Raw genomic sequence first — 110,426 nt, 5'->3', positions numbered from 1 at the left:
CCACCGCGCGCAGCGCGTGGCGGGGATCGCCCTCATAGGGCTGGCCGTTCTCACGGAACATCCAGATCGGCAGAAGCGCGGTCGGCGCCTCCAGCCAGGGCATCGGCATGAAGCCGCGCTCGGTCGGTTTCAGAACGCCATCGGCGTCGCCCTGCTCGAAGACCAGCGGGCTGTCGTCGATATCCTCGCCCCAGATGTCGAGGTTCAGGACCGAGAAGGGGAACCGCGTCCCGTCCTTCACGACCTTTTCCGCAAAGCGGGCGGGCACGCGCTTGCCGCGGGCTTGCCCGTTCAGATCCGCGGCGGCCACGCGAATGGTCCGCACGTCGGGGTGCTTTCTCAGCCAATCCTTCATCATCATGTCTCAGGAAGGGCACGATCCCCGCGCCCGGGGCCTGCGAAGGCCCGCCTGATGCGCAGGTTCGGACCATGCCCTTGGTCCTTCCCCTGGTTTCGATCGCCTCCCCCGCGGGCCTTCTTTTAGGCGTTTCCACGGGGTCCGGGCGGGTGCCCGGATAATTTGATCAAAAGTAGCCTACTACCGGATCAGCTGCGGACGCAAGCGAATTCTGCTTTTCAGGTTCGACGGCAGGTGCCGGTTGAGCCGCCGGTTGATCCGCCCGAACAGCCAGATCAGCGCCAGGGTGATCAGCACGAAATAGAAGCCGACGATCGGATAGGGGATGAAGGGGTTGAAGGTCTTGTCGGCGAAGTAGTTGGCGTAATACAGCGCGTCGCCGCGTTGCTGGAAGGCGGGGAAGCCGCTGAAGAACACCAGCGTCGTGGCGTGGAACAGGAAGATCGCCTCGTTGGTATAGGCCGGCCAGCCCAGGCGCAGCATGGTGGGCCATTCGATCCGGCGGAACTTCTGCCAGCCCGAGATGCCATAGGCATCCGCCGCCTCGAGGTCGCCCTTGGGGATGGATTTCAGCGCGCCGTGGAAGATCTCGGCCGAATAGGCGGCGGTGTTCAGGACCAGCACGAACAGCGCCCCGGCCCAGGCCCTGGTGGTCCAGGCGGTCTCGACCGTCAGGCCGAAGACCTCGATCCCGGCCTTGGGCAAGAGGACCAGCGCCTCGTAGGCCAGGAAGAACTGGATGAAGAGGGGCGAGCCGCGGAACAGGAAGATGAACCACTCGGCCGGCTTGCGCAGCCAGGGATTGCGGCCGGCCTTGGCCAGCGCCAGCGCATTGGCCAGGAAGAAGCCCGTGAAGAGCGCCAGCACGCCGAAATAGACGTTCCAGATCAGGCCCGAGCCGATCAGCGTGAACTGCTGGCAGAGGTCATAGCCCTCGCGCGGCAACAGCCGTTCGCCATAGCCCAGCGAACGCAGCGCATAGGCCTGGAAGGTTTCCCAGCAGCTCATGCCGCAGCCCCCTTGCGCATCTCCTCGCCCGCCCGCGTGGCTTGCCCGCGCGACAGCCGCCGCGTCAGCCTTGTCAGCCCGATTTCCGAGATGCGGGTGGCCAGCAGGTAGAACACCAGCAGCGCGAGGAAGTAGAACAGCCGCCAGTCGCCATGCGGGAAGGGGTTGTTGCCGCTGGTCTTGGCGCTGCCCAGCTCGCGCGCCCAGTAGACCGCATCCTTGATCCCCAGCAGGAACAGCAAGGGGGTCGCCTTGATCAGGATCAGCCACAGGTTCGACAGGCCGGGCAGGGCATAGATCCACATCTGCGGCACCAGGATCCGGCGGAACACCTGGCGGTGCGACATGCCGTAGGATTCGGCGGTCTCGAGCTGCGCGCGCGGCACGGCCTGCATCGCGCCGTAAAGGACGTTGGCCGCGAAGGCGCCGAAGACGATCGCGAAGGTGAAGACCGCCAGCCCGAAGGCATAGGCCTTCACCACCCAGGGCGCGGCATCCCCGGCCGGCACCTTGGCCGCCGCGCAGACGCGGAATTCGCCGTTGTTCCAGACCGGCTGCGACAGGTCCTCGCAGACCATGAGATGCTTGAACCACTCGATTCCCTGGTCAAGCGCGATGATGAAGAACAGGAAGAACACGATGTCCGGGACGCCCCGCACCGCCGCGATATAGCCCCGCCCCAGCAGCGAGACCGGCGCGACATGCGACCGTGCGGCCGAGGCCCCGAGAAAGCCGAAGGCCAGCGCGCAGGGCGCAGTGACGAGCAGCAGCAGGATCACGGTCCCGAAGGACCAGTAGAAGCTGAAATGCGTGGCGGTCGTGAGATAGCAGCCAAACCATCTCAGGCCGGTAAGCGAAGCGGGATCGGTGCAGAACTCGAACATCGGGATGCCGGGACGGGGCGGCCCGAAGGCCGCCCCTTTCCGTTCAGAACTTGTCGGACTCTTCGCCGAAGTACTTCACGATCAGCGCGTTGAGCGAGCCGTCGGCCTTCATCGCCTTGATCGCCTCGTCGAACTTCGCGCGCAGCTCGGTGTCGGACTTGCGCATCCCGATGCCGATGCCGCCGCCCAGCGCCACGTCGTTGTCAAGCATCACCAGCGCGCCGCCCGAATCGCCGGCGATCGGCACCAGATAGTCCTTGTCGGCGAAGACCGCATCGGCCTCGCCGTTCTTCACCGCGGCGACGGTCTCGTCCGGCGTGGCGAATTCCAGCAGCGTGTTGCCGGCCTGCTCGGCGATGTAGCCGGCCTGGATCGTGCCCGTCTGCGCCGCGATCACCGCGCCCTCGCCGATGTTGGCGTCGGCCGACAGGGCCAGGTAGGCCGATTTCGACGGCGGGGTGTAGTTTTCCGAGAAGTCGATCACCTGCTTGCGCTCGTCGGTGATCGACATGCCGGCCATGATCGCGTCGTAGTTGCCCGACTGCAGGTTCGGGATGATCGAATCCCAGTCGTTCTGCACGAATTCGCAGGTCAGCCCGGCGCGCTTGCACAGTTCCGCCCCGAGCTCGATCTCGAAGCCGACCAGCTCGCCGGTGGCCTGGTCGATATAGTTGTAGGGCTCATAGGCGCCTTCGGTGCCGATCTTGATCGCGTCCTGGGCGCCGACGGAACCGGCGACAAGGGCGAAGGCGGTGGCCAGCAGCAGTTTCTTCATTCAAGGTCTCCCTCTGGATTGCAGTATGTTGATCTTACGCCACTGTCCGGTCAGGTGCAGCGGGATTTCGCGGGGCGCGGGTCAGGCGGCCGTGGCCGACAGGAAGCCGCGCAGACGTTCGCTTTGCGGGTTGCCGAACAGGGTGGCGGGCGGGCCTTCCTCCTCGATCCGGCCCTTGTGCAGGAAGATCACCCGGTCCGAGCAATCGGCGGCCAGCTTCATGTCATGCGTCACCAGAAGCATCGTCCGGCCCTCGTCGGCCAGGGCCTTGATCACGCGGACCACTTCCTGCTCCAGCTCGGGGTCCAGCGCGCTGGTCGGCTCGTCGAAGAGAAGCGCGCGCGGCTCCATGCACAGGGCCCGCGCGATGGCCGCCCGCTGCTGCTGGCCGCCCGACAGCTGCGCGGGCCAGGCGTCGGCCTTGTCGGCGATGCCGACCTTGGCCAGATAGTGCCGCGCCTTCTCCTCGACCTCCTTCGGGTCGCGGCGCAGGACGGTGACCGGCGCCTCCATCACGTTCTGCAGGATGGTGAGGTGCGACCAGAGGTTGAACTGCTGGAACACCATCGACAGGTTGGTGCGGATCCGCGTCACCTGCGCCCGGTCGGCCGGGTGCCGGTTCAGCCCCTCGCCGCGCCAGCGCACCGCCTCGCCCTCGAAGCGGATCTCGCCCTGCTGGCTGTCCTCCAAGAGGTTGCAGCAGCGCAGGAGGGTGGACTTGCCCGAGCCGGATGAGCCGATCAGCGAGATCACATGGCCGCGCGGCGCGATCAGGTCGACGCCTTTCAGCACCTCGAGCGGGCCATAGCTCTTGTGCAGGTCATGGATTTCGATGACCGGGGGATCGGAAGGGGTTTCTGGCATCTGGCTTGCGGTCTGGGGGCGTCTGGTCCGGCAGTAGGGCAGGGAATCCGCGCCATTGCAACGAAGATTCGGGCGCTTTACCAAGCGGACGGTGGCAATCTGATCAGTTTCCCGGCAGAACTGCCGGCGGGGCCGGCGGATTTGGCACCGCGAGGTAGTCCGCCAGCGGGATGCGCACCAGGCCGCGCAGGCCCAGGCACTGCCGGTCCTCGGGCGACAGCGCGGCGATGGCCTCGGTCACGGCTGCGAAACCCGCCGCCACATCCGCCCCTCGCGCCGCGATCAGCGGCAGGCCGGGGGTCGGATCGGTCATCCCCACCACCTTGAGCCGCGTCACGGCCGTCTCCACCGCCTGCAAAAGCCGCCAGGTCACCGCATCCAGCGCGGCGATCTCGGCCCGGCCCTCCGCCACCGCCTGCGCGGAAAGGCGATGCCCCCCGCTGCGCAGGACCGGCACCAGCCGCAGGCCAAGCTTCGCCGCATGGTTCTGCGGCGCGGCCCAGCCCGACTGCGACAGGTCCTCGTTGAAGGCAAGGCGCGCGCCGTCGAACTCCTCCACCCGGTCGCGGCGATCATCCGCGCGCGCGACGAGGACCGAGCGGTAATGGCCGGGCGCGCAGCCCTCGATGCCGTAATCCGGCGTGCCGACATAGGCCACGCGGTCCTGCAACCGGGCGCGGAACGGATAGCCGCAGGTCTGCGACAGCACCAGCTCCGGCGATTGCCAGGCGGGCCAATAGGCCGCCTCGCCACGGGTCAGTTCCTCGGGGGCGGCAAGGCCCCTGGCGCGCAACCCGTCGCGGATGCCCGCCCAAAGCCGGTCGTTCGCGGCCATGGCGGGACCGAAATCATACATGCCCAGGCTGGCGATCATTCCTCGGCCTCGCGGCGTTCCGCCCGCTGCCGCGCCCGGGCGGATTCGACATCCGTCAGCCCCAGCAGGCTGGCGACCATCCGCATCAGCCGGTCCTCCTCGGCGTCGCGCAGCCCGTCGGCCAGCGCCACCGACCAGAGCGCCGCCATCAGGTCGGCCCGGTCCTCCAGCGCCACCGCCGCCTTCAGCGCGCGGGTGAAGCGCACGGTGTCGGGCGCCTGCCGCTCCAGGTCCTCGGCCTCGGTCCGCAGGCGCGCGGCCTCGAAGGGACCGAGCCCGTGGTACTGCGCCAGCGTGCGGTCGATCCGCTCCACCTCCTCGGCGGCGTAAAGCCCGTCGGTCCGGGCGATGCGCACCAGAAGCGCCGCCAGCGCAAGGCGGGCGTCGGGTTCGGGGAGGCGGGCGGGGTCGGGGGCGAGCAGCCGGCGGAGAATGTCGATCATTCGGGATATCTAGGTCCTGGGCGCAGGCTTGGAAAGGCTGGCGAAGCGGCGGGACAGGGCCGCAAGCTCCTCCTCCAGTCCGAAGGGCGGGTTGACGATGAAGAGGCCCGACCCCTCCATCCGGTGCCCCTCGCGCACCGGGGGAAAGCGGACCTCGTGGCGCAGGCCTTGGGGAAAGGCCGCCTCCAGCGCCTTCAGCATCGGTCCGTGCGGCCCGCCCTTCAGGATCGGATACCACAGGATCAGGATGCCCACGTTCCACTTGCGATGGATGTTCGCCATATGGCGCGGGATGGCGTCATAATCGGCCTTCACCTCCCAGGAGGGGTCGATCAGCATCAGCCCCCGGCGCGGGGTCGGGGGCGTCAGGGCCAGAGCCAGCTCGAATCCGTCGCGCTTGTGGACATGCGCGCCCCAGTCCCTTGCGGCGTCGCGCAGATGGCCGAACTCCTGCGGGTGCAGCTCGGCCAGGTGGATCGAATCCGTCTCGCGCAGTCCCAGCGCGGCGATCAGGGGCGAGCCGGGATAGGCCCGCGCCCCATGCGCGGCGCGCGCCTCGTCCAGGCGCTGGCGATAGGGATGGTCGGGGGGAAACAGGGCCTCGGCCAGCGCGATCCCCGCCGCCGCCTCGCCGGTCCTGACCGCCTCGTCGGCCCCGAGATCATAGACCCCGCGCCCGGCATGGGTCTCGATATAGGTCAGCGGCTTCGACTTGCAGGTCAGGTAGTCCAGCACCCAGGCCAGCACCGCGTGCTTCTGCACGTCCGCCAGGTTTCCGGCGTGATAGAGATGTTGATACGAGAGCATGGGCCTGCCTACCGCGCCCGCCCCGGCTTGAAAAGCCCGCAACCGGGTTGTGCCTGTGACGTTGTCCGCGTAACTACCAGTCGAACCGGAACGCGACAGGCGGAGACAGCATGGAAATCTTCACCTACGAGGGCTTCATCGCCCTTCTGCAGGTCATCGGCATCGACCTGGTGCTTGCGGGTGACAATGCCATCGTGATCGGCCTCGCCGCGGCCGGGCTGCCTGCCCATCAGCGCGGCCGGGCCATCCTTGTCGGGATCGCCGCCGCCACGATCATGCGGATCGGCTTCGCGCTGATCACGACGCAGCTTCTGGCGATCGTCGGCCTTCTCCTCGCGGGGGGAATCCTGCTCCTCTGGGTCTGCTGGAAGATGTGGCAGGAGCTGCGCGCCGGGGCGCACGAACATGACATCGAGGCGGTCGAGGCACTCGTGAACGAGGACCTGGACAAGGACGGCGCCGTGGCCGACGACGCGCCGCGCAAGACCTTCGCCCAGGCCGCCTGGCAGATCGTCATCGCGGACGTCTCGATGTCTCTGGACAACGTGCTGGCCGTGGCCGGGGCGGCCAAGGATCATCCGACGGTGCTGATCATCGGCCTGGCCCTGTCGATCGCGATGATGGGCTTCGCGGCAAGCTTCATCGCGAAGCTTCTGAACAAGCACCGCTGGATTGCCTTCGTCGGCCTGGCCATCATCGTCTATGTCGCGCTGAAGATGATGTGGGAAGGTTGGCACGAGGTGGAGCCGGTAATCCTGGGGATGCTGGGCTGACCACGCGGGCGGTCTGGCCGCGTCTTGGAAAATCAAGGGCTTGCGGGCGGACATTCAGGGGCTATTAACCAAAGGGCCGGGGCCGCAGGGCATCCGGCCCTCTGTTTGGGGCGGGCAGGGTCGATCCCGGTGAAGCGCCGCGCTCCATTTCCCGCGGCCCTTTCCCTGTCGCCTGCTTTACGCGCTGGCGAGCATCGGCCCGCCGAACGCCGATATCGGGGCCGGTCTCGCCGGTGACAGGCCCCGGGTGACGATGGGGCCGACGGGCCCCATATCTGACGCGGAAAGCCTGGCCTTGCCGGTCTGTCCCGGCGGTCAGGCTAGAACAGCTTGTAGGGACAGAGCGGGTCGAACCGCAGGTCGTCGATGGCCACGCCGCCAAGGTCGAGGTTCTGCAGCAGTACCCCCGCGATCATCGCCTCGGCCTGGCCCGACTGGATGTACCCCACCGCGATCGGCCCCTCCGGGTTGTACGAGCGCATGAAGTTCGCCAGCAGCCGCCCCTCGACGTCAAAGAAGCGCAGGTTCAACGAGCCCTCGGGCTTGCCGCGCAGGATCGTGTTGTTCACCTCGCCAAAGCGCGACATGCCGTCGATCGCGCTGCGGAAGGCCAGGTAGCAGACTGGCGGATCGAAGCTGAGCGCCAGCGTTCCCGTACCCGGCACGCCGCCGGGCCCGACGCCATGCAGGGCGACGGAATTCCAGTGGCCCTCGTGCCGGAAAACCAGGTCGCCCGGGGCGGGGGCCGGCAGTGCGGTCAGGGGCGCATCGGGCGAACTGTCCTCCAGCACCTCGTGCCAGACCAGCATGTCATCCTGCCGCGCCATCAGGCTCTGACCTGCAAATCGCTCGCCGATGGCGAGGCCGGGATAGACCAGAAGGCCGCCCAGAACCTGTGCGGGACGTTCGAAATCCAGCACCAGGGGAATGGTTTCCGCGACCTCGGCGTAGGAGATTTCCTTGACTGAAACGGTCTCGGCCCCGGCCGGGTGGCACAGGAAGAAGAAGATGCTTGCGCGCGCGATCATGCCCGGAGCCTGACACCGGGCACCTGCCTGGGCAAGGGGCGGCAAGGCGAAACGAAAACGGGCGGCGCGAGGGCACGCGCCGCCCGTGATCCTGCTTGCGTCTGATCAGAACGCGCCGGTCAGGGCGGCGTTCACCGCGCCGTGGCGCGGGTTGAAGATCGAATCGGCGACGCTGTTCAGCGGCGCTTCGGTGCCCTTGCCGCCCAGCGGCAGCGTCAGCCCGATGCGGACGGTGTCGAGGTCGGTCGAGCCGAGCCCCGAGACCTCAAGCTCGGTGCGCGCCAGTTCCAGCGACACGACCGAGGCCATGCCCGTCATCTGCGACAGGTCGTAGCCGACGCCGAGGCCCATGGTGGTCACGTCAAGGTCCAGATCGTCCTGCGACGTCCGGCTCACGCCGCCGAACAGCGAGAACTGCTCGTTGATGTCGTAGGCGGCGGCCAGGCCGAGCATGTCGACGTCGGCGTCGGTCCCGCCAACGTCAAGCGTTGCGCGCAGGAAGGCACCGCCGATGTCGAGGTTCGGCATCGCGGCATATTTCACCGTCAGGCCGAGATTGTCGATGTCGACGCCCAGGTCCGGGCTGGTCGAGGTGCGGCCGAGCGACAGGCCCAGGTCCCAGCCTCCGGTGGCATAGCCGATTTCCGCGCCGATGGACTTCAGGGAGATATCGAACGGAATCATGGCGACGTTGAGGGTCGTCTGCCCGGCGTATGCACCGAACGAGAGGCCGTTCGACAGTTTGTAGCCGACGTCCAACTCGACGTTGGTCCCGCTGACATCCATCGGCGTGCCATCGACTCCAAGGTCGATATACCCGGCCTCGACGCCGAAGGTCATGCCGTTGGCGAAGGCGAAATCGACGCGGCCGTCAAGGGTCGCGGTCGAAAGATCCTGGTCGATCTCGTCGACGGAGTGCTGGCCGAAGCCAAGGGTAACACCACCCGACATGTCCTGCGCAACGGCGAGGCTGGGTGCGGAAATCGTTACAAGCAACAGTGCAAGACTGCTCTTCATGGCACAGTTCCCTAGGGTAAAAGTCGGGAAGATCCCGACGGTTAATCTGTATTAACAAAGTATTAAGTCGTCGGCCCCATACACAAGTTGCGATGTTATCATATCCGAATGTATGTTCGCTGATGTGGCAGATAAGGCATTGTTTTCCAGCCCAAAGGCGAGCAGAAACACCACCTTTCTACCCTAGGTAGTCGACCCGCGAAGGGCCTAGACCAGACGCGAATTCTCGACCGCGGCGCGCACAAAATCGGCGAACAGCGGGTGCGGGGCAAAGGGCTTCGACTTCAACTCGGGATGGAACTGGACGCCGATGAACCAGGGATGGTCCTTGACCTCGACGATCTCGGGCAGGCGGCCGTCGGGGGACATGCCCGAGAACACCAGCCCGCATTTCTCCAGCTGGTCGCGGTACTGGATGTCGACCTCGTAGCGGTGGCGGTGGCGTTCCTCGATCACCGTGGTGCCGTAGATCCGGGCCACGGCGGAGCCGTCCTTGAGGTTCGCGGTATAGGCGCCAAGCCGCATGGTGCCGCCCTTGGCGTCGTCGGCCTTGCGCCGCACGGTGTGGTTGCCCTGGACCCATTCCTTCAGGTGGTAGACCACGGGGGTAAAGCGTTTCGCGCCCTTTTCATGGTCGAATTCCTCGGACCCGGCATCCTTGACGCCGGCGAGGTTGCGGGCGGCCTCGATCACCGCCATCTGCATGCCGAGGCAGATCCCGAGATAGGGGATCTTCTTTTCCCGCGCGAAGGTGGCGGCGCGGATCTTGCCCTCGGTCCCGCGTTCGCCAAAGCCGCCGGGGACGAGGATGGCGTGGAAGTTCTCCAGCCAGGGCGCCGGGTCCTCGCGTTCGAAGATCTCGGCGTCGATCCATTCGGCGCGGACCTTGGTGCGGTTCGCCATGCCGCCGTGGGTCAGGGCCTCGGCGATGGATTTGTAGGCGTCTTCCAACTGGGTGTACTTGCCGACGATGGCGACGCGGACCTCGCCCTCGGGATGGGAGAGGCGGTCCATCACGTCTTCCCAGCGGGCAAGGTTGGGCTTCGGGGCGGGGGTGATGCCGAAGGCGTCGAGGACCGCCTGGTCGAGGCCCGCCTGGTGGTAGGCGAGGGGGGCCTGGTAGATCGTCTTCAGGTCGTAGGCGGGGATGACGGCCTCTTTGCGCACGTTGCAGAAAAGGGCGATCTTCTCGCGCTCGCGGTCCGGGATCGGGTGTTCGCTGCGGCAGACGAGGACGTCGGGGGCGAGGCCGATGGACTGGAGTTCCTTGACGCTGTGCTGGGTGGGCTTGGTCTTCAGCTCGCCACTGGCCGCGAGGTAGGGCAGCAGCGTCAGGTGCATCAGGATCGACTGGCCGCGCGGGCGTTCGTGGATGAACTGGCGGATCGCCTCGAAGAACGGGAGCCCCTCGATGTCGCCGACGGTGCCGCCGATTTCGCAGAGCATGAAGTCGACCTCCTCATCGCCGATGCGGAGGAAGTCCTTGATCTCGTTGGTGACGTGGGGGATGACCTGGATCGTCTTGCCCAGATAGTCGCCCCGCCGCTCCTTCTCCAGCACGTTGGAATAGATCCGGCCCGAGGAGATGCTGTCGGTCATCCGGGCGTGCACGCCGGTGAAGCGTTCGTAATGGCCGAGGTCGAGGTCGGTCTCGGCCCCGTCGTCGGTGACGAAGACCTCGCCATGCTCGAAGGGCGACATCGTGCCGGGGTCGACGTTCAGGTAGGGGTCGAGCTTGCGCAGCCGGACGGTGTAGCCGCGGGCCTGCAGGAGCGCGCCGAGGGCGGCGGAGGCGAGGCCCTTGCCGAGGGAGGAGACGACGCCGCCGGTGATGAAGATGTATCGCGCCATGGCCCTGGCCCCCGTGTTTCATACGCGATTCGGAACGGTGGAATCGCTGCACCACGGGAGTCGTCCTATAGCGACTTCCCGCAAGATAGGCAACGCCCGCCGCTAGATCATGCGGGCGGTGCCAGGCTCAATCCAAGCAGTTGTGGCGGATATGCGCCCGCTCAGGGATTGGTCGCCGGAGCTGTCGCGGGGGCCGGCGCATCCGCGCGGGGCGGGGTGGCGGGCGCATCGCCGGTCGAGGGGGGCAGGAGGTCGCCGCCGAGGGCCGGAGTCGCGGGGGCTTCGGCCGGGGCCGCATCCGTCGCGACGCTGTCGACGACCGAGCCGCCCTGGCCGCCACGGGTGGCAAGCACGGTCAGCGCGATCGAGGTCACGATGAAGGCGGAGGCGAAGATCCAGGTCAGCTTGGTCAGCGCCGTGGCCGCGCCGCGCGCCGAGACGGTGCCGCCCCCGCCGCCGATGCCAAGCCCGCCGCCCTCGGAGCGTTGCAGGAGCACGACGCCGATCAGGAGGAGCGCGAGGATCAGGTGGATGGTGAGGACGACGTTTTCCATGGGGCTTCCCGCAAGGTGACGCGCCTATCTAGGCGGAAGGGCCGGGGGGCGCAAGGGTCTGTTCCCGGACGGGGGAGCCGCCACGGGGGGCATCGAGCCCCCCGCGGCGGCGCTGCCGCGGACCCGTGCCGAAGGGGGCGCGCCGGGAAGGGGCCGGCTGCCTCCGGCGGGAGTTTCGGCAAAGGAGCAAGATCAGGGCCGGTCCAGGTGGACGGCGGAAAGCTTGTTGCCGTCCGGGTCGCGGACATAGGCGGCGAAGAAGCCGGGGCCGTAGGGGCGCAGGCCCGGCGCGCCCTCGTCGCTGCCGCCATGGGCGAGGGCGGCGGCGTGGAAGTCCGCGACCGCCGCCCGGCTGGGGGCGAGGAGGGCGGGCATGGTGCCGTTGCCCGGGGTCGCGGGCCTGCCATCGAAGGGCAGCGTGATCCAGAGCCGCGTCGTGCCGTCGCCGGGCAGGCCGTAGCCGACTTCGGTCTCTTCCGTGGCGCGGCGGACCAGGCCCAGGGGCGCGAGGGCGGCGTCGTAGAAGCGGGCGGCGCGGGGCAGGTCGCCGGTGCCGAGCGTGAGGTAGAGGAAGGTCTCAGCCATCGACCTCGTCCGTGGTCTGCTGGCCGGAAAGCCGCTGGCGCAGGATCGACCAGGACATGCCGATGCCGAGGATCAGCGACAGGACCAGAATCGCAAGCCAGGTGTTCAGCGCCGAATTGTCCAGCCCCAGCAGGCCCCAGTCGGTCAGCACCCAGAGCCCGGCGGCGAAGATCGCGGCGATGACCAGCGCGCCGACCAGGCCGATGGAGCGCATCGTCGCCACGACATAGACCATGGCTGCCACCGCCAGGATCAGGCCGAGAAAGACGATCAGCGGCATCTGCCGGTCCCACTCTGCCCGCGCCCAGGTGACGTAGTTCCAGGAGGTCGGGTTGAAGATCGCCGAGATCAGGAGGAAAGCGCCCAGCCAGCGCAGCAGAATACCCATGGTCATGCCCTGAAGGAGTTTCGGTCCGGGCCATGCTAGCCAAGGCGAGGGCCGGGGACCAGTCGGCTGATGCGGACCAGGGGTCGCTTCGCGGGCATGGGGTCGGTGGCGCGGCGGAAAATAGGCGCAGGGGATGGGAAGATGCCGGGAAGGGTCGCCCGGCGGGACGGCGGGGATCCTGTGCGCTGTCGACAGGGCGTCGCGCATGGCGGGCTGCACGGGGGACCGCGCGGTCCGGGTCGCTTCCGCCGCAGTTGCCTTGTCCCGTCACGCGGGACGGGAAGCTTTGACATCCGCTTTGCGGGCACTCGCCAGGAAGCCGGGCCGTGTCGCGGGTCAGTGCATCGCCGCGGCAGGGGCGGTGCGGGCCATCACATACCGGCCGCAGGGCCGGAATGTGCCGGCGAAAGCGGCCGGGGTGCGGCTCCATGAATACCGCCCCGGTCGCCGGGGCGGAGACGCCAGCCCCGCCGGACCGCCCGGCGGGATCGCGGACCCAGACTTCCGGCCGGGAGGCGTCAGGCGCGGCCGGGCGGGTCCAGGTCTTCGCCGTCCTCCCCGCTGATGCGGCCGGACTGCGGCGGCAGGAGGGCCAGCACCGTCTCGGAGGGGCGGCAGAGGCGGGTGCCGAGGGGTGTCGCGACGATCGGACGGTTCAAGAGCACCGGATGCGCCGCGATCGCGTCGAGAATCTGCTCCTCGGACAGCGCGGGATCGCCGAGGCCGAGTTCGGTGAACAACGCGCCCTTCTCGCGCAGAAGCGCGCGCAGGGGCTGGCCCATCGCCCCGGCCAGTGCGCGGATCGCCTCGCGGTCGGGCGGGGTCTTCAGGTATTCGACGACAACGGGCTCGATCCCGGCCGCCCGGATCAGGGCGAGCGTGTTGCGCGAGGTGCCGCAGGCGGGGTTGTGGTAGATGATGGTGTCCATGATCCCTGTTACCGCAGATCCGCAACGGAGGCATGGCGCAATTGCAGGGTTTCCCCTGCGGGCGGCTGTCGCTATACCCCGCGTGGTTTGACAGACTCGGGGATTGAACATGGCCAACGTCGTCGTCGTGGGTGCCCAATGGGGCGATGAAGGCAAGGGCAAGCTGGTCGACTGGCTGTCCGAGCGCGCCGATGTCATCGCGCGCTTTCAGGGCGGGCACAACGCGGGCCATACGCTGGTCATCGGCAACACGGTCTACAAGCTCTCGCTGCTGCCATCCGGCATCGTGCGCGGCGGCAAGCTGTCGGTGATCGGCAATGGCGTGGTGGTCGATCCCTGGCACCTGGTGGCCGAGATCGAGAAGCTGCGCGACCAGGGGGTCGAGGTCTCGCCCGAGAACCTGATGCTGGCCGAGAATGCCAGCCTGATCCTGCCGATCCATGGCGAGCTGGACCGCGGCCGCGAGGCGCAGACGACGGTGGCCAAGATCGGCACCACCGGCCGCGGCATCGGCCCCGCCTATGAGGACAAGGTCGGCCGCCGGGCGATCCGGGTGGCGGACCTGTTCGATTCGGCGACGCTGGACACCCGGATCGGACGGCTCCTGACCCATCACAACGCGTTGCGGGCCGGCCTTGGGCTGGAGCCGGTCGATCCGGCGGCGCTGAAGGCGCAGCTCCTGGAGATCGCGCCGAAGCTGAAGCCCTATGCCGGGCCGGTCTGGAAGGTGCTGACCGAGGCGCGGCGCGCGGGCAAGCGGATCCTGTTCGAGGGCGCGCAGGGCTCGCTCCTGGACATCGATTATGGGACCTACCCTTACGTGACCTCGTCGAACACCATCGCGGGGCAGGCGGCGACGGGCACCGGCGTCGGACCGACCGCGATCGACTTCGTGCTGGGGATCGTGAAGGCCTATACCACCCGCGTCGGCGAAGGCCCGTTCCCGGCCGAACTGCAGGACGAGGACGGCCAGCGGCTGGGCGAGCGCGGGCATGAATTCGGCACCGTCACCGGGCGCAAGCGGCGCTGCGGCTGGTTCGATGCGGTGCTGGTGCGCCAGACCTGCGCCACCAGCGGCGTCTCGGGCATCGCGCTGACCAAGCTTGACGTGCTGGACGGGTTCAAGACGCTGAAGATCTGCGTCGGCTATGACCTCGACGGCATGCGGCTGGACTATCTGCCCACCGCCGCCGACGAACAGGCGCGCTGCAGGCCGATCTACGAGGAGCTGGAGGGCTGGTCCGAGACCACGGCCGGCGCGCGCTCCTGGGCCGAACTGCCGGGGGCGGCGATCAAGTACGTCCGCCGGATCGAGGAGCTGATCCAGTGCCCGGTCGCCCTTCTGTCGACCTCGCCGGAGCGGGACGACACGATCCTGGTGACCGACCCCTTCGCCGATTGATGGTGCGCATCACGCTGCTTCGCGGGCTCTCCGCGGCGGCTGGGAACGGGGGGCCGGAATGGCGTTGAGCTATAAGGCGCGCAGGCGCTGGGCGCTGGTGATCCTGCTGATCGGCCTGCCCGCCTATGTCGTGGCGGCGGTGACGCTGGTCGGGCTGATCGAGCGGCCCTCGGTGCTGGTGGAACTGGCGATCTATGTCGGGCTCGGCTTCCTCTGGGCCTTGCCCTTCCGCTTCATCTTCCGTGGCATCGGCCAGCCCGATCCCGACGCCCCGGCGCAGCGGGAGGATTGAGGCCGGCCGGATCTTGGCGAGACAGGGCGACCAGCTCGATCCCGGGATTCAAGGTGTGCGGGTGCTGGCCTGCCCAAGAGGGCCGGCGGTGATCCCGGTCGGCTGGATGAAGCGATCCATGTGCTGGCAGAACTGGCGACCCGATGTCGGGCCTCGGCTTCTTGTAGGCCCTTCCTTCCGTAGCATCGGCCAGCCCGATCCCTGGGACGGTGGGGCCCGGCCGGGCCTCAGGCCATGCGGCGGGCCTCGGCGAGATAGGGCGAGTGCTCGGCCAGGACATAATGGCCGCGGCCGACCTTCTCGATCCGCCCGGTGCGCAGGAGCGTGCCGAAGCTGCGCAAGCCTTCCTCGCGGCTGATCTTCGTGCCGCCCGCGCTGGCCAGCAGGCGGCGCATCAGCTGCGGCCGGGTGAACTGGCTGCGGTTCTCGACGCAGGTGGCATAGGCGGCGGCCGCTTCCAGCATGTCGACCATCGACTTGACGCCCACCTGCTCGGCAAAGCGCAACAGGCCGGCGGCGTCCGCATCGCTCAGGTCGTCGGCGAGATCGTCCTCCTCCTCCGCATCGGCCGGGCCCGAACGCTGTTCCAGCACCAGTTTCTTTGCCGGCAGCGTGGTCACCGCCGCAGCGCCCGCGCCGATCGCGCCGGTCAGGCGGCCGCTGCGCAGGCCGACCTTGGGTTGGGCGGCGGGGGCGGCAGCGGCGGGTGCCGCGGGGGTGGGGGCGGGCGGCTGGATACGGTCGATCCGCTGCTCGGACACCAGGACCAGCGGCGGCGGGCTGATCATGCCCGGCCGGATCGTGCCGGGGCGCGGGTCCTGCGCGCGGACCGAGACCGTCTTGCGGCGCGGCTTGACCTGCGGTTCGGGCTTCGGCGGGGCGTCCGGCTCGTTCTGGGCCAGATCGTCGCGATAGGGGTTCTGCCGGGCCTCGGCCGAGGGCTTCGGATCGGCCCCCGCGGCGCGGTCGGCCTCGGTCGCGGCGACGGCGGCCTTCAGATGGGCGATGGACTCCAGCCGGCGGCGATTCTCGGAATCCGACATGACGTCGTCGGCCTGGCGCAGGAGGCGGGCGAAATCCGCGTCGCCACGATCCCGGGGACGGATCGCGTTCGGGTCGCGGGCCGCGGCATCTTCGGCCGGATGAAGGCGGACGACACGCGAATTGACCCGCTTGCTCCGGCTTTTCGGCGCGGAGTCGGAGGCCTCTGCGGCTTCGGCCGATGCAGCGTCCACCGGGGCAGCGTCCTGCGGGGCAGCGTCCACCGGGGCGGGCGACAGGTCGGCGGAGGATCCCTCGGACGGGCCGGCCTCGGGCAGGGGGTCCTGAAGCAGCGCATCGGTCAGCGACAGCGGCGCGTCCGGCATGGCCTCGGGCAGGATGTCGGCGGCTTCGGCGGGAAGCGGCGTGGGTTCCTCGCTGCGCTCTGGCCGATCCTCGACAGGGCTCTCCACCGTCTCGACGGTCTCTTCGGCGACCGGGGCGGCGTCGATCACCGGCTCGGGCCCGGCCACCAGGTCGGCGGAAAGGGGTTCGGCCTGGAGGGCAACAGCCGGAGTCCCGGTCGCGCCCGGCGCAGGCTGGGGGAGGCCTTCGTCGAGGAGGGCGACAGCCGGGGCTTCCGCCACGGGGGGTTCCGGGGCCAGGGGGGGCGCAGGGGGTTCGACCACCGGCGCGAAGGCCTCGGGGGTCAGGGCCGAGGGGTTCGCCGACTGACGGATACGCGCGAGCTTGCTGGCGACGCCCGAGGGGATCAGATCCTGCAAGCCGGGAGCGATCTCCGGGTTGGCGTGCGCCCGCCCGGCCGCTTCGCCCGGATCGCCGGCCGGCCGCGGCCGGGTGGTGACGCGGCGGATCGGACCGGCCTCCTCCGTCGGGTGGAGGGCCACGGCATTCTCGCGTACGCGGCTGTCGGCGAGGCGGCCGACCTCACGCTCGGCGATGCGGTGCAGCATGGCCGCATCGGGCTGCGGCGGCTCGGCCCCGAAATAGCGGTCCTCGGCCGCCAGGTCGCGAAAATATTCAGCGATGGCTTTCATGGTGTTGAACGGGTCGTCGAACCCCTCCAGCGTGCAGCTGAAGGTGCCGTAGGACACCGTCAGGATCTTGCTCTCACTGGCCATGACCGGACCGCCTTTCACATTCTACCGCAGCCTATCTTGCAGATCGGCTGTCCTAATCCATGGACAGACATGGGTAATTTGATGGATTGATTGTGGCCGGGGCCAGAGAATCCTGCCTTATTTGGAGACAGTCCTACATGAAGCCGCCGATTGTCCAGACTTCAGCGGGGGTGACGCTCGCGGGGGGCGGGCCTTTCGGGGCGCGGGACCTGGCGCTGTGCCTGGCGCGCGCGCCGGTGGCGGTGGCGGCGGACAGCGGGGCCGACCGGCTCCTGCGCCTGGGCACCATGCCCGAGGCGGTGATCGGCGATTTCGATTCGCTCTCGGCGGCGGCGCGGGCGGCGATTCCCCCGGCGCGCCAGCATCATCTGGCCGAACAGGCGACCACCGATTTCGACAAGGCGCTGCGCTCGGTCGAGGCGCCCTTCGTGCTGGCGCTGGGCTTTGCCGGGGCGCGGCTGGACCACGGCCTTGCGGCGATGAACACGCTGGTCACGCGGGCCGAGCGGGCCTGCATCCTGATCGGGCCGAGGGACCTGGCCTTCGCCGCCCCGGCGCGGCTGGAGCTGGAGCTTGGGCCCGGAGAGCCCTTGTCGCTGTTTCCGATGGCGCGGGTGACGGGGCGCAGCCGGGGGCTGGAATGGCCGATCGAGGGGCTGGAGCTGGCGCCGCACGGGATGATCGGCACCTCGAACCGGGTGGTGGCGCGGCGGGTGGCGCTGGAGTTCGACGCGCCGGGGATGCTGGTGATCCTGCCCCGCCGACGGCTGGACGCGGCGATCAGGGCGCTTCGGTCAACGCCGCCGTAGCCGCCGAGGCCGCCGTGGCCGCCTTGTCGCGCGCCGACAGCCGCTCGCGGTGGATGATGTAGAGGCCCGAGGCGACGATGATCGCGATTCCGGTCCAGGTCACCGCATCGGGGAAGTCGTCGAAGATCAGGTAGCCCAGGATCACCGCCACCACGATCTCCGAATAATGCAGCGGCGCCAGCGTGGCCGAGGGTGCGTATTTCAGCGCATAGGTCATGCTCATGTGGCTGACCGCCGCCCAGAAGCCGACCCCGAAGAGCCAGAGCCAGTTCCAGCCCTCGGGCCAGAGCGGATCCAGCGGGCCGATGCCCGAGCCGTCGAAGGCGACCATCACCGGCAGGCAGAGCAGGAGCCCGGTCCAGGAGGTGTGGAACTGCATCGCCACCGGATGCATCCAGGCCGAGACCGCCCGCGTGACCAGCATGTAGAAGGCAAAGCAGAAGGCGGTGCCAAGGGGCCAGAGCGCCACCAGGCCGAAGACCTGGATCGAGGGCTGGATCACCAGGAGCGCGCCGCCGAAGCCGACCGCGCAGGCCAGGATCCGGCGCGGGCCGACATGGTCGCCGAAGATCAGGCTGCCCAGGATCAAGAGGATGAAGGGCTCGACAAAGGCGATGGCGAGCGCATCGGCGATCGGCATGACCTGGATGCCGGAGACGAAGGAATAGGTCGAGACGATCAGGAAGAAGGCGCGCAAGAGGCTGTAGACGAAGGCGCGCGGCGTGAGCCGCAGGCTGAGGCCCATGGCCAGGACCACGGGCAGCATCAGCGCGCCCTGCACCAGAAAGCGCGCGGTGGTGATCTGGCCCACCGGCATGCCGTTCTCGGCCGCCAGTTTCGACGCCACGTCCAGAAGCGGCGCGATCATGCAGAAAAGGAGCATCAGGACGATGCCCTGGAGTGTGGTGTCCCTGGCCATGCCCTTGACTAGCCTGCGAAACCGGGGCCTGCCAGCCTGAAAGCGACATCGCGGGCGTGGCGGCGGTTTTCATGCGGAGCGCGTTCCGCGCAAGTCTTTGGTCTCGCCTTCGCGCGTGAAGAACGCGCGAAAGCTCGGTGTCGGGGGCGCTTCGCCCCCCGAACCCCCCGAGAGTATTTGACCAAGAGGAAGTCGGCTTCCTCTTGGCGGAAATACTCCCGCCGGAGGCAGGCTGCGTCCGGGGGCCGCGTCTCAGCAGTTCGGGACGTTGACGGCGAGCCCCCCGAGCGAGGTTTCCTTGTATTTCTCGTTCATGTCGAGGCCGGTCTGGCGCATGGTCTCGATGCAGACGTCGAGCGAGACGAGGTGCTGGCCGTCGCCGCGCAGCGAGAGGCTCGCGGCCGAGACCGCCTTGATCGAGCCGAGGCCGTTCCTTTCGATGCAGGGCACCTGCACCAGGCCCTTCACCGGGTCGCAGGTCATGCCGAGGTGATGCTCCAGCGCGATTTCGGCGGCGTTTTCCACCTGTTCCGGCGTGCCGCCCAGCACGGCGCAAAGACCGGCGGCGGCCATGGCGGCGGCGCTGCCGACCTCGGCCTGGCAGCCGCTTTCCGCGCCCGAGATCGAGGCGTTGTGCTTGCAGAGCCCGCCGATCGCCGAGGCGGTCAGGAGGAAGTCGCCGACCTTCGCCACACTCGCCCCCGGCACATGGTCGAGCCAGTAGCGGATCACCGAGGGCACCACGCCCGCAGCACCATTGGTGGGCGCGGTGACGACCTGGCCGCCGGCGGCGTTCTCCTCGTTCACCGCCATGGCGTAAAGCGACATCCAGTCGTTGATCGTATGCGGGGGCGTCAGGTTCAACCCGCGCTCGGCCATCAGCGCATCGTGGATGCCCTTGGCGCGGCGGCGCACCTTCAGGCCGCCGGGCAGGATGCCCTCGCCCTTCATGCCGCGGTCGATGCAGTCGTTCATCACCTGCCAGATGCGGGCGATCCCGGCGTCGAGCTCGGCGGCGGAGCGGAACTTCAACTCGTTCGCGCGCTTCATCTGGGCGATGGTCAGGCCGGATTTCCGCGCCATCTCCAGCATCTCGGCGGCGGTCTCGAACGGATAGGGCACGTCCGCCCGGGCCTTGGCCTTGGCGCCCCCGGCCTCGGCCTGTTCGGCCGCGGTCAGGACGAAGCCGCCGCCGATGGAGTAATAGGTCTCCTCCAGGATCACGTCGCCCTGGGCATCGGTGGCCTTCAGGATCATGCCGTTGGCATGGCCGGGCAGCGCGGGGCCGAAGTCGAAATGCAGGTCCTTCACCGGGTCGAAGGCCAGCGGCGGCAGCCCCGGCACCTCGATCATCCTGGTGTCGCGGATGCGGGCAAAGGCGGCGTCGGCCTTTTCGGCGTCGTAGGTATCGGGCAGAAAGCCGGCCAGCCCCAGGATCGTCGCCCGGTCCGTGGCATGGCCGACCCCGGTGAAGGCCAGCGAGCCGTGCAGCGAGGCGCGCAGCCCGTGGAAATGGAAGGGCGAGGCGCGCATCGTGTCGAGGAAGCGCGCGGCGGCGACCATCGGGCCCATGGTATGGCTGGAGGACGGGCCGATGCCGACCTTGAACATGTCGAAGACGGAGAGGAACATCAGGTACCTGGCTTGGTGAAGGGGTGGGGGCCGAGACGGTCCGAGACCGCGACACGCTGCGCGGCAGGGCGCGCCTCATGCGCGGCGAGTACCGCCTGCAGATGGGGGAAGTCGGCAAGGGCGATGCCATGCGGCGCGGGCGGCAGCAGGATCAGCCAGCGCACCAGCACGCCGATGTAATAGCCCAGCACGCCGGGGTGGTCTGGCGACAGCCAGCGCGGGGCCTGCGTGGCGATCATCGTCTCGATCAGGCCGAGGCGGGCGGTGATCTGCTCTTGCGCGACCTCCTGCGCGGCGGCGGAATTCGCCTCTCCGGCCGGGCGGTGCGGGTAGAACATCGCCAGCGCCGCCTGATGCAGCGCGTTCGAGGTGAAGAAGAGCCAGGACAGGAACGCCCCCCGGTCCGGCTCCTTCGGTCCGGGGCCAAGCCGGCCGGTCTGGTCCACCAGCCACAGAAGGATCGCGCCGGTCTCGAAGATCGGGCCGCTGTCGGTTTCCAGCGCGGGGATCAGGCCGACCGGGTTCACCTGGCGATATTCGGGCGTGGCCAGCGCGCCGCCGTCGATGTCGGCCAGCGCCAGCGTATGCGGCAGTTCCAGCTCCTCCAGCGCGAAGCGGATGATCGTCGAGGCGAAGTCGGGCGCGTGGTGCAGGGTCAGGGTCACAACACGCTTCCTTCCGGCGGATTCGGCTGTTCGGGCCGGGTGAAGGGATGCGGGCCCAGCCCCTCGGCCCGGGCGACGACGGGGGTCTCGACCCGCGCCTCCTGCGCGCGGGCCAGCGCCTGCAGGGCCGGGAAGGCGGAGGCGTCGAACCAGCGCGGCCCCTGCGGCGGGTAGAGCGCGGCCCAGCGGGCCAGCACGATCGTATAGACCCCCAGCGGCGTCGCGGCGGCAAAGAGCTGCGGATGCTGCAGCGCCGCCGTCTCGAGCAGCGCGAAATGGCGCAGCATCCGCGCCGCGATGATCTCGTGATGGCCGCGATGCGCCTCGGCCGGGGCGTATTGATGCGGGTAGAAGATCTGGCGCAGGTCGGCATGGGCCGTGTTCGACAGGAAGAACAGCCATTTCAGGAACAGGGGCCGGTCGGGATGGCCGGGGGGCGGGGCCAGCTGGTGGGTCTCGGCCAGCCACAAGAGGATCGCCCCGGTCTCGGAAATCGGGCCCTGCGGCGTCTCCAGCACCGGGATCAGGCCGGTGGGGTTCAGCGCGCGATAGCCGGCGCTGTCCTGCTGCCGCTTCGTGCGGTCCACCAGCGCCGTCGCATAGGGGATGCCGGCCCCGTCCAGCACGAGGCGGACGATCAGCGAGGCATTGTCCGGGGCGTAATGCAGCAGATACATCGGGGTCCTGGGCTTCGTCAGGCGGCAAGGATGCGGCAAGCTATGCCGGATCGTCGGGTCAAAAGCGACTCACTTTGGCGGATATGGTGCGATTGCGCGGATTAACCTTTTCGCAACCCTGATGCGCAAGTCTGCCCGGGACACGAGATCGGGAGGCAGGCATGGTTCGGATCATGGCGGCACTGGCGCTGGCGATGCTGTTCGCGGCGCAGGGGGCCTTTGCGGAAGACGGCGGGGATCCCCTGGCCGAGGCGATGGAGCGCAACCCGGAGCGTCTTGCCGCCCGGCTGGTGGATCTGGTGGCGGGCTTCGGCGGGCCTGCGGGCCTGACCGCCGCGGGGATCGAGGAGCATATCGCGCTGGAACGGGCTGCGGCCCGCGCCTCGGCGCTGCGGCGGCTTTGGGCGATGGACCTCGATGGCGACGGCACCGTCCTGCGGGCCGAGCTTTCCGTGTCGCAGCGCGCGGCCAGCGCAAGGGCGCGCGGGCGGATGGAGCGGCAGTTCGCGGCGGCCGACCTGAACCGCGACGGCACTCTCGACGGGGCCGAGATGGCGGCCGAGGGCCAGGCGGCCGCGCTGGCCGCACTGGACGAAGGCGAGGCGGCGCTCCTGCGCGCAAGCCTGCGGCTGGACGGCGACGGCGATGGCGCGCTTACGGCCGTGGAGGTGCGCGCCGCCCTCGCGCGGCTCGACCAGGAGGCGTGAGGGGCGGGGCAGAACCCTCTCGCCCTTGCCGGACCTTTGCGTTATGCCGGGGAAAACCAACGGAGTCCCGCCATGACCGCCGAGCTTTCGCCGATCGACCGTGCCAAATACGCCGCCGCGCGCCGGTCGGTGGATTTCGTCGAGGACGGGATGAAGCTCGGCCTCGGCACCGGATCGACCGCCGCCTTCATGGTGCGCGCCCTGGCCGAGCGGGTGAAGGCCGAGGGGCTGAAGCTGACCTGCGTCGCCACCTCGTCGCGGACGGCCGACCTTGCGCGCGAGCTTGGGCTGACCGTGGTGGGCCTCGACGAGGTGCGCTGGCTGGACCTGACCATCGACGGCGCGGACGAGTTCGACCCGAACCTGAACCTGATCAAGGGCGGCGGCGCGGCGCTTCTGCAGGAAAAGATCGTCGCCACCGCCTCGGACCGGATGATCGTCATCGCCGATGCCGCGAAGGCGGTCGCCCAGCTGGGCGCCTTCCCGCTGCCGGTCGAGGTGGTCCCCTTCGGCTGGCAGACGACGAAGGCGCTGATCGAGGAGACGCTCTACAGCCTCGACGTCCTCAACCGCGACGTCGCGCTGCGGCTGGACCAGGGCAAGCCGCTGCGCACCGACGAGGGGCACTACATCCTCGACCTCGACCTCAGGCGCATCGGCAACCCGCGCCAGCTGGCGCTGGTCCTGAACCAGATCCCCGGCGTGGTCGAGAACGGGCTGTTCGTCGACATCTGCGACATCGTGGTGGTCGGCAACGGCGACGGCAAGGTCACGGTGCGCGACATCAACTCGGGCCGGATCGAGGATGGCCAGGTCGACCTCGGCGAGGGGGCCAACATCTTCGCCGATCTCGGCGACTAGGGCCGGCCCCTGGCCATCGAAAGGCGGGAAAACATGGCTTTCGACTACGATCTCTTCGTCATCGGCGGCGGCTCGGGCGGGGTGCGCGCGGCGCGCGTCGCCTCGGGCGAACATGGCGCGAAGGTGGGCCTGGCCGAGGAGAGCCGCATGGGCGGCACCTGCGTGATCCGGGGCTGCGTGCCGAAGAAGCTGATGGTCTTCGCCAGCGCCTTCCCCGAGACCTTCGAGGAGGCGCGCAGCTACGGCTGGGACCTGGGCGACGCGCTTTTCGACTGGTCCGCCTTCCGCGCCCGGCTTGAGGCCGAGCTCGACCGCCTGGAAGGGGCCTACCGCAACACGCTGCAGAATGCCGGCGTCACCATCCACGACACCCGCGCCACGCTGGTCGATCCCCACCGTGTCCGCCTCGCCTCGGGCGAGGAGTTCTCCGCGCGCCACATCCTGGTCGCCACCGGCGGCTGGCCCTTCGTCCCCGAGATTCCGGGCCGCGAGCTTGCCATCACCTCGAACGAGATGTTCCACCTCGACGAGCTGCCCCAGCGCGCGCTGGTGGTGGGCGGCGGCTTCATCGCCAGCGAATTCGCCTGCATCCTGCACGGGCTGGGCGTCGAGGTCTGCCAGTACTACCGCGGCGCGCAGATCCTGCGCGGCTTCGACGACGAGGCGCGCGGCCATGTCGCCACCGCGATGCAGGCGCGCGGCATCCAGATCCATTGCGGCACCGACGTCATGCGGCTGGAAAAGACGCCCACCGGCATCCGCGCCGTCGCCACCGACGGCACCGAGCGCGAGTTCGACCTGGTGCTCTACGCCACCGGCCGCCGCCCGAACACCGGGGACCTCGGGCTCGAGGCGCTGGGCTTGACGCTCGGCCGCCATGGCGAGATCCCGGTCGACCGCTTCAGCCAGACCGCCGTGCCTTCGGTCCATGCCGTGGGCGACGTGACCGGCCGGATCAATCTGACCCCCGTCGCCATCCGCGAGGGCCACGCCTTCGCCGACACGATCTTCGGCGGCCGCGCCACCGCCTTCGACCACGAGCTCGTCGCCTCGGCCGTCTTCACCCAGCCCGAGCTCGGCTCGGTCGGCCTGACCGAGGAGGCGGCGCGCGAGCAGGAGCCGGTCGAGGTCTATGCCACCGCCTTCCGCCCGATGAAGACCGCTTTCGCCGGCAAGCCCGACCGGGTGCTGATGAAGCTGATCGTCTCCCAGGCCAGCCGCAAGGTGCTGGGTTGCCACATCGTCGCGCCCGAAGCGGGCGAGATGATCCAGCTTGCCGCCATCGCGATCCGCATGGGGGCGACCAAGGAAGACTTCGACCGTACCTGTGCCGTCCATCCGACCATGTCGGAAGAGCTGGTCACGATGCGAAAACCCACGAGAACCGCCTGATTGCGGCATCACGGCGGCTTGATTTCCGCTCCGCGATGCACAGCTAAGGCAGTGATGCGAAAAGAGAGGTTCTGATCCATGGCAGGAAGTGGCGGCCCCTGGGGCGGCGGTGGCGGTCCCGGCAATGACGACCGGGGCGGCAGGGGCAATGGCGACGGCGACGAGGACCGTCGCGGCGGACGCCCCGGACCCGGCCAGGGCGGGCCGCAGATTCCCGAGATCGACCAGCTGGTCAAGCGCGGGCAAGAGCATCTGCGCGTGCTGATGGGGGGCCGTCCCGGCCGACCCGGCAGCGGCGGTCCCGGCGGCGGCGGCCCGGTCGTCACCCGGCAGGGCCTCATGCTTGGCGGGCTTGCGGCCGTGGCGCTCTGGGCTTTCATGTCCTTCTACACCGTCCGGCCCGAGGAACGCTCGGTCGAGCTGTTCCTGGGCGAAAGCTCGGGCGTCGGCAATCCGGGCCTCAACTTCGCGCCCTGGCCGGTGGTGACCTATGAAAAGGTCCAGGTGACCGGCGAGCGGATCACCGACATCGGGACCGGGGACGCGGCGAACGACTCGGGCCTGATGCTCACGCGTGACCAGAACATCGTCGACATCGGCTTCCAGGTGGTCTGGAACATCGCCGATCCCGAGCAATACCTGTTCAACCTGGCCGACCCCGAGGATACGATCCGTGCGGTCAGCGAAAGCGCGATGCGCGACATCGTGGCCCGCTCCGAGCTGTCGCCGATCCTGAACCGCGACCGCGGCGTGATCGCCTCCGATGTGCAGGCCCAGGTGCAGGCGACGCTGGACAGCTACAACGCCGGGATCAGCGTGATCCGGGTGAACCTGCAGCGCGCCCAGCCCCCGCGCGAGGTGATCGACGCCTTCCGCGAAGTGCAGGCCGCGCAGCAGCAGCGCGACACGCTGGAGAAAGAGGCCGACGCCTATGCCAACCGCGTGACCGCCGGTGCGCGCGGTGCCGCGGCGCAGCTTCTGGAGGAATCCGAAGCCTATCGCGCCCAGGCCGTGAACTCGGCCCAGGGCGAGGCCGCGCGCTTCGTCTCGGTCTACGACGAATATGTCAACGCCCCCGAGGTGACCCGGCGGCGGCTTTACCTCGAAACGATGGAGCGGGTTCTGGGCGGCATGAACAAGGTGATCCTCGATGGCGTCTCGGGCGGCGAGGCGGGGCAGGGCGTGGTGCCCTTCCTGCCGCTGAACGAACTGGGCCGGATGACGCCGGCGCAAGGCGCGGGCGGCAATGCTGCGGGGGGGACCAACTGATGCGTGCGATGTATGTGATCCCCGCCCTCGTCGTCCTGGGCGCGCTGGCGCTGTCGTCGATCTTCATCGTCGACGAACGCAAGAAGGCGCTGGTCCTGCAGTTCGGCCAGGTCACCCAGGTCAAGGAGGAGCCGGGCCTCGGCTTCAAGATCCCCTTCGTGCAGGAGGTGGTCTATTACGAGGACCGGATCCTCGGCCTGCAGACCAACCCCTTGGAAGTCACCATGCTGGACGACCGCCGCCTGGTGGTGGACGCCTTCTCGCGCTGGCGCATCGTCAACCTGGTCGAGTTCCGCGAGGCCGTCGGCACCGGCGGCGAGACCCAGGCGCTGCGCCGTCTGGAAGGCATCGTGAACCCCGCGATCCAGGAGGTCCTGGGGTCGGTCCCGTCGAACCGCGTCACCTCCGAGGACCGCACCGGGCTGATGAACCAGATCCGCGACATCGCCCGCCGCCAGGCGGCCGCGCTGGGGATCGAGGTGATCGACGTGCGCCTGACCCGCACCGACCTGCCGGAACAGAACCTCGAGGCGACCTTCGCCCGGATGCGGGCCGAGCGCGAGCGCGAGGCCGCGGACGAGATCGCCCGCGGCGGCGAGGCGGCGCAGCGCGTGCGCGCGGCCGCCGACCGGACCGTGGTGGAACTCACCTCGGACGCCCGCCGCCAGGCCGAGGTCGTGCGTGGCGAAGCCGATGCCGAGCGCAACCGTATCCTGGCCGAAGCCTATGGCCGCGATACCGAGTTCTTCGCCTTCATCCGCTCGCTTTCGGCCTATGAGGCCTCGCTCAAGGGGGCGAATTCCTCGATCGTGATGCAGCCCGACAGCGAGTTCTTCGACTATCTGCGCAGCGATCAGGCCCCCGGCGCGGCCCCGGCGACGCCTGCTCCGGCCACCCCCAGCCCATGAGCTTCGCGCTTCTGGCGCTGGGCCTCGTGCTTGTGGTCGAGGGGCTGGTGCTTGCACTGGCCCCCGGCCGGATCGAGGATGCGCTGCGCCTGATGGCCAGCCTCGGCCTCGACCAGCGCCGGATGATCGGCCTCGCCGCGCTGGCGCTCGGGGTGGTGCTGGTCTGGCTGGTGCGGGCGGGATGACAAATGCCTTCACATGGCGTTGAAGCGGTGTGACGGGGTTTGCATTGCGCATTCCGTTCACTCACTGTTTCTCTGCCCCCAAGGCGTGAGGCACGCGACGACGCGGCGCTCCGCCATCGATGAACAGGAGTTTGCACCGTGCCTGACCTCACCCCTTCCATCCGCGCCGCGCTGCGGTCCAGCACGCTTCTGGCGCTGGTCCTCGGCCTGGGCCTCAGCCTGACGCCGGTCCAGCGCGCCGAAGCCTTCGGCGCCCCGGAAAGCTTTGCCGAACTGGCCGAGCAGATCAGCCCCTCGGTCGTCAACATCACCACCTCCGCCATGATCTCCGCCCCGGCCGACGGCATGCCGATGGTCCCCGAGGGCAGCCCCTTCCAGGACTTCTTCGACGATTTCGGCGGTCCCGGCCATGGCGGCCCGCAACGCTCCGAGGCGCTGGGCTCGGGCTTCGTGGTCACCGAGGACGGGTTCATCGTCACCAACAACCACGTCATCGAAGGTGCGGACGAGATCCTGATCGAGTTCTACTCGGGCGAGAAACTGCCCGCCAAGCTGATCGGCACCGACCCCAAGACCGACATCGCCGTCCTGAAGGTCGAGGCCGGCAAGCCCTTGCCCTTCGTCTCCTTCGGCGATTCCGACCTGATGCGCGTGGGCGACTGGGTCATGGCCATGGGCAACCCGCTGGGCCAGGGGTTCTCGGTCAGCGCGGGCATCGTCTCGGCCCGGGGGCGGCAGCTTTCGGGCTCCTATGACGACTTCATCCAGACCGACGCCGCGATCAACCGGGGCAACTCGGGCGGGCCCCTGTTCAACATGGACGGGCAGGTCGTCGGGGTGAACACCTCGATCCTGTCGCCGAACGGCGGCTCGATCGGGATCGGCTTCTCGATGTCGTCGAATGTCGTGTCCAAGGTCGTCGACCAGCTCAAGCAATATGGCGAGACCCGGCGCGGCTGGCTCGGCGTGCGCATCCAGGACATGACCCCCGAGATCGCCGAATCCATGGGCCTGGCCGAGGCTTCGGGCGCCCTGGTGACCGACGTGCCGGAGGGCCCCGCGAAGGAGGCCGGGATCGCCTCGGGCGATGTCATCACCAGTTTCGGCGGCCAGCCGGTCCGGGACGCGGGCGACCTGACCCGCCGCGTGGCCGATGCGCCGATCGGCGAGGCGGTGCCGGTGATCGTCCAGCGCGAAGGCCGGACCGAGACCCTGGCCGTGACCCTCGGCCGGCGCGAAGAGGCCGAAGCCACGACCATGCCCGCCTCCTCCGCCGCGCCGGACGAGCCGCGCCAGCTGGAATCGCTCGGCCTGACGCTGGCGCCGCTGGACGATGACATGCGCTCGCGGCTGGGGCTGGATGCCTCGACCGAGGGCCTGATGATCATGGCCGTCGATCCGGCCTCCGAGGCCTATACCAAGGGCCTGCGCGAGGGCGACCTGATCACCGAGGCCGGCCAGTCCCGCGTCGTGCGGCTGCAGGACCTGCAGGACCGGATCAAGGAGGCCAAGGACGGCGGGCGCAAGTCGCTTCTCCTCCTGGTGCGGCGCGGCGGCGATCCGCGTTTCGTGGCGCTGTCGATCGAATAGGCTCGGGCCCTTGAATGGCGGCGGGACCCTCTCGCCGCCAGATTTCTTGAAGGAAGAAATCTCTCGAAATCCTTCCGCAAGGATATTGGCGCGCTTCACGGCCGATCGCCCGCCCTTGCCCCTCGGCCCAGGCAGCCGGTCCAGAAGCCGCGACGGATCCTCGATCGCCCGCGGCCCAGGATCGGGTGGGCAGGGGCTTCGGGCATGAGAACACGAGCGGAACATCCGCCCACCCTCACCCTCTGGCAAAGCGACGGGCTTTGGCCTATGTCGTGACAGGAAATTCCCGGGAGAGGCGGAAATGGCGAAGATCACCTATGTGGAACATGGCGGCAAGGAGCATGTCGTCGACGTGGCCAATGGCCTGACGGTCATGGAAGGCGCGCGCGACAACGGCATTCCGGGCATCGAGGCCGATTGCGGCGGTGCCTGCGCCTGCTCGACCTGCCATGTCTATGTCGATGCCGCCTGGGTGGACCGCCTGCCGCCCCGCGACAGCATGGAGCAGGACATGCTCGACTTCGCCTGGAACCCCGACCCGGTCCGCTCGCGACTGACCTGCCAGATCAAGGTCACCGACAAGCTGGACGGGCTGCGGGTGCAGATGCCGGAAAAGCAGATCTGACCGACCGCTCGTCGATGACTTCGTCACTCCTCGCGCGCAACCCGCGACGAGGAGACGAAGTCGAACGAGGAGCAATCCTCACCCCAGCCGCTCGGCCTTGCGCCGCACCAGCACCGTGCGCAAATCGTGCATGGTCAGCAACAGCGCATCGGTCACCGCCTCGAGCTGGTCGTCCGTCGCGCGCGACTGCGCCCAGTGCGTCGTCAGGTTGAGATGGTCCAGCGTGCGCAGGATGTCGTCCACCTCGCGCGCGGCCAGCAGCGCCCGCCGTTCCTCCAGCCAGTCGCGGATCGCCCGCAGGTCCGCCTCGGTCAGCTCCACCTCGCCATGTGGCCGGATGTTGCCGTTGCGCAGGTTGACCACCGCCAACTCGTCCATCTCGATCCGGCGCTGGCGGTTCTCCGTGCTGACCCGGAACACCGCCGCGCCGTTCTCGCGCAGCCGGAAGTAATAGTCGGGAAGGTCGGCGGACATCGGGCACTCCGGACTGGCACTCACGCGCCATTCCTTGCCAAAGCCCGCCGCCCCGTCAACCCGTCAGACGAGGCTGGCGCAGAAGCGCTGGATCCGGGCGCAGGCCTCGCGCAGCACCTCGTCGCTGGTCGCGTAGCTGACCCGGAAATTGGGCGACAGGCCGAAGGCCGCGCCGAAGACCACGGCGACCCCGGTCTCCTCCAGGAGCGCGGTGGCAAAGACCTCGTCGTTGGTGATCACCATGCCCGCGGGCGTCGCCTTGCCGATGCAGCCCGAGATGTCGGGGTAGACGTAGAACGCCCCCTCGGGCTTCGGGCAGCGGATGCCTTTCGCCTGGTTCAGCATCGACACCACCAGGTCGCGCCGGCCCTGGAACACGCGGCGCCAGTCGGCGAGGAACTCCTGCGGGCCGGACAGCGCCTCCAGCGCGGCATATTGGCTGACCGAGCAGGGGTTCGAGGTCGATTGCGACTGGACCGTCCCCATCGCCTTGATCAGCGGGACCGGCCCGGCCGCATAGCCGATCCGCCAGCCGGTCATCGCATAGGCCTTCGACACGCCGTTGCAGGTCAGCGTGCGGTCGTAAAGGCCGGGCTCGACCTCGGCCGGGGTGCAGAATTCGAAATCGTCGAAGACCAGGTGCTCGTACATGTCGTCCGACATCACCCAGACATGGGGATGGCGCATCAGCACGTCGGTCAGCGCCTTCAGCTCGTCCCGGGTGTAGCCCGCGCCGGTCGGGTTCGACGGGCTGTTGAAGATGAACCATTTCGTCTTCGGCGTGATCGCGGCCTCCAGCTGCTCGGGCGTCAGCTTGAAGTCGGTCTCGATCCCGGCGACCACCGGCACCGGCGTGCCCCCGGCCAGCAGCACCATGTCGGGGTAGCTCACCCAATAGGGCGCCGGGATGATCACCTCGTCGCCGGGGTTCAGCGTCGCCATCAGCGCGTTGTACAGGATCTGCTTGCCCCCGGTCCCGACCGAGACCTGCTGCGGCGTATAGGTCAACCCGTTCTCGCGCAGGAACTTGGCGCAGATCGCGGCCTTCAGCTCGGGAATGCCGTCCACCGCCGTGTAACGGGTCTTGCCCGCGTCGATCGCCCGCTTCGCCGCCTCGCGGATGTTCTCGGGCGTGTCGAAATCCGGCTCGCCCGCGCCAAGGCCGATCACGTCCTTGCCTTCGGCCTTCAAGGCCTGCGCCTTGGTGGTGACGGCAATGGTGGGCGAGGGTTTGACGCGCGCCAGCGTGTCGGACAGGAAGGCCATCGGTAAACACTCCGTCAGGCGGTTTGCGATTGTCGGCTGCAGGTCTTAGGGTGGCCCCCCAACCGACACAAGCGATATCGCAAGAAGGAGAGGCGTGATGGCGGAAACAAGCCCCGAGACCCGGACCGACACCTGGTATGCGGCGGATGTGGCGACCTTCGGCGACCGGCTGGCCGGCGCACGCGAGGCGGCCGGGCTGAAGCAGGAGGAACTGGCACAGCGTCTGGGCGTGCGGCTGACCACCTTGCAGAACTGGGAGGACGACCTGGCCGAGCCGCGGGGCAACCGGCTGCAGATGCTGGCGGGGATGCTGAATGTCTCGCTCGCCTGGCTCCTGACGGCCGAGGGCGACGGGCTGGCCGACCCTGATGACTCCGCGCCGCCGCTGAGCGGCGAGGCCGAGGCCGCGCTGGCCGAGTTGCAGCGCCTGCGTGCCGGGGCGGTTGCCTTGGCCGACAAACTGGCGCAAGTGGAGCGCAGGATGCGGCAGGCGATGCGGTCGGCTGCCTGAGCGGGCGGGGGAAGCGATGGAAACGGCGGAAGCGCGGCTCAAGCGGATGCGGATGCGGTCCTGGCGGCGGGGAACCAAGGAGATGGACCTGGTTCTCGGCCCCTTCGCCGATGCCCATCTGGCCGGGCTGGCCGAGGCCGAGCTTCTGGCCTACGACGCGCTTCTGGCCGAGAACGACCAGGACCTGCTGGCCTGGATCCTCGGCCAGGCCAGCGCGCCCGCCGCCCTCGCCGCCCTCTTGTCCCGTATCGCCGCTTTCGCCGAAACCCGGCTGCTGCGCGAGAAATAGGGCGAAGTTCGCCGCAAGTTTACTGAATGTTTGCGGTTTGTGCCGATTCTGCCGGGAGTTGCCCCGCTGGAGATATCGGTAATGACGCATCATGCCCCCGTGCTGGACGGATCGCAAAAGGCCTTCCTGTCCTGCTATCTGGACAGCCTGGCTCTGGTCGAACGTCTGCACCGGCTGCTGCTCGACGTGATCAAGGATGAATTCGAACGGCTGAACCTTCTTGAGATCAACTCGGTCCAGGCGCTCCTCCTGTTCAACATCGGCGAGAACGAGGTGACGGCCGGGGAGCTCAAGTCGCGCGGCTACTACCAGGGCTCGAATGTCAGCTACAACCTCAAGAAGCTGGTCGAACTGGGCTACATGCACCACCAGCGGTCCGAGGTCGACCGCCGCTCCGTCCGGGTGCGGCTGACCGGGAAGGGGCGCGAGGTGCGGGGCATGATCGCGGAGCTTTTCGCCCGCCATGCCGAGGGGATCGAACGTCGCGGCCTCGTGGATGCCTCCGGCATGGACGAGATCAATACTGCGCTGAAACGGATGGAGCGGTTCTGGACCGAACAGATCAGGTATATCTATTGAACGGCATAGGCCCCCTCGACCAGCCCCATTGACCAGTGGGTCCCGACGGAAGGGTTCTCCCTCGATCCCTGCCGGGCTCCTGGGGCTTGGGCAGGGCGCGGCGGGCTGATTTCATCCGCCGGGCAAGACCACGTTGGCGTCGCGCAGCAGCAGGAAGGGCAGAGGGCGACTGGCAGGGCCTCCCCTCGTTCCGCCGGATGCGCCCTCAGTTGACCTTGCGCTGCGGCAGGAAGGGCAGGGGGGCGACGGGCAGGCCCTCCTCGATCAGCTGCCGGGCATCGTCCAGCTTGGCCTCGCCATGGATCGACCGTTCCGGAGCCTCGCCCGCATGGATGCGCCGGGCTTCGGCCGCGAAGTTCACGCCGACATATTCCGAATTCTCCTCGATCTGCTTGCGCAGGGCCGCAATCGCCGCCTCGACCTCCGAGGCCGGGTCGCGCAGCGAGGGGGCGGCCTCCTGCTTGCGGGCGGAGCGGACGGAGGGGGCCATCAGCTCCTTCTCGACCTTCGTGTCGCCGCAGACCGGGCAGGCCAGCTGCCCCGCGCCCTGCAGGCTGGCGAAGGCCTCGGCGCCCTGGAACCAGCTTTCGAAGCCATGGCCCGCCGCGCATTTCAGGCTGTAGCGGATCATCCCCCTGGTCCCCGCAATGGATCACCGGCCATAGCTATGGATTTGCCGCCCAAGGTCAATGGCCTGGCGGATCATTCCCCCGCGATCGGGGCGGGGCGGCCTTCCCGTGGCGGCACGAAGCGCAGGATGATCCGCGCAAGCTCGGGCTCATGCACCAGGTCTGCGGCCACCTCGGGCGGGAACCATTGCCGGCGCCGTTCCTTGACCTCGGGGAACTTCTCGGCCAGCCGCACCACCCGCAGCCCGTAGACCGCCACCGCGCAGGGCACCTGCGCCTCGGCCGACAGGACCTTGTGATAGCCGTAGCGGCCAAGGCTGACCGGGTTCATCACCCCCTCGACCCCGGCCTCCTCCCAGGCCTCCTGCGCCGCGGCCGCCTCGGGCGCGAGGCCCGGCATCGGCCAGCCCTTCGGGATGACCCAGCGCCCGGTGTCGCGGCTGGTGATCAGCAGCACCTCGACCCCGGCCGGACTCTGCCGCCAGCACAATGCGCCATATTGGATTTTCGCTGCCGCTCCCCCCTCGGAAAAAGGGGGCGCGATCTGGTCTTGCCTGCCCATCTCTGTCACCCTGGCTGCCCGCTTTTCGCGGGTCTCGCCGCTGCTCTGCCACCTCAAACTTCAGTATGGCATGAAGTTTCCCAAAATCACAGGACAATTCCCGAAAGATTGACCTGTCTCAGGTCCGGATTACCTGCTCTGGCGGTCAATCAGGTGCAAAGGGTCAGGCCATGCGACAGCTTCCGGTGCTCTTCCTGGCGGTTCTGGCCGCCACCCCCCTCGCGGCGGCCGAAGGCTTCCGCTTCGCCTCGATCGACGGGGGCGAGATCGCGCTGGACGACTGGCGCGGCAAGCCGGTCCTTGTGGTCAACACCGCCTCGCTTTGCGGCTTTGCCGGGCAGTTCGATGGCCTGCAGGACCTGCACGACCGCTTCGGCGACCGGGCGCTGATCCTGGCCGTCCCCTCCGACGACTTCAACCAGGAGCTTGCCGACGCGGCCGCGGTCAAGGAATACTGCGCCATGACCTTCGACATCACGCTGCCGATGACCGAGATCACCCATGTCAGGGGTGCGGCCGCGCATCCCTTCTACGCCTGGGCGCGCAAGGAGACCGGCTTCGTCCCCGGCTGGAACTTCAACAAGGTGCTGATCGCGCCCGACGGCAGCATCGCCGCCACCTTCGGCGCCCCGGTCCAGCCGGGCAGCGCGCAGATCGTCGGCCGGATCGAGGCGATGCTGCAATGATCCAGGGGCCGCCGCCCGAAGCCCCCCTCTTCATCGGGTCCGAGGTCTATCGCGGCTCCTCCTACGGCCCCGGCCATCCCCTGCGCGTTCCCCGCGTCTCGACCGTGATGGACCTCGCGCGCGCCCTGGGCTGGCTTCCGGCCGGCCGCTTCCGCACCTCGCCCCGCGCGAAACCGGCGGCGCTCGCGCTCTGGCATGACACGGCCTATGTCGCGGCGCTGCAGGAGGCCGAGGAACTGGGCGAGGCCACGCCCGGGATGCGCGCCCGCCACAACCTCGGCACCCTGTCGAACCCGGTCTTTCCCCAAGTCTACCGCCGTCCCGCGACCGGGGCAGGGGGCACGATGCTGGCGGCCGAGCTTCTGGCGGCGCGGCCGGGCGCGATCCATGTCCCCGGCGGCGGCACGCATCACGGCCTGCCGGACCGGGCGAACGGCTTTTGCTACCTCAACGATGTGGTGCTGGCGATCAAGGTCCTGCAACGGGCCGGCCTCCAGCGGATCGCCTATGTCGACCTCGACGCGCATCATCCGGACGGGGTGGAACTGGCGTTCGCCGGAGATCCGGGCGTGCGCATGATCTCGGTCCATGAGGAGGGGCGCTGGCCCTTTACCGGCCTTCTCGCCGACACCGCCGGGGGCAGCGCCTTCAACCTGCCGGTCCCCCGCGGCTACAACGACAGCGAGGCGCGGATGGTCGTGCACGAGTTGATCCTGCCCCGTGTCGCCGAATTCCGCCCCGAGGCCCTGGTCCTGCAATGCGGCGCCGACAGCCTGGAGGAGGACCCGCTCTCGCGCCTGGCGCTGTCGAACCGCGCCTATCTCGAGGCCACAGCAGCCCTCCTGCCCATGGCCCCCCGTGTCCTGGTCCTGGGCGGAGGCGGCTACAACCCCTGGTCGGTCGGCCGCCTCTGGACCGCGATCTGGGGGCATCTCGCCGGTCACGAGATCCCCGACCGCCTGCCCGCGCCCGCCGCCGCCGTGCTGGCCGCGCTCTCCTGGGGCGGTGGCGGCAGGCCCGCCCCCGCGCCCCCGCTCCTCACCACCCTTCTCGACGCGCCGCGCGAAGGCCCGATCCGGCCCGAAATCCGCGACCGTCTTGCCGGACTGTCCCGCCGATGATCCGCGCCTTCCTCGGCATCGCTTTGCCGCCCGACATCCGCGGCGCCTTGCAGGTGCAGCAGTTCCTCCTGCCCCTGCCGCGCAAGGTGGAACCCGAGACCCTGCACCTCACCCTCGTGTTTCTTGGCGACTGCCCCGAACCCGCGCTCGAGGCCGCGCACGAGGGGTTCCAGACCCTCCGCTCTCCCGGCCTGACGCTTTCGCTGCAGGGCCTCGGCCTCTTCGGCAAGGACAAGCCCCGCGTCGCCTGGGCCGGGGTCTCGCCCTCGCCCCCGCTCCTCGCGCTGCAAGCGAAAGCCGAGACCATCGCCCGCCGCGCCGGCTGCCCGCTGGACGCGCGCAAGTACCATCCCCACGTCACCCTCGGCCGCTTCCACCCGCCAGCGCCGCCCGACGCGATGCGCCTGGAACGCGCCATCGCCATGGGCGCGGGCTTCACTGCCGGACCGTGGCAGGTGCCGGACCTCACGCTCTGGCAAAGCCGCCCCGGCGGCAAGACCCTGCGCTACGACGTGCTGGCCACCTATCCGCTCGCTTGACAGGCCGCGGCCCCTCATGCAGCACGTCAGCCAAAGGAGACCGCCCATGAAGATCGCCCACCGCGAGATCGGCCCGAACCATCCGCCGCTCGTCATCGCCGAGATCGGCATCAACCACGGCGGCGACCTCGCGGTGGCCAAGGAAATGGTGCGCCTCGCCGCCGGGGCGGGCTGCGAGATGATCAAGCACCAGACGCACATCATCGAAGACGAGATGACCGACGAGGCGAAGTCGATCTTCCCCCCGAACGCCGATGTCTCGATCTGGCACGTCATGGAACGCTGCGCCCTCTCCCGCGACGCGGAGGCCGAGCTCAAGCGCTACACCGAATCCCTCGGGATGATCTGGATCTCCACCCCCTTCAGCCGCGCCGCCGCCGATTTCCTGGAAGAACTGGACGTCCCCGCCTACAAGATCGGCTCAGGCGAGGCCGACAACCTCCCCCTCATCCGCCACATCGCGCGCAAGGGCAGGCCGGTGATCCTGTCGACCGGCATGCAGACCATCGACACGATCCGCGCCAGCGTCGCGATCCTCGACCGGGCCGGCATCGACTATGCGCTCCTGGAATGCACCAACCTCTACCCCTCGCCGCCCGAGATCGTCTCGCTCAAGGGCGTGACCGAGCTGCGGAACGCCTTCCCCAGGGCCGTCGTCGGCTTCTCCGACCATTCCATCGGCCCCGAGATGGCGCTGGCCTCCGTCGCCCTCGGCGCCTCGATCCTCGAGCGGCACTACACCGACAGCCGCTACCGCAAGGGCCCCGACATCATCAACTCGATGGACCCGTCCGAGCTGCGCCACCTGATCGACCGCAGCCGCGAGATCTGGATCGCCGCCAACAACCCCAAACAGCGCACCGCGCCCGAGGAAGACGTCTACCGCTTCGCCCGCGGCTCGGTCGTGGCCGACCGCGACCTGCCCGAGGGCCATGTGATCGGGGAAGCCGACATCTGGGCCCGCCGCCCCGGCTCGGGAGAGATCGCGGCCTACGACTTCGACAAGGTGGTCGGCAAGCGGCTGAACCGGGCGGTGACCCGGAACACGCAGCTGAAGTGGGGGGATCTGGGGTAGATTCCCCTAGTCCGCACTCGTGACGCCCGTCATCACAGGCACCGCGACCGGATAGTCGAAGCGCCGGAAATCCGACGCATAGGCCTCGGCAATAAGCGAAAGGCTGTGACGCGAAACGCTGACCGGGCGCTGGATCGAGACATTCCTCGGCGCTGTCACCTGCGGCAGGTCGGTGTCCGTGACCTCGGCAAGGCGCCGCATAACCCGCTCCAACCCATCCTCATAGCGGAACACTTCGCAGCGGAAGCATTCATAATCGACCTGCGGCCGGAAATGGCCTACCCTCCAGTCCGGGTCGGACCGCAGCCGGTGCAGCGCATAGCGCAGCCAAGCGTTGAAGCCGAACATGCGCAGCCGGGAAAACTGGACCAGTCCGCTGCGGCGCTGATAGCGGTATTCCGACACCAGCCGCGCGACTGGGTGGCGCACTACCATGAAGGCATAGTCGATCATCTCGGGCAGGAAGACCCGATTCAGCACGGCGGCAGGCTGGTGGCGCGGGCCGAAGACGCCGCCCCGGACCGGGATGCGCTCTTCGAACACGGCAGGTCCGGCCTTTCCCAGATGCTCGCCAATGGCCATTCCAGCCGTCTTCGGGATGTGGATGAACAGGACCTTCGTCGTTCCGATGCGATAGACGGGCACCTCAGGCCTCCTTGCCGAAGCCAAAGCGGTCCATGATCGCGCGGCAGGCAGTAATGGTGTCCGGGCGCAATTCTTCGACATAGCCGCGCACCTTGCCCTTGCGCACTTTTGCCCCGGGGCTTGTCGCAGCCATACCGCCCTTCTGCTCGGCAGTCTTCATCTTGTCGAAGGTTGCGGCCTCTGCAAGGTCCGCGCCGGTCACGCCGCTTATGTCGAAAAAATCCAGCAGCCGCTGGAAACCGGCCGCAGGATCGGTACGCAACGCTTCGTAAGTCAGGGTCAGGCAGTCTGTCCGCCCCGCAAGATGGTCCAACCAGGCCCGGTTGAAGCGGCAGACCTTCTCGATGCCATGCGTTGGATGCAGGACAAAGCTGTCGATGTCGCATGGCGGCAGCGCGCCCCGCATCAGAAGCGGCAGGTACATTCGCCAGTAGCGCCCGCTGTCGCGCCGCAGGTCGCGATAGCGGACCTGGTAGAACATCGACACCGCCGTGTCGATCGGGTTTCGGTGCAGGAATACCAGCGGTAGCGTGGCCAGTTCGGGCCTGATGCCCGAAAAGGGGCGACCGATCTCTCGCCAGTTGGTGCTGCACCCGGCGTGCGTCAGCGTGGCGTCGATGCTATGGGCTTTCAGCGCAAAGTCGATCCAGGTTCGCCCGGACTTTGGGTAGGACACAATCAGGCGGCCATCGCTGCGGAAGGGCTCGCGTCCCAGGTCGTTCTTGCTCATGCCTCGACCTTTCCCGTAGTGTCATCCGGCCGAAGTCGGCTCCTGCGCGGTACGATCTCGCCGCGCTTTGCCAGCCACCACAACCGACGCAGATAGTTCCCTGCCTTCAGCCGGTAGTGCGGCAGGCGTCGATGCAGCGGAAATTTCCGGACTTCGGCAAAGCCCTTTCCTGTGATCAGGCTTTCGCCGCCGTCATCGGGATGGCTGGGAAAAGGCTCCAGCCCGCGCAGGCGAAAATCGTGGATGAAGAAACGGTTGATCTCGTGGTCGGTCGCCCGCGTCACCCGGCGCATGGCCGGAAGCAGTTTGAAGGCGGTCGCGCGGTTGATCAGATAGGCCCCGGTCCCGGTCGCTGGGCCAATATAGGCATTGAGCCGGTAAGGCCCGATCCGGCCCTGCTGGACTGGAAGCTTGGCCCGGATGCAGTTCAGCTTCAGGAAATCCCAGTGTTCCTGGGCTTGAAGCGCCAGTCGCACTGCCGGAAGGAAATCGTCGTGGAAAACCACGTCGTCCTCCAGCACCAGTGCAATCGGTTGCCCAGAGGTCAGGAATCGTTCCCAGACCGCCAGATGCGAGTGATAGCAGCCGATGCCTCCGATAAGAATCTCGCGCCCCATGTTTCGCCGGAAGGCGGCAACATCCGTGTTCGCCAGCAGGCGCTGTTCCTCGGCCTTGCCATCGACCCCGGGAAACAACTCGTAGGCCAGCCCGAGCTTCTCCAGGCGCTGTTCCATGCTGGTGCGGCGTGCGACGGCGCGCGGCAGGTTGATTAGGTAAACCGGCAGGCCGATCAGCGGGTCCGGGGTCAATTGGTTTCTCCCATCCATGCATCCCGCAGCCAGTCGCATGGCCGGGTCGAGGACAGGCCCGCCCGATAACCCGCTACCGCCTCGTCCATCTTCGGCCTACCGTGAAAGCAGACTACCCGCGCATTGGCGGGCAGATGCGGCTGCCTGAACAGGTTTAGCGGACGAGCCGGGCGGCAGTCGTATTTGTACGACACGATCCAGTCATCGGGGAAGGGCTGGAAGTCCCCCGCGCGTGCTGCGCTGGCCGAGGTATAGGTCTGTTCCGATCCCCCGCCAAGGCCTACCGCAGCCTCCGGATCGCGCGCCATGAACTCGTAAAGATAGCCATGTAGCCGTGGGTCGAACCGTTCCACCGATCCATGCCCAAGCGAAGGCGCGCGGCCGGAGTGCCGCCATTCCCGCCGCATGCAGACCTTGCCGGGCGCAAAGTCACGTAACTCGTCCACTGGTCCGACAACAGCCACATCAAGATCAAACACCATGAGCGGCCCATCAAGGTCGGTGATCAGGTCGGGACGAAACAGGCTGATCTTCTTCAGGCGCCCCTGTTTCGGTGCGTTTGCCATCGCCGCCTCCATCCGGGTGGCGAAAGGCTCGTCAGGGAGAGGCAGGATTTCCACCGTTCGGTCGATCCCGCTCCTGTCGTCAGTCATGCAGAAAAATCGCAGTTCCGACCGCGTGTTGCGCGCCAGCCCCGCCCGAAGCCGGTTTACATACTCCGATCCGTATGCTGTTCCGTACTTGATGCAGATGCAGTTGAGTTCGGCCATTGCCTGCGCACATTCTAGGGACGAGGCCCCTTAACCCATGACGCCACCGCTGGCAACGGCACGCCGTTGCCCGGTTGCTGCCCTGGCAGTTCTCGGCTATCCGCAAGGTACTCAGACGGTCCGACACGCATGACCCGCCACCTCCTCTTCCTCACCGGCACCCGCGCCGACTTCGGCAAGCTGGAGCCGCTTGCGGCCGCCGCGCGGGACGCGGGCCACCTTGTGACCTTCTTCGTCACCGGCATGCACATGATGGACCGCTACGGCCTCACCCGCAACGAGGTCCGCCGCATGCCCGGCATCGCGGTCGAGGAGTTCGTCAACCAGCAGGAGGGCGACCCCCAGGACCTGATCCTCGCCCGCACCGTCACCGGCTTCTCCGCCTTCGTCCACCGCGCCCGGCCCGACCTCATCGTCCTGCACGGCGACCGGATCGAGGCCATGGCCGGCGCGCTGGTCGCCGCGACCAACTACATCCGCTCGGCCCATGTCGAGGGCGGCGAGGTCTCGGGCACCATCGACGAGGTCTTCCGCCACTGCAACACCAAGCTCTGCACCCACCATTTCGTCTCCTCCGAGGCCGCCGCCCGCCGGGTCCGCGCGCTCGGCGAACCCGAGGAGACGATCCACGCCATCGGCTCGCCCGAGCTCGACTTCCACGCCCGCCCCTCCGGCGTGACGCTCGACGAGGTGCGCGCCCATTACGCCATCCCCTTCGCCGAATTCGGCATCGCCACCTTCCACCCCGTGACCTCGGAACAGGACACGATCGGCCGGCAGGCGGCCGACCTCTTCGGCGCGCTTGCCGACAGCGGCCGCAGCTTCGTGACCATCGCGCCCAACAACGACCCCGGCTCGCAGGCCATCTTCGAAGTCCTTGAAAAGCTGCCCAGGGACCGCTTCCGCCTCCTCCCCTCCATGCGCTTCGCCCATTTCTCCGAGCTGATGAAGAACGCCGCCTGCATGGTCGGCAACTCCTCCGCCGGTGTGCGCGAGGCCCCCTTCCTCGGCCTGCCCTCGCTCGACATCGGCACCCGCCAGTCCAACCGCTCCGACGCGCCCTCGGTCACCGCCTGCGAGGCCGAGGACCGCGCCGTGATCCTCGATTTCCTGCGCACCCACTGGGGCCGCCAGGCCGTCCCGCATGCGGGTTTCGGCCAGGGCACAGCCGCGCAGCATTTCGTGGAAACCCTCGCCCGGCCCGAGTTCTGGAGCATCAGCCTGCAAAAGGCCTTCCGTGACTAGGCCCGGCCTTGCACTGGCTGCATGGCTCGCCGCCTCTCGCGCGATCCCGCTCATCGCGCCCGCCCTCCTGCAACGCCGCCTCGCAAGGGGCAAGGAGCTTCCCGACCGCTGGCAGGAGAAACTCGGCCGGCCGACCGCGCCGCGCCCCGACGGCCTGCTGGTCTGGCTCCACGCCGTCGGCCTCGGCGAGACGCTGGCGCTCCGCGGCCTGATCGCCGCCATGGCCGGGAAGGCGCCCGCGGCGGAATTCCTCGTCACCTCCACCACCCGCGCCTCGGCCGAGGTGCTGGCCGCCAACCTGCCGCCGCGCACCCGCCACCAGTTCCTGCCGCTCGACGCGCCGCGCTATCTGGAAAGCTTCCTCGACCACTGGCGCCCGGCGCTTTCCGTCTGGGCCGAACAGGACCTCTGGCCCGGCGCGGTGGCCGCCACCGACGCGCGCGGCATCCCGCTGGCGCTGGTCAACGCGCGGATGAACGCCGAGGCCTTCGCCCGCCGCGCCCGCTGGAAATCGCTCTATTCCGACCTCTTCGCCCGCTTCCGCCTGATCACCGCGCAGGACGAGACCACCGCGCGCCACCTGCAGGCCCTCGGCGCCAGGGGCATCCGGGTCACCGGCTCGCTCAAGGCCGCCGCGCCGCCGCTCTCCGCCGATCCCGCGGCACTCGCCGCGGCCCGCGCGGCGCTGGCCGGCCGCCGCCCGGTCCTCCTCGCCTCCTCGCACCCCGAGGACGAGTTCGCCCTCTTCACCGCGCTCCGCGCCGCGCCGCGCCCTCCGGTCCTGATCGCCCCGCGCGACCCGCAGCGGGGGCCCGGGATCGCCGCCCGCGCCGCCGAACACGGCCTCACCGCCACGCTGCGCAGCGCGGGGCAGGGGCCTGACGCCGACCTCTGGATCGTCGACACCTTCGGCGAGATGGGCCTCTGGTTCCGCCTCTGCCCGACCACCCTCGTCGGCGGCAGCTTCGGCCCGACCGAGGGCCACAACCCGTGGGAGCCCGCCGCCCTCGGCTCGGCCATCCTGCACGGGCCGCGCATCGCCAATTTCGCCGCCGATTTCGCCGCCCTGCACCAGGCGGGCGCGGCCCGGCCGGTCCAGCCGGAAAGCCTCGCCGCCGCGCTGACCGAAGACCACGGCGCCATGGCCGCCCGCGCCAAGGCGCTCTCCGACGCGGCCCGGGATGCGCTGGCACCCTTGGCCGGCGACCTCCTCACGCTCGCGGACCTCGCATGAGGCTCTGGCTCTTCCTCCGCCTCTGGTCGCTCCTCTGGCACGCGGGCCTTCCCCTCGCGCTGCTCTACCTCTGGCGCCGTGGCCGCAAGGACCCGCTCTACGCGCAGCACCTCGCCGAACGCTTCGGCCGCTACCGCCAGCGCCTGCCCGGCGCGGTCTGGGTCCATGCGGTGAGCCTCGGCGAAATGCGTTCCGCCGTCCCCCTGATCCGCGCGCTGCTCGACCGGGGGGACCGGGTTGTCACCACCCATTTCACCCCCGCCGGCCGGCGCGAGGCGGAACGGGTGTTTGCCAGCGAGATCGCCGCCGGCCGCCTCGCCGCCGTCTGGGTCCCGTTCGAGACCGCCTGGGCCTATGCCGGATTCTTCCGCGCCTTCCGCCCCCGCGCCGGACTGGTGATGGAGATCGAGATCTGGCCCCGGATGATCTTCGCCGCCCGGAGCGCCGGAGTCTCGCTCTTCATGTGCAATGCGCAATATCCCACGAAATCAATGGCCCGCGACGCGAAGTTGAAGTTGCGTCACAAGTTGATGCAGGGCTATGCCGGGGCCTTCGTGAAATCCGATCTGCAAGCGCGGCGCTTCGCGTCGGTGGGCGTCCAGAACATCCATGTCACCGGAGAACTGCGCTTCGACCAGCCGATCCCGCCACATCTGGTAGAGGCCGCCGCCATCCGCCCGCTGCTCGCAGGCGACCGCCCGGTGATCACCTTCGCCTCGGCGGTCGAGGGCGAGGACGACCTTTATCTCGACGCCATCGCCTCCGCGCTCGCCCATCCCTCGCGTCCCTTCGTGGTCTATGTTCCAAGGAAACCCGAACGCTTCGACGCGGTGGCCGGGATGCTTGCTGCCCGAGGCTTCACCTTCCTGCGCCGCAGCCACACCCTCGACGCCACGCTGACCCCGAAGAGCCTCCCCTCCCCCTCGTGGGGAGGGGATGGGGGAGGGGGGCACCCCGCCGAAAACACACCCGACCTCCTCCTCGGCGACTCCTTGGGCGAGATGTATTTCTACATCGCCCTCTCCGACCGCGTCGTGACGGGCGGCGGCTTCACCCCGCATGGCGCGCATAACATCATCGAGCCGCTCGCACTCAAGCGCCCGGTCATCGTCGGCCCCGAGATCCACACCATCGAATACCCGGCGGCCGAGGCCATTGCCGCCGGCGTCTGCCTGCGCGTCGAGACGCCCGAGGCCCTGGCCGCCGCCCTGACCGACTGGCAAGGCCCGGGTCCGGAGGCCATTCAGACCTTCTTCACCGCCCATTCCGGCGCCACGAAGAAGACCCTCGCGGCGCTGGATTCGATGGTTAAGTCCGCGTAAACGCAGCCAGGCAAGTCGTTGTTTTTATTTGTTCCGGCAAAAGCGCCGCGCGCGACGCCGCGCCTCACCAGCCGCTGAACCCGCCGTCGACGTTGATCATCTGCCCGGTCATGTAGCCCGCCTGCGTGCTGGCCAGGAACAGCATCGCATCCGCGATCTCGTCCGGCTTCGCCATCCGGTCCAGCATGATCAACTCCCCCACCCGGCGCTGGAATTCCTCGGAGTGCCCGTTGAACACCGCCCCCGGCGCGATCGTGTTCACCGTCGCCCCCCTCGGCGCCCAATACCCGGCCAGCCACACCGTCAGCCCATGAATCCCCGCCTTCGTCACCCCATAGGCCGAGAAGTTCTTGAAGGGCATCCCCTCATAGATCCGGTGATGCGCCCCGTTCAGGGCGTACATCGAGGCCACGTTGATCAGCGTGCAGGGCCATTTCCCGACGATGTCCCGGTCCATCTGCCGGGCCACCATGAACGGCCCCGTCAGGTTCGTCCGCAGCGTCTTTTCCCAGTCGGAGACCTTGAGGTCGGCGAAGTCCGGGAACGGCTGCCCCGCCCCCATCAGCAGTTCCCCGGTGATGGCGGCGTTGTTCAGGACGACGTTCGGCTCCCACCCGTCCTTGAGGATGCGCTGGAATATCTCCGCCACCTGATCCTCATCCGCCACGTCCAGCGGGTAGAAGCGGAAACTTTCGTCCCCCCCATGCGCCGCGACCAGCGCCTCCGCCCGCTTGCCCGGCAGGTCGGAAGCGATCACCCGCGCGCCCTCGGCCAGCATCCGGCGGACATAGGTCGAGCCGAGCACGCCCCCCGACCCGGTGATGAAAACCGTGCGGCCCTTGAGTTGATCAGCCATTCCGGGCCTCCTGCATCAGAAATTCGACAAGGCGGAAGTCGAAGGGCGTGTCGATGTCGACGCAGCGTTCCGGCGGCATCAGGTAGGGGATCACGCGCCCCTCCCAGAGCCCCTTCGACCGTTTCAGATAGGCCGGATCGACCACATAGGTCGAGGCGGCGTGCTCATAGACCACCGGCGCCTGCTGCCGGGCGACCACCCCGCCGGGCAGCGGCTTCGAGACATGCAGCGCGCCCGTCGCATCCGGCTCCACCAGGTTGAAATAGGGGTTCTTCCGCGCCTCGCAGCAACTCATCACCATGTCGGGCCGCTCGGCCCGGAACAGCTCCAGCGCGGCGGTGATATCTGAAGGCAGACGCAGCGGCGAGGTGCAGTCGAGATCGAGGAAAGCCTCCACCGGCCCGACCAGCGCCTCGGAAGCCTCCAGCGCGTGTTGCCACACACCCCATTTTCCGGCCGTATCGGTCGCCAGATGCGCGGGGCGGAGGCCGATCTTCAGGCAGGCCTTGGCGACGGCATGGTCATAGATCTCCCCGTCGTCCGTGCTGACCACCACCGCATCCACCAACGGATGCTCCAGAAGCTGGTCCAGCGACCAGTCGATCAGAGGCTTGCCCTGGATCAGCCGGAAGTTCTTGCGCGGCACGCCCTTCGAGCCCTTCCGCGCGCCGATGTGACCCAGGATCATGGGATCTCCTTGATAATTTCGCCGACAAAACCGCGCATTGCCCAGGCCTGCGCCACCAGACGGGCCGAGGGCAGGCAGAGGTCCAGCCGCGGTATCAGCGGGTTGCCCGACAGCGCGCCCCCGAAGGCCAGCGCCAGGAAGTCGCGCATCGCGTCGAGGAACATCGTGTTCCTCTCCAGTTGCAGCGGCAGGTCCTGCGGACCGGAAGACTCGGTCACCCGGTAGCTTTGCGCTGCGAAGTCGAAGTCGTGCATCCGCTGCGTCCCCCGCAGCAGCGTGCGGCGGTGCAGCCTCGGCGTCAGGTAGTCCATCGAAACATCGCCGACAGCCGACTGACTCCGCAAGGAAATCCGGCTTGCCACGTCCACCCCCGGATAGGCGGGATGGCCAAGACTTTCCACCCGCGTCACCTCCAGCCCCGGGAAGAGGCAGGCCGCCAGGTCCAGCTCATGGCAGAGGTCCAGCAGCACCCCGCCGCCCTCGGCCCGCGCGGCGTAGCTTTGCGAGAAGCGCCAGTCCGCCCGCCATTGCGTGACGTCATGGCCGATGCTCATCGCGAACTGGAACACGTCGGACAGGTCCGCCGCCGCCAAGGCGCGCACCGCCGGGTGATAGCGCATCATGTAGCCCAGCATCGAGCGCTCCGCGACCGGCGCGGCGGCCTCGGCGATGGCCTCCACCTCCTCGGGCCGGAAGGCGAGCGGCTTCTCGACATACATCGGCAGGCTGCGGGCAGAGGCGGCCTCGACCAGCGGCAGGCGGATATCGGTCGCGGTGGCGATCACCACCGCCTCGGCCCCGTCCAGCGCGGCAAGCGCGCCGCCAAGCCCGGCCTCGCGCCAGGAGACCAGCCGCGCCGACGCGCCAAGCGCCTGGAGATTGCCGTGATGCCTGCGGCCGATGGAGCCGGAGCCGATGACCAGAACGCGCATGCTGCCCCCTTTGGGCAAGCCCTAGCGCGAAACCGGGGCCGGGACCAGAGGCGGCCGGCGCTGCGGCCATTCCGTCGCGCGGTGCCAGGCCTGGCCGATGGCCAGAACACCCATGTCGCCGCCCGACCGGCCGATGACCTGCATCCCCATCGGCAGGCCTTGCGGCCCGAAGCCCACGGGCACCGAGAGGGCAGGCAGGCCGATCAGGCTGGCGGGGATCACCACCTCCATCCAGCGGTGATAGGTGTCCATTTGCCGGCCCGCGATCTCTTCGGGCCAGCGCCATTCCGCGGGGAAAGGCCAGACCTGCGCGCTTGGCAGGACCACGGCGTCATAGCGTTCGAAAAGCCGCGCGGCATGGGCGTGCCAGCGGCTGCGGATCACGCTGGCCTCGTAGACCGCCTGCGCGGACAGTCCCATGCCCTGCTCGATCTCCCAGATCGTCTCCGGCTTGGTCAGCGCGCGCTTTGCCGGATCTTCGGCCAGCGCCCGCTTGCCGCCCGCGTTCAGCATGGCGCGCAGCGTGGCCCAGGAATGCCAGAGCTTCTCGGCCGGGAAGGGCGGGGCGAGATGTTCGACCACCGCACCCATGTCTTCAAGCTGGCGCAGCGCCGCCTCGCACAGGTCCAGGATGCCCGACTCCATCGGATAGGCCCCGCCCCAATCGGCCAGCCAGCCGATGCGAAGACCCCTGACGTCGCGGTCAAGCCGCAACTCGGGGGTGGCGCGGGGGAAGGGAACCTCCGGGTTCTCACCGGCCAGAACCATCAGCAGCCGCGCCAGATCCTCTACCGTGCGGGCCATCGGGCCTTCGGTGGACAGGGTGGACAGATAGGTATCGCCCTCGGCATCCTGCGGCACCAGACCCCAGGTCGGGCGGAAACCGTAGACGTTGCAGAAGGCGGCGGGATTGCGGAGGGACCCCATCATGTCCGACCCATCCGCGACCCAGGCCATCCGCGCCGCCAGCGCCGCCGAGGCGCCGCCGGAGGATCCGCCGGCGCTGCGCGCCAGGTCATAGGGGTTCCGCGTCACCCCGAAGACCGGGTTGAAGCTATGCGAGCCCTGGCCCCATTCCGGCACATTGGTCTTGGCCGCGATCACCGCGCCCGAGGCCCGCAGCCGTGCCGCCACCAGGTCGTCCTTCGCCGGCACATGGTCCTGCCAGACCGGCGAGCCCCAGGTCGTCCGCAGGCCCCGCGTCGCTACCAGGTCCTTGACCGGAAACGGAATCCCGTGCAGCCAGCCCTGCGGCGCGACATCGTCCAGCGCCCGCGCCTCGGCCATCAGATCGTCAGGGTCGCGCAGCGAGACGATGGCATTCACCGCCCCGTTCAGCGCCTGGACCTGGGCCAGCCAGGCCGCCATCACCTCGGAGGGAGCGACCTCGCGCGCATGGATCGCCTGCGACAGCCGGGTTGCAGACCATTCGAGCATGGCTTCCTCTTGGCAAAAATACTCAAAGGGCGTCCGGGGGCCACGAAGACCCCCGGGCATGTTCCGGGCTTACTTCTGCAGCTCGGTCCAGATCGCGGTGATGTATTCCTGCGCCTTGGGCGAGCAGGCGGGAAGGAAGTGGCCTGCCGACTTGAACTCTTCGGGCACCACGATTTCCGGGGCGGTCTTCATGTCCTCGGGCATGAATTCCGCCGAACCGGCAATACCGTTGGCATAGCGCGCAAAGGCCGAGATCATTGCGGCGTTCTCGGGGTCGGCGATGAAGTTCAGGAACTGGTAGGCCTCGTCGACGTTCTGTGCGTCCTTGAGCAAGGTCACCTGGTCCATCCAGACGATATAGCCTTCTTTGGGATAGCCATAGGCCACGTCGGGGTTCTTCAGGCGCGCGCGCATGATGGCGCCGTTCCAGTAGACCGAGGCGGCGACGTCGCCCGCGGCCATCTTCTCTTCCATGCCGTAGTCCATGCTCATCCAGTTTGGCTTGGCGGCAACCAGAAGGTCACGGACCTTCTTCAGCACCTCGGTATCCTCGGTGCAGGGTTCGCCGCCGGCATACATCGTGGCAAGCGCGATCACGTCGTTCATTTCGGGCGTGACATTGACCTTGCCCTGCAGTTCCGGCGGGGGTTCCAGCCAGATCGCGCTGGTGTTGATGTCGCCGCCGTAGACCTTCGTGTTCACGCCCAGGCCGGTCGTGCCCCACTGCCACGGGATCGAGAATTTCCGGCCGGGATCGTAATCGACGTTCATCCATTCGGGCGCGATATTGGCGTGGTTCGGGATCTTCGACAGGTCAAGCTCCTGGATCAGGCCCTTCTCGGCGAAGATGCGCACATAGTTGGCCGAGGGGACGACCAGGTCGAAGCCGTGGCCACCCGCTTCGATCTTGGCAAGAGCGGTGTCGTTGGAATCGTAGTCGGTCACGGTAACCTTGATCCCGGTTTCCTTCTCGAACTTCTCCAGCAGCTCGGGGCTGGTGTAGTTGCCCCAGTTGTACAGCTGCAGAACCCCCTCGGCGCTTGCCAGATGCGTCGTGGCGAGCAGCGCCGCCGTGATTGCTAGTGTCAGTCTCATTTTCAGTCTCCCTGGTGTGGTTTTGCAGGTCTTTCAGTCGCGGTTTCGCGTCAGCAAGAAAAAGACGGTCAGCAGGACGACAGTCAGGCCGAGCAGGATGGTCGAGATCGCATTCACCTCGGGCGTCACGCCGCGGCGAAGCTGGCCCAGCATGTAGGTGGGCAGGGTATCCTGGCCGCCGGACTTGACGAACTCGGTAATCACGACATCGTCGAGCGAGATGACGAAGGCCAGCATCGCGCCGGCGATGATCCCCGGCGCCATCAGCGGCAGGGTCACGCGCCGGAAGATCCGCCACGGGGTTGCGTAGAGGTCCGCGGCAGCGGTTTCCAGCGCCAGATCCATCCCTTCCAGGCGCGCACGGATCGGCAGGTAGGCAAAGGGTATGCAGAAGGCGGAATGCGCCAGGATCAGGTAGCCGAGGCCCTGATAGCCGGTGGCGACCTTGATCCCGGCGAAGAAGATCAGAAGCGCGACGGCAGTGACGATCTCGGGCACCATCAGCGGCTGGTTGATCATCGCGTAGATGAAGGTCTGCCCCCTGAACCGCCGACGCCGCGTGGTGCCAAGCGCGGCCATCGTCGCGACAAGGGTAGAGATCAGCGCGGCCATCACCGCGATGAGGAGCGAGCGCATGGTCGCATCCTGGACGGCCGTGTTCGACCAGGCGACCCCGTACCAATGCAGCGAGAACCCCTCCCACTGGTTCACGGCGCGGCCCGCGTTGAACGAAAACGCGACCAGGGTGAAGATGGGCAGGTAAAGCGCGACGAAGGCCAGCACGGCGACGGTTGCAAAGCCCGGGATGCGCGAGGGCGAGAAGCTGCGGTCAGCCATTGTCGGTGCCCCGGTCCTGACGGCTCATCGAGCGGACATAGAACAAGAGCGCTCCCATCACGATCACCAGCAGCGTCATCGACAATGCGGCACCCAGCGGCCAGTTCCGTCCCTGGCCGAATTGCAGTTCGATGAAGTTGCCGATCATCATGTTCTTTCCGCCACCCAGCACACGGGGCGTCACATAGGCCCCGAGTGCCGGCACGAAAACCAGGATCGAACCCGCGACGATACCGGGCTTCACGATGGGCAGGATCACCCGGCGCAGCACTTGCCACCGGCTTGCGTAAAGGTCGTAGCCCGCCTCGAGGAGGCGCATGTCGAAGCGGTCGATGGCGGCATAAAGCGGCAGCACCATCAGCGGCAGGTAGACATATGTCATCCCGATCAGCACCGCGGTGTCGGTATAAAGCAGTTGCAGCGGGGATCCGATCAGTCCGATCCCCAGAAGCAGCTGGTTCAGCAGACCCTCGGTCCGGATGATCTCGTTGATCGCGAAGGTTCGGATCAGCAGGTTGGTCCAGAACGGGATGGTGATCAGGAACAGCCACATCGGGCGACGGCCCGGCGGTTGGGTCGCGATGAACCAGGCCGTCGGAAAGCCCACGAGGAAGGTGATCGCGGTGGTCGTCAGCGACAGCCAGACCGATCGCCAGAAGATCGTGAGATGGGCGTCAGCCAGAAGATATTCTTCGCTGAAGATGTCTTTGGTGAACAGGATCCCCCGCCAACCGTCCAGCGAGAAGTCCCAGACGACGTTGCCGTACTGACCCGGCGACAGGAACGAATACACGGCGACGATCAGCAGCGGCCCCGAGGCCGCCAGCGCCAGCACGATCAGCGCCGGGACGGACAGGAGCCAGCCGTTGCGGGCCGAAGTCCTGACGGCGTTTTCCTCGGCCGAGCTCATCAGTCCTCCACCCGCTGCACGGCGCCGTCGGCGAAGCGGATGCCGACCGCCTGGCCCTCGCTCAGCCCCGCCTCGCCCGAGGCCGGGCTTTGCAGCCGCGCGACGATGTCCGTTCCGTCGGCAAGCGACAGGTGGCAATGCGTGTCGGTGCCGAAATAGACCAGCGTCCTGACCTTCGCCTGCAGCCCGCCGTCGGCCGGCGCGCCCAGCCGCAGCTGTTCCGGCCGCACGATCACCGTTGCGGTCCCGCCCGCGCGCAGGCCCGGCGCGTCGATCCGCTCGCCGGTCGGCAGGCGCAGCGCCGCATCCTCGGCGGTGCCGGTCAGGAAATTGGTCTCGCCGATGAAACTGGCGACGAAGCGGTTCCTCGGGTGGATGTAGATCTCTTTCGCGCTGCCGACCTGCTGGATCTTGCCCGCGCTCATCACCGCGATGCGGTCGGACATGGTCAGGGCTTCTTCCTGGTCGTGCGTGACGAAGATGAAGGTGATCCCGGTCTCGGTCTGCAGGCGCTTCAGCTCGATCTGCATCTCCTTGCGCAGCTTCAGGTCCAGCGCCGACAGGGGCTCGTCCAGCAGCAGGACCTTCGGCTGCGGCGCAAGCGCGCGGGCCAGCGCCACCCGCTGCTGCTGCCCGCCCGAAAGCTGGCTGGTCTTGCGCCCCGCCATCGCCTCCAGCTTGACCAGCGCCAGCATCTGCGCCGTCCGCGCCTTCACCTCGGATCCGGGCTTGCCCAGCATCTCCAGCCCGAAGGCGATGTTCTGCGCCACGGTCAGGTGCGGAAACAGCGCATAGGACTGGAACACCGTGTTCACCGGCCGCCGGTTCGGCGGCAGGGTGGTGATATCGGCCCCGTCCAGCAGGATCGTGCCCTCGGTCGGCATCTCGAACCCGGCGATCAGCCGCAGCAGCGTGGTCTTGCCGCAACCCGAGGGGCCGAGGAGCGTGAAGAACTCCCCCCGCCGGATATCCACCGAGACATCGTCCAGCGCCCGCACGGTGGCGGCGCCCTGCCCGAAAGCCTTCACGACATTGCGTGCCGAGATCGTCACGTCACCGGCCACGGCCGCACCCCTGTTTCGTCCCCATTTGATCATATTGGGACGGGCAATCGCAGGGTGACAAGCGATTCCTTCCCCTCATGCCGCCATCGGCGCCCGTTTTCCCGCCCAGGGTGCGGCGCGCTCAACCTCTGCGCACAAGGCGATCAGGGTTTCATCCTGGCCGAAGGCGGCGGCGAGATGGACGCCGATCGGCAGGCCCGAAGACGACCAGTCCAGCGGCAGGCTTGCGGCGGGCTGTCCGCTGGCATTGAACGCCGCGCAGAACGGCGAATAGGCGAAGATTCCCTGCGGCCCGGTGCGATAGGCGACATAGTCCTCGGTCGTCGGGGTGAAGCGGCCGACCCTTGCCGGGGGCTCCGCCAGCGTGGCGGTCAGAATAACATCGGGACCCTTGTCGAAGAAGCCCGCCATCTGCCGACCGAAAGCGTGGATTTCGCCCACCGCCTGAAGATAGCGCGTCGGATGCAGGGTCTGCGAATGTGCCCATGCGCCCCGGCTGACCCCCTCCACCTCATCGGCGCGCGGCGGGCGGTCGCCGAGCTTCGAGCGGATCGACAGGGCGGTGCCGACGCCGACGATATCGGTCCAGGCCCGCATCATCATCGGCACGTCCACAGCGGGCCGCGCCGGTTCGACGACATGGCCGAGCGATTCCAGAAGCCTCCCGGTCGCCCGCACCGCCTCGGCCACCTCGGGATGGATCGGCTCGCCCGTCAGCGTGGTGTCGCAGATCGCCACCCGCAGGCGGCGCGGCGGGCGGCTGATCGCGGCGGCATGGCCCCGCTCCAAGGGCGGCGCCACATAGGGCGCGCCCAGGTCCGGCCCCTCGCAGGCGTCCAGCATCACGGCCGTGTCGCGGACCGAGCGCGTGAGGAACCCGTCGATCGCCATCCCCGCCCAGCCCTCGCCGGCATAGGGCCCGTCCGGCAGCCGCGCACGGGTGGGCTTGAAGCCGAAGAGCCCGCAGGACGAGGCCGGAATCCTGACCGACCCGCCCCCGTCCGAGCCATGCGCCATGGCGACGATCCCCGCCGCCACTGCCGCGCCCGCCCCGCCGGAGGACCCGCCCGAGGTGTGGTCGAGGTTCCACGGGTTGCGCGTCGGCCCGCCATAGACCGCCGCTTCCGTCACCGTGCCCACGCCGCCCTCGGGGCTGGTGGTGCGGCCGAAGGTCACCAGGCCCGTCGCCTTCATCCGCTCGAAGATCGCCGAGTCCTGCCCGTAGGTCGTATTGGCGAACAGGCGCGAGCCGTTGTGCGAGGGGAAATCCTTCGCCTCGGCGCCAAGGTCCTTGATCAGGAACGGCACGCCCCGGAACGGCCCGACCGGCAGCCCTTCGGCGATCGAGCGGCGCGCGACCTCCTCCTGCACCAGGACGACGGCATTGATCGCCGGATTCCGCGCCTCGACCGCCGCCAGCGCCGCGTCCAGCAGTTCCGAGGGGCTCACCTCGCCCTTTGCCACCAGTCCCGCCAGTTCCGTCGCATCCGCCGCGCCCAGATCGCCGATCATCGCATCCCCCATATTGCTGTCCGAACCCTGCCGCCCCGCGCCGGCAAGGTCAAACCCTTACCGCCTCCGAAGGTCGTTCCGGCCGGTCCCCTTGCTCTTTTCGCAAATGCTCTCGGGCGGCGGCGTCAGGGTTCCAGCGCCACCTCCTGCCGCAGCCGCCCGTCGCGGCCGAAGACCAGAAGGCGGTCATCCGCCGTCACCACCGCGATCCAGCCCTCGCCGAAGGTCACCGCCTGCGCCCTGGCGCCATCGGGCAGGGCAAAGCCCTCGGGCAGGCTGGGGGCGGGTGTCCCCAGCGCCTGCGGCATCCGGGTGACAAGCAGGGCCACCACGGTTATGACACCGCCGATCATCGTCAGCGTCAGCACGATGACCAGCCATTTCAGAAGCCGCAGGCTGGGCGGCAGGGCCGGATCGGGGGCTTCAGGCGTGGCGGGATCGGACATGGAGATGCCTTTCGACGAGGACGGGGACCAGGATGGGCCGGGCGACGAGGCCACCGTCCTGACCGTGACCATCGGCCCGGATGCCCCTGGCCGCCTTGATAAGGCGCTTGCCGCCGCCGTGCCAGAGGGGGCGTCCCTTTCCCGCTCGCGCCTGGCCCGGATGATCGCCGAGGGCGCGGTCAGCCGCGACGGGGTGGCGGTGACCGACCAGAAGGCGAAGGTGGCCGGGGGCGAGATCTACAGCCTTCGCCTCGACCCGGCCGCCGGAATCGAGACCCTGCCCGAGGCGATCCCGCTGCGCGTGGTCTGGGAGGATGCCGAGCTGATCGTGATCGACAAGCCGGTGGGAATGGTCGTCCATCCCGCGCCGGGCACACCCTCGGGGACGCTGGTGAACGCGCTCTTGCATCATTGCGGCGACAGCCTCTCGGGCATCGGCGGGGCGCGGAGGCCGGGGATCGTGCACCGGATCGACAAGGACACCTCGGGCCTTCTGGTCGTGGCCAAGACCGACCGGGCGCATCATGGCCTTGCCCGGCAGTTCGAGGAACATTCCGTCACCCGCCGCTATCTTGCCCTGGTGCATGGCGTGCCGATGGCCTCGGATCCCCGGTTGCGCGGCCTGCGCGGGGTGACGGCCGAGGCGGGAGGGGTGCTGCGCATCGCGACCAACCTGGCCCGGCACCGCACCGACCGGCAGCGGCAGGCGGTGGTCTGGGAGGAGGGCCGCCACGCCGTCACCCGCTTCCGGGTGGCCGAGGCCTTCGGAACCCAGGCCGCGCTGGTCGAATGCTGGCTGGAAACCGGGCGGACGCATCAGATCCGGGTCCACCTCGCCTATGCCGGGCACGGGCTGGTGGGGGACCAGACCTATGGCGGCAAGAAACGGCTCGGGTCCGCGCTGGGGCAGGGGGCGGTCCTGGGCAATGCCTTCCCCCGGCAGGCGCTGCATGCGGCGACGCTGGGGTTCGACCATCCGGTGACGGGGGAGCGGCTGGAGTTCTCCTCTCCGCTGCCCTCCGACATGGCCGGCCTGATCGAGGCCCTGCGGGCGGGCCAGGGCGCGGGCTGACCACGCGTGGACAGGTTTTTCTCATGAATGCTTTCAATGGCTTGGCTGTTGGCGGTAAGGATTCTTAAAGATTTGCCACCGGGCGGCCGAAGCGGTTGCAAGGGAGGTCGCCTCACCTTACTCTGGCAATCGCGCCGGCCTGTTCCGGCCTATGGAGTGCGCCTTATGTCCGAGACTGTATCCGCCTGCTGACGTCATCCGCGCCCCCTGAGTCGGGGTGCCACCGGATGACATGAACGACCGCCGAAGCGCCCTGGCCTTCGTGCGGTTCGGCATGGCTACAGACGACGGACCATCCCGGATGAACATCTCACGGAGCGAGCAGCGGGTGCTGCACGTCCTCGCCCTCGGCGGGCGCATCGACCATTTCCGCAGCGGGAGCAAGACCCGTGACATCCTCTGCGTCACCCGCGACGGGCTGATCCTGTCCGACTGCACGCTGGGCATCTTCCAGCGCCTGCGCCGGAAGCGGCTCATCGCCTCGGAAGGCGGCGGGCCCTACCGCATCTCGCGGCTGGGGCGGCTGTCGGTCCGGGCGCAGCTGGACAATCAGGGTTAGGGGGGCGACGGACAGCCCGGCGGCGGACGGGCGGCTGCTTCCGGGCTTCCGGAGCGGATCGTCCGTGCCGCGGCGGGGCGCAACGGGACCAGCAGGGCATCAGGGCCGGCTTGTGGCTGAAAACCGAAGCGGCGCAGAGGTTTGGCAGCCGGAGTTGCCCCCGCCTGGGTCGGCGGGACGGTCCCGCCCCGGCTTGCCTGCAAGCCAGATTTCGCCATCGTGCAGGTGCAGCATCTTGTCACGCGGCCGTTATCGGGCTAGACCGATGCTCGACGCCGACGCACGAGTCGGTAACGGCATCGGAGCCAAGCGCACCCCTCCTGCCAGGGGGGACCCGGACCGAACCCGCAGGACCTGCGGCGCATCGTCAGCCGGATGAGCCGACCCAACCCCCCATCCGCATCAGGACCAGCACCCGAGGGTGAGCCATGATACACGACCCGATTCCGCGGGACGTCCAGCCTGCCTTGCCGCTGCTCGACGACGAGGCGCTGGACATCGCCGATTACCTGAAGTCCGAGCAGGAGGCTGCTTCGGACATCCACGACGATGCGACGCACCGGCAGGGCCTTGCCGCGCTCAGCCTTGGCGCGATCGGCGTGGTCTATGGCGACATCGGCACCTCGCCGATCTATGCCTTTCGCGAGGCCTTGCGCGCCACCGGCGCGGCGGTTCCGGGCCAGGCCGAGGTGCTGGGCATCCTGTCCCTGCTGATCTGGACGCTGATCCTGGTGGTCACGGTCAAATATGTCTTCTTCCTTCTGCGCGCCGACAACCGGGGCGAGGGCGGGATCCTGGCGCTTTACACGCTGGTGCGGCTGGCGACGGGGCGGCGCTCGGTTCCGGTCCTCTTGCTGGCGCTGGGCGGCGCGGCGCTTTTCGCCGGGGATGCGGCGATCACGCCGGCGATCTCGGTCCTGTCGGCGGTGGAGGGGATGGAACTCGTCCTGCCGGCGCTGGAGCCCTGGGTGCTGGGAGTGACCATGGGCATCCTGGTCGCGCTCTTTGCCGTCCAGCGCACCGGGACGGCGCGGGTGGCGCTGTTCTTCGGCCCGGCCTGTGTGCTGTGGTTCCTGACCCTGGCGGGGCTGGGCCTGTGGCATCTGGGCGAGACGCCCGAGGTGCTGCGCGCCTTCAGCCCCGTCTGGGGCGTGGATTTCCTGCTGGACCATCCCGGCGTCGCCTTCGTCGTCCTGGGCGCGATCTTCCTGGCCGTGACCGGGGGCGAGGCGCTTTACGCCGATCTGGGCCATTTCGGGCGGCGGCCGATCATGCTGGCCTGGTTCGCCCTGGTCCTGCCGGCGCTGGTGCTGAACTACCTTGGCCAGGGGGCGATGGTGCTGGCCCATCCGGAACAGGCCGAGGAAAGCTTCTTCGGCCTTGCCCCCGAGGCCGGGCTGCCGGTCCTGGTGATGCTTGCCACCGCCGCCACGGTGATCGCCAGCCAGGCGGTGATCTCGGGCGCCTTCTCGATGGCGCGGGGCGCGGTGCAGCTGGGCTTCCTGCCGCGCCTGCGGATCCGGCACACGGCCGAGGGGCAGAGCGGGCAGATCTACATTGGGGCGGTGAACTGGCTGCTGCTCTGGGGGGTGCTGTGGCTGGTTCTGGCCTTCGGCTCGTCCAGCGCGCTGGCCTCGGCCTACGGGATCGCGGTGACCGGGACCATGGTGCTGACGACGATCCTCGGCGCGCTCTACCTGGCGCGGACCGGGCGGCTGCGCGCGCCGATCGCCGCCCTGGCGGTCCTGCCGATCCTGTCGGTCGAGACGGTGTTCCTGGCCTCGAACCTGGCCAAGATCGGCGATGGCGGCTATGTGCCGGTGCTGATCGCGGTCGTCGTCGGGTTCCTGATGTGGTGCTGGTGGCGCGGCACCCAGGCCATGCGGGCGCGGGTGGCGAAGCTGGCGATCCCGGTCGATTCCTTCGTGCGGATGATGCGCAACTCCAGCGTCAACGTGATCCCCGGCACCGCCTTCTTCCTGACCGGCGATCCGCAGGTCGTGCCCTCGGCGCTTCTGCACAACCTCAAGCACAACCGCGTCCTGCACGAGCAGACCGTCTTCCTGACCGTCGAGACCCTGCGCGTGCCCTATGCCACCGCCGACGAGCGCGCCTCGGTCGAGATGCTGGGCGGCTGCTTCCTGCGCCTGACGCTGCGCTTCGGCTTCATGGAGACGCCGAATGTCAGCCGCGCCATGGCCCATGCCCGGCGGGCGGGGCTGAAGTTCGACGTCATGGCCTCGACCTTCTTCCTGGGCCGCAGGCGGGCGGTGGCGACGGGGAAGGGCCTGGAGCTGGCGCTGGACCGCGTCTTCGTCGCGCTGTCGCGCATGGCCGCGGACCCGACCGAGTTCTACCACCTTCCCCGCGGCCGCGTGGTCGAACTGGGCGAGAGGGTGGCGATCTGACAATCGCGTGACCCGGCCGTCACATGGCTGCAACCCGCTGGAAGGGAGCCTAAACTGGCCTTGCGCGTTGGGAAGAAGCCCCTTGCAAGGAATGGTTGGTTACTTTAGGTTATCTCCATTCCCGGGGGCGCTGACGCACCGGGCGAACAGGGGGCGAGATGAGCACCTATCAGAACCTACCCGCACCGAGCCCGGAACAGGGCTTGAACCGCTATCTCCAGGAGATTCGGAAGTTTCCGCTGCTGGAGCCGGAAGAGGAATACATGCTGGCCAAGCGCTGGGTCGACCACCAGGACGCGGGCGCTGCGCACCAGTTGGTCACCAGCCACCTGCGGCTGGCGGCCAAGATCGCCATGGGGTACCGCGGCTATGGCCTGCCGCAGGCCGAGGTGATCAGCGAGGCGAACGTCGGCCTGATGCAGGCGGTGAAGCGCTTCGATCCGGAAAAGGGCTTCCGGCTGGCCACCTATGCGATGTGGTGGATCCGCGCCTCGATCCAGGAATACATCCTGCGGTCCTGGAGCCTGGTGAAGCTGGGCACGACCAGCGCGCAGAAGAAGCTGTTCTTCAACCTGCGCAAGGCCAAGGCCAAGGTCGGCGCGCTGGAGGAGGGCGACCTGCGCCCCGAGAACGTGGCCCGGATCGCCAAGGACCTGTCCGTCAGCGAGGAGGAGGTCATCGCGATGAACCGCCGCCTCTCGGGCTCGGACGCGTCGCTGAACGCGACGGTGGGCTCGGATGGCGACAGTTCGGCGCAATGGCAGGACTGGCTGGAGGACGAGGACAGCGACCAGGCCGGGGCCTATGAGGAAAAGGACGAGCTGGACACCCGCCGCGCCCTGCTGGCCGAGGCGCTTTCGGTGCTGAACGACCGTGAGAAGGACGTGCTGACCCAGCGCCGCCTGTCCGAGGATCCGGTCACGCTGGAGGATCTGTCGACCAACTACGGCGTCAGCCGCGAGCGGATTCGCCAGATCGAGGTCCGCGCCTTCGAAAAGCTGCAGGCGAAGATGCGCGAGCTGGCGAAGGGCAAGGGGATGGTGATCCCGGCCTGAGCCGGTTTCCCGGAAGAAACCGGACCGGGCCCTCGACGGCTCCGGTCCGGAGTTTTTGCGGACTCCGTCTCGCGCCCGGCGGGTTTTCGTTGATCCCGGACCCTGCCGGGTTTAGGGAAGCGCCCATGCGCATGATCGACACCTTCCTCAAGCCGATGCACCCCGAGGGGTGGAAATTCGTTCCCGTCTTCGCGGCCGTCACGCTGGTCCTGTTCTGGATCTGGGACCCGCTGGGCTGGCTGGGCCTGGGCCTTACCGTCTGGTGCTATTATTTTTTCCGCGACCCGCGCCGCGCCGTGCCCGAGAACGCGGGGCTTCTGGTCAGCCCGGCCGACGGGGTGGTCAGCCTGATCGAGCGGGCGGTGCCCCCGGCCGAGCTTGGCCTTGGGCCGCAGGCGCTGGTCCGCGTCTCGGTCTTCATGTCGGTCTTTAACTGCCATGTGAACCGCGCGCCCATCGCGGGCCAGGTGACCGCCGTCGCCTACCGGCCGGGCAAGTTCTTCAACGCCTCGCTCGACAAGGCGTCCGAGGAGAACGAGCGCAATGCGCTGGCGATCGAGATGGCGGATGGCCGCAAGATAGCCGTGGTGCAGATCGCAGGCCTCGTCGCGCGGCGGATCATGTGCTGGAAGAAGCCCGGCGATGCGGTCCGCACCGGCGAGCGCTTCGGCCTGATCCGCTTCGGCAGCCGGCTTGACGTCTACCTGCCCGAGGGCGTGGCGCCGCAGGTCGCGCTGGGCCAGACCATGGTCGCGGGCGAGACGGTGATCGCGCTGATCGGCCAGGACGCTCCGGCCCGCGCCGCCCGGATCGAGTGACGATGCCGCGCACGCCCACCGACCCCCCGCGCGAGCTTCTGCTGCTGAAGCTGCTGCCGAACCTCGTCTCGATCCTGGCGCTGTGCTCGGGGCTGACCGCGATCCGCTTCGCGATTGCCGGGAATTTCGGCCTGGCGATCCTGCTGATCGGCACGGCGGCGGCGCTGGACGGGCTGGACGGACGGCTGGCGCGGATGCTGAGGTCGGAAAGCGCGATCGGGGCCGAGCTCGACTCGCTGTGCGACTTCGTGAACTTCGGGGTCACCCCGGCGCTGGTGCTGTATCTCTGGGGTCTTCGGGCCGAGACGAGTCTCGGCTGGATCGCGGTCCTGGTCTATGCCGTCTGCTGCATGTTGCGGCTGGCGCGGTTCAACGTCGGCTCGCGGGTCGAGGGCGAGCCGGCCGAGAAGACCGTCTTCATCGGCGTGCCCTCGCCGGCCGGGGCGATGCTGGCGCTGGTGCCGATGTATCTGGTGCTGGCGCTGGATCACGCGGTGGTCCTGCCGCCGCAGCTGGTGGCGCTCTGGATGGTGGCGATCGGGGCGCTGATGATCAGCCGGGTCCGCACGCCCTCGCTGAAGCGGATCAAGGTTTCGACCGACCATGCCCGCTATGTGCTGGTGGGCCTTGTGGTCGTGGTCGCGGCACTGCTGACCTACCCTTGGGTGACGCTGCTGACGCTTTCGCTGGCCTATCTCGGCGCGATCCTCTGGCTGTTCCTGCGCAACCTCCAGCGCCCGGCGGCATAAGGCCTGCCTCCCGGCCCTATCGCCTCTTTGCCTTGCATCCCCCGGTAGAATGCGCACTCTGTGGTGGAAATCCAAAGGGAATCATGCGCATGCAAGCAGAGGCCATCCGTCGCAGCTATCGCCGCTGGGCCCCGATCTATGACCTGACCTTCGGTCGGATCACCCAGGGCGGCCGCATCCTTGCCGCGCGGCATGTGAATGCGCTTGGCGGATCCGTGCTCGAGGTCGGGATCGGCACCGGGCTGGCGCTGGAATTCTACCAGCCGCATGTCAGCGTGACCGGCATCGACCTGTCCGACGACATGCTGCGCGAGGCGCGGGCCAAGGTGGCGAAGCGCGGCCTGCGCAATGTCGCGGGCCTGCACCAGATGGACGCGACGCAGGTGGCGCTGCCCGATGCCAGTTTCGACCATGTGGCGGCCATGCACATCATGTCGGTGGTCCCCGACCCCGAGGCCGTGCTGGCCGAGATGGTGCGCCTTTGCCGGCCGGGCGGCTCGGTCCTGATCGCCAATCATTTCGCCGACCATGCGGGGGGCTGGTCCCTGGCCGAACGGCTGGCCGCGCCGCTGGCGAACCTCTTGGGCTGGCACTCGGATTTTGCGATCGGGCGGGTGCTGGGCCATCCCAAGCTGCAACTGGTGGAACAGCTGCAGATCCGCCCGCTGGATCTGATGACCTATCTGCGCTTCCGGCGACTTGAATAACGTCCCGGCTCTGGTCAGACTGGCCAGGAACTTGGGGGAGAGCGATGAAACCTGTCAGATGGGGCGTCCTTGGCGCCGCCCGCTTCGCGCGCGAGCATATGGCGCCCGCGATCCATGCCGCCGAGGGGGCGGAATTCGCGGCGCTGGCGACCTCGGACCCGGCCAAGGCCGAGGGGTTCCGCGCCTTCTGTCCCGGCCTCGCGCTGCATGGCAGCTATGAGGCGCTGCTGGCCGATCCGACCATCGACGCGGTCTATATCCCGCTGCCGAACCATCTGCATGGGGACTGGACGCTGAAGGCGCTGGCGGCGGGCAAGCATGTGCTGTGCGAAAAGCCCATCGCCTTTGCCGCGCCCGAGATCGACCGGATCATCGCCGCCCGCGACCGCTCGGGCCTTCTGGCCGCCGAAGCCTACATGATCGTCCACCACCCGCAATGGCAGCGGGCGAGGGAATGGCTCCAGTCCGGCGAGATCGGCGAGCTGGTCCATGCCGACGTGGCCTTCAGCTTCAACCTGACCGACGGCGGCAACATCCGCAACCGGCCGGAAACCGGCGGCGGCGCGCTGCGCGACATCGGCGTCTACACCTTCGGCTGCGCCCGCTTCGTCACCGGGGCGGAACCCGCGGAGGTCTCGGCCCGGATCCGGCGCGAGAACGGGGTGGATGTCTTTGCCCAGGTGGCCGCGATCATGGAGGGGCCGGGCGGGCGCTTCACCTATGGCTCGATGACCTCGATGCGGATGTACAACCGGCAGGTGGCGACCTTCCAGGGCAGCAGGGGCATGATCCGGCTGGAGGGCGGCTGTTTCAATGCCAACGTCAATGACCTGGCCGAAGTGGAGCTGCACCGGAACGGCAACCGCGTCACCGTGGACCGCTTCCCCGCCGTGAACCAGTACCGGCTGCAGGTCGAGGCCTTCGGCCGCTCGGTCCGCGAAGGCGCGGCCTGGCCCTGTCCGCTGGAATTCGTGCGGGGAACGCAGGCGATGATGGACCGGGTCTACGAGGTGGCGGTCGAGATCTGAGGCTTGACCTGCATCGGCGCCGCAGGCGGCGTGTCTATGGCTAAATCATCGGGCTGGCGCCGGGCCAGCCGCAGCGGACAAGGAGACGGCGATGAAACCCACGCAAACCCTTTACCTTCTGGCCGCCGACCGCGACTTCCGCCTCTTGCGGGGCGCGCGGTCCGAACTGGCCGAGATCGCCCATCGCAAGGCCGACGACTATCCCGACGTGCATGGCCGCGACGCCCCGCCCCCCAGCCGAGGCCAGTCCGGCGGCATTTCCTTCAACACCACCGAGCCCGGCGCGCATGAGGCCGAGGAGCGCCGCCGCTTTGCCTGCTACGCGCTGGAGGCGCTGGAGAAGGAATGGGCCAAGGGCAAGGCCGACCGTATCGTCATCGCCGCCGGTCCCAGGATGCTGGGCGAGCTGCGCGACCAGCTCCCGAAGGCGCTGGCCGCGCATGTGGCGGCCGAGATGCCCAAGGACCTGATCCGGGTCGCGGTCCACGACCTGCCCACGCATTTCGCCGATCTGCCGGGAGAACTGTCGGGGGACTGAGAGGCGAGGGAAGAAAGTCGGGCCGGCGTCATCCGTGGCGCGGAGGCTTGCCCAGAAGCGCCCGCAGTTCCTCGATCTCGAGAAGCGCCTCGCCGCGATGCACCATGGCATGGCAGTTTGGGCAGAGCGGCACCAGATCGCGCGCCCCGTCCACTTCACGCACCCCTTCGGCGGCAGCAAGTGGATTGCGGTGATGGAAGTGCATGAAGCCCTCCCCGCGCAGCCCGTAGGTCCGGCCGAAATCGATCTCGCAGCCTTCGCAAATCAGCCCGCCGCGCAGGTTTCGCCAATACGCCTCGGCCTCCCGCCGCGCCTCGGGGCTGCGTTCGCGGCTGTTGGTGGTGATCTGATGCACGGCACCTTCGGTGAAGACAGTGCGCGCAACCAGTTCCTGGGGCGAGAGCGCCAGATCGGCCGCTGGATCGTCCGGTCCTGGAACATGGAAGTCCAAGGCGCGCAACTTGTCGCGGGCGTGATGGGCATTGAAATCGGACGCGCGCAGTCCGGTCGCTTGGCCCCAGACCGCCTTGGCGGGCAGGAACTCACCCGTATCCGGGTGCTGCACGAACCAGACCTTGGCGGCACCGAACCCTTCGGGCAGCCCATGCCGCGACACCTGGTCCATGGCCAGAAGGACCGCCTCGTGTCGGGGCTCCGCAGCGGTCGGCACGTAGAAGACCCGCACCGCCCGCGATGACGGCGTACCCTTCGACGGGTCGGAAACCCCCAAGGCAGCCAACGAGCCAAGGTAGGCTTGCCACGCTTCTTCAAAGCCCGAGGCGCCGTCGCGCAGCGCCACATAGCTTGCCTCGGTCAGGCGTGGATGGTGACGTGCCAGTTCCTGCCTCGGGAGGTTGTCGGCGAGCATGTCCTTCCGGTGCAGTCCCGTGATGACGCGGTGCAGGGGGACGAAGGGAAACGGCCCTTCCGCCGCGATGAAATCGGTGCTGTTCTTCAGATGTCTCGATGCGCGCGCGCGGTTGGTGCTGTAAAGCGCAGCGAGTTCCCGTGCCTTTGCAAGGACCTCCGCCCGCCTCACCCCTCCATCGCCTCCAGCTCGTCGATGAAGCCGGCGATCATGCTCAGGCCCTTGTCCCAGAACTTCGGATCGCTGGCGTCGAGGCCGAAGGGGGCCAGCAGTTCCTTGTGGTGCTTGGACCCGCCGGCCTTGAGCATGGCGAAATACTTCTCCTGGAAGTCCGGCAGCCCGCCTGCATAGGCGGCATAGAGCGCGTTCACCAGCCCGTCGCCGAAGGCATAGGCATAGACGTAGAAGGGCGAGTGGACGAAGTGGGGGATATAGGCCCAGAAGGTCTCGTACCCGTCCATGAACTCGAAGGCGTCGCCCAGCGACTGAGCCTGGACCGACATCCAGAGCGCGTCGATGTCCTCGGGGGTGAGTTCCCCCTCTGCGCGGGCGGCGTGCAGCTTGCATTCGAAGTCGTAGAAGGCGATCTGGCGGACGACGGTGTTGATCATGTCCTCGACCTTGCCGGCCAGCAGGGTCTTCCGCTCGGCGGGTGTCCTGGCGCCGTCGAGGAGCTTGCGGAAGGTCAGCATCTCGCCGAAGACCGAGGCCGTCTCGGCCAGCGTCAGGGGGGTCGAGGCCAGAAGCTCGCCCTGACCCGCCGCCAGCACCTGGTGGACGCCGTGGCCCAGCTCATGCGCCAGCGTCATCACGTCGCGCGGCTTGCCGAGGTAGTTCAGCATCACATAGGGATGGACGGTCGTCACCGTCGGATGGGCGAAGGCGCCGGGGGCCTTGCCGGGCTTCACGCCGGCGTCGATCCAGCCCTTCTCGAAGAAGGGTTTCGCCAGATCGGCCATCCGGGGATCGAAGGCGGCATAGGCCTCGGTCACCGTCCTGCGCGCCTCGGCCCAGTCCACGATCTTCGGCGTCTCGATCGGCAGGGGGGCGTTGCGGTCCCAGACCTGGAGCTTGTCCAGCCCCATCCATTTCGCCTTCAGCCGGTAGTAGCGGTGCGAAAGCTTGGGATAGGCCGCGACCACGGCATTGCGCAAGGCCTCGACCACCTCGGGCTCGACGTGGTTGGAGAGGTGCCGGCCATGCTGCGGCGTCGGCATCTTGCGCCAGCGGTCGTGGATCTCCTTTTCCTTGGCCAGCGTGTTGTGGATGCGGGCGAAGAGCTTGACGTTCCTGCGGAAGACCCCGGCCAGCGCATGGGCCGCCGCCTCGCGCCGCGAACGGACCGGATCGGTCAAGAGGTTCAGCGTGGCTTCCAGGTTCAGTTCTTCCGGCTCGCCCTCGACCTGGAACATCAGGCCCGCCATGGTCTCGTCGAAGAGCTTGTTCCAGGCGCTGGCGCCGACCACGCTTTCGTCGTGCAGGAACCTTTCCAGCTCGTCCGACAGCTGGTGCGGCCGCATCGCGCGCATCCGGTCGAAGACGGGTCTGTAGCGGGCGAGCCCGGCATCGGCGGCCAGGAGGCCCGCAAGATGGTCGTCGTCCAGCCGGTTGAACTCGAGGCTGAAGAAGACCAGCGGCGTGGTGGCGTCGGTCACCCGGTCCTGTGCGTTGCCCATGAACTGGGCGCGCTCGGGGTCGATGGTGTTCTGGTAGTAGCGCAGGCCCGCGTAGGACATGAGCCTGCCGGCGATCACGTCGATGCGTTCGTATTCCTGCACGCAGGCCAGAAGTGCGGCCGCGTCCAGGCTTGCGAGCTTGCCCTCGTAGCTTGCCGCAAAAGCCGCGCAGGCGCGGTCGAGCTCGGCCATGTCGCGGGCGAATTCCGGCGCGTCGGGCGCGGGATAGAGATCGGTCAGGTCCCAGTCGGGCAGGTCGCCGAACCCGCTGCCGGTGGCATTCGCGTCGAAAACGGGCTGGGGCAGGGGCAGGGTCATGGGCTTCTCCGAATGAGGTCAGGGTTCATCTAGGGGGCAGGGGGCGGGAAGCGCAAGGGCAGCGCGCGGCTTTCGCGGTCCCCTCCTCGTTCGACATCGTCTCCTCGTCGGAGGGCCCGCCGCGAGGAGTGACGAAGTCATCGACGAGCGGCAGCGGGGTCACCCCGCCGCCTTCAGGAGCGCCCGCAGGCTGTCCAGCGTGTCGATCTCATCCACGCCCTTGTCGCGGCGCCAGCGCAGCATCCGGGGAAAGCGCAGCGCGATGCCGCTCTTGTGGCGCGGGCTTTCCTGGATGCCCTCGAAGCCGATCTCGAACACCAGCTCGGCCGGCACCTTGCGCACCGGACCGAAGCGTTCCAGCGTATGGCGCTGCACCCAGCGGGTGATCTCGGCGAATTCGGCATCGGTCAGGCCGCTGTAGGCCTTGGTGAAGGGCACCAGTTCGTTGCCGTCGCGGACGGCGAAGGTGAAGTCGGTGAAGAGGTTCGCCCGCCGTCCATGCCCGGCCTGGGCGTAGAGCATCACCGCGTCCACGCTCCAGGGGTCGAGCTTCCATTTCCACCAGTCCCCCCGCTTGCGGCCGGTGAAATAGGCCGATGCGCCGCGCTTCAGCATCACCCCCTCCGCGCCGCCGGTCCGGGCGGTGGCGCGGATTTCGACCAGCGACGGCCAGTCGGGAAAAGCCAGCAGCGGCGAGGCGGCAAGCGGCAGTCCGGCGGGCAGCGCGGCCAGGATCTCCAGCAACCGCGCCCTTCGGTGCGACAGGGGGCGGTCGCGGATGTCCTCGCTTCCGTCCTCGAGCAGGTCATAGGCCAGGATCCGCGCCGGGGCCTCGGCCAGCAGGGTTTTCGGCACGGTCTTGCGCCCGATCCGCCGTTGCAGCGCGGCGAAGGGCAGGGGGCGGTTCGCGGCGCCGTCCCAGGCCAGCACCTCGCCGTCGACCACCGTTCCCGGCGGCAGGAAATCGGCCAGCGGGGCCAGGTCGGGGAAGCGGTCCGTGATCAGTTCTTCCCCCCGGCTCCAGAGCGCGAAGGCCCCCGGCCGCGCGATGAGCTGGCCGCGGATGCCGTCCCATTTCCATTCCGCCAGCCAGTCGCCGGGCGCACCCAGCGCCTCGGGCCCGTCCTCCAGCTGGCTGGCGAGCGCGAAGGGATAGGGCCGCGCATCGCTGCCCGCGTCGCCTGCGATCAGGGCCGCGAAGGTGATCCGCGCCGGGTCCCAGTCGCCCATCAGCCGGTGGGTGAGGGTCGCCTCCTCCACCCCCGTCGCCTGCGAGAGCGCCCGGGTCATCAGGCCCTGCGCGACGCCCATGCGGAAGCCGCCGGTCAGAAGCTTGTTGTAGAGGAAGCGTTCCGTCGCCGGCAGCTGCGCCCAGGCCGCCAGCACCGCCTGCTTGCGCTGGTCGGCAGGCTGGCCGGTCAGCCGGACCAGGCCGCGGATCGCCTGATCCAGGCCCAGCTCCCCGGTCGCCGCGGGCGGCGGCAGCAGAAGCGCGATGGTCTCGGCCAAGTCGCCCGCCACGCTGTAGCTTTCCTCGAACAGCCAGTCCGGCACCCCGGCCACCTCGGCCGCCCAGAGGCGGAGTTCGGTGGCGTTCACCGCCCGCCTCGGGCGGCGGCCGGTCAGGAGGGCGACGGTCCAGACCCGGTCGGCTTCGGGGGCCTGCCGGAAATAATCGGCCAGCGCGGCGGTCTTGGCCCCGGTCCTTGTGGTGCCGTCCAGCGCGGCGAAGAGGGCGGCAAAGCGTTTCATTCGGCGAGCGGCTCCTCGGCTTCTTCCTCGTCGCCGAAGCGGGTCTCGACGATGCCGGCATCCAGGCCCTGCGTCTCCAGCCAGCGGCGGAAGGGGGCGGTGTAGCCATGGGTGACGAAGACGCGGCCGGCCCCGGTGGCGCGGACCGCGTCGTTCAGACCCGGCCAGTCGGCGTGGTCGGAGAGGACGAAGCCGGTCCCCAGCGCGCGGCGGCGGCGGATGCCGCGCACGGCCATCCAGCCGGAGACGAAGGCCTCCTCCACCGGGCCGAGGCGGGCCGACCAGGCCGAGCCGAGGGCCGAGGGCGGCGCGATCACCAGAGCGCCGGGGTGGGTTTTGGGAGTCAGCTCTGCGGTTATCCGCACGGTCGGGGGCAGCGGATAGCCCTGCTCGCGGAGGGTCCGGGTCATCTCCTCGACCGCGCCGTGGGTGAGGATCGGGCCCCTGCCGCCAAGGCCGGCCAGCAGGCGCTGGGCCTTGCCGAAACTGTAGGCCCCGAGGACGGAGGTCTTGCCGGCGGCTGCGTTGGCGGCCCACCAGTCGGCGATCCGGTCCATGACCCGGGGCTGCGGTTCCCAGCGGAAGATCGGCAGGCCGAAGGTGCATTCGGTGATGAAGGCGTGGCAGGGGACGGGTTCGAAGGGCTCGGCCAGGCCGTCGGCCTCGGTCTTGTAGTCGCCGGAGACGGTCCAGACCTCGCCGCCCACCTCGACCCGGATCTGGGCCGAGCCGGGGACATGGCCGGCCGGGTGGAACGAGACGCTGGCCGCGCCGATCCGCCGCGCCTCGCCATAGGCGATCCCCTCGGCCGTGATCGGGCCCAGGCGGCGGCGGATCACCGGCAGGGCCTGATGGGTGGCGAGGTAGGCCGCCATGCCGGGGCGGGCATGGTCGGAATGCCCGTGGGTCACGAGGGCGCGCGGGACCGGGCGCCAGGGGTCGATGTGGAAATCCCCGGCGGGGCAATAGATGCCGCGGTCGGTGAAGGTGAGGACGGGGGTGGCCATGGAGGAAGGATAGCACGGGAGGGCCCGCGGGAAAGGGTCTGCCCGCGCGGGCTGGCGATATGGGGCCTCATGATTTCAATGGCTTGGGTGCGGGCGCCAGGAAATCGTCAGGGATGTTCCTCTCCGGTCCTCGCTGCGGCGGCGGAGGTGGCCGGCAGTCTGCCGGGCGCAAAAAACCGGCCCGCGCGAGGCGGGCCGGAGGAATGGGCTGCGTTCCAGGGAGGGAAGGCAGCCCGCAGTGCTAGAGGTCTTCGCGCCCGGATGCGCCCTGGACCGCCGAGCAGTCCACGCGGGCGAAGGCGCCGCCGCCGACATGCACCCAGTCCTTGCCCACCGAGGCCGCAAGGAAGGCATCGCCGTCGGAGGCGGCCAACTCGGCCTGGGGATGGCGCGGCAGGACGAGCGTCTTCATCAGGACGAGATAGGCGACGAAACCGGCGGGAAAGCCGATGACGAAGGCATATTCCGACCACCAGGCGGCCAGACCGCCGGCGATGATCCAGGCCAGGAGGCCGGCGATGTTGAAGCCTCCGGCATAGCGGTACTGGCCCTGGGGGTTGAACAGCTCGGGCACGTTCACCTTGCGGCCGCGAATGACGTAGTAATCGGCCACCATGATCCCGCCGATGGCCGACAGGAAGGCGCCGTAGTAGCCGAGGAAGACGAAGAGGTTGCCCAGGATCTCCCAGGGGAAGCAGAGCGTGCCGACGATGCCGGCCAGCGCCACGCCGGTCTTGTAGTTGATGCTGCGCGGCGCGAGGTTGATGAAGGTCAGCGCGGCGGGGATCAGGTTGGCCGAGTTGTTGGTCGACCATTGCGCCAGCACCACCAGCGCCAGCAGCACGACCAGCACCAGGCCCTGGGCATCGGCCTGGATCACCTCGACCGGGTTCCAGTTGCCGGTGGCGATGAAGGAGACCGCGCCGATGCCGGCGATCATCGCCTGCGTGGCCGGAAGGGCGACGAGCTGCGCGAGGAAGATGTTGCGGTTGCGGGCGAGAAAGCCGCGCTGGCGGGTCTCGGTCCTGACGAAGCGGGTCAGGTTCGGGATGTCGATCGCCATGGTGGACCAGAAGCCCATGTTGGCGATGAAGAGCACCAGGAGCGACATCTGCCCCTCGGCGCGGAAGGTCCAGATGTTCAGCCCCTTGGTCTGGGCCAGCCCCTCCAGCGAGAAATACATCCAGACCGAAATGGCGATGATCGCGGGCGCGGCCAGCGAGGCCAGCCGCTCGACCGACTTGATGCCAAGCATTGTATTGGCGACCTGGACCGCGCCGAAGGCGAGATACCAGAGGAACCAGTTGGAAAAGCCCAGGAAATATTCGCCGATGCCGTTCAGGGCCAGCGCGCCGAGATAGGTCTGGATGCCGAACCACATCGCCGCCACGACCCCGCGCGAGACAGCCGGGAGATGGGTGCCGTGGATGCCGAAGGGCGCGCGCAGGTAGACGGCGAAGGACAGGCCGTGCTCGGTGCCGATGTCGGCGGTCAGGATCATGAAGGCGCCGATGGCGAGGTTGGCGGCGAAGATGGTCAGGATCACCGTCCAGAGCGGGAAGCCGCCTTGGATTCCGGTCGCCCCCAGCGAATAGGTGGCGATGATCACCGCGATGCCGACCCAGATCCAGGCATAGCCCAGAACGCCGATCGGGCGCTGGCTGGCGCGGGTGGGCAGGATGCTTTCCTCGATGAGCGCGGTGCGATCCGATGGCCGGTCGCGGCTGCTGTCTATCACTGTCATGGTCTGTATTTCCCTGTTTCTGGCATGAACGTGCTTGTCGTGCGTGCGCCGCAGCGCCCGCCCGCTTCGTCCTTGGAAGAGGAAGGGGGCCGTGGTGGCGGCCCCCTTCGGTTTCAGTCGGGCTTGCGCAGTCTGGCGCGCTGCTTTTCGGTGGCGGCCATGTCGACCGTTTCGGCATCGAGGTCGATGACGACCCCATAGACATCCCTGGCCTGGGCGAGGGTGCAGAAGCCGTCCAGCACATCCTCCAGCACCTTCAGGGGCGGGCGGTCCAGCGGGTTGCCGTAGCCGCCGCCGTTCGGGCTGTAGTAGGTCATCACGTCGTTCGCCCCGACCGCGAGGCCGGAGAATTTCGACGGCATGTCGCGAATCTCGCCGGGACGGTTCGGGTTGGTGATGGTGCAGCGGCCCACGGTGCCGTCCTGGCCGCCGAAGATGCCCCAGGGCGCGTCGGTGTGGCGTTCGGATTCGTGGGTGATGAAGGCCGGGGTCAGCACGCGCTGCGCCTTGACCACGCCGATGCCGCCGCGGAATTCGCCCGCGCCGGGGGGTAGGTCGTCGCGCAGCTCGTAGCGGTCGCAGATCATCGGGATATGCATCGCCAGATCTTCCAGCGGGTTGTTCCGCGTGTTGGCCATCAGGTTGTCGATGCTGTCCGGCCCGTCCGAGCGCGGCCGCCCGCCATAGGCGCCCTCGTTCACCTCGAGGAACACCCAGTAATCGCCCGAGGGCCGCACCCCGGAATAGGCGGCGAAGCTGATCGAGGCGGAGGAGCCCGCGATCACCTTCTCGGGCATCACCGGGGCGAGGGCACGGATGATCAGGTCGATCATCCGGTTGCACTGGGTGAAGCGGGCCTCGGCGCTGGCCGGGGCGCGGGGATTGAAGATCGAGCCGAGCGGCGCCGTCACCTTGATCGGGCGGAACGAGCCTTCGTTCGACGGGACGCGGATGTCCGAGGTCGCCGCGTCCAGCAGCAGCTTGCGGAAGCCCGCATAGGCCGCCACCTTCGTGGACCCCTCGAAGGGCACGTTGTAGGCGGTGGGCGTCTGGTCGGCCGAGCCGGTCAGGTCGACCTCGACCTCGTCGCCGCGCACGCGGACCGTGACCTTGACCTTCAGCTGCCTGTCGCGGTTGCGACCGTCGTCGTCCAGCCAGCCCTCGGCGGTGTAATCGCCGTCGGGGATCTCGCTGATCCGTTGCCGCGTCATCCGCTCGGCATAGTCCATCAGCTGGTTGGCGGCGGCGAAGACCGTCGCCTCGCCGTATTTCTCCAGCAGTTCGACGAAGCGTTTCCCCCCCAGCCGGGCCGAGGCGACCTGGGCCTCGATGTCGGCGACCAGCTGCCCCGCCGCGCGGCTGTTGCGGCGGATGTAGTTCCACATCGCGTTGTTGGGCTCGCCCTTGCGGTAGAGCTTGGTGCCCGCGAAGAGCATCCCCTCGGCATAGACGTCGGGCACGTCGATGATCAGCCCCGGCGTCGCCGCGCCGATGTCGACGTGGTGCGCCGTGTTGCCGGCAAAGCCGACCAGCCGGCCCTGGTAGAACACCGGCACCACGATGGCGAGGTCGGGGGTGTGGCTGGAGCCGAAGTAGGGGTGGTTGTGGACGACCACGTCGCCCTCGTACCACTCCTCATCCTCCAGCGTCTCGGCGATGCCGCGCAGGTAGCCGGGGATCGAGCCGATGTGCATCGGCGTCGATTCCGACTCGCACAGCGTGTTGAAGTTCACGTCGAAGAGGCCCGCGCCAAGGTCCTGGCTTTCGCGGATGATCGAGGAGAAGGACATCCGGTACAGGACATGGCCCATCTCCTCGGCGATGGTCTCGAAGCTGCCGCGGATCACCTGGAGCGTGATCGGATCGACGGTCAGCACGTCAGGATTGGTCATGACATTCATGGTCTTGTCTCCTTCAGGCGCCGATCGGGCGGATGCGGGTGTTGCCATAATCCAGCGTCTCGGCGACGTAGCCGGGCGGGACGAGGGTGGTCGCGTTGTGCTGGTGCAGGACCGCGGGCCCCGGCACGCGGTCGCCGGCCAGAAGCTTCGTGCGGTCGTAGCGCGGGGTTTCCAGCGTGCGGCCGTCGTCGAAGGTGGTCGGGCGCACGAACATCAGCGCGCGGTCGATGCTGGATCCGTCGGTCGCCGCGATGGTCGGGATCTCGATCCGCCGCACGCTGGCCGAGCCGATGGCGCGCAGGGTGATCAGCTCGACCTCGGCCTTGCGGTAGCTGTAGCCGTAGTCCTGCTGGTGCTGGTCGTGGAAGCTGTCGGCGATCACCTGGACGTTGCCGGCATCGACCGGACCCTCCGGCATCGCGGCGCGCAGCTCGAAGCCCTGGCCGTGGTAGCGGCACTCGGCCACGACGGTGATGGTCTGCTGGTCGCGCGGGATGCCATCGCTGTCCAGCTCGGCCTGGACCCGCTCGTGCAGGGTGGCGACGGCGGCGTTGATCCGGGCGAACTCGGCCTCGCCCGCCTTCATCAGCTCGACGATGACGGCCTCGGTATGCTCGTATTGCAGGTCGGTCTTCAAAAGGCCCACGGCAGCCGTGATCCCCGGCGCGACCGGCACCAGCACGTCCTTGCAGGACATCGCCTCGGCCAGCGCCACGCCATGCAAGGGACCGGCACCGCCGAAGGGCATGATCGAGAATTCGCGCGGGTCGATGCCGCGCGCGACCGAGTTCGACCGGATCGCCAGCGCCATGTTGTTGTTGATGATCCTGATGATCCCCAGCGCGGCCTCGCGGACGGTCATTCCCATCGGCCGGGCGATCTTCTCCTCGATCGCCTTGTAGGAAAGGCTGGCGTCAAGCTTCAGGTCGCCCCCCAGCGCCATGTCCGGGTCCAGCCGGCCCAGCACGATCTGCGCATCGGTGACGGTGGGTTCGGTGCCGCCGCGGCCATAGCAGGCCGGGCCGGGTTCGGAGCCGGCCGAGCGCGGGCCGACGTGGAAGGCCCCGGCCTCGTCGATATAGGCGACCGAGCCGCCGCCCGCGCCGATGGTGACAAGGTCGATCATCGGGGTCAGCACCGGATGGCCCGAGACATAGGTGTCGCGCGGGTTCATGATCTTCACGCCACCCGCCGGGATCGTCGAGATGTCGGCCGAGGTGCCGCCGATGTCGACGGTGATGATGTTCGCCTCGCCCGCCATCGCCCCTTCCGAGGCGCCGCCGATCACCCCGCCGGCCGGGCCGGACATCAGGATGCGGATGGGCCGCTTGGCGCAGGCGTCCACGGTCGAGACGCCGCCGTTCGACTGCATGATCCGCAGTTTCGAGGTCACCCCGGCCTCGCGCAGGCGGGCATCGAGGTCGCGCAGGTAGAAGGCGGTCTTCGGCCCGACATAGGAGTTCATCGCCGCGGTCGAGAAGCGTTCGTATTCCCGCATCACCTTGGCCACTTCCGAGGAGAGCGTGACATAGGCGCCGGGCAGTTCCTCCAGCACGATTTCCTTGGCGCGGACCTCATGGGCGTCGTTCAGGAAGGCGAACATGAAGCCGATGACGACCGAATTGATGCCGCGCTTGCGGAACAGGGCGCAGGCCTCGCGGACCGCCTGTTCGTCCAGCGGCGTCACGATCTCGCCGGTCGGCGGCAGGATGCGCTCAGCCACGGCGATGCGGTTGCGGCGCTTGACGAGGGGCTGGCTTTGCCAGGGCACGTCGAAATGCAGCGAGAAGTTGTAGGGGCGCTTGTGCCGCCCGATGTGCAGGATGTCGCGGAAGCCCTCCGTCGTGATCATCCCGCATTCGGCGCCATTGTGCTCGATCGTGATATTGGTCGCGGTCGTCGTGCCGTGGACGATGGTTTCCACCTCGGCCGGGGCGATCCCGGCCATGCGGCAGATGCCCTGCACGCCCTCGACCACGCCGATGGACTGGTTCTTCAGGGTGGTCGGCACCTTGTGGTAGAAGACCCCCTTCGCGCATTCCAGGACGAGGTCCGTATTCGTCCCGCCGACATCGACACCAATTCTGGCCATTTCATCTCTCCTGTCGTTCGTCCGCCTCTCGAGGGGCGGATGGAAAATGCCGGGCCTCTCGGCCCGGCATCGTGATCACTCGGCCGCCATCTTCCGGGCGGCGAGGCCGTCGATATAGGCCACGCATTCATCGACGGTGTGGACGTCGCCGAACTTGGCGTCGATGTCGAAGAGGTTCCACGCCACCGCGCCCGGCACCCGGTCGCCGATCGCCTCCTTGACCGCGATGGTGCGGAAGCCGTCGGCGATGCCGTCGCAGATCGTCTGGCGGACGCAGGCGCAGGCGGTCACGCCGGTCACCAGGATCGTGTCCACGTTGTTGGCGCGCAGGATGCCGGCCAGTTCGGTGCCGTGGAAGGACGAGGCCCGCTTCTTCAGCAGGGTATATTCGCCCTCGACCGGAGCGATGCGGCTGTCGATGGCCCAGAGGTCCTTGTTCTTGATGTCCACCACATCGACCGGGATCTTGTTGTGCCACAGGCCCATGTCGGTGAAATCGGCGTTGCGGTCGGTGATCTCGTAGGCGGTGGTGACGTGCACGACCGGCAGATGCGCGGCGCGGAACGCCTTCAGCAGCTTCTGCATGCCGGGGATGATCTCATTGTCCATCTTCTCCTGGTCGCAGGTGAAGGGGTTGCCGGGCCGGGTCCAGGCGTTGGCGAGGTCCACGCTGATCAGCGCAGGGCGGGTGCCGAAGCCCACACGGCGCTGGAAGCCGCGCTCCTTGTACAGCTTGCTTGCCGTGTCGAAGGCCTGCTGCAAGAGCCGGTCGAGTTCCTTTGCGTCAACGTCGCTCATCTTCATCTCCTGATGTTCTTTGATGCGGCACACGCCTTGCGGCCTGCCAAGGGGGTGAGCTGCCGGAACCCTGTTATCCTTGGGTTCGGCGGCCCTGTAACAGAATGTGACAGGCGGATTGACCGCTGTGAAATGACGATGCATCGTTTATTGATGCATGTTGTGCATCAGTGCCGCCGCCGGTGGAGGATCGGAAGGAACCATGAAGAACCTGCCCGGACTGGAGAACGTCCAGACTTTTCTTGCACTTGCGCAGGACCTGAATTTCCGCCGCACGGCCGAGCGGCTGCATCTGGACCAGTCCGCCCTGAGCCGCCGGATCCAGAAGCTGGAGCAGGGCCTCGGCTTCCGGCTGCTCGACCGCACGACCCGCGAGGTGTCGCTGACCCAGGCGGGGCAGAGATTCTACCAGGACAATGCCGAGGTGATGCGCAGCTATGACGAGGCGATCCGCGCGGCGCGCAGCGTGGCCGAGGGCAAGTCCGGCCTTCTGCGCGTGGCCTACATGGCCTTTGCCGCGACCGAGCTGATGCCCTCGGCCATGCTGCGCTTCCGGCAGGCCCATCCGCATATCGAGGTCCGCCTGGAATATATCCGCACCCAGGGCCAGAAGATCGCGCTGGCCAATGGCGACGTGGACATCGGCTATATGATCGGACCCTTCGATCACCCGGATTTCCATGCGCTCCAGCTGTCGTCGGAGCCGCTTTATGTCGTCACGCCGCGCAGCCATCCGCTTCTCCTGCGTCCCAAGATAGTTCCGGCCGACCTGGCCGGCCAGCCGGTCATCCTGGGCAACATGCGCGAATGGGAGGAATACCGCTGGCGGTTGAACGATCTGTTCTCGGCCGAGGGGATCGCGCTGGATGTGGCGCTGGAGGCGTCGAACACGCTGGCGCTGAACGGTCTGGTCGCGGCGGGGCTGGGGATCACGATCTATCCGGAAAGCCTGATCGGCTTTCTCGGCCGCAATGTCGAGGTGCGCCAGGTGATGCACCCTTCCTTCCGCAGCCGGACCGTTCTGGTCTGGAAACGGTCGAACAGGTCGCCCCAGGTCCAGGCCTTCGTGCAGGTGGCCAAGCAGATCGGGCTGCAGGCGTCGTGAGGGCAGGGGCGGCCGCGGGGCCGCCCCTGTCATCGTCCGGGATCGCTCACTCGGCCGCGTCAGCGTAGCTTTCCAGCGGCGGGCAGGAGCAGATCAGATGCCGGTCGCCATAGACGTTGTCGACGCGGTTGACCGGCGACCAGTACTTGTCCACCCGGAAGGCGCCCGGCGGGAAGCAGGCGGCCTCGCGGCTGTAGGGTCGGTTCCAGTCGCCGACGAGGTCCTCCACCGTATGCGGCGCGCGCTTCAGCGGGTTGTCCCCGGCGTCGAGCTTGCCCTCGGCCACGGCTTCCACCTCGGCCGCGATGCCCAGCATGGCGGTGATGAAGCGGTCGAGCTCGGCCTTGGGCTCGCTTTCCGTCGGCTCGACCATCAGCGTGCCGGCGACCGGCCAGCTCATCGTGGGGGCGTGGAACCCGCAATCGACCAGGCGCTTGGCGATGTCGTCCACGGTGATCCCGGCGCGGTCCTTCATCCCGCGGGTGTCGAGGATGCATTCGTGCGCAACCCGGCCATCCGCGGAATAGAGGATCGGATAGGCCGCCTTCAGCCGGTTGGCGATGTAGTTGGCGTTCAGGATCGCCACCTTGGTCGCCTGGGTCAGCCCCTCGCCCCCCATCAGCAGGCAATAGGCCCAGGAGATGAGCAGGATCGAGGCCGAGCCATAGGGCGCCGAGGATACCGCCCCGCCGTCCGCGACCAGCGGATTGCCGGGCAGGTGCGGGGCGAGGTGGGCCTTCACGCCGATCGGGCCCATGCCGGGGCCGCCGCCGCCATGCGGGATGGCGAAGGTCTTGTGCAGGTTCAGGTGGCTGACGTCCGAGCCGATGTCGCCGGGGCGCGAGAGGCCCACCATGGCGTTCATGTTGGCGCCGTCCAGGTAGACCTGGCCGCCGTGCCGGTGGGTGATCTCGCAGATCTCGCGCGCGGTGGTCTCGAAGACGCCGTGGGTCGAGGGGTAGGTGATCATGCAGGCGGCGAGGTTCGCCGAATGCTGTTCCGCCTTGGCGCGGAAGTCGTCCATGTCGATGTCGCCGTTTTCGGCGACACGCACGACCACCACCTTCATGCCCACCATCTGCGCCGAGGCCGGGTTGGTGCCATGCGCCGAGGTCGGGATCAGGCAGACATCGCGATGGCCTTCGCCGCGGGCGCGGTGCCAGGCCTGGATGGTCAGAAGGCCGGCATATTCGCCCTGCGCGCCCGAGTTCGGCTGCATCGAGAAGGCGTCATAGCCGGTCACGAGGCAGAGCTTCGCTTCCAGATCGCGCAGCATCTCGGCATAGCCCCGGGTCTGCGTATCGGGGGCGAAGGGGTGGACGTCGGCGAATTCCGGCCAGCTCAGCGCCATCATCTCGGCGGTGGCGTTCAGCTTCATGGTGCAGGAGCCGAGCGGGATCATCGCCCGGTCCAGCGCCAGGTCGCGATCGGCCAGACGGCGCATGTAGCGGGTCATCTCGGCCTCGGCCCGGTTCATGTGGAAGACCGGATGGGTCAGGTAGTCCGATGTCCGCACCAGGCCCTCGGGCAGGCGGTAGTCGTGGGTCAGGTCATCGTCGCGACGCTCGATCCCGAAGGCGCGCCAGATCGCCTCGGTATGGGCGCGGGTGGCGCGTTCGTCGAAGCTGATGCCGATCCTGGTGGCGCCGACGCGGCGCAGGTTGATGCCCTCGGCCTCGGCCGATTTCAGGATCGCGCCCTGCACCGCGCCCACGTCGACGGTGATCGTGTCGAAGAAGGCCGCGGGTTCCACCTTGAAGCCCTGCGCTTCCAGCCCCTTGGCCAGGCGCACCGTCTTGCGGTGGATGCGTTCGGCGATGCCCCGCAGCCCGTCGGGGCCGTGGAAGACGGCATACATGCTGGCCATGACCGCCAGCAGCGCCTGCGCGGTGCAGACGTTGGAGGTGGCCCTCTCGCGGCGGATGTGCTGCTCGCGGGTCTGCAACGACAGCCGGTAGGCGCGGTTGCCGCGGGCGTCGATCGAGACGCCGACGATCCGGCCCGGCATGTTGCGCTTCAGCGCATCCTTGACGGCCATGTAGGCGGCGTGCGGGCCGCCATAGCCCATCGGCACGCCGAAGCGCTGGGTCGAGCCGATGGCGATATCCGCCCCCATCTCGCCCGGGGCCTTCAGCACGCAGAGCGCCAGCGGGTCGGCGGCGACGCAGGCCAGGGCGCCGGCGGCGTGCAGGCTGGCGATGACGGCGGTGAAGTCATGCACATGGCCACAGGTGCCGGGATACTGGAAGAGGGCGCCGAAGACGGCGGACGGGTCCAGGTCGGTGAAGGGGTTGCCCAGGATGACGGACCAGCCCAGCGCTTCGGCCCGGGTCCTGACCACGGCGATGGTCTGCGGGTGGCAGTCCTGGTCGACGAAGAAGGCGGTGGCCTTCGACCTGGCCGACCGCTGGCAGAGCGCCACCGCCTCGGCCGCCGCGGTGCCTTCGTCGAGGAGCGAGGCGTTGGCCACGTCCAGCGCGGTCAGGTCGGCGATCATGGTCTGGTAGTTCAGCAGCGCCTCGAGGCGGCCCTGGCTGATCTCGGGCTGGTAGGGGGTGTAGGCGCTATACCAGGCCGGGTTCTCGAAGATGTTGCGCTGGATCGGTGGCGGGGTGACCGTGCCGTGATAACCTTGGCCGATGAACGAGGTCATCACCCGGTTCTGGTCGGCAACGCTGCGCAGCCTGGCCAGCACCGCCTGTTCCGACAGCGCCTTGCCCCAGGCCAGCGGGGTCTTCAGGCGGATGTCGTCGGGGACGATCTCGTTGATCAGCGCATCCAGGCTGGACGCGCCGACCGCCTTCAGCATCTCGGCCATCTCGGCGGGCGAGGGGCCGATGTGACGCCGGTTGGCGAAGTCATAGGGCGCGTAGACGGTTTCCTTGTAGCTCATCGCTTCCCCCTCAGCCCACCAGCGCCAGATAGGCGGCTTCGTCCATCAGCGCCTCGGCCTCGGCCGGGTTCGCGAGCTTGAGCTTGTAGAACCAGCCCGCGCCCTGCGGATCGGCATTGACGATGGCGGGGTCGTTCACGATCGCCTCGTTGACCTCCAGCACCTCGCCGTCCAGCGGGCAGTAGACGTCCGAGGCGGCCTTCACGGATTCGACCGTGGCGGCGGAATCGTTCCTGGCCAGCGCCGCGCCGACCTGGGGCAGGTCGACGAAGACGAGATCGCCCAGCTGCTCGACGGCGTGGCTGGTGATGCCGACGGTGGCGACGCCGTCCGCAATGCTCAGCCATTCGTGGTCTTCGGTATATTTCAGCATGGATCAGGTCCTCAGCGCTTGTAACGGGGGGTGATGAAGGGAAGGTCGGCGACGGTGACGGGCAGCCGCTTGCCGCGGAGTTCGGCGAAAAGCCGGGTGCCGGACTGTGCGAGCGCGGTCGCGACATAGCCCATGGCGACCGGGGTCTCGGTGGTGGGGCCGAAGCCGCCCGAGGTGATCTGGCCGACCGGCGTGGTCGAGGTCTCGTCGGCGAAGAGCGCGGTGCCGCCACGGATCGGGGCGCGGCCCTCGGGCGCGATGCCGACGCGGCGGCGGGGGGCGCCCTGGTCGAACTCGGCCAGGATCACATCGGCGCCGGGGAAGCCGCCGGCGCGGGTGCCGCCGCTGCGGCGGACCTTCTGCACCGCCCATTCCAGCGCGGCGGCGACCGGGGTGGTTGTGGTGTCGATGTCGTTGCCGTAAAGGCAAAGCCCGGCTTCCAGCCGCAGGCTGTCGCGCGCGCCAAGGCCGATGGGCTGCACATCGGGGTTTTCCAGGAGCTTGCGGACAAGAGCCACGGCCGTATCCGCCGGGACCGAGACCTCATAGCCGTCCTCGCCGGAATAGCCCGAGCGCGAGACGATGCAGTCCACGCCCAGGATACGGACGCCGCGGACGTCCATGAAGGCCATGGCGGCGACCTCGGGGGCCAGCGCGGAAAGGGCGGCCTCGGCCTCGGGGCCCTGCAGGGCGACCAGCGCGCGATCGGTCAGCTCGACCACCTCGCAGAGGTCGGACAGATGCGTGCGCATATGCGCCACGTCCTGTTCCTTGCACGAGGCGTTGACCACGACGTAGAGGTGATCGCCCCGGTTGGCGACCATCAGGTCATCAAGGATCCCGCCCCGCGCATCGGTGAACAGGGCATACCGCTGGCGACCGGGCTTCACGCCAAGGATGTCGACCGGCACCAGACGCTCCAGCGCCAGGGCCGCGTCCTCGACCTTGCCGGATTTCGGGCGCAGGAGAACCTGGCCCATGTGGCTGACGTCGAAGAGTCCGGCCCTGGCGCGGGTGTGCAGGTGTTCCTTCATCACGCCGGGAGCGAACTGGACCGGCATCTCGTAGCCGGCGAAGCCCACCATCTTGCCGCCAAGCTCGATGTTCAGCGCGGTCAGCGGGGTGGTCTTGAGGCTTGTGGTGTCAAGCATTCGGGTTCTCCATGGCAGGGGTCTGGGCGCGGCGGGCGGCTTGCAGGCGGGCAAAGTCGGCGCCGGCGTGGAAGGAGGAGCGGGTCATCGGCGTGGCCGAGACGGCGAGGAAGCCCTTGGATCGCGCCATCTCGGCGATGCGGCGGAACTCCTCGGGCGGCACGAAGCGGTCGACCTTGTGGTGCTGCGGGGTCGGTTGCAGGTACTGGCCGACGGTGATGAAATCGACGCCCGCCGCGCGCATGTCGTCCATCACCTGCCGCAGTTCCTCGAAGCTCTCGCCGAGGCCGACCATCAGGCCGGATTTGGTGAAGCCTTGCGGATTGCGGCGCTTGGCGTCGTCCAGAAGGCGCAGCGACTGGTAATAGCGCGCGCCGGGCCGGACCGAGGGATAGAGCCGCGGCACACATTCGAGGTTGTGGTTGAAGACGTCCGGCGCGGCATCGACAACCACGGTCCAAGCGGTGCCCTTGTGCAGGAAGTCGGGGACCAGCACTTCGATCGTGGTTGTCGGGTTCTGGTGGCGCACGGCGCGGATGGTCCGGGCGAAATGCGCCGCCCCGCCATCGTCCAGATCGTCGCGGTCGACAGAGGTGATCACCACATGGTTGAGGCCGAGCTTCGCCACCGCCTGCGCCACGCGGCCGGGCTCGAACGCGTCCAGCGCGTCGGGCTTGCCGGTGGCGACGTTGCAGAACGAGCAGCCGCGGGTGCAGGTCTCGCCCATGATCATCATGGTGGCGTGGCGGTTCGACCAGCACTCGCCCCGGTTCGGGCAGGCGGCCTCCTCGCAGACGGTCGACAGCGCATTGGCCTTCAGGATGCGGCGGGTCTCGCCGTATTCCGGGCTTTCGGCGCGCGAGACGCGGATCCAGCTCGGCTTGCGCGCGGTCTCCTGCGCGGGGCGATGCGCCTTTTCGGGGTGGCGCAGGCGTTCGGGAAAGTCCTTCATCCGTGCCTCCTTCAGGCGTGCAGCGGCTTGCCGAGCGCGGCGAGGCAGGCTTCCTTGACCGCCTCGGCCATGCCGGGATGGGCGTGCGAGGAGCCGGCGACCTGCGCCAGCGTCGCGCCGGTGGACATGGCGAGGACCAGGGGCTGGATCAGCTCGCCCGCGTTGCGGCCGATGATATGCGCGCCGAGGATGCCGCCGGTGTCCGGGCAGCCCAGCACCTTGACCAGCCCGTCGGTCGCGGCCATCGCCCGGGCGCGGCCATTGGCGATGAACTGGAACTTGCCGCTGACATGGGCGCGGCCCGCGTCCTTCAGCGCCTCCTCGGTGGCGCCGAGGCTGGCGATCTCGGGCGCGGTGTAGACCACGCCCGGCACCTGCGAATAGTCCGGCGCGGGGTGGGCCTGGCCCGCCAGCGCCTCGACGGCGGCGATGCCGTCCTCTTCCGCCTTGTGGGCCAGCATCGGGCCGGGAACCACGTCGCCGATGGCAAGGATGCCGGGCACATCGGTGCGGAACTGCCCGTCCACGGCGATGAAGCCGCGCGGGTCCAGCGTCACGCCCAGGGCTTCAAGCCCCAGGCCCGAGGTGCGGGGGCGGCGGCCGATGGCGACCAGCACGGCATCGGCCTCAAGGGTTTCCGTTGCGCCAGTGTCGCGGCGTTCCAGCGTGACCACGGCCTTGGCCCCCTCGCGCGCCACCGAGGCCTTGCGGCCCAGCTGGAAGGCCAGCCCCTGGCGCTGCAGCAGGCGCTGCGCGGTCTTGGCGATCTCGCCATCGGCGCCGGGCAGGATGCGGTCGAGGTATTCGACGACCGTCACCCTGGCCCCCAGCCGCGACCAGACCTGGCCAAGCTCCAGCCCGATCACGCCCGCGCCGATCACCACCAGATGCCCCGGCACCTGCGGCAGCGACAGCGCGCCGGTCGAGGACAGGATCACCTCCTCGTCCACCGTCACGCCGGGCAGGCCGGCCGGGTCCGAGCCGGTGGCGATCAGGATGGTCTTCGCGCCGACGGTCTCGTCCCCGACCTGCACCCGGCCGGGGGCGGGGATCGTGCCACGGCCGTTCAGCCATTCGACGCCGTTCTTCTTGAACAGGTGCGCGATGCCCTTGGTCAGGTCGCCCACCACCTTGTCCTTGCGCGCCATCATCGCGCCAAGGTCGAAGCCGGCCTCGCCCAGCGAGATGCCGTGGCCGGCGAGGTGCTTCAGCTCGGCCCAGTGTTCGGACGAGGAGAGGAGCGCCTTCGAAGGGATGCAGCCTACGTTCAGGCAGGTCCCGCCCAGGGTGGCACGTTCCTCGACGCAGGCGACGGTCAGGCCCAGCTGCGCGGCGCGGATCGCGGCGACATAGCCGCCGGGGCCGGCGCCGATGACGACAAGATCGAATTCACGCATGATCGGCCCCGTAGATCGGGGAGCGGCGGCAGAGCTGCAGCACCTGCTCGCGGACGCGGGCCTCGACGGCGGCGTCGCCTTCGGGCGACTTGCGCAGCGCGTCGAGCACGTCGCCGATCAGCCCGCCGATCTGGCGGAACTCCTCGACGCCGAAGCCACGGCTGCACCCGGCGGCGGTGCCCAGGCGGATGCCCGAGGTGACGGCAGGCTTTTCCGGATCGTCCGGCACGCCGTTCTTGTTGCAGGTGATGCCCGCCCGCTCCAGCGCCTCGGCGGCGGCATTGCCCTTGACGCCGAGGGGGCGCAGGTCGACGAGCATCAGGTGGTTGTCGGTCCCGCCCGAGACGATCGCCGCCCCGCGCGCCACCAGCACCTCGGCCAAGGCGGCGGAACTGGCGACGACATTGCCGATATAATCCTTGAACGAGGGTTGCAGCGCCTCGAGGAAGGCCACGGCCTTGGCGGCGATGACATGCATCAGCGGGCCGCCCTGCAGGCCGGGGAAGACGGCCGCGTTGATCTTCTTGGCGAGATCCGCGTCATTGGTCAGGATGATCCCGCCCCGAGGCCCGCGCAGGGTCTTGTGGGTGGTCGAGGTCACGACATGGGCGTGCGGCATCGGGCTGGGGTGGTGCCCCGTCGCGACCAGCCCGGCGATATGGGCCATGTCGACCAGAAGCCAGGCGCCGGCCTTGTCGGCGATGGCGCGGAAGCGGGCGAAGTCGATCACGCGGGAATAGGCCGAAGCCCCGGCGATGATCAGCTTCGGCTTCTCGGCAAGGGCCAGTTCCTCGACCCGGTCATAGTCGATGCGGCCGTCCGCCCCGAGGCCATAGGCCAGGGCCCGGAACCACTTGCCCGACAAGGCGGGCCTTGCCCCATGGGTCAGGTGGCCGCCGGCATCGAGGCTCATGCCCAGGATGGTGTCGCCGGGTTGCAGGAGCGCGAGCTTCACCGCGCCGTTGGCCTGCGCGCCGGAATGGGGCTGCACATTGGCGTATTGCGCGCCGAACAGCTGCTTCAGCCGGTCGATGGCCAGCTGTTCGACCACGTCGACATGGGCGCAGCCGCCGTAATAGCGCTTTCCGGGATAGCCTTCGGCATATTTGTTGGTCAGGACCGAGCCCTGCGCCTGCATCACGCGCTGGCTGGCGTGATTCTCCGAGGCGATCAGCTCGATCTGGTCTTCCTGGCGGTGGCGTTCGGCCTCGAGCGCGGTCCAGAGCGCGGGGTCGAAGGCGGCGATATCCTGGGCGTTGAACATGCGCGGCTCCTGCTGGGAGGGGGAAGGGGACCGGCACCGCGGCGCGCGCGGTGCCGGATGGGGTCAGACGCTGGCCGCGTCGTCCTCGGCCAGATCGTGCTGGAAGGCCTCGTACTGCTTGAGGTGGCGCGGCTGGCGGCGCACGACCAGCCAGGCGAGTCCGAGGGCCACGAACCACAGCGGAGTCACCAGAAGCGCCTGCAGCGTGTCGGGCTGCTGGGTCAGCGCCCAGAGGATGAAGCCGAAGAAGGCAAGCACGGCCCAGCACATCGGCACGCCGCCGGGCATCTTGAACTTCGACACCTCATGCTGGTGCGGCCGCTTGCGGCGGTAGGCCATGTAGCTGAACAGGATCATCGTCCAGACGAACATGAACAGAAGCGCCGAGATCGTCGTCACCAGGGTGAAGGCGGCCAAAACCGTCTCGCCCGAGAACAGGAGGAACAGCGAGGCCAGGAGGAACATGCAGGAGAACAGCAGCGCGTTCACCGGCACATGGCGGCTGCTGAGATGGCCGAACATCGCCGGGGCGTCGCCTTCCTGCGCCAGGCCGAAGACCATGCGCGAGGTCGAGTAGATGCCGGAGTTGGCCGAGGAGGCCGCCGAGGTCAGCACGACGAAGTTCACCACCGAAGCCGCGATGCCGAGGCCCGCGAGGGCGAACATCGAGACGAAGGGGCTCTGGCCCGGCGAGATCTCGCGCCAGGGGGTCACGGCCATGATCGCGGTCAGGGCGCCGACGTAGAACAGCAGCACCCGGATCGGGATGGCGCGGATCGCGCGCGGCAGGGTCTTTTCCGGGTCGCGCGCCTCGGCGGCGGTGGTGCCGACAAGCTCGATGCCGACGAAGGCGAAGACCGCGATCTGGAAGCCCGCGACAAAGCCCATGAAGCCGGTCGGGAACATGCCGCCGTCATTCCACAGGTTGGAGAGTTTCGCCTCGGCCCCGTTCGGCGCGGCGAAGCCGCGCAGGACCATGGCCGCGCCGACGATCACCAGGGCGGCAATGGCGAGGATCTTGATGATGGCGAACCAGAATTCCATCTCGCCGAAGGCCTTGACCGAGGGCAGGTTCAGCAGGAGGAGAAGCACGATCGTCGCCAGCGCCGGGATCCAGAGCTGGAGATCGGGCCACCAGAACGAGATGTAGCCGGTGATCGCCACGATGTCGGCGATGCCGGTGACGATCCAGCAGAACCAGTAGGTCCAGCCGACGAAGAAGCCGGCCCAGGGACCGATCAGGTCGGCGGCGAAATCGGCGAAGGACTTGTAGTGCAGGTTGGAGAGCAGGATCTCGCCCATCGCCCGCATCACGAAATACAGGAAGAAGCCGATGATCATGTAGACGAAGATGACCGAAGGCCCGGCAAGCGAGATCGTCTTGCCCGAGCCCATGAACAGCCCGGTCCCGATCGCGCCGCCGATGGCGATGAGCTGGATGTGACGGTTGCTCAGGTTGCGCTCGAGATGGTCTTCCCTGGCGATATGCGGCGCGGCGGCGCCCTGCTGGCTGTGCGAAATGGTCATGCCTGGCTGCCATTCTCCAGGCCGGGGCGGGTAACAGTTTTCATGGGCATTCTCCTCTCACGTTCCGATAGCCTCCCAGACGGGCGGAACAGGCAAAGCCTTCCTGCCGCCCGCCGGCGGCGGGCGCAGGATTCCTGCTGGGGGTCGTCCTCCTCGACAGTCCGCGTCGGGCTACCGGGTGATCGGCTTGGCAACGGGCCTGCTGCTTTCGGCAGGTCCAAGGCCGGAAGGCCGCCTCACGTTCGATTTCGAAGCCAGGTTCGGACGGCCGCAGATAGACAGCAGAAAGTTTCATTTGGAAAATTCATTCTTCTTATCTTAGCATGAGCCATGCTTATGCTGAGGCAGCCATGCAGAACATTCCGACCGACCTGTTGCGGACCTTCGTGAAGGTCATGGACTGCGGCAGTTTCACCCTGGCGGCCGCGCTGGTGGGCCGCACGCAATCGGCGGTCAGCCTGCAGATCCGGCGGCTGGAGGAGATCGTGGATGTCCAGCTTTTCCAACGCTCTGCGCATAAGCTGAACCTGACCGAGGAAGGCCGGTCGCTGGCGAACTACGCCCGCCGGATCCTGGCGCTGAACGACGAGGCGCTGATGAACCTGCGCCAGTCGGAGGTCGCCGGGCGTGTCCGGCTGGGGGCGCCGCACGAATACACCGCCTCGCTTCTGCCCGAGTTCCTGGGCAAGTTCGCGCAGACCCACCCGAACGTCATGCTCGAGGTGACGAGCGACCTGAGCAAGACCCTGCTGCGCGCCCAGCAGGAGGGCGAGTTCGATCTGGTCATCGCGCTGCACGAGGATTCGGCCCCCGACGGCGGCCGTCCGATCCATACCGAGCCCCTGGTCTGGGTCGGCGGCGAGGATCATGCCAGCCATCTGCAGAGCCCCTTGCCCCTGGTGCTGGCCCCGCCGCCCTGCATCTATCGCAGCCGGATGCTGCAGGGGCTGAACCAGGCGGAGCGCCTGTCGCGGATCGTCTATATCAGTTCGAGCTACAACGGCATCTCGGCTGCCGTGCGCGCCGGAATCGGGGTTACCCTCATGGCGGAAAGCACCATCCCCTCGGGGATCCGCACCCTGACCGAACGGGACGGATTGCCGAACCTGGGCCAGCTGGAATTGCGCCTGCATCGCGCGGCCGGCAACCGTTCCGAGGCGCTGCTGCGGCTTGAGGACTACATCGCCGGCAGCTTCGCCAAATCCTATTCGCCGCCAAGCCTGGCGCGGGGCGACTGAGGAAAGAGCCGCCCGAAGGCGGCCCCGAAGGTCTCAGGCGGCGATCTTCCCGATCGCGGTGCGGGCCTGGGCGACCACGTCGCCGCCGAACAGCACCGCGTCGGCCGCGATGAATTCCACCTCGGTGATGCCGAAGAAGCCCAGCATGTGGCGGACATAGCCCGAGGCGAAGTCGATCGCCGAGCCGATCTTGGTGCCGTCCGAGGCCATGGCGATGATCGCGCGCTTGCCGGTCAGAAGGCCGACGGGCCCGGTTTCGGTGTAGTTGAAGGTCTCGCCCTTGCGGGCCAGATGGTCGAACCAGCTTTTCAGGGTTGCGGGCACGCCAAAGTTGTAGACCGGCAGCGCGATGACCAGCACGTCGGCCGCGCGGACCTCGGCCAGAAGCTCGTCCGAGAAGGCGGCGATCCGGGCCTGCTCGGCGTCGCGGGCCTCGGCCGGGGTGAAGACGGCGCCGATCCAGTCGGCGGTGATCAGCGGCACGCCGCCGGAGAGATCGCGAAGCGTGACGGTCGCGTCACCGGAAGCGGTCAGGCGGTCGACGATGCGGTCGGTCAGATCGCGGGAGACCGAGTTTTCGCCCTTGATCGAGCTTTCGATGCGCAGAATTTTGGTCATGGCGGATATCCTGGAGTTCGGGGTTGCAGAGGCGAGATGCCTCTCGCGATGCCCGCACGCAAGGCCGCGCCAAGCACCGATATTGTGCGAAAATACAGGGATGCTTTTGTCGGGCCGCCCCTGCATCCCCGCTTCGCCTCGAACAATGGCGAGATCGTCCGTACCGCCATCCGCATCGTCCATCCGTCGCACAAGGACGCCGTGGCCGCGCTGCGGGCCTTTCTCGAATTCGCGCCGCGGATGGAATACATCTGGACAGGTCGATCAAATCCGCGCCAGCGTCTTGCGCGGGTCCCCGGCTGCATTTAACGGAGAGCCGCCATGACCAGCCCCGTTTCGCCCCAGGGCCGGCAGTTCGTCTCGCGTGGCATCGCCCATGTCACGCTGTCCACGCCGGTCGAGCCGATAACCGTATCCTTCGTGCTGATGCGGCAATTCACCATGCTTGCCTTCACCTCGGCCATCGAGCCCCTGCGGGTGGCGAACCAGCTGGCGGGGCAGGTGCTGTTCCGCTGGCATGTCTTCTCCGAGGACGGCCAGCCCATCGCCTGTTCCAACGGGGTGCCGCTTCTGCCCGACGGCCCGCTGCCGCCGCTGGCCGCGCCGGGTTATGTGCTGGTCTGCGGCGGGGTCGAGCCGGATGCCGCCTGTTCGCCGGCGCTGACCGACTGGCTGCGCGCGCAATGGCGGCACGGGCGGATCGTGGGCGGGCTTTGCACCGGGGCCTATGCGCTGGCGCGGGCGGGCATCCTGGACCGCCGCCGCTTTACCCTGCACTGGGAGAACATCCGCAGCTTCTCGGAACTGTTCCCGAAGCTGACCCCCGAATGGCAGGTGTTCTGCGTCGACGACCGTATCGTCACCTGCGCCGGGGGGGTGGCGGCGGCCGATCTGGTGCTGAAGCTGATCGACGACCATTGCGGGCCGGAACTCAGCCAGACCGTGATGAACATGTGCCTGCTGACGCGCCGCCGCGACGAGGGGGACGAGCAGACCACCTCGCTCACCTCGCGCCTGGGCAGCCGCAACCGGCATCTGCTGAAGGCGGTCAACTACATCGAGCAATGCATCGAGGACACCTTCCGCATCGACGATTGCGCCGAGCATGTCGGCGTCTCGCGGCGCCAGATCGAGCGGCTGTTCCAGAAGAACCTTGGCATGACCCCGCTGCAATACCTGAACGGGGTGCGGCTGCAGCACGGGCGGGCGCTGCTGGCCGAGACCGACATGAGCGTGATCGACGTGGCGGTGGCCTGCGGCTACGGCTCCAGCGCGCATTTCTCGAAGAGCTTCCGCAAGAAATTCGGCATCTCGCCGCATAATTTCTCGCATTTCCGCAAGAAGCGCCCGGCCCAGGCCGGGGGGTGAGGGCACCGCCCGCGCGGTGCCCCCGGCGTCTTATTCCCCGCGCGAGGTGACGGCGCGCAGGATCGCCTCCATCGACAGCATGCCCACCGGGCGGCCCGAGGCCGGGTCGCGCACCGCAAGGCTGGTGGCGGCGTTCTCGACCATCAGGCGGCCGGCTTCCTCGAGCGTGGTGGTGCCGTCGACGCCGATCGCGGGGGCCGCGCCCTCGGGCAGGGCGGTCATCGCGGCATCGGCCCGGATCACCCGGCCACGGTTCACCTCGCGCACGAAGCTTTCGATATAGGGATCGGCCGGGCGCAGGACGATGTCCTGGCTGGTGCCCTGCTGGATGATCTCGCCATCGCGCAGGATCGCGATCGCGTCGCCCAGCCGCAGCGCCTCGTCCAGGTCGTGGGTGATGAAGACGATGGTCTTGCGGATCTCCTTCTGCAGATCCAGGAGCACGGTCTGCATGTCCACCCGGATCAGCGGGTCGAGGGCCGAGAAGGCCTCGTCCATCAGCAGGATCGGCGCGTCGTTGGTCAGGGCGCGGGCGAGGCCGACGCGCTGCTGCATCCCGCCCGAAAGCTGGTTGGGATATTTCGACTCGAAGCCCTTCAGGCCCACCCGCTCGATCCAGCGCATCGCCGCCTCGACCCGCCTGGCGCGCGGGACGTTCTGGATCTCCAGCCCGTAGCAGACGTTCTCCAGCACGGTGCGGTTCGGCAGGAGGGCGAACTTCTGGAACACCATCGCGGTCTTGTGGCGGCGGAATTCGCGCAGGGCGTCGGGCGACATGGTCACCACATTCTCGCCGCCGACCAGAACCTCGCCCGCGGTGGGGTCGATCAGCCGGTTGATGTGCCGGATCAGCGTCGATTTTCCCGAGCCGGAGAGGCCCATGATCACCTGGATCCGGCCCGCCGGCATCGAGATGTTGATGTTGTTCAGGCCCAGCACATGGTGGTGCTTGTCGTTCAGCTCGGTCTTCGTCATCCCGTCGCGGACTGCCGCCATCAGCGCGGCGGCATTCGGCCCGAAGATCTTGTAAAGGTTGCGGATCTCGATCCCGATCGGCTCAGCCATGGATGACCTCGTTGTGCTTCTGGAGGCGTTTGCCAAAGGCCTGGCTTACCCGGTCGAAGATGATTGCGATGCCGACGATGGCGAAACCGTTGAACACACCAAGGGTGAAATACTGGTTCGAGATCGCGCGCAGCACCGGCTGGCCCAGCCCCTGCACCCCGATCATCGAGGCGATGACCACCATGGCCAGCGCCATCATGATCGTCTGGTTGATCCCGGCCATGATCGTCGGCAGGGCAAGCGGCAGCTGCACGTTCTTCAGCTTCTGCCAGTTCGACGAGCCGAAGGCGTCGGCGGCTTCCAGCATCTCGCGGTCGACGAGGCGGATGCCCAGGTTGGTCAGGCGGATCACCGGCGGCATGGCATAGATCACCACGGCGATCAGCCCCGGCACCTTGCCGATGCCCAGAAGCATGACCACGGGGATCAGGTAGACGAAGCTGGGCATCGTCTGCATCACGTCGAGGATCGGGTTGATCACCGACTGCAGCCGGTTCCAGCGCGCCATGGCGATGCCGATCGGGATGCCGATCACGATCGAGATGAAGGTCGAGACGAAGATCATCGCGATGGTCTTCATCGTGTCTTCCCACATGCCGAAATAGCCGATCAGCAGCATGGTCACCACCGTCGCCAGCACGACCTTGCGGCTGCGGCTGCCCGCCCAGGCGATGCCCACGATCAGCGCGAAGATCACGATCCAGGGCGTGTTCACCAGGAACCGCTCGGCATGAACCATGAAGATGCGCAAGGGCTCGAACATGGATTCGAAGGCGTCGCCATAGCTGCGGGTGAAGCCGCGGAAGGCTTCGTCGATGACCTTCTTCAGGTCGCGCAGGCGGGTGTCATCCATCTGCGGAAATGTCGTCAACCAATCCATGGGAGGGGTCCGTGTCTCGTGCTATCTTCCCTGTGGGGAAGAACAAGGGGGCGATATGCGGACATATCGCCCCCGGCGTCAGTCGGGCGCTCAGAGCGCGGCCTTGACCTTCTCGGCCACTTCCGGCGAGACCCATTCCATCCAGAGCGACTCGTTCTCCTTCAGGAAGTGCTTGGCGCCATCCTCGCCGGTCGCCTGGTTGTCGGTCATCCAGGACATCACGCCGTTGACGGTCGCGTTGGTCCAGGAGCGCTTGTTCAGGTAGTCCATCACCTCGGCCGGGGCGCTGTCGGCGAAGGATTTGGCGACGATGGTCTGCACCGTGTCCTTGGGCCAGTCGTTCTTCTTCGGCTCGGCACATTCGGCGTTCGAGGTGCAGGACTTCCATTCGTCCATGTCCAGCGGCACGCCATGTTCCAGCTTGACCATCTCGTACTTGCCCAGAAGCGCGGTCGGGGCCCAGTAGTAGCCGACCCAGCCTTCCTGACGCTCGTAGGCGCGGGCGATCGAGCCGTCGAGGCCCGCGGCCGAGCCGGTGTCGACCAGGGTGAAGCCCGCGGCCTCGGCACCGAAGGCCTTGTAGAGCTGCGCCGTCACGACCGTGCCGCCCCAGCCCTGCGGGCCGTTGTGCACCGCGCCCTTGGTCGAATCCTCGGGATCGGGGAACAGTTCGGGATGGGCCAGCGCATCGTCGATGGTCTTGATCTCGGGGTTGGCGTCCACGATGTATTTCGGCACCCACCAGCCCTGGACCGCGCCGTCCGACAGGATGGTCGCCGCGCCGACGATCTTGCCTTCGGACAGGCCGGATTGCACCACTTCCGGGATCAGATCGATCCAGCCTTCGGGCGCAAGCTGCGGCTCGCCCTTCTCGACCATCGAGGTGATGGTGGGAACGGTGTCGCCCTGGATGATCTCGGCGTTGCAGCCGAAGCCGTTGTTCAGGATGAACTGGTCCACGGCAGCGGCCAGTTCGGCGCTTTGCCAGTTCATGCTGGCGATCGACAGGTCGCCGCATTCCTGCGCCGAAGCCAGGCCGGCAAGCCCGACAAGGGCGGTGGTGGCAAGCGAAAGTTTCTTGAGCGTGGTTTTCATCGAAGTCTCCCTGCGAGTGACCCGGCCCGTCGAAGGCCGGTCATTGCATGTCCGCCGTGCGGTCCGTGCATGACGAGCAATGAACGAACCTTACGCCACGATGCGAGGAAAAGCGACCTTTCGAAGCACAGGACGACATGGCCCGGTGGGGTAGGGGCGGGGCTTTGCCGGCAGGGCCTGGCCGCCGCAGGACCGTGGTGCCTGCGCGGTGAAAGAGGGGCAAACGGGCTGGAATCGGGCGGTCCCGCCCCCCGAAAGGGACGGGTCGCGGATCAGGCGCGACGTTCGGCCGTGGCGTGGGTGAGGCAGGATCCGGCCTCGTACCAGGCGGCAAGCAGGGCCGGGGCCGTCTCGTCGTGCCGGGGAACCGGGGCCAGCGGCAACGGGCTTTCCGAGCCGGCAAGAAGGGCGCGCGCGGTCAGGGTCCCGAACAGGGTGCCGGGACCGATTCCGCGCCCGGAGTAGCCGAAACAGGCATAGGCGTCGGGACCGAGGGCGAGGATCTTCGGAACATGGTCGCTGGTCATGGCGATCCTTCCGGTCCAGCCGTAGGGCAGGGCGGTTCCGCGCAGCTGCGGGTAGAGCGCGGCCAGCTTGCGCCGCGCCCAGGCGGCATGGACCCGCGCGCCGGGGCCCTCGCCGTTGCCGATGCCGCCGATGATCAGCCGCCCCGCCCGGTCCAGCCGGACCGAGGACATCACCATCGCCGTATCCCAGCAGCCCTCGCGCCCCGGCAGGATCCTCTCCAGCAGGGCGGGCGGCAGCGGATCGGTCGCATACTGGCAATAGTGGACCGGCACGAACCGGGGCCGGAACAGGGGGCCGAAGCCGAGATGATAGGCATTGGTCGCCACCAGAAGCCGCCTGGCCCGGACCAGATGGCCGCGACAGGACACGGCCCAGTGGTCGCCCGCACGCGCGACCGCCTGCACCGGGCTTTGCCCATGTAGCCCGGCCCCCGCCGCCGCGGCGGCCCGGGCGAGGCCGCGGGCATAGGCGAGCGGCTGGATCGTGCCCGCGCGCGGGTCGAGAAGCGCGCCGTGAAAGGCGTGCGAGCCGGTGCGCCGCGCCGTCTCGGCCGCGTCGAGGAGTTCCAGCGGCGCCCCGATGGCGCGGCCCTGGCGGTGGCGTTCGCTGAGGTCGGCGAGGCCCTTCGGCGAATGGGCGAGGTGCAGCGTGCCGTTGCGCGTGGCCTCGCAGTCGATGCTCTCCCGCGCGATCAGGTCGAAGACGCGGGCGGGGGCCTCGGAGAGGATTGCAAGCAGCCTGCCGCCCGCCGCCGCGCCCATCTGCGCCTTGACGGTCTCGGGCGGCAGCCAGAGGCCCGCGTTCACCAGCCCGACATTGCGCCCCGAGCCGCCATGCCCGATGGTCTCGGCCTCGAGCAGGCAGACGCTTGCGCCTTCGCGGGCGGCTTCCAGGGCGGCGGCGCAGCCGGTGAAGCCGCCGCCGATCACGACGAGATCGACCGTGACGTCGGCGTCCAGCGGCGGGGTCGTGACGCTTTCGGCGGCGCTGGCCCGCCAGAGGTTCGGATCAGAGATCAAAGCGCACCCCTTGCGCCAGCGGCAGCCTGGTCGAGTAGTTCACCGTCGAGGTCTGCCGCCGCATGTAGCCCTTCCACGCGTCCGAGCCGCTTTCGCGCCCGCCGCCGGTCTCCTTCTCGCCGCCGAAGGCCCCGCCGATCTCGGCCCCCGAGGGGCCGATGTTGACGTTGGCGATGCCGCAGTCCGATCCTGCGGCGGAGAGGAAGGTCTCGGCCTCGCGCAGGTTCAGGGTGAAGATGCAGGAGGACAGGCCCTGCGGCACCTCGTTCTGCAGGGCGATGGCCTCGTCGAACTGGTCGTAGGACAGGACGTAGAGGATCGGCGCGAAGGTTTCCTCGCGGACGGTTTCGGTCTGTGCGGGCATCTCGACCAGTGCGGGGGTGACATAGGCGCCGCCGGCGGGGACGCCTTCGGTGACCGCCGCGCCGCCATGCACCACGCCGCCCTCCGCCCTTGCGCGGTCGAGCTGCGCCAGCATCCGGTCGCGCGAGGCCATGTCGACCAGCGGGCCGATCAGCGTGCCTTCCGCGCGCGGGTCGCCGATGGGCAGGCTGGCATAGGCCTTGGTCAGCCGGGCCACGAGGTCCTCGCGGATGGAGCGGTGGACGATCAGGCGGCGCAGCGAGGTGCAGCGTTGCCCGGCGGTGCCGACCGCGCCGAAGACGATGGCGCGCACCGCCATGTCGAGGTCGGCCGAGGGCGCCACGATCATGGCGTTGTTGCCGCCGAGTTCAAGGATCGGGCGGCCCCAGCGTGCCGAAACCTTGGGGCCGACGATGCCGCCCATCCGGCTCGAGCCGGTGGCCGAGAGGATCGGAACGTCGCGGCTTTCGACCAGTGCGGCGCCGACCTCGGGCCCGCCGACGACCAGCTGGCACAGGCCCTCGGGCGCGTCGCCGAAGCGGGCCAGGGCGCGCTCCATGATCCGCATGGTGGCCATGGCGGTCAGCGGGGTCTTTTCGGACGGCTTCCAGATCACCGGATTGCCGCAGACCAGCGCCAGCGCCGCGTTCCAGGACCAGACGGCGACGGGGAAGTTGAAGGCCGAGATCACGCCGACCGGCCCCATCGGATGCCAGGTCTCGGCCATGCGGTGACCGGGGCGTTCCGAGGCGATGGTCAGGCCGTAAAGCTGCCGCGACAGGCCGACGGCGAAGTCGCAGATGTCGATCATCTCCTGCACCTCGCCCAGGCCCTCGGAGGTGATCTTGCCGACCTCCAGCGTCACCAGCGCGCCGAGTTCCGCCTTGGAGGCGCGCAACTCCTCGCCCAGCAGGCGGACCAGCTCGCCCCGGCGCGGGGCGGGGACGCTGCGCCATTCGGCGAAGGCGGCCCTGGCATGGGCGATCACGGCGGGCATGTCGGCGGCGGCGGTTTGTGCGACGCGGGCAAGTTCCGCCCCGTCGATGGGCGAGCGCACGGCCAGTGTGCCGCCGGTCAGGTCGGATTGCGTCAGGCCGGCGGCGGAAAGGATGGGGGAATGGGTCATCTGATGGCTCCTTGTTGGGTGACCTGGCCGCGCTGTTCGCTCATGCCCATCGCAACGAGGAGGGGCTGGTCGGCCTGGGTCTTCTGGAAATCGGTCTTGCTGGCCATGCCGCGCCAGCGCGCCAGGATCAGCGATTGCGCCACCGCGCCGCCCAAAGTGGTGCCTGGGCCGGTGACGATGAAGAGGTCGGGGGCGAATTCCTGCGCGGCGGTGCGGATGGCGGCGGTGAAGTCGTAGGTCTCGGTCACCTGATGGCCGAGGGTATAGTCACGCAGGCTGGCCCTGTCGGTGGCGCCGGGCCACCAGACGGCGCCCCGGCCGTCGATCAGCGGCAGGTCGGGCTGGGCGAACAGCTCCGCAGGCAGCGCGGCGCGGCCCTGTGCGGCGACGGGGGCCTGCAGGGCGGTGTGGAAGGCGGCGTGGTTGCCGAGACGCATCGGGAAGCGGCCCTGAACGGGATCGACCGAGGATTCGAACGCCTTCAGCCCGGCCTCGTTCCCGGCCAGGACCAGAAGGCCGCCCAGGTCGATGGAGAGGGCGAGCGCATGGTCGCGGCGGGCGGCGATGTCGGCGACCAGCGCCAGAAGCGCGGCCTTGCGCACCGGGCGGGGGATCCAGTCCTCGTCCATCCAGGGATAGACGGTCTGGCCGCCGATCAGCGCGGCCTGCATCAGGCTGCCCATCGTGTTGGCGATGGTGAATCCGGCCTCGGCCGTCACCGCCCCGGCGCAGGCCAGCGCGGAATACCAGCCCATCGAATTGCCGGTGACGGCGACCACGTCGACGCCCTCCCGGTCGAGGGACAGGAAATCGCCCAGGGTCGCGGCATAGATCAGCCCGCTGGCATTGTCGCCGCGCGAATGGCGCGCAAGATTGAAGCGGTCGGCGCCGTCGAGTGCGGCAAGGCTCTCCTGCCCGGCGGCAGTGCGCACCGCATCGAAGCGGGCGAGGAGGGCCGCGTCGGGGAAGTGGCGACCGAGATAGCCGAGTTCGGCCGCGTTGTAGGTGCCCCGGCCGGGGCAGATCACGACGGCGGTCCTGCGAGTCATTTCGCACCTCCGGTCAGGGCGATTGCGGCGGCGATGATCTGCTCTTTCGAGGGCATGGTCGCGGCATAGGCCGGGCCGGTGGCGATGAAGCTGTCCTCGGCCGTCAGGCGAGCGAGGGGGATGCCGGGCGCGGCTTCGTGGAAATGCGCCATGAGGCCTTCGGCCACGCCGCCGGTGTGGCGGGTCTCATCCACGACCAGGATGTGCCCGCAGCCCGCGACGGCGGCGGTCAGCGCCTCTTTCGGCAGCGGCGAGAGCCAGCGGGTGTCGATGATGCGGGTCCTGATCCCCGCCGCCTCCAGCGCGGGCCGGGCCTGATGCGACAGGTAGCAGCCATTGCCGAAGGTGACGATGGCAAGGTCGGCGCCCTGGCCGTCGATGCCGACTTCGCCCAGGCGGATCGTCTGCGACGGATCGGGATAGCGTCGCATCCAGCCGCCGTCCTTGTCGGCCAGAAGGTCGCGCATCGGATAGAGCGCGATCGGCTCGACGAAGACCACCACCCGCTGCTCCTCGCGCGCGAGGCGCACGCATTCGCGCAGCATCATCGCGGCATCGGCCCCGTTCGAGGGCACAGCCAGGATCACGCCGGGAATGTCGCGCAGGACGGCCAGCGAGTTGTCGTTGTGGAAATGCCCGCCGAATCCCTTCTGGTAGCCGAGGCCCGCGATGCGGATCACCATCGGGTTGGTGAACTGGCCGTTCGAGAAGAAGGAGAGCGTCGCGGCCTCGCCCCGGATCTGGTCCTCGGCATTGTGGACATAGGCGAGGAACTGGATCTCGGGCATCGGCACAAAGCCGTTCTGCGCCATGCCGATGGCGAGGCCGAGGATGGATTGCTCATCCAGGAGCGTGTCGATCATCCGGTCCGGGCCGAAGCGGGCCGTCAGCTTCTGCGTGACGCCATAGACCCCGCCCTTGCGGCCCACATCCTCGCCCATCATCACGATCTCGGGGTGGGCGAGCATCAGGTCGGTGAGCGCCCAGTTGATCAGGCGCGACATGATCTGCGGCTCGTCCATCGCCTTGAGGTCGCTGCCGAAGGCCTGCTCGCGCGCCTGTGCGCCGGGGCCGTTCGTCGGCCGGCAATCGCGGTGCGGCGGGATGATCGAGGCCATGACCTCGGGCGCGGTCCTCAGGCGGGGGCGCGTCACCGCCTCGGCCGCCACGCGGGCCACCCGCGCGCCGGTCTCGGTATAGATCGCCAGCGCCTGCTCGGGCGTCAGTGCCCCGGCCCGGTCCAGCAGGCGCACCGAGTGCAGGAGCGGATCGTTCGCCTCCTCGGCCTCCACCTCCTCACGCGGGAGGTAGGTGGTGGGCATGTCGGCCCCGGCATGGCCGTAAAGCCGGATGGTGCGGACATGCAGGAAAGCGGGTTTCTTCCGGCTGCGGACATACTCCGCCGCTTCAAGCGCGGTGGCATAGGTGTCGTAGATGTCCAGCCCGTCGCAGGCGAAATACTTGAGGCCGGGGCGGTTTGCGAAGGTGGCGGCGATCCAGCCGGTCGGGGTCTTGGTGGAAATGCCGATGCCGTTGTCCTCGCAACAGAACAGGAGTGGCAGGGGCACCGACTGGTAGCTGGTCCATTGCGCCGCGTTGAAGGCGCCCTGCGCGGTGGAGTGGTTGGCCGAGGCGTCGCCGAAGCTGCAATAGGCGATGGCGTCGTCGGGCAGGATCGCGTGTTCGGGGCGGTGACGGCGGGCGGCGCCGATGGAATAGGCGGCACCGACGGCCTTGGGCAGGTGGCTGGCGATGGTCGAGGTCTGCGGCGGGATCATCAGCGGCCGGCTGCCAAGCACCTTGTGCCGCCCGCCCGAAATCGGATCCTCCACCGACGAGGCGAAGGACAGCAGCATGTCGCGGGTCATGGTCTGGCCCGGCACCTGCCCGGCCCGCGCGATCTGGAAGGCCGCGTCGCGGTAGTGGAGGAAGGCGATGTCGGTGGGGCGCAGCGCGGCGGCGACGGCGGCCAGCCCCTCATGCCCTGACGATCCGATGGTATAGAACCCCTGTCCCGCCCGCTGCATCGCCCGGCTTTGCCGGTCGAGCGCGCGGCTGAGGCAGCCGGAGCGGTAGAGCGATACGGCAAGCGTGGGCGACAGGGGGCCCTCCGGCTCACGTCCCGGCGGCAGGTCGCGGGCGGCGACGCGGCGCAGGAAGTTCTCGTGGACGAGTTCGCAGCGGTCCATCAGCGGGCCCCCACGGCGGATGCGATGCGCGACAGGCCCTTGGCAAGGTCGGCGTCGGAATAGGCGAAGGACAGGCGCAGGTGGCCGGAGAGGCCGAAGGCACGGCCCGGAACCAGCGCGACGCCGTGGTCCAGCAGCAGCCAGCGGCAGAACTCGGCATCCGTGGCATGGCCCGTGGCCGCCATCGCGCCGGTGATGCGCGGAAAGCCGTAGAAGGCCCCGTCGGGCGAGGGGCAGTCGATTCCCGGCACCGCCTGCAGGGCCGCGACCACCCGGTCACGCCGTGCGCGAAGCTCCTCTCGGCGGGTTGCCAGCCCGGCCTGGTCGCCGGTCAGCGCCGCCAGCGCCGCCGCCTGGGCGATGGAACAGGCCCCCGAGGTGACCTGCCCCTGCACCGCCGCCATCGCCTTGACCAGGGCCGCCGGCCCGATGCCCCAGCCGATGCGCCAGCCGGTCATCGACCAGGCCTTCGAGACTCCGTTCACCGTCAACGTCCGGTCCCGGAGCCCCGGCGCGGCGTCGGTGAAGCGGGTGAAGGGCCGGAAGTTCAGCTCGGCATAGATCTCGTCGGTCAGGATCCAGACGCCGGGGTGGCGCTCCAGCACCTCGGCCAGCGCGCGCAATTCGGCGGCGGAATAGATCGCGCCGGTCGGATTCGAGGGCGAGTTCAGCATCAGCCAGCGCGTGCGCGGCGTGATTGCTTCCTCCAGCGCCGAAGGGGAGAGCCTGAACCCCGCCTCCATCCCGCAGGGCACCACCACCGGCCGGCCGCCCGCCATGCTGACGATATCGGCATAGCTGGTCCAGAACGGCGCGGGCATCACCACCTCGTCGCCCGGATCCAGCGTCGCCAGCATCGCATTGGCGATGACCTGCTTGGCGCCGGTCGAGACGATGACATCGGCCACCGCCACGCCGGCCCCGGCGGCGATCGCGGCGCGCAGGGCGGGGGTGCCGATGGTCGCGGTATAGCGGGTCTGGCCGGCAAGCGCCGCCCGGTGCGCGGCTTCGATCACATGCGGCGGCGTGGGGAAATCCGGCTCTCCGGTCGAGAGCGACACGACATCGCGCCCCTTGGCCTGCAGCGCGGCGGCCTGTTCCGAGATCTGGACGATTTCCGAAATCTCCAGCCTGCTGATCCGCTCTGCCCGGTGGAAACTGGCCGCCTGCGTCATGTCTTCCCGCATCCCTTCAAGGTTCGTCCGCCATTCTAGCTGGCCCCCGCCGCGAAAATGAGCGACTTGTGATCCAGCATGCTGGAGAAAAACTCACATGATCGCCCCGCGCCGCTTCCTGCCCTCGATCAGCTCGCTTCTTGCGCTGGAGGCGGTGGACCGGCTGGGCAGCGCCACGGCCGCCGCCGACGAGCTGGCGCTGACCCATTCCGCCGTCAGCCGTCAGCTGAAGGCGCTGCAGGACCAGATCGGCGTGACGCTGCTGCGACGCGAGGGCAAGGGGCTGGCGCTGACCCCGGCGGGGATCGACTATGCCGCCTCGATCCGCGACTATCTGCAGGACCTTGCAAGGGCGAGCCTGAAGATCCGCGCGGCCGGTGAGCGGACCAGCCTGAACATCGCGGTCCTGCCCGCCTTCGGGACGCATTGGCTCTTGCCCCGGCTGCGCGACTTTGCCGAGGAGAACCCGGACACGATCATCAACCTCGGCACCCGGCTCTCGCCCTTCGACTTCACGCGCGAGCCGTTCGACGCGGCGATCCATTTCGGCAATGCCGACTGGCCCGGCGCGCATCATCTGGAGCTGGCACGCGAAAGCGTGATCCCGGCCTGCGCGCCCGGTCTGGTGCCGCTGGGGGCGCTGGCGCCGCGAATGCTGCAGTCCCTGCCGCTGCTGCATCTGGAAAGCCGCCCGGGTGCCTGGGAGGACTGGTTCGCCCGCCATGGCTGCCCGGCCGACCATCTGCGCGGGATGCTGTTCGACCAGTTCGCCCAGATGGCCGAGGCCGCGGCGCTGGGCTTCGGCGTGGCGCTCCTGCCGCGCTTCCTGGCCGAGGCCGAGTTCCGCGCCGGGCGGCTGCGTCCGGCGGTCGAGGGGTTCACCGAGGTGGACGGGGCCTATCACATCGTCTGGCCAAGGCTCTGGAACCCGAGCCGCCCCTTGCAGAAACTGTTGAAATGGCTGCAAGGCGGCGCGGCGGCCTGAGCCCGTCCGCGCCGCCCGGCTGCAGGCTTTCGCCGAAGGCGGGCGGATCACCGGCTTCCGCCGGACCGCGCGGTGCCACATCCTGCCGCCGGGCGGGGCGGCGGGGTGACCCGCGCGGTCAGACGCCGACGTCGGGGCCGGGGCAGGCAAGCGGGCCTGCCGCCGGGGTGACCGATTGCGCCGGGGTGTCGCGGTCGGCGGTCAGGGGCCGGGCCCATACCGCCTCGCCCTCGCGCCAGAAGTGCCAGCAATGCTCGCCCGGCAGGTCGCGGTAGACGAAGCAGACCGCGCCCGCCTTCGGATACCAGCGGCCGCTGCGGCAGGGGCCGCCGGTATCGGCATCCATGACCTCGCGGCCGGGAAGATAGGCCTCGCTGCCCCGGATCATGCCGTCCAGGCTGTAATCCAGCGTCCGGCCGGTGGCCCAGGTCTCGAATTCCTCGGGGGACATCGGGGTCTGGGCGCCGGCGGCGCCGGCGATCAGGACCAGGGGCAGGACCCGCCGCATCTCATGCACCCACGTCGGGGCCGGGACAGGGCAGCGGGGTCCGGTCACGCCTGGTCTCGTGCAACTCGGCCCCCGGCGCATCGGCGATCGAGAGCGCGACCAGCCGTCCGTCGCGCAGCCAGAAGCTCCAGCACGAGGGGTCGGGGTCGTATTCGTAGACGAAGCAGATGTAATCGCCCTCGGGATACCAGCTGCCATACTGGCACTGGTTCGGCGCCACGCTCCAGCGGACCTTGCGGCCGGGCAGATATTCCTCGATCCCGAAGACGGTTCCGTACTGCCGGTAGGTCAGGGTATGGCCGGTGACATGCGCCTCGAACCCCTCGGGCGTCAGCGGGGGTTCGGCCAGGGCCGGGGTGGCAAGGACCAGCGCCAGCAGGAGGGCACGCATCAGACCCCCACGTCGGGACCGGCGCAGGGCAGGGGGCCCGCGTCGCGTGAGGACTCCAGGATCTCCCAGCCGCCGCCTTCGCCCATGTAGCGGCCGCGGATCTTGCCGTCTTCCAGGAAATACAGCCAGCAGGCCGGGGTCGGGTCGGTCTCGTAGTCGAAGCAGATCTCGTCGCCCTTCTGGTACCAGACGCCGTAGATGCACAGATCGCCCTCGAAGGCCCAGCGGACGCGGCGGCCTTCCAGATATTCCTCGGTGCCGAACAGGCCGTCGCCATAGTCGTAGGTGATCGTGCTGTCGCGCGTGGCCGCGTCGAATTCGGGCCCGGTCAGCGGCGTCTCGGCCAGCGCGGGTGTGGCGATCAGGATCAGGGCGGCGAAGAGGCGCGGCATCGGAGGCTCCGTCAGGTTCGCGGCCAGACTGCCAGAGCCGGGCGGCGATGGCCAGTCAAGCGCCCGTGTCTTGCGCCGGACTGGCGGCCTGCCACCGCGCGAGATGGGGGCGAATCAACCGCCGCCAGCGCCGGGGGGCCAGGGCCAGCGCGCAGGCCACGGGCAGGGGCCAGGGCAGGCGGGGGGCCTCGTCCTCGGGCGGCAGTCGCAGCGCGGGAAAGGGGCGGAGCGGATGGGCATGGTGGTCGGAATGGCGCGGGGCGTTCAGCATCATCGCCGAGGTGAACCAGTGCGCCGTGTTCCAGCTGTGCCGCAGGCCCACCGGCTCCAGCCGCCCGTCGGGCAGGCGGGCGCGGGTCAGCCCGTAATGCTGGACATAGTCGGACAGCAGGATCTGGGATTGCGCATGCAGGGCAAGGCCAAGCCAGACCAGAAGCCCCGGCAGGCCCGCGATCGCAAGGGCCAGCACCAGCGCGGCAAGGCTGCCCGTGACATACAGGAAATAGGGATGCAGGCCCAGGCGGCTGCCGCGACGGCGCAGCTCGCTCTCGGCGCGCAGGCCCTGGACGAAGCTGCCCGCCCAGGCGCGCGGGGCAAAGCGGTAGAACCCCTCGCCCGCGCGGGCGCTGTTCGGGTCCTCGTCGCTGGCGACATGGCGGTGGTGGACCAGCCGGTGCGCGCTGGCGTGCTGGCCGAACAGAAGCGCCACATAGACCGCAGCCCCCAGCCGGAAAAGCTCGCGCCGCGGGCGGTGGATCAGCTCATGCGCGGCGGGATGGGCGACCTGGCCCAGCCAGAAGCCCGCGGCGAGGAACAGGATCACCCGCTCCCAGGCGCCAAGCGGGCCGGGGCCGGCGATGGCCCAGGTCGCAAGCGGCAGCACGCCCAGGGCGCCGACGCCCACCGTCACCAGAAGGATGTCGGCGGCGGGAAACTCGGCCCCTTCGGCCGCGCCCGAGGTGAGCGGGACCAGCTGGTCGAGAAGGATGGTCAGGACCGCCATGTAGAGGAAGGCCGCCCAGAGCCAGACGCCGCCCAGCCCCGCGCCAAGGAGCAGGAGCGGCAGGGGCAGGAGGGTGGCAAGCGCGAAGCCGGCCAGGGGCAGGGGTTTGGGCGACGGGGTCATTGCCGGAGCGGCCTTCAAGGGATTGGGGCGGATGGTTGGAGGTTTTGCCGTCCCATGCAACTGCCATAGTGTCGCTGGCGGGGCGTATCGCCGATGCCTCCGATGCCTTGGCCTTCCCATGCGCGGCCAAAGCGACTAGGTGGGAACAGGAATAGCAGGGGCCGCCGATGTCGTTCTTCAAGAAGCTCAAGGACCGGATGTTCCGGTCGTCCGACAAGATCGGCGAGGGTCTCGAGGCGCTGGTGACCGAGGGCGAGGCGCCCGCTTCCCCCACTCCCGAGCCGGAGGCCGGAAAGCCCGGCATCCTCGGCCGTCTCCTCGGTCGCGCCGACGAGCCGCGCCGGGTGCTGGACGACGCGATGCTGGAAAGCCTGGAGGAACTGCTGATCCAGGCCGACATGGGCGTGGACACCGCCGTCAGGGTGACCGCGAACATCGCCGAGGGCCGCTTCGGCCGCCGCGTCTCGACCGGGGAGCTGCGCGAGGCGCTTGCGGCCGAGGTGGCGCGGATCATGGGCCCCGTGGCGCGGCCGATGCCGCTTTACCCGACGAAGCCGCAGGTCGTGCTGGTGGTGGGGGTGAACGGCTCGGGCAAGACCACGACGATCGGCAAGCTGGCCAGCCAGTTCAAGGCGGCGGGCAAGAAGGTGGTGATCGCCGCCGGCGACACCTTCCGCGCGGCCGCCGTGGACCAGCTGAAGATCTGGGGCGAGCGGGCCGGAGTGCCCGTCCTGACCGCGCCGGAAGGATCGGACCCGGCCAGCCTTGCCTTCGACGCGCTGACGCAGGCCCGGGCGGATGGCGCGGACCTCTTGATGATCGACACCGCCGGGCGGTTGCAGAACCGGGCCGACCTGATGGAGGAACTGGCCAAGATCGTCCGGGTGATCCGCAAGGTCGATCCCACCGCGCCGCACAACACGCTGCTGGTGCTGGATGCGACCACGGGGCAGAACGCGGTGACCCAGGTCGAGATCTTCCGCAGGATCGCCGATGTCTCGGGGCTGGTGATGACCAAGCTGGACGGCACCGCCAAGGGCGGCGTGCTGGTGGCGCTGGCCGACAGCTTCGGCCTGCCGATCCATGCCATCGGCGTGGGAGAGCAGATCGACGATCTCGCCCCCTTCGACCCCGAGGATTTCGCCCGCGCGCTGGTCGGGACGGCGGAATGATCCGCCCGGCGCCGCTGGCGAAAGCTTGAAGCCGCCAGGCTTGTGCCGCTGCTGCAACGGGGTGTATTGGGCGCGGTCACTGCCCATCTCTCCTTCGGCCGGCGCGGGATCTCGATCGGCTGTGCCGCCTTGATCCGCTGGCGGATTCCGGGCGAGAAGGTGACGGGCGGTCGCGGCGGGGGCCGTGGGGATGAAGGGGCTGAGGATGGCTGAACGGAAGATCAACCCGGTGCTGAAGCAGGTCCTGGAACTGGGGCCGACGCTGGTGTTCTTCGCGATCTACATGTGGATCAAGGATGAGTCGTATGCCATCGCGGGCACCGAATATTCGGGCTTCATTGTGGCAGCGGTGGTGCTGGTGCCGCTGCTTCTCGCCTCGATCGCGGCACTGTGGTGGCTGACCGGGACGCTGTCGCGGATGCAGATCTTCGTCGCCTTCATGGTCGTCTTCTTCGGCGGGCTGACCGCCTGGTTCAACGACGAGAGCTTCTTCAAGATGAAGACGACGATCGTCTACGGCACCTTCGCGCTGATCCTGGGCGCGGGGCTCATGCGCGGGACCAGCCTGCTGCAATGGGTGATGGCCGAGGCTTTGCCCATGAAACCAGAGGGTTGGATGATCCTCACCCGCCGCCTGGCGCTGATGTTCGCGGCCCTCGCCATCGCGAACGAGGCGATCTGGCGCACGCAGTCGACGGAACTCTGGGTCAAGCTCGAGACCTTCGGGATGCCGGTTGCGCTGTTCCTGTTCCTGATGGCGAACTTCGCCATGCTGCAAACGCACATGGACGAGCCGCCCGAGGACAAGCCCTGAGCGGTTGCACCTTAATGCCGCGCGGCGGTCCGGTTCCTGCCCCAGACCTGCCTTGATGCACCGATAGACAGGGGGCGAACTTCAGGGGGGTTCGCCATGCACCGTCATCCGTTCGACCTCGTCCGTCTGTTCCTGAGCTTGTTTCAGGATCTGCCGCCGCTGTCGCGCGCGCTTTTCCTTCCCGGCGCGGTGCTGCTTCTGGGATACCCGGCCCTCTCGGTGGTGCTTGGCCCCGAGCATGAGGGGCAGGCCTTCGTCACCGCCTTCATCGCGGCGCTGGCGGTGCGGGTCGGCCTGGGGTTCGAGGGCATGGTCCGCCGGATGCTGACGCGGTATTCCCCGATGCGGACGGTGCTTTTCGCGCTGGCCTTCGCCGGGCTGCCGATCCTGGTCCTTGCGGCGGTGGACGATCCGGTCTGGTGCCAGCGGATGCAGAGCGTCTTCTATGTGGCGATCGGGATCCTTTTCCTGGTGGATGTCGTGCAGGGTAAGACCGCGACCGCCGCCAGCTTCTGGCCGGATGCCGAGATGCGCGGCCACCTGCCGAACCTGACCCGCATGATGGTGGTCTACAACTTCGTCTTCCTGCTTCTGAACGAGACGATGATCCGCGCCGTCGAAGTCTCGCACTGGCTTCTGTTCTGGGCGGTGCTGCCCGTGATCGGCCAGATGGTCCTGCGCGCCATGGTGCTGACCGTGATCAACCTGGACGATGACGCCCGCCCGGTCTGAACCTCAGCCGGTCACCCGGCAGGCCGACTTCTTCACGTCAAGGCAGCGGCGCAGCGCCGTCAGCACCCCCGAGCGCGAGTTCGACAGCGGCAGGAAGCCCAGCCCCGACAGGCTGCGGGCATAGGCCCGCGACAGGGTCGGATCCAGGTCGAGCGCGGCGGAGTAGTTCGCCCAGGCATCCTCCAGCCGTCCCATGCCGACGTCGATCTGCGCCAGCGTGTCGTGATAGGACGCCTCCATCGGCCTGCCCCCGGCATTCTGGCGCAGGGCCTGGGTGACCTGGTCGGCCTCCTCCAGCCTGCCCTCGTCCAGAAGCGCGCGGCCCTTCACGTCCAGCGCCGCCAGGCTGTGCGGATAGCGCGCCAGAAGCGCGTCGGCCTCGGCCGTGACGGTGGCGGCAGGGGCATACCGCGCCAGCGACAGCAGCCGGCGCGACAGGATGTCCTCCTCGATTTCGGGCAGGGGATCGGGGACCACGCCGGGGCGCAGCGCCTCGTCGGCCACGGCGACGACCTCCTCATGCCGGCCGAGGGCGGCCAGCGCGGCCAGCTTGTTGCGCCAGGCGTTCTGGTAGCCGGGATAAAGCGCGATCGCCCGGTCGAAATACCCCAGCGCCTCCTCCGCCCGGCCGAGGTCGATCAGGCAGCGGCCCTTGATCTCGTTGGCATAGGCGAAATCGGCGTCGATCCGCAGCGCCTCGTCGGCATCCGCATCGCACCGCCCGCCGCGGCGAAACTGCCACCAGACCTCGGCCCGGTTGGCCCAGGCGTCGGCGCTGTCCTCGACCGCCAGCGCGGCGGAGTAATGCGCCAGCGCATCGGCCGGCTCGCCCCGGTCATAGGCCAGGTTGCCCAGCTCGATCCAGATCCAGCCATTCTCGGGCATGAAGCCGAGCGCATCCTTCAGCACCACCTCGGCCTCGTCGAAGCGGGTCAGCAGGCGCAGCGCCTCGCCCTTGAAGGCCAGCGCTATCGCGGCAGCCTCTGCATCCGAAGCCATGGCGAAGGCCTGGTCGCAAGCCAGGATCCGTGCCTCGTGATCCTGGCTGCGGTCCTCGCAGCCTTGCGCAAGGGCGGGCAGGGCGGGGACAAGCGTGGCAAGGAGGAAAAGCAAGGAACGCATGGAAACCTGCGGCTGGGGCAGGAGAAGCGTCCTTTACCCGCCGGGGAAAATCAAGGGCCGCAAGATCCGGGCGACGGGTTGACCCTTCGCGCCGGCAGGCGTATTCAGGCCCCCGTGGCGCTTTGTTACCGGATTGCGGGCCACGTTAAACAAGCCGCTAAAGAGGTGAAGGGGATCGCCCCGGCACCTTTGGGTTTGCCGGGGCTTTTTCTTGGCCGGGGGGCCTTGCGCGATGACGAAGGACTGGAAGACCCGCACGCAACTGGTGCACGAGGGCACGCGCCGCAGCCAGTACGGCGAGATGGCCGAGGCGATCTTCCTGACCCAGGGCTTCGTCTACCCCACCGCCGAAGCCGCCGAGGCGCGTTTCGTCAAGGCCGGCGAGGACGAGTTCATCTATGCCCGCTACGGCAACCCCACGACGCGGATGTTCGAGGAGCGCATCGCGGCGCTCGAGGGGACCGAGGACGCCTTTGCCACCGCCAGCGGCATGGCGGCGGTCTCGGGCGCGCTGACCTCCTGCCTCAGGGCGGGGGATCATGTGGTCGCGGCGCGGGCGCTGTTCGGCTCCTGCCTCTATGTGCTGGAAGAGGTGCTGCAGCGGTTCGGGGTCAGGGTCACCTTCGTGGACGGGGCGGATCTGGACCAGTGGCGCAAGGCGGTGGTGCCGGGCACCAAGGCGGTGTTCTTCGAGTCGATGTCTAACCCGACGCTGGAACTGGTGGACATCCGGTCGGTCAGCGAGATCGCCCATGCCGCGGGCGCCATCGTGATCTGCGACAACGTCTTCGCCACCCCGATCTTCTCCCGCGCGGTCGAGCAGGGGGCGGACGTGATCGTCTATTCCACCACCAAGCACGTCGATGGCCAGGGCCGGGCGCTTGGCGGCGTGGTCTGCGGCACGCGCGAGTTCATCCGCAAGGTGCTGGAGCCCTACATGAAGCACACCGGCGGCAGCATGAGCCCCTTCACCGCCTGGATGCATCTCAACGGCATGGCGACGCTGGATCTGCGCTGCCGGGCGATGGCCGATGCCGCGCTGCAGGTGGCCGGGGCGCTGGAGGCGCATCCCAAGGTGACGAAGGTGGTCTATCCGGGCCTGCCCGGCCATCCGCAGCACGCTTTGGCCATGGCGCAGATGGGGTCGGGCGGCACGCTCGTCACCTTCGAGGTCGCGGGCGGCAAGGATGCGGCCTTCCGCTTCATGGATGCGCTGGAGATCGTGAAGATCTCGAACAACCTTGGCGACGCCCGCACCATCGCCACCCATCCGGCGACGACGACGCACCAGCGCCTGCCGCAAGAGCAGAAGGACGCGCTGGGGATCACGCCGGGCCTGATCCGCCTGTCGCTGGGGCTGGAGGACGCGGGGGACCTGGTCGCTGACCTCACCCGGGCGCTTTCGGTGGCGTGAGCGTCGCAAAGAGCGCTTGTGTCCCGCCGCAAAATGCCTATCTGATGGACATCTGCCCCGGACCAGGGTGATCCGGCGGCGGGGCTCCTGCGTAAATCAATCCGGAAATTGACGGTGGGCCAGGTCCCGCCTGAACCGAAAGGACCACCCGATGAACATCCATACCCCCGAATTCGACCGCAAGCCCTCACGCGAGGAGGCCGAGGCCGCGCTGGCCCTGCTGCGGCAATGGGCGGGCAAGTCCTCGGATGACGAGATCGCGCGGCTGGATGCCTCGGTCGGCTGCCTCTTGCCGGGGCAGGGCTATCCGGCGCTGTCGCGCGCCTATCCCGACAGCTTCCGCCCCGATGACGACTACCGCGCCGCGATGCCCGACCTGCAGAACGGCCCGGCCAGCCTGATCCGGGGGGCCAAGGCGCGCATCCAGCATGTCGGAATCTCGAATTTCCGCCTGCCGATCCGTTTCGCCACCCGCGACGGCGGCGCGTTGGTGCTGGAAACCAGCGTGACCGGCACCGTGAGCCTCGAGGCCGAGAAGAAGGGCATCAACATGAGCCGCATCATGCGGTCCTTCTATGCCCATGCCGAAAAGGAATTCTCCTTCGGCGTGATCGAGGCGGCGCTGGACGACTACATGCGCGACCTCGGCTCGTTCGACGCGCGGATCCAGATGCGGGCCTCCTTTCCGATGCGGATGGAGTCGCTGCGCTCGGGCCTGTCGGGCTGGCAATATTACGACATCGCGCTGGAACTGGTCGAGGTGGCGGGGGTCCGCAAGCGGATCGTGCACCTGGACTATGTCTACAGTTCGACCTGCCCCTGCTCTCTGGAGCTGTCGGAACATGCGCGGTCGATGCGCGGGCAGCTGGCGACGCCACATTCCCAGCGCTCGGTCGCGCGGCTTTCGGTCGAGCTGAAAGGCGAGATCTGGATCGAGGATCTGGTGGAACTGGCGCGCAACGCCGTCGTCACCGAGACCCAGGTCATGGTCAAGCGCGAGGACGAGCAGGCCTTCGCCGAGCTGAACGCCGCCAACCCGATCTTCGTCGAGGATGCGGCGCGGCTGTTCTGCGAGGAGCTGCGGGCCGATCCGCGGATCGGCGACTTCCGGGTGGTCGCCAGCCACCAGGAGAGCCTGCACAGCCACGACGCCATCAGCCTTCTGACCGAGGGCGCGACCTTCGCGGCCGAAAGCCTTGACCCGCGCCTGTTCCAGGGGCTGATCCACGCCGGTTGACGGCAGGGGCGGGGCCGCGTAGCCATGCCGGACCATGGTTGACCTCCGCCCCGTCGCCTATGTCATCGGCCGCATCCTGATCGTGCTCGCGATCCTGATGCTCGCTCCGGCCATCATCGACTGGCGCGCGGGGCTGGAGAACGGCATCGCCTTCCTGCAATCGGCCGCGCTGACCGGCGTCGTCGGCGGCGCCCTGACGCTGGCCACCGGCAACGCCCTGGGCCGGGCCATGGATACGCGGCAGGCCTATCTTCTGACGGCGGCGATCTGGGCGCTGGTCCCGTTCTTCGCGGCCTTGCCCTTCTGGATCGGTGCGCCGGGGCTGTCGCTGAACAACGCCTATTTCGAAGCGGTCTCGGGAATCACCACCACCGGCTCGACCGTGATCTTCGGGTTGGACGAGCTGCCCGCCGGGATGAACCTGTGGCGGGGGATGCTGAACTGGCTGGGCGGCCTGGGAATCGCCTTCATCGCGATGATCTTCCTGCCGCTGATGCGCGTCGGGGGAATGCAGTTCTTCCGGACCGAGGGCTTCGACACCTTCGGCAAGGCCCTGCCGCGCGCCACCGACATCGCCCGGCAGCTTCTCTTTGTCTACACGCTCCTGACGATGGCCTGCATCGCGACCTATTCCGCAATCGGGATGGCGGCGCTTGACGCAGTGATCGCGGGCTTTGCGACGATCGCCACCGGAGGCTTCACGCCGACCGACACCTCCTTCAACAAGTTCGGCCCCGCGGCCGAATATTTCGGCGCGTTGTACATGATCCTCGGCAGCCTGCCCTACATCCGCTATGTCCAGCTGGTGAACGGCCAGGCCCTGCCACTTTGGCAGGACAGCCAGGCCAGGGCCTACCTGCGCTGGCTGGCCTATGCCGTGCTCTCGGTCACCGCCTGGCGCGTCTGGACCACGGGCGATGCGCTGGAGCCGACCTTCCGCCAGGCGCTGTTCAACCTGACCTCGATCGTGTCCTCGACCGGGTTCTTCTCGGGCAGCTTCCCGACCTGGGGCGGCTTCATGCTGGTCGTGGCCTTCGTGGTCGGCGTTGTCGGGGCCTGCTCCGGTTCGTCTGCGGCGGGGCTTTCAGTGTTCCGGGTGCAGCTGGTGATCGCTGTCCTTCGGCGCGAGATCCGGCGGATCGGCAATCCCTCCAGCGTGGACCCGATCCGCTACGCCGGCCGCCCGGTCGGGGAGGACGTGCTGGACGCGCTGATCCTGTTCGTCTCGGGCTATATCCTGATCCTGGGGCTGATGAGCGTGTTGATGTCACTGCTGGGCGTCGATACCATCTCGGCGATCTTCGCGGTCTGGACCTCGATCGGCAATATCGGCTACGGCTTCGGCCCCCTGGTGGAACGGACCGGCACCTTCATCGACTTCCCCCCGGCCGGGATCGCGATCATGTCGCTGTGTATGATCCTGGGCCGGCTGGGCCTGCTGGCGATCCTGGTGATGGTGCTGCCCAGCTTCTGGCGCCGCTAGCTGTGAGTTCTTACGAGGTCGTTCACCTTTGAGAGGGGAGGCGTTCGGTTGAGTGCGGAGTGTGGTCTTGATCGGTTGAACCAGTCAAGCCAGCGCGGCAGATCGGCGTTTCTCGCGTCGGATGTGGG

At 68.4% G+C, this 110,426-nt stretch carries 110 protein-coding genes and 1 riboswitch (1 of these 111 running past the window's edge); of the genes, 42 read left to right on the top strand and 68 right to left on the bottom strand.

Annotated elements, in window-relative coordinates:
- From I7S92_RS03745 to rlmJ, 8 genes are all read right to left on the bottom strand, one after another.
- Positions 1-355: the beginning of a glutamine synthetase family protein gene (locus I7S92_RS03745; protein ID WP_197642259.1), read on the bottom strand. It extends 980 nt beyond the left edge of the window; 355 of the gene's 1,335 nt are visible here — the first part of the coding sequence; the start codon lies at positions 353-355; its stop codon lies off the left edge, out of view.
- Positions 356-538: 183 nt separating this feature from the next.
- Entirely contained in the window at positions 539-1,366 is an 828-nt protein-coding gene (locus I7S92_RS03740) for an ABC transporter permease (RefSeq protein ID WP_197642136.1), read from the bottom strand.
- The gene (locus I7S92_RS03735) at positions 1,363-2,250 is read right to left on the bottom strand and encodes an ABC transporter permease (protein ID WP_197642135.1); all 888 of its coding nucleotides are present in this window, start codon (positions 2,248-2,250) and stop codon (positions 1,363-1,365) included. The genes I7S92_RS03740 and I7S92_RS03735 overlap by 4 nt, the downstream gene beginning before the upstream one ends.
- Before the next feature lie 43 nt (positions 2,251-2,293).
- Complete coding sequence (locus I7S92_RS03730; protein ID WP_197642134.1) at positions 2,294-3,025, bottom strand: transporter substrate-binding domain-containing protein; 732 nt, start codon at positions 3,023-3,025, stop codon at positions 2,294-2,296.
- An 81-nt stretch (positions 3,026-3,106) separates the two neighbouring features.
- Positions 3,107-3,889, bottom strand: a complete 783-nt coding sequence (locus tag I7S92_RS03725; protein ID WP_197642133.1) for an ABC transporter ATP-binding protein — start codon at positions 3,887-3,889, stop codon at positions 3,107-3,109.
- Positions 3,890-3,992: 103 nt separating this feature from the next.
- On the bottom strand, positions 3,993-4,763 hold the full coding sequence (locus tag I7S92_RS03720) for a phosphate/phosphite/phosphonate ABC transporter substrate-binding protein (RefSeq protein WP_197642132.1): 771 nt from the start codon (positions 4,761-4,763) through the stop codon (positions 3,993-3,995).
- Positions 4,760-5,206, bottom strand: coding sequence for a tellurite resistance TerB family protein (locus tag I7S92_RS03715; protein ID WP_197642131.1), 447 nt, complete (start codon positions 5,204-5,206; stop codon positions 4,760-4,762). Before I7S92_RS03715 ends, I7S92_RS03720 begins: the two co-directional genes overlap by 4 nt.
- Before the next feature lie 9 nt (positions 5,207-5,215).
- Positions 5,216-6,013 (bottom strand): 23S rRNA (adenine(2030)-N(6))-methyltransferase RlmJ, encoded by a 798-nt coding sequence (gene rlmJ / locus I7S92_RS03710; RefSeq protein WP_197642130.1) that lies wholly within the window; start codon positions 6,011-6,013, stop codon positions 5,216-5,218.
- A 110-nt stretch (positions 6,014-6,123) separates the two neighbouring features.
- Between rlmJ and I7S92_RS03705 the strand changes: the two genes are divergently transcribed.
- On the top strand, positions 6,124-6,786 hold the full coding sequence (locus tag I7S92_RS03705) for a TerC family protein (RefSeq protein ID WP_197642129.1): 663 nt from the start codon (positions 6,124-6,126) through the stop codon (positions 6,784-6,786).
- 320 nt (positions 6,787-7,106) lie between these two features.
- On the opposite strand, the gene I7S92_RS03700 is transcribed toward I7S92_RS03705, so the two are convergent.
- The 7 genes from I7S92_RS03700 to arsC form a co-directional block, all read right to left on the bottom strand.
- Positions 7,107-7,814, bottom strand: a complete 708-nt coding sequence (locus tag I7S92_RS03700) for a hypothetical protein (RefSeq protein ID WP_197642128.1) — start codon at positions 7,812-7,814, stop codon at positions 7,107-7,109.
- A 105-nt stretch (positions 7,815-7,919) separates the two neighbouring features.
- Complete coding sequence (locus tag I7S92_RS03695; RefSeq protein WP_197642127.1) at positions 7,920-8,831, bottom strand: porin; 912 nt, start codon at positions 8,829-8,831, stop codon at positions 7,920-7,922.
- Between the two features lie 207 nt (positions 8,832-9,038).
- Positions 9,039-10,682: a CTP synthase gene (gene pyrG, locus I7S92_RS03690; protein WP_197642126.1), complete on the bottom strand. Its 1,644-nt coding sequence runs from the start codon at positions 10,680-10,682 to the stop codon at positions 9,039-9,041.
- A 161-nt stretch (positions 10,683-10,843) separates the two neighbouring features.
- Positions 10,844-11,236 carry a preprotein translocase subunit SecG gene (secG, locus tag I7S92_RS03685; protein ID WP_197642125.1) on the bottom strand — a complete coding sequence of 131 codons (393 nt, stop codon included), beginning with the start codon at positions 11,234-11,236 and terminating at the stop codon, positions 10,844-10,846.
- Positions 11,237-11,428: 192 nt separating this feature from the next.
- Positions 11,429-11,821: a VOC family protein gene (locus tag I7S92_RS03680; RefSeq protein WP_197642124.1), complete on the bottom strand. Its 393-nt coding sequence runs from the start codon at positions 11,819-11,821 to the stop codon at positions 11,429-11,431.
- The gene (locus tag I7S92_RS03675) at positions 11,814-12,215 is read right to left on the bottom strand and encodes a DUF6524 family protein (RefSeq protein WP_354001300.1); all 402 of its coding nucleotides are present in this window, start codon (positions 12,213-12,215) and stop codon (positions 11,814-11,816) included. Before I7S92_RS03675 ends, I7S92_RS03680 begins: the two co-directional genes overlap by 8 nt.
- Before the next feature lie 512 nt (positions 12,216-12,727).
- The gene (gene arsC, locus I7S92_RS03670) at positions 12,728-13,138 is read right to left on the bottom strand and encodes an arsenate reductase (glutaredoxin) (RefSeq protein ID WP_197642123.1); all 411 of its coding nucleotides are present in this window, start codon (positions 13,136-13,138) and stop codon (positions 12,728-12,730) included.
- 109 nt (positions 13,139-13,247) lie between these two features.
- On the opposite strand from arsC, the gene I7S92_RS03665 reads away from it, so the two are divergent.
- Positions 13,248-14,540: an adenylosuccinate synthase gene (locus I7S92_RS03665; RefSeq protein ID WP_197642122.1), complete on the top strand. Its 1,293-nt coding sequence runs from the start codon at positions 13,248-13,250 to the stop codon at positions 14,538-14,540.
- 58 nt (positions 14,541-14,598) lie between these two features.
- Complete coding sequence (locus tag I7S92_RS03660) at positions 14,599-14,832, top strand: DUF2842 domain-containing protein (RefSeq protein WP_197642121.1); 234 nt, start codon at positions 14,599-14,601, stop codon at positions 14,830-14,832.
- Positions 14,833-15,059: 227 nt separating this feature from the next.
- Here the strand turns inward: I7S92_RS03660 and I7S92_RS03655 are convergent, their stop codons facing one another.
- Positions 15,060-16,955 carry a hypothetical protein gene (locus I7S92_RS03655; protein WP_197642120.1) on the bottom strand — a complete coding sequence of 632 codons (1,896 nt, stop codon included), beginning with the start codon at positions 16,953-16,955 and terminating at the stop codon, positions 15,060-15,062.
- Between the two features lie 137 nt (positions 16,956-17,092).
- On the opposite strand from I7S92_RS03655, the gene I7S92_RS03650 reads away from it, so the two are divergent.
- A complete protein-coding gene (locus tag I7S92_RS03650; RefSeq protein WP_197642119.1) occupies positions 17,093-17,764 on the top strand; it encodes a thiamine diphosphokinase in 672 nt (223 codons plus the stop codon).
- Here the strand turns inward: I7S92_RS03650 and I7S92_RS03645 are convergent.
- The 4 genes from I7S92_RS03645 to I7S92_RS03630 all read right to left on the bottom strand — a co-directional run bounded on the left by I7S92_RS03645 (position 17,736) and on the right by I7S92_RS03630 (position 21,657).
- A complete protein-coding gene (locus tag I7S92_RS03645) occupies positions 17,736-18,683 on the bottom strand; it encodes a DMT family transporter (protein ID WP_242070060.1) in 948 nt (315 codons plus the stop codon). The genes I7S92_RS03650 and I7S92_RS03645 overlap by 29 nt on opposite strands.
- 252 nt (positions 18,684-18,935) lie before the next feature.
- Positions 18,936-20,315 carry an L-serine ammonia-lyase gene (locus tag I7S92_RS03640; protein ID WP_197642118.1) on the bottom strand — a complete coding sequence of 460 codons (1,380 nt, stop codon included), beginning with the start codon at positions 20,313-20,315 and terminating at the stop codon, positions 18,936-18,938.
- Positions 20,315-20,980 (bottom strand): glutathione S-transferase family protein, encoded by a 666-nt coding sequence (locus I7S92_RS03635; protein WP_197642117.1) that lies wholly within the window; start codon positions 20,978-20,980, stop codon positions 20,315-20,317. The genes I7S92_RS03640 and I7S92_RS03635 overlap by 1 nt, the downstream gene beginning before the upstream one ends.
- Positions 20,977-21,657: a glutathione S-transferase family protein gene (locus I7S92_RS03630; protein WP_197642116.1), complete on the bottom strand. Its 681-nt coding sequence runs from the start codon at positions 21,655-21,657 to the stop codon at positions 20,977-20,979. Before I7S92_RS03630 ends, I7S92_RS03635 begins: the two co-directional genes overlap by 4 nt.
- Before the next feature lie 161 nt (positions 21,658-21,818).
- Between I7S92_RS03630 and I7S92_RS03625 the strand changes: the two genes are divergently transcribed.
- The 8 genes from I7S92_RS03625 (at position 21,819) to I7S92_RS03590 (ending at position 29,194) form a co-directional block, all read left to right on the top strand.
- Positions 21,819-22,364 carry an EF-hand domain-containing protein gene (locus tag I7S92_RS03625; protein ID WP_197642115.1) on the top strand — a complete coding sequence of 182 codons (546 nt, stop codon included), beginning with the start codon at positions 21,819-21,821 and terminating at the stop codon, positions 22,362-22,364.
- A 72-nt stretch (positions 22,365-22,436) separates the two neighbouring features.
- Complete coding sequence (gene rpiA, locus I7S92_RS03620) at positions 22,437-23,225, top strand: ribose-5-phosphate isomerase RpiA (RefSeq protein ID WP_197642114.1); 789 nt, start codon at positions 22,437-22,439, stop codon at positions 23,223-23,225.
- Between the two features lie 33 nt (positions 23,226-23,258).
- Entirely contained in the window at positions 23,259-24,617 is a 1,359-nt protein-coding gene (gor, locus tag I7S92_RS03615; RefSeq protein WP_197642113.1) for a glutathione-disulfide reductase, read from the top strand.
- Between the two features lie 78 nt (positions 24,618-24,695).
- Entirely contained in the window at positions 24,696-25,886 is a 1,191-nt protein-coding gene (hflK, locus tag I7S92_RS03610; protein ID WP_197642112.1) for an FtsH protease activity modulator HflK, read from the top strand.
- Positions 25,886-26,794 carry a protease modulator HflC gene (gene hflC / locus I7S92_RS03605; protein ID WP_386002259.1) on the top strand — a complete coding sequence of 303 codons (909 nt, stop codon included), beginning with the start codon at positions 25,886-25,888 and terminating at the stop codon, positions 26,792-26,794. Before hflK ends, hflC begins: the two co-directional genes overlap by 1 nt.
- Positions 26,791-26,979 (top strand): DUF2065 family protein, encoded by a 189-nt coding sequence (locus I7S92_RS03600; RefSeq protein ID WP_197642111.1) that lies wholly within the window; start codon positions 26,791-26,793, stop codon positions 26,977-26,979. The genes hflC and I7S92_RS03600 overlap by 4 nt, the downstream gene beginning before the upstream one ends.
- A gap of 138 nt (positions 26,980-27,117) precedes the next feature.
- A complete protein-coding gene (locus I7S92_RS03595; protein ID WP_287865669.1) occupies positions 27,118-28,569 on the top strand; it encodes a DegQ family serine endoprotease in 1,452 nt (483 codons plus the stop codon).
- Positions 28,570-28,870: 301 nt separating this feature from the next.
- Complete coding sequence (locus tag I7S92_RS03590; protein ID WP_197642110.1) at positions 28,871-29,194, top strand: 2Fe-2S iron-sulfur cluster-binding protein; 324 nt, start codon at positions 28,871-28,873, stop codon at positions 29,192-29,194.
- 78 nt (positions 29,195-29,272) lie between these two features.
- Here I7S92_RS03590 and I7S92_RS03585 read toward each other — a convergent pair whose 3' ends face one another.
- Together I7S92_RS03585 and I7S92_RS03580 are read right to left on the bottom strand one after the other, a co-directional pair.
- Positions 29,273-29,668: a hypothetical protein gene (locus I7S92_RS03585; protein ID WP_197642109.1), complete on the bottom strand. Its 396-nt coding sequence runs from the start codon at positions 29,666-29,668 to the stop codon at positions 29,273-29,275.
- Between the two features lie 63 nt (positions 29,669-29,731).
- Positions 29,732-30,934 carry a pyridoxal phosphate-dependent aminotransferase gene (locus I7S92_RS03580; protein ID WP_197642108.1) on the bottom strand — a complete coding sequence of 401 codons (1,203 nt, stop codon included), beginning with the start codon at positions 30,932-30,934 and terminating at the stop codon, positions 29,732-29,734.
- A 97-nt stretch (positions 30,935-31,031) separates the two neighbouring features.
- Between I7S92_RS03580 and I7S92_RS03575 the strand changes: the two genes are divergently transcribed.
- From I7S92_RS03575 to I7S92_RS03565, 3 genes are all read left to right on the top strand, one after another.
- The gene (locus tag I7S92_RS03575) at positions 31,032-31,445 is read left to right on the top strand and encodes a helix-turn-helix domain-containing protein (protein WP_197642107.1); all 414 of its coding nucleotides are present in this window, start codon (positions 31,032-31,034) and stop codon (positions 31,443-31,445) included.
- 16 nt (positions 31,446-31,461) lie between these two features.
- Positions 31,462-31,734 (top strand): FAD assembly factor SdhE, encoded by a 273-nt coding sequence (locus I7S92_RS03570; RefSeq protein WP_197642106.1) that lies wholly within the window; start codon positions 31,462-31,464, stop codon positions 31,732-31,734.
- A gap of 81 nt (positions 31,735-31,815) precedes the next feature.
- Positions 31,816-32,313, top strand: a complete 498-nt coding sequence (locus tag I7S92_RS03565) for a MarR family winged helix-turn-helix transcriptional regulator (protein ID WP_197642105.1) — start codon at positions 31,816-31,818, stop codon at positions 32,311-32,313.
- Between the two features lie 205 nt (positions 32,314-32,518).
- On the opposite strand, the gene I7S92_RS03560 is transcribed toward I7S92_RS03565, so the two are convergent.
- Entirely contained in the window at positions 32,519-32,944 is a 426-nt protein-coding gene (locus tag I7S92_RS03560) for a DUF1178 family protein (RefSeq protein WP_197642104.1), read from the bottom strand.
- A 71-nt stretch (positions 32,945-33,015) separates the two neighbouring features.
- Positions 33,016-33,399 carry an NUDIX hydrolase gene (locus I7S92_RS03555; protein WP_287865664.1) on the bottom strand — a complete coding sequence of 128 codons (384 nt, stop codon included), beginning with the start codon at positions 33,397-33,399 and terminating at the stop codon, positions 33,016-33,018.
- Positions 33,400-33,674: 275 nt separating this feature from the next.
- Between I7S92_RS03555 and I7S92_RS03550 the strand changes: the two genes are divergently transcribed.
- The 4 genes from I7S92_RS03550 to I7S92_RS03535 are packed head-to-tail and all read left to right on the top strand — an operon-like array spanning position 33,675 to position 36,925.
- Entirely contained in the window at positions 33,675-34,190 is a 516-nt protein-coding gene (locus I7S92_RS03550) for a glutathione peroxidase (RefSeq protein ID WP_197642102.1), read from the top strand.
- Positions 34,187-35,311 (top strand): acetoin utilization protein AcuC, encoded by a 1,125-nt coding sequence (locus I7S92_RS03545; RefSeq protein ID WP_197642101.1) that lies wholly within the window; start codon positions 34,187-34,189, stop codon positions 35,309-35,311. The genes I7S92_RS03550 and I7S92_RS03545 overlap by 4 nt, the downstream gene beginning before the upstream one ends.
- The gene (gene thpR, locus I7S92_RS03540; RefSeq protein ID WP_197642100.1) at positions 35,308-35,850 is read left to right on the top strand and encodes an RNA 2',3'-cyclic phosphodiesterase; all 543 of its coding nucleotides are present in this window, start codon (positions 35,308-35,310) and stop codon (positions 35,848-35,850) included. The genes I7S92_RS03545 and thpR overlap by 4 nt, the downstream gene beginning before the upstream one ends.
- Positions 35,851-35,896: 46 nt before the next feature.
- Entirely contained in the window at positions 35,897-36,925 is a 1,029-nt protein-coding gene (locus I7S92_RS03535) for an N-acetylneuraminate synthase family protein (RefSeq protein ID WP_197642099.1), read from the top strand.
- A 6-nt stretch (positions 36,926-36,931) separates the two neighbouring features.
- Here I7S92_RS03535 and I7S92_RS03530 read toward each other — a convergent pair whose 3' ends face one another.
- The 4 genes from I7S92_RS03530 to I7S92_RS03515 are packed head-to-tail and all read right to left on the bottom strand — an operon-like array spanning position 36,932 to position 39,879.
- On the bottom strand, positions 36,932-37,570 hold the full coding sequence (locus tag I7S92_RS03530; RefSeq protein ID WP_197642098.1) for a sulfotransferase family 2 domain-containing protein: 639 nt from the start codon (positions 37,568-37,570) through the stop codon (positions 36,932-36,934).
- Between the two features lies 1 nt (position 37,571).
- On the bottom strand, positions 37,572-38,300 hold the full coding sequence (locus tag I7S92_RS03525) for a sulfotransferase domain-containing protein (RefSeq protein WP_197642097.1): 729 nt from the start codon (positions 38,298-38,300) through the stop codon (positions 37,572-37,574).
- A complete protein-coding gene (locus I7S92_RS03520; RefSeq protein WP_242070059.1) occupies positions 38,297-39,109 on the bottom strand; it encodes a glycosyltransferase family 25 protein in 813 nt (270 codons plus the stop codon). Before I7S92_RS03520 ends, I7S92_RS03525 begins: the two co-directional genes overlap by 4 nt.
- On the bottom strand, positions 39,106-39,879 hold the full coding sequence (locus I7S92_RS03515; RefSeq protein ID WP_197642095.1) for a glycosyltransferase family protein: 774 nt from the start codon (positions 39,877-39,879) through the stop codon (positions 39,106-39,108). Before I7S92_RS03515 ends, I7S92_RS03520 begins: the two co-directional genes overlap by 4 nt.
- Before the next feature lie 129 nt (positions 39,880-40,008).
- On the opposite strand from I7S92_RS03515, the gene neuC reads away from it, so the two are divergent.
- Genes neuC through I7S92_RS03500 form a run of 3 tightly spaced genes read left to right on the top strand, consistent with a single transcriptional unit; the run spans position 40,009 to position 43,680 of the window.
- Positions 40,009-41,124: a UDP-N-acetylglucosamine 2-epimerase gene (gene neuC, locus I7S92_RS03510; protein ID WP_197642094.1), complete on the top strand. Its 1,116-nt coding sequence runs from the start codon at positions 40,009-40,011 to the stop codon at positions 41,122-41,124.
- Positions 41,117-42,358 (top strand): 3-deoxy-D-manno-octulosonic acid transferase, encoded by a 1,242-nt coding sequence (locus I7S92_RS03505; RefSeq protein ID WP_354001299.1) that lies wholly within the window; start codon positions 41,117-41,119, stop codon positions 42,356-42,358. The genes neuC and I7S92_RS03505 overlap by 8 nt, the downstream gene beginning before the upstream one ends.
- On the top strand, positions 42,355-43,680 hold the full coding sequence (locus tag I7S92_RS03500) for a 3-deoxy-D-manno-octulosonic acid transferase (protein WP_197642092.1): 1,326 nt from the start codon (positions 42,355-42,357) through the stop codon (positions 43,678-43,680). The genes I7S92_RS03505 and I7S92_RS03500 overlap by 4 nt, the downstream gene beginning before the upstream one ends.
- A gap of 64 nt (positions 43,681-43,744) precedes the next feature.
- Here the strand turns inward: I7S92_RS03500 and I7S92_RS03495 are convergent, their stop codons facing one another.
- From I7S92_RS03495 to I7S92_RS03450, 10 genes are all read right to left on the bottom strand, one after another.
- A complete protein-coding gene (locus I7S92_RS03495) occupies positions 43,745-44,536 on the bottom strand; it encodes an SDR family NAD(P)-dependent oxidoreductase (protein ID WP_197642091.1) in 792 nt (263 codons plus the stop codon).
- On the bottom strand, positions 44,529-45,224 hold the full coding sequence (locus I7S92_RS03490; protein ID WP_197642090.1) for an acylneuraminate cytidylyltransferase family protein: 696 nt from the start codon (positions 45,222-45,224) through the stop codon (positions 44,529-44,531). Before I7S92_RS03490 ends, I7S92_RS03495 begins: the two co-directional genes overlap by 8 nt.
- Complete coding sequence (locus I7S92_RS03485) at positions 45,221-46,156, bottom strand: Gfo/Idh/MocA family protein (RefSeq protein ID WP_197642089.1); 936 nt, start codon at positions 46,154-46,156, stop codon at positions 45,221-45,223. Before I7S92_RS03485 ends, I7S92_RS03490 begins: the two co-directional genes overlap by 4 nt.
- 21 nt (positions 46,157-46,177) lie before the next feature.
- On the bottom strand, positions 46,178-47,593 hold the full coding sequence (locus I7S92_RS03480) for an amidase (RefSeq protein WP_197642088.1): 1,416 nt from the start codon (positions 47,591-47,593) through the stop codon (positions 46,178-46,180).
- 69 nt (positions 47,594-47,662) lie between these two features.
- Positions 47,663-48,688 (bottom strand): ABC transporter substrate-binding protein, encoded by a 1,026-nt coding sequence (locus I7S92_RS03475; RefSeq protein WP_197642087.1) that lies wholly within the window; start codon positions 48,686-48,688, stop codon positions 47,663-47,665.
- Positions 48,689-48,721: 33 nt separating this feature from the next.
- Positions 48,722-49,525, bottom strand: a complete 804-nt coding sequence (locus tag I7S92_RS03470) for an ABC transporter permease (protein WP_197642086.1) — start codon at positions 49,523-49,525, stop codon at positions 48,722-48,724.
- Complete coding sequence (locus tag I7S92_RS03465) at positions 49,518-50,435, bottom strand: ABC transporter permease (RefSeq protein WP_197642085.1); 918 nt, start codon at positions 50,433-50,435, stop codon at positions 49,518-49,520. Before I7S92_RS03465 ends, I7S92_RS03470 begins: the two co-directional genes overlap by 8 nt.
- Positions 50,435-51,532 carry an ABC transporter ATP-binding protein gene (locus I7S92_RS03460; RefSeq protein WP_197642084.1) on the bottom strand — a complete coding sequence of 366 codons (1,098 nt, stop codon included), beginning with the start codon at positions 51,530-51,532 and terminating at the stop codon, positions 50,435-50,437. Before I7S92_RS03460 ends, I7S92_RS03465 begins: the two co-directional genes overlap by 1 nt.
- Positions 51,533-51,574: 42 nt before the next feature.
- Entirely contained in the window at positions 51,575-53,023 is a 1,449-nt protein-coding gene (locus tag I7S92_RS03455; RefSeq protein ID WP_242070058.1) for an amidase, read from the bottom strand.
- A 113-nt stretch (positions 53,024-53,136) separates the two neighbouring features.
- Positions 53,137-53,457: a DUF6476 family protein gene (locus tag I7S92_RS03450; protein WP_197642083.1), complete on the bottom strand. Its 321-nt coding sequence runs from the start codon at positions 53,455-53,457 to the stop codon at positions 53,137-53,139.
- Here I7S92_RS03450 and I7S92_RS03445 point away from each other — a divergent pair.
- The 9 genes from I7S92_RS03445 to I7S92_RS03405 all read left to right on the top strand — a co-directional run bounded on the left by I7S92_RS03445 (position 53,456) and on the right by I7S92_RS03405 (position 62,391).
- Positions 53,456-54,529: an RluA family pseudouridine synthase gene (locus I7S92_RS03445; protein WP_242070057.1), complete on the top strand. Its 1,074-nt coding sequence runs from the start codon at positions 53,456-53,458 to the stop codon at positions 54,527-54,529. The two genes, I7S92_RS03450 and I7S92_RS03445, sit on opposite strands and share 2 nt — an antisense overlap.
- Before the next feature lie 232 nt (positions 54,530-54,761).
- Complete coding sequence (locus I7S92_RS03440) at positions 54,762-55,088, top strand: YjhX family toxin (protein ID WP_386002290.1); 327 nt, start codon at positions 54,762-54,764, stop codon at positions 55,086-55,088.
- A 428-nt stretch (positions 55,089-55,516) separates the two neighbouring features.
- A complete protein-coding gene (locus I7S92_RS03435) occupies positions 55,517-57,496 on the top strand; it encodes a potassium transporter Kup (protein WP_197642082.1) in 1,980 nt (659 codons plus the stop codon).
- 158 nt (positions 57,497-57,654) lie between these two features.
- Positions 57,655-58,551 (top strand): RNA polymerase sigma factor RpoH, encoded by an 897-nt coding sequence (rpoH, locus tag I7S92_RS03430; RefSeq protein WP_197642081.1) that lies wholly within the window; start codon positions 57,655-57,657, stop codon positions 58,549-58,551.
- A 125-nt stretch (positions 58,552-58,676) separates the two neighbouring features.
- Positions 58,677-59,369 (top strand): phosphatidylserine decarboxylase, encoded by a 693-nt coding sequence (locus tag I7S92_RS03425; protein ID WP_197642080.1) that lies wholly within the window; start codon positions 58,677-58,679, stop codon positions 59,367-59,369.
- Between the two features lie 2 nt (positions 59,370-59,371).
- Positions 59,372-60,118, top strand: a complete 747-nt coding sequence (gene pssA / locus I7S92_RS03420) for a CDP-diacylglycerol--serine O-phosphatidyltransferase (RefSeq protein WP_197642079.1) — start codon at positions 59,372-59,374, stop codon at positions 60,116-60,118.
- Between the two features lie 89 nt (positions 60,119-60,207).
- Positions 60,208-60,825, top strand: a complete 618-nt coding sequence (locus I7S92_RS03415; protein ID WP_197642078.1) for a class I SAM-dependent methyltransferase — start codon at positions 60,208-60,210, stop codon at positions 60,823-60,825.
- A gap of 44 nt (positions 60,826-60,869) precedes the next feature.
- Positions 60,870-61,853: a Gfo/Idh/MocA family protein gene (locus I7S92_RS03410; protein WP_197642077.1), complete on the top strand. Its 984-nt coding sequence runs from the start codon at positions 60,870-60,872 to the stop codon at positions 61,851-61,853.
- Between the two features lie 91 nt (positions 61,854-61,944).
- Positions 61,945-62,391, top strand: a complete 447-nt coding sequence (locus I7S92_RS03405; RefSeq protein WP_197642076.1) for a baeRF12 domain-containing protein — start codon at positions 61,945-61,947, stop codon at positions 62,389-62,391.
- A gap of 28 nt (positions 62,392-62,419) precedes the next feature.
- Here I7S92_RS03405 and I7S92_RS03400 read toward each other — a convergent pair whose 3' ends face one another.
- From I7S92_RS03400 to I7S92_RS03365, 8 genes are all read right to left on the bottom strand, one after another.
- A complete protein-coding gene (locus I7S92_RS03400; RefSeq protein ID WP_197642075.1) occupies positions 62,420-63,430 on the bottom strand; it encodes an HNH endonuclease in 1,011 nt (336 codons plus the stop codon).
- Entirely contained in the window at positions 63,427-65,253 is a 1,827-nt protein-coding gene (locus I7S92_RS03395) for a M3 family oligoendopeptidase (RefSeq protein ID WP_197642074.1), read from the bottom strand. The genes I7S92_RS03400 and I7S92_RS03395 overlap by 4 nt, the downstream gene beginning before the upstream one ends.
- A 159-nt stretch (positions 65,254-65,412) precedes the next feature.
- Positions 65,413-67,005: an ATP-dependent DNA ligase gene (locus tag I7S92_RS03390; protein WP_197642073.1), complete on the bottom strand. Its 1,593-nt coding sequence runs from the start codon at positions 67,003-67,005 to the stop codon at positions 65,413-65,415.
- On the bottom strand, positions 67,002-68,012 hold the full coding sequence (locus I7S92_RS03385) for a ligase-associated DNA damage response exonuclease (protein WP_197642072.1): 1,011 nt from the start codon (positions 68,010-68,012) through the stop codon (positions 67,002-67,004). Before I7S92_RS03385 ends, I7S92_RS03390 begins: the two co-directional genes overlap by 4 nt.
- A gap of 241 nt (positions 68,013-68,253) precedes the next feature.
- A complete protein-coding gene (locus I7S92_RS03380) occupies positions 68,254-69,756 on the bottom strand; it encodes an NCS1 family transporter (RefSeq protein WP_197642071.1) in 1,503 nt (500 codons plus the stop codon).
- Positions 69,757-69,869: 113 nt separating this feature from the next.
- Complete coding sequence (locus I7S92_RS03375; protein ID WP_242070056.1) at positions 69,870-71,657, bottom strand: hydantoinase B/oxoprolinase family protein; 1,788 nt, start codon at positions 71,655-71,657, stop codon at positions 69,870-69,872.
- A 13-nt stretch (positions 71,658-71,670) separates the two neighbouring features.
- Positions 71,671-73,749 carry a hydantoinase/oxoprolinase family protein gene (locus tag I7S92_RS03370; protein WP_197642070.1) on the bottom strand — a complete coding sequence of 693 codons (2,079 nt, stop codon included), beginning with the start codon at positions 73,747-73,749 and terminating at the stop codon, positions 71,671-71,673.
- 75 nt (positions 73,750-73,824) lie between these two features.
- Entirely contained in the window at positions 73,825-74,547 is a 723-nt protein-coding gene (locus I7S92_RS03365) for an isochorismatase family protein (protein WP_197642069.1), read from the bottom strand.
- Between the two features lie 202 nt (positions 74,548-74,749).
- On the opposite strand from I7S92_RS03365, the gene I7S92_RS03360 reads away from it, so the two are divergent.
- Positions 74,750-75,652 carry a LysR family transcriptional regulator gene (locus I7S92_RS03360; protein ID WP_197642068.1) on the top strand — a complete coding sequence of 301 codons (903 nt, stop codon included), beginning with the start codon at positions 74,750-74,752 and terminating at the stop codon, positions 75,650-75,652.
- Between the two features lie 46 nt (positions 75,653-75,698).
- On the opposite strand, the gene gcvP is transcribed toward I7S92_RS03360, so the two are convergent.
- The 7 genes from gcvP to cycA all read right to left on the bottom strand — a co-directional run bounded on the left by gcvP (position 75,699) and on the right by cycA (position 85,209).
- A complete protein-coding gene (gene gcvP / locus I7S92_RS03355; RefSeq protein ID WP_197642067.1) occupies positions 75,699-78,545 on the bottom strand; it encodes an aminomethyl-transferring glycine dehydrogenase in 2,847 nt (948 codons plus the stop codon).
- Between the two features lie 10 nt (positions 78,546-78,555).
- Positions 78,556-78,915 carry a glycine cleavage system protein GcvH gene (gene gcvH / locus I7S92_RS03350; protein WP_197642250.1) on the bottom strand — a complete coding sequence of 120 codons (360 nt, stop codon included), beginning with the start codon at positions 78,913-78,915 and terminating at the stop codon, positions 78,556-78,558.
- A 14-nt stretch (positions 78,916-78,929) separates the two neighbouring features.
- A complete protein-coding gene (gene gcvT / locus I7S92_RS03345) occupies positions 78,930-80,069 on the bottom strand; it encodes a glycine cleavage system aminomethyltransferase GcvT (protein ID WP_197642066.1) in 1,140 nt (379 codons plus the stop codon).
- Positions 80,062-81,021 (bottom strand): lipoyl synthase, encoded by a 960-nt coding sequence (gene lipA, locus I7S92_RS03340; RefSeq protein WP_197642065.1) that lies wholly within the window; start codon positions 81,019-81,021, stop codon positions 80,062-80,064. The genes gcvT and lipA overlap by 8 nt, the downstream gene beginning before the upstream one ends.
- Positions 81,022-81,032: 11 nt before the next feature.
- Positions 81,033-82,418 carry a dihydrolipoyl dehydrogenase gene (gene lpdA, locus I7S92_RS03335; protein WP_197642064.1) on the bottom strand — a complete coding sequence of 462 codons (1,386 nt, stop codon included), beginning with the start codon at positions 82,416-82,418 and terminating at the stop codon, positions 81,033-81,035.
- The gene (gene glyA / locus I7S92_RS03330) at positions 82,411-83,682 is read right to left on the bottom strand and encodes a serine hydroxymethyltransferase (RefSeq protein WP_197642063.1); all 1,272 of its coding nucleotides are present in this window, start codon (positions 83,680-83,682) and stop codon (positions 82,411-82,413) included. The genes lpdA and glyA overlap by 8 nt, the downstream gene beginning before the upstream one ends.
- A gap of 63 nt (positions 83,683-83,745) precedes the next feature.
- Entirely contained in the window at positions 83,746-85,209 is a 1,464-nt protein-coding gene (cycA, locus tag I7S92_RS03325) for a D-serine/D-alanine/glycine transporter (RefSeq protein ID WP_197642062.1), read from the bottom strand.
- 350 nt (positions 85,210-85,559) lie between these two features.
- On the opposite strand from cycA, the gene I7S92_RS03320 reads away from it, so the two are divergent.
- On the top strand, positions 85,560-86,447 hold the full coding sequence (locus I7S92_RS03320; RefSeq protein ID WP_197642061.1) for a LysR substrate-binding domain-containing protein: 888 nt from the start codon (positions 85,560-85,562) through the stop codon (positions 86,445-86,447).
- 33 nt (positions 86,448-86,480) lie between these two features.
- Here I7S92_RS03320 and I7S92_RS03315 read toward each other — a convergent pair whose 3' ends face one another.
- Positions 86,481-87,065, bottom strand: coding sequence for an FMN-dependent NADH-azoreductase (locus I7S92_RS03315; protein ID WP_197642060.1), 585 nt, complete (start codon positions 87,063-87,065; stop codon positions 86,481-86,483).
- 84 nt (positions 87,066-87,149) lie between these two features.
- Between I7S92_RS03315 and I7S92_RS03310 the strand changes: the two genes are divergently transcribed.
- A complete protein-coding gene (locus I7S92_RS03310; RefSeq protein ID WP_197642059.1) occupies positions 87,150-87,374 on the top strand; it encodes a hypothetical protein in 225 nt (74 codons plus the stop codon).
- 12 nt (positions 87,375-87,386) lie between these two features.
- Complete coding sequence (locus I7S92_RS03305; RefSeq protein WP_197642058.1) at positions 87,387-88,433, top strand: GlxA family transcriptional regulator; 1,047 nt, start codon at positions 87,387-87,389, stop codon at positions 88,431-88,433.
- Between the two features lie 30 nt (positions 88,434-88,463).
- Here the strand turns inward: I7S92_RS03305 and I7S92_RS03300 are convergent, their stop codons facing one another.
- From I7S92_RS03300 to I7S92_RS03265, 8 genes are all read right to left on the bottom strand, one after another.
- Positions 88,464-89,498, bottom strand: a complete 1,035-nt coding sequence (locus I7S92_RS03300) for a quaternary amine ABC transporter ATP-binding protein (protein ID WP_197642057.1) — start codon at positions 89,496-89,498, stop codon at positions 88,464-88,466.
- On the bottom strand, positions 89,491-90,378 hold the full coding sequence (locus I7S92_RS03295) for an ABC transporter permease (RefSeq protein ID WP_197642056.1): 888 nt from the start codon (positions 90,376-90,378) through the stop codon (positions 89,491-89,493). The genes I7S92_RS03300 and I7S92_RS03295 overlap by 8 nt, the downstream gene beginning before the upstream one ends.
- 90 nt (positions 90,379-90,468) lie before the next feature.
- The gene (locus I7S92_RS03290) at positions 90,469-91,473 is read right to left on the bottom strand and encodes an ABC transporter substrate-binding protein (protein WP_197642055.1); all 1,005 of its coding nucleotides are present in this window, start codon (positions 91,471-91,473) and stop codon (positions 90,469-90,471) included.
- 272 nt (positions 91,474-91,745) lie between these two features.
- Complete coding sequence (locus tag I7S92_RS03285) at positions 91,746-93,020, bottom strand: NAD(P)/FAD-dependent oxidoreductase (protein WP_197642054.1); 1,275 nt, start codon at positions 93,018-93,020, stop codon at positions 91,746-91,748.
- Positions 93,010-94,509, bottom strand: a complete 1,500-nt coding sequence (gene amaB, locus I7S92_RS03280; RefSeq protein WP_197642053.1) for an L-piperidine-6-carboxylate dehydrogenase — start codon at positions 94,507-94,509, stop codon at positions 93,010-93,012. Before amaB ends, I7S92_RS03285 begins: the two co-directional genes overlap by 11 nt.
- Positions 94,506-95,558 carry an ACP S-malonyltransferase gene (locus I7S92_RS03275; RefSeq protein WP_197642052.1) on the bottom strand — a complete coding sequence of 351 codons (1,053 nt, stop codon included), beginning with the start codon at positions 95,556-95,558 and terminating at the stop codon, positions 94,506-94,508. The genes amaB and I7S92_RS03275 overlap by 4 nt, the downstream gene beginning before the upstream one ends.
- Complete coding sequence (locus I7S92_RS03270; RefSeq protein ID WP_197642051.1) at positions 95,555-97,747, bottom strand: dehydrogenase E1 component subunit alpha/beta; 2,193 nt, start codon at positions 97,745-97,747, stop codon at positions 95,555-95,557. The genes I7S92_RS03275 and I7S92_RS03270 overlap by 4 nt, the downstream gene beginning before the upstream one ends.
- Complete coding sequence (locus tag I7S92_RS03265) at positions 97,747-98,922, bottom strand: pyridoxal phosphate-dependent aminotransferase (RefSeq protein WP_197642050.1); 1,176 nt, start codon at positions 98,920-98,922, stop codon at positions 97,747-97,749. The genes I7S92_RS03270 and I7S92_RS03265 overlap by 1 nt, the downstream gene beginning before the upstream one ends.
- Positions 98,923-99,019: 97 nt before the next feature.
- Here I7S92_RS03265 and I7S92_RS03260 point away from each other — a divergent pair, with 97 nt between their 5' ends.
- Entirely contained in the window at positions 99,020-99,907 is an 888-nt protein-coding gene (locus tag I7S92_RS03260) for a LysR family transcriptional regulator (RefSeq protein WP_197642049.1), read from the top strand.
- A gap of 118 nt (positions 99,908-100,025) precedes the next feature.
- Here I7S92_RS03260 and I7S92_RS03255 read toward each other — a convergent pair whose 3' ends face one another.
- Genes I7S92_RS03255 through I7S92_RS03240 form a run of 4 tightly spaced genes read right to left on the bottom strand, consistent with a single transcriptional unit; the run spans position 100,026 to position 102,324 of the window.
- A complete protein-coding gene (locus tag I7S92_RS03255) occupies positions 100,026-100,415 on the bottom strand; it encodes a hypothetical protein (protein WP_197642048.1) in 390 nt (129 codons plus the stop codon).
- A gap of 1 nt (position 100,416) precedes the next feature.
- The gene (locus I7S92_RS03250; protein ID WP_197642047.1) at positions 100,417-100,806 is read right to left on the bottom strand and encodes a hypothetical protein; all 390 of its coding nucleotides are present in this window, start codon (positions 100,804-100,806) and stop codon (positions 100,417-100,419) included.
- Positions 100,806-101,198, bottom strand: a complete 393-nt coding sequence (locus tag I7S92_RS03245; RefSeq protein WP_197642046.1) for a hypothetical protein — start codon at positions 101,196-101,198, stop codon at positions 100,806-100,808. Before I7S92_RS03245 ends, I7S92_RS03250 begins: the two co-directional genes overlap by 1 nt.
- Before the next feature lie 55 nt (positions 101,199-101,253).
- On the bottom strand, positions 101,254-102,324 hold the full coding sequence (locus I7S92_RS03240; RefSeq protein WP_197642045.1) for an alkane 1-monooxygenase: 1,071 nt from the start codon (positions 102,322-102,324) through the stop codon (positions 101,254-101,256).
- Positions 102,325-102,491: 167 nt separating this feature from the next.
- Between I7S92_RS03240 and ftsY the strand changes: the two genes are divergently transcribed.
- The 3 genes from ftsY to I7S92_RS03225 all read left to right on the top strand — a co-directional run bounded on the left by ftsY (position 102,492) and on the right by I7S92_RS03225 (position 105,042).
- Positions 102,492-103,496, top strand: coding sequence for a signal recognition particle-docking protein FtsY (ftsY, locus tag I7S92_RS03235; RefSeq protein WP_197642044.1), 1,005 nt, complete (start codon positions 102,492-102,494; stop codon positions 103,494-103,496).
- Between the two features lie 205 nt (positions 103,497-103,701).
- Positions 103,702-104,310 carry an inner membrane-spanning protein YciB gene (locus I7S92_RS03230; protein ID WP_197642043.1) on the top strand — a complete coding sequence of 203 codons (609 nt, stop codon included), beginning with the start codon at positions 103,702-103,704 and terminating at the stop codon, positions 104,308-104,310.
- A gap of 96 nt (positions 104,311-104,406) precedes the next feature.
- On the top strand, positions 104,407-105,042 hold the full coding sequence (locus I7S92_RS03225; RefSeq protein ID WP_197642042.1) for a hypothetical protein: 636 nt from the start codon (positions 104,407-104,409) through the stop codon (positions 105,040-105,042).
- Between the two features lie 3 nt (positions 105,043-105,045).
- On the opposite strand, the gene I7S92_RS03220 is transcribed toward I7S92_RS03225, so the two are convergent.
- Positions 105,046-106,164, bottom strand: a complete 1,119-nt coding sequence (locus tag I7S92_RS03220; RefSeq protein ID WP_197642041.1) for a tetratricopeptide repeat protein — start codon at positions 106,162-106,164, stop codon at positions 105,046-105,048.
- A gap of 104 nt (positions 106,165-106,268) precedes the next feature.
- Positions 106,269-106,346, top strand: a riboswitch (SAM riboswitch).
- Positions 106,347-106,396: 50 nt separating this feature from the next.
- Here I7S92_RS03220 and metZ point away from each other — a divergent pair.
- The 3 genes from metZ (at position 106,397) to I7S92_RS03205 (ending at position 110,298) form a co-directional block, all read left to right on the top strand.
- Entirely contained in the window at positions 106,397-107,578 is a 1,182-nt protein-coding gene (gene metZ, locus I7S92_RS03215) for an O-succinylhomoserine sulfhydrylase (RefSeq protein ID WP_197642040.1), read from the top strand.
- A gap of 151 nt (positions 107,579-107,729) precedes the next feature.
- Positions 107,730-108,815: a GTP cyclohydrolase FolE2 gene (gene folE2 / locus I7S92_RS03210; RefSeq protein WP_197642039.1), complete on the top strand. Its 1,086-nt coding sequence runs from the start codon at positions 107,730-107,732 to the stop codon at positions 108,813-108,815.
- A 34-nt stretch (positions 108,816-108,849) separates the two neighbouring features.
- Complete coding sequence (locus tag I7S92_RS03205; RefSeq protein WP_197642038.1) at positions 108,850-110,298, top strand: TrkH family potassium uptake protein; 1,449 nt, start codon at positions 108,850-108,852, stop codon at positions 110,296-110,298.
- Here I7S92_RS03205 and I7S92_RS23440 read toward each other — a convergent pair.
- The coding region (locus I7S92_RS23440; protein WP_197641424.1) for an integrase core domain-containing protein at positions 110,295-110,426 on the bottom strand (132 nt) is incomplete at its 5' end. The two genes, I7S92_RS03205 and I7S92_RS23440, sit on opposite strands and share 4 nt — an antisense overlap.

Source organism: Tabrizicola soli, assembly GCF_015999335.1.
GTDB classification, from domain to species: Bacteria; Pseudomonadota; Alphaproteobacteria; order Rhodobacterales; family Rhodobacteraceae; genus Tabrizicola; species Tabrizicola soli.
The sequence above is the reverse complement of the archived record's forward strand: the minus strand, read 5'-3'. Positions and strand labels throughout refer to the sequence as shown.

Excerpts from the sequence above, each read along its gene's own strand:
- I7S92_RS03740 (WP_197642136.1), bottom strand. The coding sequence starts at position 1,366 with ATGAGCTGCTGGGAAACCTTCCAGGCCTATGCGCTGCGTTCGCTGGGC.
- I7S92_RS03735 (WP_197642135.1), bottom strand. The coding sequence starts at position 2,250 with ATGTTCGAGTTCTGCACCGATCCCGCTTCGCTTACCGGCCTGAGATGG.
- I7S92_RS03730 (WP_197642134.1), bottom strand. The coding sequence starts at position 3,025 with ATGAAGAAACTGCTGCTGGCCACCGCCTTCGCCCTTGTCGCCGGTTCC.
- I7S92_RS03725 (WP_197642133.1), bottom strand. The coding sequence starts at position 3,889 with ATGCCAGAAACCCCTTCCGATCCCCCGGTCATCGAAATCCATGACCTG.
- I7S92_RS03720 (WP_197642132.1), bottom strand. The coding sequence starts at position 4,763 with ATGATCGCCAGCCTGGGCATGTATGATTTCGGTCCCGCCATGGCCGCG.
- I7S92_RS03715 (WP_197642131.1), bottom strand. The coding sequence starts at position 5,206 with ATGATCGACATTCTCCGCCGGCTGCTCGCCCCCGACCCCGCCCGCCTC.
- rlmJ (WP_197642130.1), bottom strand. The coding sequence starts at position 6,013 with ATGCTCTCGTATCAACATCTCTATCACGCCGGAAACCTGGCGGACGTG.
- I7S92_RS03705 (WP_197642129.1), top strand. The coding sequence starts at position 6,124 with ATGGAAATCTTCACCTACGAGGGCTTCATCGCCCTTCTGCAGGTCATC.
- I7S92_RS03700 (WP_197642128.1), bottom strand. The coding sequence starts at position 7,814 with ATGATCGCGCGCGCAAGCATCTTCTTCTTCCTGTGCCACCCGGCCGGG.
- I7S92_RS03695 (WP_197642127.1), bottom strand. The coding sequence starts at position 8,831 with ATGAAGAGCAGTCTTGCACTGTTGCTTGTAACGATTTCCGCACCCAGC.
- pyrG (WP_197642126.1), bottom strand. The coding sequence starts at position 10,682 with ATGGCGCGATACATCTTCATCACCGGCGGCGTCGTCTCCTCCCTCGGC.
- secG (WP_197642125.1), bottom strand. The coding sequence starts at position 11,236 with ATGGAAAACGTCGTCCTCACCATCCACCTGATCCTCGCGCTCCTCCTG.
- I7S92_RS03680 (WP_197642124.1), bottom strand. The coding sequence starts at position 11,821 with ATGGCTGAGACCTTCCTCTACCTCACGCTCGGCACCGGCGACCTGCCC.
- I7S92_RS03675 (WP_354001300.1), bottom strand. The coding sequence starts at position 12,215 with ATGACCATGGGTATTCTGCTGCGCTGGCTGGGCGCTTTCCTCCTGATC.
- arsC (WP_197642123.1), bottom strand. The coding sequence starts at position 13,138 with ATGGACACCATCATCTACCACAACCCCGCCTGCGGCACCTCGCGCAAC.
- I7S92_RS03665 (WP_197642122.1), top strand. The coding sequence starts at position 13,248 with ATGGCCAACGTCGTCGTCGTGGGTGCCCAATGGGGCGATGAAGGCAAG.
- I7S92_RS03660 (WP_197642121.1), top strand. The coding sequence starts at position 14,599 with ATGGCGTTGAGCTATAAGGCGCGCAGGCGCTGGGCGCTGGTGATCCTG.
- I7S92_RS03655 (WP_197642120.1), bottom strand. The coding sequence starts at position 16,955 with ATGGCCAGTGAGAGCAAGATCCTGACGGTGTCCTACGGCACCTTCAGC.
- I7S92_RS03650 (WP_197642119.1), top strand. The coding sequence starts at position 17,093 with ATGAAGCCGCCGATTGTCCAGACTTCAGCGGGGGTGACGCTCGCGGGG.
- I7S92_RS03645 (WP_242070060.1), bottom strand. The coding sequence starts at position 18,683 with ATGGCCAGGGACACCACACTCCAGGGCATCGTCCTGATGCTCCTTTTC.
- I7S92_RS03640 (WP_197642118.1), bottom strand. The coding sequence starts at position 20,315 with ATGTTCCTCTCCGTCTTCGACATGTTCAAGGTCGGCATCGGCCCGTCC.
- I7S92_RS03630 (WP_197642116.1), bottom strand. The coding sequence starts at position 21,657 with ATGTATCTGCTGCATTACGCCCCGGACAATGCCTCGCTGATCGTCCGC.
- I7S92_RS03625 (WP_197642115.1), top strand. The coding sequence starts at position 21,819 with ATGGTTCGGATCATGGCGGCACTGGCGCTGGCGATGCTGTTCGCGGCG.
- rpiA (WP_197642114.1), top strand. The coding sequence starts at position 22,437 with ATGACCGCCGAGCTTTCGCCGATCGACCGTGCCAAATACGCCGCCGCG.
- gor (WP_197642113.1), top strand. The coding sequence starts at position 23,259 with ATGGCTTTCGACTACGATCTCTTCGTCATCGGCGGCGGCTCGGGCGGG.
- hflK (WP_197642112.1), top strand. The coding sequence starts at position 24,696 with ATGGCAGGAAGTGGCGGCCCCTGGGGCGGCGGTGGCGGTCCCGGCAAT.
- hflC (WP_386002259.1), top strand. The coding sequence starts at position 25,886 with ATGCGTGCGATGTATGTGATCCCCGCCCTCGTCGTCCTGGGCGCGCTG.
- I7S92_RS03600 (WP_197642111.1), top strand. The coding sequence starts at position 26,791 with ATGAGCTTCGCGCTTCTGGCGCTGGGCCTCGTGCTTGTGGTCGAGGGG.
- I7S92_RS03590 (WP_197642110.1), top strand. The coding sequence starts at position 28,871 with ATGGCGAAGATCACCTATGTGGAACATGGCGGCAAGGAGCATGTCGTC.
- I7S92_RS03585 (WP_197642109.1), bottom strand. The coding sequence starts at position 29,668 with ATGTCCGCCGACCTTCCCGACTATTACTTCCGGCTGCGCGAGAACGGC.
- I7S92_RS03580 (WP_197642108.1), bottom strand. The coding sequence starts at position 30,934 with ATGGCCTTCCTGTCCGACACGCTGGCGCGCGTCAAACCCTCGCCCACC.
- I7S92_RS03575 (WP_197642107.1), top strand. The coding sequence starts at position 31,032 with ATGGCGGAAACAAGCCCCGAGACCCGGACCGACACCTGGTATGCGGCG.
- I7S92_RS03570 (WP_197642106.1), top strand. The coding sequence starts at position 31,462 with ATGGAAACGGCGGAAGCGCGGCTCAAGCGGATGCGGATGCGGTCCTGG.
- I7S92_RS03565 (WP_197642105.1), top strand. The coding sequence starts at position 31,816 with ATGACGCATCATGCCCCCGTGCTGGACGGATCGCAAAAGGCCTTCCTG.
- I7S92_RS03560 (WP_197642104.1), bottom strand. The coding sequence starts at position 32,944 with ATGATCCGCTACAGCCTGAAATGCGCGGCGGGCCATGGCTTCGAAAGC.
- I7S92_RS03550 (WP_197642102.1), top strand. The coding sequence starts at position 33,675 with ATGCGACAGCTTCCGGTGCTCTTCCTGGCGGTTCTGGCCGCCACCCCC.
- I7S92_RS03545 (WP_197642101.1), top strand. The coding sequence starts at position 34,187 with ATGATCCAGGGGCCGCCGCCCGAAGCCCCCCTCTTCATCGGGTCCGAG.
- thpR (WP_197642100.1), top strand. The coding sequence starts at position 35,308 with ATGATCCGCGCCTTCCTCGGCATCGCTTTGCCGCCCGACATCCGCGGC.
- I7S92_RS03535 (WP_197642099.1), top strand. The coding sequence starts at position 35,897 with ATGAAGATCGCCCACCGCGAGATCGGCCCGAACCATCCGCCGCTCGTC.
- I7S92_RS03525 (WP_197642097.1), bottom strand. The coding sequence starts at position 38,300 with ATGAGCAAGAACGACCTGGGACGCGAGCCCTTCCGCAGCGATGGCCGC.
- I7S92_RS03515 (WP_197642095.1), bottom strand. The coding sequence starts at position 39,879 with ATGGCCGAACTCAACTGCATCTGCATCAAGTACGGAACAGCATACGGA.
- neuC (WP_197642094.1), top strand. The coding sequence starts at position 40,009 with ATGACCCGCCACCTCCTCTTCCTCACCGGCACCCGCGCCGACTTCGGC.
- I7S92_RS03500 (WP_197642092.1), top strand. The coding sequence starts at position 42,355 with ATGAGGCTCTGGCTCTTCCTCCGCCTCTGGTCGCTCCTCTGGCACGCG.
- I7S92_RS03495 (WP_197642091.1), bottom strand. The coding sequence starts at position 44,536 with ATGGCTGATCAACTCAAGGGCCGCACGGTTTTCATCACCGGGTCGGGG.
- I7S92_RS03490 (WP_197642090.1), bottom strand. The coding sequence starts at position 45,224 with ATGATCCTGGGTCACATCGGCGCGCGGAAGGGCTCGAAGGGCGTGCCG.
- I7S92_RS03485 (WP_197642089.1), bottom strand. The coding sequence starts at position 46,156 with ATGCGCGTTCTGGTCATCGGCTCCGGCTCCATCGGCCGCAGGCATCAC.
- I7S92_RS03480 (WP_197642088.1), bottom strand. The coding sequence starts at position 47,593 with ATGCTCGAATGGTCTGCAACCCGGCTGTCGCAGGCGATCCATGCGCGC.
- I7S92_RS03475 (WP_197642087.1), bottom strand. The coding sequence starts at position 48,688 with ATGAGACTGACACTAGCAATCACGGCGGCGCTGCTCGCCACGACGCAT.
- I7S92_RS03470 (WP_197642086.1), bottom strand. The coding sequence starts at position 49,525 with ATGGCTGACCGCAGCTTCTCGCCCTCGCGCATCCCGGGCTTTGCAACC.
- I7S92_RS03465 (WP_197642085.1), bottom strand. The coding sequence starts at position 50,435 with ATGAGCTCGGCCGAGGAAAACGCCGTCAGGACTTCGGCCCGCAACGGC.
- I7S92_RS03460 (WP_197642084.1), bottom strand. The coding sequence starts at position 51,532 with ATGATCAAATGGGGACGAAACAGGGGTGCGGCCGTGGCCGGTGACGTG.
- I7S92_RS03455 (WP_242070058.1), bottom strand. The coding sequence starts at position 53,023 with ATGGGGGATGCGATGATCGGCGATCTGGGCGCGGCGGATGCGACGGAA.
- I7S92_RS03445 (WP_242070057.1), top strand. The coding sequence starts at position 53,456 with ATGGAGATGCCTTTCGACGAGGACGGGGACCAGGATGGGCCGGGCGAC.
- I7S92_RS03450 (WP_197642083.1), bottom strand. The coding sequence starts at position 53,457 with ATGTCCGATCCCGCCACGCCTGAAGCCCCCGATCCGGCCCTGCCGCCC.
- I7S92_RS03440 (WP_386002290.1), top strand. The coding sequence starts at position 54,762 with ATGAACGACCGCCGAAGCGCCCTGGCCTTCGTGCGGTTCGGCATGGCT.
- I7S92_RS03435 (WP_197642082.1), top strand. The coding sequence starts at position 55,517 with ATGATACACGACCCGATTCCGCGGGACGTCCAGCCTGCCTTGCCGCTG.
- rpoH (WP_197642081.1), top strand. The coding sequence starts at position 57,655 with ATGAGCACCTATCAGAACCTACCCGCACCGAGCCCGGAACAGGGCTTG.
- I7S92_RS03425 (WP_197642080.1), top strand. The coding sequence starts at position 58,677 with ATGCGCATGATCGACACCTTCCTCAAGCCGATGCACCCCGAGGGGTGG.
- pssA (WP_197642079.1), top strand. The coding sequence starts at position 59,372 with ATGCCGCGCACGCCCACCGACCCCCCGCGCGAGCTTCTGCTGCTGAAG.
- I7S92_RS03415 (WP_197642078.1), top strand. The coding sequence starts at position 60,208 with ATGCAAGCAGAGGCCATCCGTCGCAGCTATCGCCGCTGGGCCCCGATC.
- I7S92_RS03410 (WP_197642077.1), top strand. The coding sequence starts at position 60,870 with ATGAAACCTGTCAGATGGGGCGTCCTTGGCGCCGCCCGCTTCGCGCGC.
- I7S92_RS03405 (WP_197642076.1), top strand. The coding sequence starts at position 61,945 with ATGAAACCCACGCAAACCCTTTACCTTCTGGCCGCCGACCGCGACTTC.
- I7S92_RS03395 (WP_197642074.1), bottom strand. The coding sequence starts at position 65,253 with ATGACCCTGCCCCTGCCCCAGCCCGTTTTCGACGCGAATGCCACCGGC.
- I7S92_RS03390 (WP_197642073.1), bottom strand. The coding sequence starts at position 67,005 with ATGAAACGCTTTGCCGCCCTCTTCGCCGCGCTGGACGGCACCACAAGG.
- I7S92_RS03385 (WP_197642072.1), bottom strand. The coding sequence starts at position 68,012 with ATGGCCACCCCCGTCCTCACCTTCACCGACCGCGGCATCTATTGCCCC.
- I7S92_RS03380 (WP_197642071.1), bottom strand. The coding sequence starts at position 69,756 with ATGACAGTGATAGACAGCAGCCGCGACCGGCCATCGGATCGCACCGCG.
- I7S92_RS03375 (WP_242070056.1), bottom strand. The coding sequence starts at position 71,657 with ATGAATGTCATGACCAATCCTGACGTGCTGACCGTCGATCCGATCACG.
- I7S92_RS03370 (WP_197642070.1), bottom strand. The coding sequence starts at position 73,749 with ATGGCCAGAATTGGTGTCGATGTCGGCGGGACGAATACGGACCTCGTC.
- I7S92_RS03365 (WP_197642069.1), bottom strand. The coding sequence starts at position 74,547 with ATGAGCGACGTTGACGCAAAGGAACTCGACCGGCTCTTGCAGCAGGCC.
- I7S92_RS03360 (WP_197642068.1), top strand. The coding sequence starts at position 74,750 with ATGAAGAACCTGCCCGGACTGGAGAACGTCCAGACTTTTCTTGCACTT.
- gcvP (WP_197642067.1), bottom strand. The coding sequence starts at position 78,545 with ATGAGCTACAAGGAAACCGTCTACGCGCCCTATGACTTCGCCAACCGG.
- gcvT (WP_197642066.1), bottom strand. The coding sequence starts at position 80,069 with ATGCTTGACACCACAAGCCTCAAGACCACCCCGCTGACCGCGCTGAAC.
- lipA (WP_197642065.1), bottom strand. The coding sequence starts at position 81,021 with ATGAAGGACTTTCCCGAACGCCTGCGCCACCCCGAAAAGGCGCATCGC.
- lpdA (WP_197642064.1), bottom strand. The coding sequence starts at position 82,418 with ATGCGTGAATTCGATCTTGTCGTCATCGGCGCCGGCCCCGGCGGCTAT.
- glyA (WP_197642063.1), bottom strand. The coding sequence starts at position 83,682 with ATGTTCAACGCCCAGGATATCGCCGCCTTCGACCCCGCGCTCTGGACC.
- cycA (WP_197642062.1), bottom strand. The coding sequence starts at position 85,209 with ATGACCATTTCGCACAGCCAGCAGGGCGCCGCCGCGCCGCATATCGCC.
- I7S92_RS03320 (WP_197642061.1), top strand. The coding sequence starts at position 85,560 with ATGCAGAACATTCCGACCGACCTGTTGCGGACCTTCGTGAAGGTCATG.
- I7S92_RS03315 (WP_197642060.1), bottom strand. The coding sequence starts at position 87,065 with ATGACCAAAATTCTGCGCATCGAAAGCTCGATCAAGGGCGAAAACTCG.
- I7S92_RS03305 (WP_197642058.1), top strand. The coding sequence starts at position 87,387 with ATGACCAGCCCCGTTTCGCCCCAGGGCCGGCAGTTCGTCTCGCGTGGC.
- I7S92_RS03300 (WP_197642057.1), bottom strand. The coding sequence starts at position 89,498 with ATGGCTGAGCCGATCGGGATCGAGATCCGCAACCTTTACAAGATCTTC.
- I7S92_RS03295 (WP_197642056.1), bottom strand. The coding sequence starts at position 90,378 with ATGGATTGGTTGACGACATTTCCGCAGATGGATGACACCCGCCTGCGC.
- I7S92_RS03290 (WP_197642055.1), bottom strand. The coding sequence starts at position 91,473 with ATGAAAACCACGCTCAAGAAACTTTCGCTTGCCACCACCGCCCTTGTC.
- amaB (WP_197642053.1), bottom strand. The coding sequence starts at position 94,509 with ATGACCCATTCCCCCATCCTTTCCGCCGCCGGCCTGACGCAATCCGAC.
- I7S92_RS03275 (WP_197642052.1), bottom strand. The coding sequence starts at position 95,558 with ATGACTCGCAGGACCGCCGTCGTGATCTGCCCCGGCCGGGGCACCTAC.
- I7S92_RS03270 (WP_197642051.1), bottom strand. The coding sequence starts at position 97,747 with ATGGACCGCTGCGAACTCGTCCACGAGAACTTCCTGCGCCGCGTCGCC.
- I7S92_RS03265 (WP_197642050.1), bottom strand. The coding sequence starts at position 98,922 with ATGACGCAGGCGGCCAGTTTCCACCGGGCAGAGCGGATCAGCAGGCTG.
- I7S92_RS03260 (WP_197642049.1), top strand. The coding sequence starts at position 99,020 with ATGATCGCCCCGCGCCGCTTCCTGCCCTCGATCAGCTCGCTTCTTGCG.
- I7S92_RS03255 (WP_197642048.1), bottom strand. The coding sequence starts at position 100,415 with ATGCGGCGGGTCCTGCCCCTGGTCCTGATCGCCGGCGCCGCCGGCGCC.
- I7S92_RS03250 (WP_197642047.1), bottom strand. The coding sequence starts at position 100,806 with ATGCGTGCCCTCCTGCTGGCGCTGGTCCTTGCCACCCCGGCCCTGGCC.
- I7S92_RS03245 (WP_197642046.1), bottom strand. The coding sequence starts at position 101,198 with ATGCCGCGCCTCTTCGCCGCCCTGATCCTGATCGCCACACCCGCGCTG.
- I7S92_RS03240 (WP_197642045.1), bottom strand. The coding sequence starts at position 102,324 with ATGACCCCGTCGCCCAAACCCCTGCCCCTGGCCGGCTTCGCGCTTGCC.
- ftsY (WP_197642044.1), top strand. The coding sequence starts at position 102,492 with ATGTCGTTCTTCAAGAAGCTCAAGGACCGGATGTTCCGGTCGTCCGAC.
- I7S92_RS03230 (WP_197642043.1), top strand. The coding sequence starts at position 103,702 with ATGGCTGAACGGAAGATCAACCCGGTGCTGAAGCAGGTCCTGGAACTG.
- I7S92_RS03225 (WP_197642042.1), top strand. The coding sequence starts at position 104,407 with ATGCACCGTCATCCGTTCGACCTCGTCCGTCTGTTCCTGAGCTTGTTT.
- I7S92_RS03220 (WP_197642041.1), bottom strand. The coding sequence starts at position 106,164 with ATGCGTTCCTTGCTTTTCCTCCTTGCCACGCTTGTCCCCGCCCTGCCC.
- metZ (WP_197642040.1), top strand. The coding sequence starts at position 106,397 with ATGACGAAGGACTGGAAGACCCGCACGCAACTGGTGCACGAGGGCACG.
- folE2 (WP_197642039.1), top strand. The coding sequence starts at position 107,730 with ATGAACATCCATACCCCCGAATTCGACCGCAAGCCCTCACGCGAGGAG.
- I7S92_RS03205 (WP_197642038.1), top strand. The coding sequence starts at position 108,850 with ATGGTTGACCTCCGCCCCGTCGCCTATGTCATCGGCCGCATCCTGATC.